This is a genomic window from Salinibaculum salinum, assembly GCF_037645885.1.
Taxonomy (GTDB): Archaea; Halobacteriota; Halobacteria; order Halobacteriales; family Haloarculaceae; genus Salinibaculum; species Salinibaculum salinum.
In genome coordinates this window covers 1-114,535 of the sequence record NZ_JBBENW010000007.1, presented here as the reverse complement: position 1 = coordinate 114,535, position 114,535 = coordinate 1, and the positions used below count along the sequence as shown (strand labels likewise).

103 protein-coding genes, 2 tRNA genes and 3 pseudogenes are annotated in these 114,535 nt (G+C 62.5%); 55 read left to right on the top strand and 53 right to left on the bottom strand.

The annotated features are described in order from the left end of the window. The first annotated feature begins 128 nt into the window (after nt 1-128). Nucleotides 129-899 (top strand): IclR family transcriptional regulator, encoded by a 771-nt coding sequence (locus WDJ60_RS09025; protein WP_340100050.1) that lies wholly within the window; start codon nt 129-131, stop codon nt 897-899. Between the two features lie 924 nt (nt 900-1,823). Here WDJ60_RS09025 and WDJ60_RS09020 read toward each other — a convergent pair. Continuing rightward, complete coding sequence (locus tag WDJ60_RS09020) at nt 1,824-2,633, bottom strand: enoyl-CoA hydratase/isomerase family protein (RefSeq protein WP_340100049.1); 810 nt, start codon at nt 2,631-2,633, stop codon at nt 1,824-1,826. Continuing rightward, nucleotides 2,633-3,517: a 3-hydroxyacyl-CoA dehydrogenase family protein gene (locus tag WDJ60_RS09015; protein WP_340100048.1), complete on the bottom strand. Its 885-nt coding sequence runs from the start codon at nt 3,515-3,517 to the stop codon at nt 2,633-2,635. Before WDJ60_RS09015 ends, WDJ60_RS09020 begins: the two co-directional genes overlap by 1 nt. A gap of 102 nt (nt 3,518-3,619) precedes the next feature. Between WDJ60_RS09015 and WDJ60_RS09010 the strand changes: the two genes are divergently transcribed. After that, on the top strand, nt 3,620-4,762 hold the full coding sequence (locus WDJ60_RS09010) for a thiolase family protein (RefSeq protein ID WP_340100047.1): 1,143 nt from the start codon (nt 3,620-3,622) through the stop codon (nt 4,760-4,762). A gap of 1 nt (nt 4,763) precedes the next feature. On the opposite strand, the gene WDJ60_RS09005 is transcribed toward WDJ60_RS09010, so the two are convergent. Both WDJ60_RS09005 and WDJ60_RS09000 read right to left on the bottom strand, forming a co-directional pair. Then, complete coding sequence (locus WDJ60_RS09005; protein ID WP_340100046.1) at nt 4,764-6,194, bottom strand: zinc ribbon domain-containing protein; 1,431 nt, start codon at nt 6,192-6,194, stop codon at nt 4,764-4,766. Next, the gene (locus WDJ60_RS09000; protein ID WP_340100045.1) at nt 6,191-7,363 is read right to left on the bottom strand and encodes a thiolase domain-containing protein; all 1,173 of its coding nucleotides are present in this window, start codon (nt 7,361-7,363) and stop codon (nt 6,191-6,193) included. The genes WDJ60_RS09005 and WDJ60_RS09000 overlap by 4 nt, the downstream gene beginning before the upstream one ends. 161 nt (nt 7,364-7,524) lie before the next feature. On the opposite strand from WDJ60_RS09000, the gene paaK reads away from it, so the two are divergent. After that, nucleotides 7,525-8,814, top strand: a complete 1,290-nt coding sequence (gene paaK, locus WDJ60_RS08995) for a phenylacetate--CoA ligase PaaK (RefSeq protein WP_340100044.1) — start codon at nt 7,525-7,527, stop codon at nt 8,812-8,814. 9 nt (nt 8,815-8,823) lie between these two features. Here paaK and paaI read toward each other — a convergent pair whose 3' ends face one another. Next, nucleotides 8,824-9,222, bottom strand: a complete 399-nt coding sequence (gene paaI / locus WDJ60_RS08990; RefSeq protein WP_340100043.1) for a hydroxyphenylacetyl-CoA thioesterase PaaI — start codon at nt 9,220-9,222, stop codon at nt 8,824-8,826. Nucleotides 9,223-9,340: 118 nt separating this feature from the next. Between paaI and WDJ60_RS08985 the strand changes: the two genes are divergently transcribed. Further along, entirely contained in the window at nt 9,341-9,799 is a 459-nt protein-coding gene (locus WDJ60_RS08985; RefSeq protein ID WP_340100042.1) for a MaoC family dehydratase, read from the top strand. Between the two features lie 23 nt (nt 9,800-9,822). Here WDJ60_RS08985 and WDJ60_RS08980 read toward each other — a convergent pair whose 3' ends face one another. Continuing rightward, nucleotides 9,823-10,485: a helix-turn-helix domain-containing protein gene (locus WDJ60_RS08980; RefSeq protein ID WP_340100041.1), complete on the bottom strand. Its 663-nt coding sequence runs from the start codon at nt 10,483-10,485 to the stop codon at nt 9,823-9,825. Nucleotides 10,486-10,690: 205 nt separating this feature from the next. Here WDJ60_RS08980 and paaA (WDJ60_RS08975) point away from each other — a divergent pair, with 205 nt between their 5' ends. The 9 genes from paaA (WDJ60_RS08975) (at nt 10,691) to WDJ60_RS08935 (ending at nt 17,737) form a co-directional block, all read left to right on the top strand. After that, nucleotides 10,691-11,596: a 1,2-phenylacetyl-CoA epoxidase subunit PaaA gene (paaA, locus tag WDJ60_RS08975; RefSeq protein WP_340100040.1), complete on the top strand. Its 906-nt coding sequence runs from the start codon at nt 10,691-10,693 to the stop codon at nt 11,594-11,596. A 1-nt stretch (nt 11,597) separates the two neighbouring features. Continuing rightward, complete coding sequence (locus WDJ60_RS08970; protein WP_340100038.1) at nt 11,598-11,873, top strand: hypothetical protein; 276 nt, start codon at nt 11,598-11,600, stop codon at nt 11,871-11,873. After that, complete coding sequence (gene paaC, locus WDJ60_RS08965; protein ID WP_340100036.1) at nt 11,870-12,679, top strand: 1,2-phenylacetyl-CoA epoxidase subunit PaaC; 810 nt, start codon at nt 11,870-11,872, stop codon at nt 12,677-12,679. Before WDJ60_RS08970 ends, paaC (WDJ60_RS08965) begins: the two co-directional genes overlap by 4 nt. After that, nucleotides 12,676-13,104 carry a metal-sulfur cluster assembly factor gene (locus WDJ60_RS08960; protein WP_340100034.1) on the top strand — a complete coding sequence of 143 codons (429 nt, stop codon included), beginning with the start codon at nt 12,676-12,678 and terminating at the stop codon, nt 13,102-13,104. Before paaC (WDJ60_RS08965) ends, WDJ60_RS08960 begins: the two co-directional genes overlap by 4 nt. After that, a complete protein-coding gene (locus WDJ60_RS08955; protein WP_340100032.1) occupies nt 13,104-13,322 on the top strand; it encodes a PaaD-like zinc ribbon domain-containing protein in 219 nt (72 codons plus the stop codon). The genes WDJ60_RS08960 and WDJ60_RS08955 overlap by 1 nt, the downstream gene beginning before the upstream one ends. A gap of 31 nt (nt 13,323-13,353) precedes the next feature. After that, on the top strand, nt 13,354-13,845 hold the full coding sequence (locus WDJ60_RS08950) for a GNAT family N-acetyltransferase (protein WP_340100030.1): 492 nt from the start codon (nt 13,354-13,356) through the stop codon (nt 13,843-13,845). A 10-nt stretch (nt 13,846-13,855) separates the two neighbouring features. After that, a complete protein-coding gene (locus WDJ60_RS08945) occupies nt 13,856-14,164 on the top strand; it encodes a 2Fe-2S iron-sulfur cluster-binding protein (RefSeq protein WP_340100028.1) in 309 nt (102 codons plus the stop codon). Nucleotides 14,165-14,290: 126 nt separating this feature from the next. Continuing rightward, entirely contained in the window at nt 14,291-15,742 is a 1,452-nt protein-coding gene (locus WDJ60_RS08940; RefSeq protein ID WP_340100026.1) for an aldehyde dehydrogenase family protein, read from the top strand. Between the two features lie 147 nt (nt 15,743-15,889). After that, entirely contained in the window at nt 15,890-17,737 is a 1,848-nt protein-coding gene (locus WDJ60_RS08935; RefSeq protein WP_340100024.1) for a PAS domain S-box protein, read from the top strand. An 88-nt stretch (nt 17,738-17,825) separates the two neighbouring features. Here WDJ60_RS08935 and paaE read toward each other — a convergent pair whose 3' ends face one another. From paaE to paaA (WDJ60_RS08910), 5 genes are read right to left on the bottom strand one after another with little or no spacing between them, the layout of a single operon-like run. Beyond that, a complete protein-coding gene (gene paaE / locus WDJ60_RS08930) occupies nt 17,826-17,993 on the bottom strand; it encodes a 1,2-phenylacetyl-CoA epoxidase subunit PaaE (protein WP_340100022.1) in 168 nt (55 codons plus the stop codon). 2 nt (nt 17,994-17,995) lie between these two features. Further along, entirely contained in the window at nt 17,996-18,448 is a 453-nt protein-coding gene (gene paaD, locus WDJ60_RS08925) for a 1,2-phenylacetyl-CoA epoxidase subunit PaaD (protein ID WP_340100020.1), read from the bottom strand. Continuing rightward, entirely contained in the window at nt 18,441-19,313 is an 873-nt protein-coding gene (paaC, locus tag WDJ60_RS08920; RefSeq protein ID WP_340100018.1) for a 1,2-phenylacetyl-CoA epoxidase subunit PaaC, read from the bottom strand. Before paaC (WDJ60_RS08920) ends, paaD begins: the two co-directional genes overlap by 8 nt. Next, nucleotides 19,313-19,627 carry a 1,2-phenylacetyl-CoA epoxidase subunit PaaB gene (gene paaB / locus WDJ60_RS08915; RefSeq protein ID WP_340100016.1) on the bottom strand — a complete coding sequence of 105 codons (315 nt, stop codon included), beginning with the start codon at nt 19,625-19,627 and terminating at the stop codon, nt 19,313-19,315. The genes paaC (WDJ60_RS08920) and paaB overlap by 1 nt, the downstream gene beginning before the upstream one ends. A 2-nt stretch (nt 19,628-19,629) precedes the next feature. Next, nucleotides 19,630-20,574: a 1,2-phenylacetyl-CoA epoxidase subunit PaaA gene (gene paaA / locus WDJ60_RS08910; protein WP_340100015.1), complete on the bottom strand. Its 945-nt coding sequence runs from the start codon at nt 20,572-20,574 to the stop codon at nt 19,630-19,632. Nucleotides 20,575-20,682: 108 nt separating this feature from the next. Here paaA (WDJ60_RS08910) and WDJ60_RS08905 point away from each other — a divergent pair, with 108 nt between their 5' ends. Continuing rightward, nucleotides 20,683-21,348, top strand: a complete 666-nt coding sequence (locus WDJ60_RS08905) for a helix-turn-helix domain-containing protein (protein WP_340100184.1) — start codon at nt 20,683-20,685, stop codon at nt 21,346-21,348. Between the two features lie 30 nt (nt 21,349-21,378). After that, nucleotides 21,379-22,143, top strand: coding sequence for an enoyl-CoA hydratase/isomerase family protein (locus tag WDJ60_RS08900; protein ID WP_340100014.1), 765 nt, complete (start codon nt 21,379-21,381; stop codon nt 22,141-22,143). Here WDJ60_RS08900 and WDJ60_RS08895 read toward each other — a convergent pair whose 3' ends face one another. Next, complete coding sequence (locus WDJ60_RS08895) at nt 22,144-23,019, bottom strand: amidohydrolase family protein (RefSeq protein ID WP_340100013.1); 876 nt, start codon at nt 23,017-23,019, stop codon at nt 22,144-22,146. A 79-nt stretch (nt 23,020-23,098) separates the two neighbouring features. Further along, the gene (locus tag WDJ60_RS08890; RefSeq protein WP_340100012.1) at nt 23,099-23,641 is read right to left on the bottom strand and encodes a halocyanin domain-containing protein; all 543 of its coding nucleotides are present in this window, start codon (nt 23,639-23,641) and stop codon (nt 23,099-23,101) included. Between the two features lie 341 nt (nt 23,642-23,982). Here WDJ60_RS08890 and WDJ60_RS08885 point away from each other — a divergent pair, with 341 nt between their 5' ends. Next, nucleotides 23,983-25,917, top strand: coding sequence for a hypothetical protein (locus tag WDJ60_RS08885; protein WP_340100011.1), 1,935 nt, complete (start codon nt 23,983-23,985; stop codon nt 25,915-25,917). On the opposite strand, the gene WDJ60_RS08880 is transcribed toward WDJ60_RS08885, so the two are convergent. Continuing rightward, complete coding sequence (locus tag WDJ60_RS08880; RefSeq protein WP_340100010.1) at nt 25,911-27,431, bottom strand: aldehyde dehydrogenase family protein; 1,521 nt, start codon at nt 27,429-27,431, stop codon at nt 25,911-25,913. The two genes, WDJ60_RS08885 and WDJ60_RS08880, sit on opposite strands and share 7 nt — an antisense overlap. An 81-nt stretch (nt 27,432-27,512) precedes the next feature. Then, nucleotides 27,513-28,022 (bottom strand): helix-turn-helix domain-containing protein, encoded by a 510-nt coding sequence (locus tag WDJ60_RS08875; protein WP_340100009.1) that lies wholly within the window; start codon nt 28,020-28,022, stop codon nt 27,513-27,515. Between the two features lie 400 nt (nt 28,023-28,422). Between WDJ60_RS08875 and WDJ60_RS08870 the strand changes: the two genes are divergently transcribed. Next, nucleotides 28,423-29,955, top strand: a complete 1,533-nt coding sequence (locus tag WDJ60_RS08870) for an aldehyde dehydrogenase family protein (protein ID WP_340100008.1) — start codon at nt 28,423-28,425, stop codon at nt 29,953-29,955. A 528-nt stretch (nt 29,956-30,483) separates the two neighbouring features. On the opposite strand, the gene WDJ60_RS08865 is transcribed toward WDJ60_RS08870, so the two are convergent. From WDJ60_RS08865 to WDJ60_RS08855, 4 genes and pseudogenes are all read right to left on the bottom strand, one after another. After that, a complete protein-coding gene (locus tag WDJ60_RS08865; protein ID WP_340100007.1) occupies nt 30,484-32,337 on the bottom strand; it encodes a cation:proton antiporter in 1,854 nt (617 codons plus the stop codon). Nucleotides 32,338-32,389: 52 nt separating this feature from the next. Continuing rightward, nucleotides 32,390-33,958, bottom strand: a complete 1,569-nt coding sequence (locus WDJ60_RS08860) for a binary toxin-like calcium binding domain-containing protein (RefSeq protein WP_465269244.1) — start codon at nt 33,956-33,958, stop codon at nt 32,390-32,392. Between the two features lie 42 nt (nt 33,959-34,000). Beyond that, nucleotides 34,001-34,270 (bottom strand): annotated as a pseudogene (locus WDJ60_RS18905) (zinc metalloprotease); the annotation flags it as partial. Between the two features lie 51 nt (nt 34,271-34,321). Continuing rightward, nucleotides 34,322-34,939, bottom strand: coding sequence for a DUF309 domain-containing protein (locus WDJ60_RS08855; protein WP_340100005.1), 618 nt, complete (start codon nt 34,937-34,939; stop codon nt 34,322-34,324). A gap of 169 nt (nt 34,940-35,108) precedes the next feature. Between WDJ60_RS08855 and WDJ60_RS08850 the strand changes: the two are divergent. The 6 genes and pseudogenes from WDJ60_RS08850 (at nt 35,109) to WDJ60_RS08825 (ending at nt 44,342) form a co-directional block, all read left to right on the top strand. After that, nucleotides 35,109-36,271: pseudogene (locus tag WDJ60_RS08850) on the top strand (RNA-guided endonuclease InsQ/TnpB family protein). A 210-nt stretch (nt 36,272-36,481) separates the two neighbouring features. Continuing rightward, nucleotides 36,482-37,495 carry an IS110 family RNA-guided transposase gene (locus tag WDJ60_RS08845; RefSeq protein WP_340100004.1) on the top strand — a complete coding sequence of 338 codons (1,014 nt, stop codon included), beginning with the start codon at nt 36,482-36,484 and terminating at the stop codon, nt 37,493-37,495. A gap of 382 nt (nt 37,496-37,877) precedes the next feature. Further along, the gene (locus WDJ60_RS08840) at nt 37,878-40,658 is read left to right on the top strand and encodes a transglutaminaseTgpA domain-containing protein (protein WP_340100003.1); all 2,781 of its coding nucleotides are present in this window, start codon (nt 37,878-37,880) and stop codon (nt 40,656-40,658) included. Beyond that, nucleotides 40,658-41,299 carry a DUF7269 family protein gene (locus WDJ60_RS08835; RefSeq protein WP_340100002.1) on the top strand — a complete coding sequence of 214 codons (642 nt, stop codon included), beginning with the start codon at nt 40,658-40,660 and terminating at the stop codon, nt 41,297-41,299. The genes WDJ60_RS08840 and WDJ60_RS08835 overlap by 1 nt, the downstream gene beginning before the upstream one ends. Then, nucleotides 41,296-42,729: a DUF58 domain-containing protein gene (locus WDJ60_RS08830; RefSeq protein ID WP_340100001.1), complete on the top strand. Its 1,434-nt coding sequence runs from the start codon at nt 41,296-41,298 to the stop codon at nt 42,727-42,729. Before WDJ60_RS08835 ends, WDJ60_RS08830 begins: the two co-directional genes overlap by 4 nt. After that, the gene (locus tag WDJ60_RS08825) at nt 42,726-44,342 is read left to right on the top strand and encodes a DUF7519 family protein (RefSeq protein WP_340100000.1); all 1,617 of its coding nucleotides are present in this window, start codon (nt 42,726-42,728) and stop codon (nt 44,340-44,342) included. Before WDJ60_RS08830 ends, WDJ60_RS08825 begins: the two co-directional genes overlap by 4 nt. A 4-nt stretch (nt 44,343-44,346) precedes the next feature. On the opposite strand, the gene WDJ60_RS08820 is transcribed toward WDJ60_RS08825, so the two are convergent. Next, nucleotides 44,347-45,336 (bottom strand): AAA family ATPase, encoded by a 990-nt coding sequence (locus WDJ60_RS08820; protein ID WP_340099999.1) that lies wholly within the window; start codon nt 45,334-45,336, stop codon nt 44,347-44,349. Nucleotides 45,337-45,481: 145 nt separating this feature from the next. Between WDJ60_RS08820 and WDJ60_RS08815 the strand changes: the two genes are divergently transcribed. Next, entirely contained in the window at nt 45,482-46,705 is a 1,224-nt protein-coding gene (locus WDJ60_RS08815; protein WP_340099998.1) for an MFS transporter, read from the top strand. Between the two features lie 59 nt (nt 46,706-46,764). On the opposite strand, the gene WDJ60_RS08810 is transcribed toward WDJ60_RS08815, so the two are convergent. Continuing rightward, nucleotides 46,765-47,439, bottom strand: coding sequence for an MBL fold metallo-hydrolase (locus WDJ60_RS08810; protein ID WP_340099997.1), 675 nt, complete (start codon nt 47,437-47,439; stop codon nt 46,765-46,767). 63 nt (nt 47,440-47,502) lie between these two features. After that, nucleotides 47,503-48,789, bottom strand: a complete 1,287-nt coding sequence (locus tag WDJ60_RS08805) for a YncE family protein (protein ID WP_340099996.1) — start codon at nt 48,787-48,789, stop codon at nt 47,503-47,505. A gap of 150 nt (nt 48,790-48,939) precedes the next feature. Here WDJ60_RS08805 and WDJ60_RS08800 point away from each other — a divergent pair, with 150 nt between their 5' ends. Next, nucleotides 48,940-50,049 carry a pyridoxal-phosphate-dependent aminotransferase family protein gene (locus WDJ60_RS08800; protein WP_340100183.1) on the top strand — a complete coding sequence of 370 codons (1,110 nt, stop codon included), beginning with the start codon at nt 48,940-48,942 and terminating at the stop codon, nt 50,047-50,049. 25 nt (nt 50,050-50,074) lie between these two features. Here the strand turns inward: WDJ60_RS08800 and WDJ60_RS08795 are convergent, their stop codons facing one another. Further along, nucleotides 50,075-51,937: a hypothetical protein gene (locus tag WDJ60_RS08795; protein ID WP_340099995.1), complete on the bottom strand. Its 1,863-nt coding sequence runs from the start codon at nt 51,935-51,937 to the stop codon at nt 50,075-50,077. 143 nt (nt 51,938-52,080) lie between these two features. Between WDJ60_RS08795 and ligA the strand changes: the two genes are divergently transcribed. Beyond that, complete coding sequence (gene ligA, locus WDJ60_RS08790) at nt 52,081-54,153, top strand: NAD-dependent DNA ligase LigA (RefSeq protein ID WP_340099994.1); 2,073 nt, start codon at nt 52,081-52,083, stop codon at nt 54,151-54,153. Between the two features lie 6 nt (nt 54,154-54,159). Here the strand turns inward: ligA and WDJ60_RS08785 are convergent, their stop codons facing one another. The 3 genes from WDJ60_RS08785 to WDJ60_RS08775 form a co-directional block, all read right to left on the bottom strand. Then, nucleotides 54,160-55,005: an ABC transporter permease gene (locus WDJ60_RS08785; protein WP_340099993.1), complete on the bottom strand. Its 846-nt coding sequence runs from the start codon at nt 55,003-55,005 to the stop codon at nt 54,160-54,162. Then, a complete protein-coding gene (locus WDJ60_RS08780) occupies nt 55,002-55,910 on the bottom strand; it encodes an ABC transporter ATP-binding protein (protein ID WP_340099992.1) in 909 nt (302 codons plus the stop codon). The genes WDJ60_RS08785 and WDJ60_RS08780 overlap by 4 nt, the downstream gene beginning before the upstream one ends. Nucleotides 55,911-55,988: 78 nt before the next feature. Continuing rightward, nucleotides 55,989-56,246, bottom strand: coding sequence for a DUF7967 family protein (locus WDJ60_RS08775; protein WP_340099991.1), 258 nt, complete (start codon nt 56,244-56,246; stop codon nt 55,989-55,991). 104 nt (nt 56,247-56,350) lie between these two features. Here WDJ60_RS08775 and WDJ60_RS08770 point away from each other — a divergent pair, with 104 nt between their 5' ends. Both WDJ60_RS08770 and WDJ60_RS08765 read left to right on the top strand, forming a co-directional pair. Next, nucleotides 56,351-56,980, top strand: coding sequence for a hypothetical protein (locus tag WDJ60_RS08770; RefSeq protein WP_340099990.1), 630 nt, complete (start codon nt 56,351-56,353; stop codon nt 56,978-56,980). 33 nt (nt 56,981-57,013) lie between these two features. Next, nucleotides 57,014-58,762, top strand: coding sequence for an excinuclease ABC subunit C (locus WDJ60_RS08765; protein ID WP_340099989.1), 1,749 nt, complete (start codon nt 57,014-57,016; stop codon nt 58,760-58,762). A gap of 254 nt (nt 58,763-59,016) precedes the next feature. On the opposite strand, the gene WDJ60_RS08760 is transcribed toward WDJ60_RS08765, so the two are convergent. The 5 genes and pseudogenes from WDJ60_RS08760 to WDJ60_RS08740 form a co-directional block, all read right to left on the bottom strand. Further along, nucleotides 59,017-62,028 carry a PAS domain S-box protein gene (locus tag WDJ60_RS08760; protein WP_340099988.1) on the bottom strand — a complete coding sequence of 1,004 codons (3,012 nt, stop codon included), beginning with the start codon at nt 62,026-62,028 and terminating at the stop codon, nt 59,017-59,019. 791 nt (nt 62,029-62,819) lie between these two features. Then, complete coding sequence (locus WDJ60_RS08755) at nt 62,820-63,701, bottom strand: alpha/beta fold hydrolase (protein ID WP_340099987.1); 882 nt, start codon at nt 63,699-63,701, stop codon at nt 62,820-62,822. Between the two features lie 159 nt (nt 63,702-63,860). Beyond that, complete coding sequence (gene uvrB / locus WDJ60_RS08750) at nt 63,861-65,921, bottom strand: excinuclease ABC subunit UvrB (RefSeq protein WP_340099986.1); 2,061 nt, start codon at nt 65,919-65,921, stop codon at nt 63,861-63,863. Nucleotides 65,922-65,971: 50 nt separating this feature from the next. Further along, nucleotides 65,972-66,967, bottom strand: a pseudogene (locus WDJ60_RS08745) (LLM class flavin-dependent oxidoreductase); the annotation flags it as partial. Between the two features lie 51 nt (nt 66,968-67,018). Continuing rightward, nucleotides 67,019-67,420 carry an acyl-CoA thioesterase gene (locus tag WDJ60_RS08740; RefSeq protein ID WP_340099985.1) on the bottom strand — a complete coding sequence of 134 codons (402 nt, stop codon included), beginning with the start codon at nt 67,418-67,420 and terminating at the stop codon, nt 67,019-67,021. Nucleotides 67,421-67,514: 94 nt separating this feature from the next. On the opposite strand from WDJ60_RS08740, the gene WDJ60_RS08735 reads away from it, so the two are divergent. From WDJ60_RS08735 to WDJ60_RS08720, 4 genes are all read left to right on the top strand, one after another. Further along, nucleotides 67,515-68,330: a lipoate--protein ligase family protein gene (locus tag WDJ60_RS08735; RefSeq protein ID WP_340099984.1), complete on the top strand. Its 816-nt coding sequence runs from the start codon at nt 67,515-67,517 to the stop codon at nt 68,328-68,330. A 48-nt stretch (nt 68,331-68,378) separates the two neighbouring features. Next, complete coding sequence (locus WDJ60_RS08730; RefSeq protein ID WP_340099983.1) at nt 68,379-69,212, top strand: deoxyribonuclease IV; 834 nt, start codon at nt 68,379-68,381, stop codon at nt 69,210-69,212. Nucleotides 69,213-69,253: 41 nt separating this feature from the next. Then, nucleotides 69,254-70,039 (top strand): class I SAM-dependent methyltransferase, encoded by a 786-nt coding sequence (locus WDJ60_RS08725; protein WP_417750448.1) that lies wholly within the window; start codon nt 69,254-69,256, stop codon nt 70,037-70,039. Between the two features lie 63 nt (nt 70,040-70,102). After that, nucleotides 70,103-70,573: a nucleoside deaminase gene (locus WDJ60_RS08720; RefSeq protein ID WP_340099982.1), complete on the top strand. Its 471-nt coding sequence runs from the start codon at nt 70,103-70,105 to the stop codon at nt 70,571-70,573. 34 nt (nt 70,574-70,607) lie between these two features. On the opposite strand, the gene WDJ60_RS08715 is transcribed toward WDJ60_RS08720, so the two are convergent. Next, entirely contained in the window at nt 70,608-71,261 is a 654-nt protein-coding gene (locus WDJ60_RS08715) for a DUF7095 family protein (protein WP_340099981.1), read from the bottom strand. 34 nt (nt 71,262-71,295) lie between these two features. Further along, nucleotides 71,296-71,616 carry a hypothetical protein gene (locus WDJ60_RS08710; RefSeq protein ID WP_340099980.1) on the bottom strand — a complete coding sequence of 107 codons (321 nt, stop codon included), beginning with the start codon at nt 71,614-71,616 and terminating at the stop codon, nt 71,296-71,298. An 89-nt stretch (nt 71,617-71,705) separates the two neighbouring features. Between WDJ60_RS08710 and ncsA the strand changes: the two genes are divergently transcribed. Continuing rightward, nucleotides 71,706-72,683: a tRNA 2-thiolation protein NcsA gene (ncsA, locus tag WDJ60_RS08705; protein WP_340099979.1), complete on the top strand. Its 978-nt coding sequence runs from the start codon at nt 71,706-71,708 to the stop codon at nt 72,681-72,683. Here ncsA and WDJ60_RS08700 read toward each other — a convergent pair. From WDJ60_RS08700 to WDJ60_RS08685, 4 genes are all read right to left on the bottom strand, one after another. After that, on the bottom strand, nt 72,666-72,935 hold the full coding sequence (locus tag WDJ60_RS08700; protein ID WP_340099978.1) for a hypothetical protein: 270 nt from the start codon (nt 72,933-72,935) through the stop codon (nt 72,666-72,668). The genes ncsA and WDJ60_RS08700 overlap by 18 nt on opposite strands. 83 nt (nt 72,936-73,018) lie before the next feature. Further along, on the bottom strand, nt 73,019-74,203 hold the full coding sequence (ftsZ, locus tag WDJ60_RS08695) for a cell division protein FtsZ (protein ID WP_340099977.1): 1,185 nt from the start codon (nt 74,201-74,203) through the stop codon (nt 73,019-73,021). Between the two features lie 2 nt (nt 74,204-74,205). Continuing rightward, nucleotides 74,206-74,403, bottom strand: a complete 198-nt coding sequence (locus WDJ60_RS08690) for a ribbon-helix-helix domain-containing protein (protein WP_340099976.1) — start codon at nt 74,401-74,403, stop codon at nt 74,206-74,208. A 231-nt stretch (nt 74,404-74,634) separates the two neighbouring features. Then, nucleotides 74,635-75,234 carry a double zinc ribbon domain-containing protein gene (locus WDJ60_RS08685; protein WP_340099975.1) on the bottom strand — a complete coding sequence of 200 codons (600 nt, stop codon included), beginning with the start codon at nt 75,232-75,234 and terminating at the stop codon, nt 74,635-74,637. 139 nt (nt 75,235-75,373) lie between these two features. On the opposite strand from WDJ60_RS08685, the gene WDJ60_RS08680 reads away from it, so the two are divergent. Next, nucleotides 75,374-75,447, top strand: a tRNA-Tyr gene (locus tag WDJ60_RS08680). A 259-nt stretch (nt 75,448-75,706) separates the two neighbouring features. Then, complete coding sequence (locus tag WDJ60_RS08675) at nt 75,707-77,062, top strand: PQQ-dependent sugar dehydrogenase (protein ID WP_340099974.1); 1,356 nt, start codon at nt 75,707-75,709, stop codon at nt 77,060-77,062. Nucleotides 77,063-77,464: 402 nt separating this feature from the next. On the opposite strand, the gene WDJ60_RS08670 is transcribed toward WDJ60_RS08675, so the two are convergent. Further along, complete coding sequence (locus WDJ60_RS08670; RefSeq protein ID WP_340099973.1) at nt 77,465-77,605, bottom strand: hypothetical protein; 141 nt, start codon at nt 77,603-77,605, stop codon at nt 77,465-77,467. A 127-nt stretch (nt 77,606-77,732) separates the two neighbouring features. On the opposite strand from WDJ60_RS08670, the gene WDJ60_RS08665 reads away from it, so the two are divergent. The 11 genes from WDJ60_RS08665 to WDJ60_RS08615 all read left to right on the top strand — a co-directional run bounded on the left by WDJ60_RS08665 (nt 77,733) and on the right by WDJ60_RS08615 (nt 88,554). Beyond that, nucleotides 77,733-78,359 carry an HAD family hydrolase gene (locus WDJ60_RS08665; RefSeq protein WP_340099972.1) on the top strand — a complete coding sequence of 209 codons (627 nt, stop codon included), beginning with the start codon at nt 77,733-77,735 and terminating at the stop codon, nt 78,357-78,359. Beyond that, entirely contained in the window at nt 78,350-79,279 is a 930-nt protein-coding gene (gene cbiB, locus WDJ60_RS08660; protein WP_340099971.1) for an adenosylcobinamide-phosphate synthase CbiB, read from the top strand. Before WDJ60_RS08665 ends, cbiB begins: the two co-directional genes overlap by 10 nt. Next, nucleotides 79,270-80,013 (top strand): adenosylcobinamide-GDP ribazoletransferase, encoded by a 744-nt coding sequence (gene cobS, locus WDJ60_RS08655; protein WP_340099970.1) that lies wholly within the window; start codon nt 79,270-79,272, stop codon nt 80,011-80,013. The genes cbiB and cobS overlap by 10 nt, the downstream gene beginning before the upstream one ends. Continuing rightward, on the top strand, nt 80,013-80,561 hold the full coding sequence (locus WDJ60_RS08650) for an NTP transferase domain-containing protein (protein WP_340100181.1): 549 nt from the start codon (nt 80,013-80,015) through the stop codon (nt 80,559-80,561). The genes cobS and WDJ60_RS08650 overlap by 1 nt, the downstream gene beginning before the upstream one ends. A gap of 49 nt (nt 80,562-80,610) precedes the next feature. Continuing rightward, nucleotides 80,611-81,723, top strand: coding sequence for a threonine-phosphate decarboxylase (locus WDJ60_RS08645; protein ID WP_340099969.1), 1,113 nt, complete (start codon nt 80,611-80,613; stop codon nt 81,721-81,723). Continuing rightward, nucleotides 81,716-82,420, top strand: a complete 705-nt coding sequence (locus WDJ60_RS08640; protein WP_340099968.1) for an adenosylcobinamide amidohydrolase — start codon at nt 81,716-81,718, stop codon at nt 82,418-82,420. Before WDJ60_RS08645 ends, WDJ60_RS08640 begins: the two co-directional genes overlap by 8 nt. Before the next feature lie 60 nt (nt 82,421-82,480). After that, nucleotides 82,481-83,140: a cob(I)yrinic acid a,c-diamide adenosyltransferase gene (locus WDJ60_RS08635; protein ID WP_340099967.1), complete on the top strand. Its 660-nt coding sequence runs from the start codon at nt 82,481-82,483 to the stop codon at nt 83,138-83,140. 2 nt (nt 83,141-83,142) lie between these two features. Beyond that, entirely contained in the window at nt 83,143-84,654 is a 1,512-nt protein-coding gene (locus WDJ60_RS08630; RefSeq protein ID WP_340099966.1) for a cobyric acid synthase, read from the top strand. A 372-nt stretch (nt 84,655-85,026) separates the two neighbouring features. Next, a complete protein-coding gene (locus WDJ60_RS08625) occupies nt 85,027-87,117 on the top strand; it encodes an FG-GAP-like repeat-containing protein (RefSeq protein ID WP_340099965.1) in 2,091 nt (696 codons plus the stop codon). A 133-nt stretch (nt 87,118-87,250) separates the two neighbouring features. Then, nucleotides 87,251-88,018: a nucleotide-binding protein gene (locus tag WDJ60_RS08620; RefSeq protein ID WP_340099964.1), complete on the top strand. Its 768-nt coding sequence runs from the start codon at nt 87,251-87,253 to the stop codon at nt 88,016-88,018. Further along, entirely contained in the window at nt 88,015-88,554 is a 540-nt protein-coding gene (locus tag WDJ60_RS08615; protein ID WP_340099963.1) for a DUF8054 family protein, read from the top strand. The genes WDJ60_RS08620 and WDJ60_RS08615 overlap by 4 nt, the downstream gene beginning before the upstream one ends. On the opposite strand, the gene WDJ60_RS08610 is transcribed toward WDJ60_RS08615, so the two are convergent. The 8 genes from WDJ60_RS08610 to WDJ60_RS08575 are packed head-to-tail and all read right to left on the bottom strand — an operon-like array spanning nt 88,544 to nt 95,760. Continuing rightward, nucleotides 88,544-88,774 (bottom strand): helix-turn-helix domain-containing protein, encoded by a 231-nt coding sequence (locus WDJ60_RS08610; RefSeq protein ID WP_340099962.1) that lies wholly within the window; start codon nt 88,772-88,774, stop codon nt 88,544-88,546. The two genes, WDJ60_RS08615 and WDJ60_RS08610, sit on opposite strands and share 11 nt — an antisense overlap. 53 nt (nt 88,775-88,827) lie before the next feature. Further along, nucleotides 88,828-89,358, bottom strand: a complete 531-nt coding sequence (locus WDJ60_RS08605; protein ID WP_340099961.1) for a DUF7261 family protein — start codon at nt 89,356-89,358, stop codon at nt 88,828-88,830. After that, entirely contained in the window at nt 89,355-89,759 is a 405-nt protein-coding gene (locus WDJ60_RS08600) for a DUF7262 family protein (protein ID WP_340099960.1), read from the bottom strand. The genes WDJ60_RS08605 and WDJ60_RS08600 overlap by 4 nt, the downstream gene beginning before the upstream one ends. Beyond that, nucleotides 89,752-90,423, bottom strand: coding sequence for a DUF7263 family protein (locus tag WDJ60_RS08595; RefSeq protein ID WP_340099959.1), 672 nt, complete (start codon nt 90,421-90,423; stop codon nt 89,752-89,754). The genes WDJ60_RS08600 and WDJ60_RS08595 overlap by 8 nt, the downstream gene beginning before the upstream one ends. Further along, nucleotides 90,420-90,869: a DUF7266 family protein gene (locus WDJ60_RS08590; protein WP_340099958.1), complete on the bottom strand. Its 450-nt coding sequence runs from the start codon at nt 90,867-90,869 to the stop codon at nt 90,420-90,422. Before WDJ60_RS08590 ends, WDJ60_RS08595 begins: the two co-directional genes overlap by 4 nt. Then, nucleotides 90,862-91,578 carry a DUF7289 family protein gene (locus WDJ60_RS08585; protein WP_340099957.1) on the bottom strand — a complete coding sequence of 239 codons (717 nt, stop codon included), beginning with the start codon at nt 91,576-91,578 and terminating at the stop codon, nt 90,862-90,864. Before WDJ60_RS08585 ends, WDJ60_RS08590 begins: the two co-directional genes overlap by 8 nt. Next, complete coding sequence (locus tag WDJ60_RS08580; protein WP_340099956.1) at nt 91,575-93,470, bottom strand: type II secretion system F family protein; 1,896 nt, start codon at nt 93,468-93,470, stop codon at nt 91,575-91,577. The genes WDJ60_RS08585 and WDJ60_RS08580 overlap by 4 nt, the downstream gene beginning before the upstream one ends. After that, nucleotides 93,454-95,760 (bottom strand): type II/IV secretion system ATPase subunit, encoded by a 2,307-nt coding sequence (locus WDJ60_RS08575; protein ID WP_340099955.1) that lies wholly within the window; start codon nt 95,758-95,760, stop codon nt 93,454-93,456. The genes WDJ60_RS08580 and WDJ60_RS08575 overlap by 17 nt, the downstream gene beginning before the upstream one ends. Nucleotides 95,761-95,898: 138 nt before the next feature. Between WDJ60_RS08575 and WDJ60_RS08570 the strand changes: the two genes are divergently transcribed. From WDJ60_RS08570 to WDJ60_RS08545, 6 genes are all read left to right on the top strand, one after another. Next, entirely contained in the window at nt 95,899-96,249 is a 351-nt protein-coding gene (locus tag WDJ60_RS08570) for a TRAM domain-containing protein (RefSeq protein WP_340099954.1), read from the top strand. Nucleotides 96,250-96,313: 64 nt separating this feature from the next. Further along, the gene (locus tag WDJ60_RS08565) at nt 96,314-98,314 is read left to right on the top strand and encodes a hydantoinase/oxoprolinase family protein (protein ID WP_340099953.1); all 2,001 of its coding nucleotides are present in this window, start codon (nt 96,314-96,316) and stop codon (nt 98,312-98,314) included. Beyond that, on the top strand, nt 98,311-99,891 hold the full coding sequence (locus tag WDJ60_RS08560; protein ID WP_340099952.1) for a hydantoinase B/oxoprolinase family protein: 1,581 nt from the start codon (nt 98,311-98,313) through the stop codon (nt 99,889-99,891). The genes WDJ60_RS08565 and WDJ60_RS08560 overlap by 4 nt, the downstream gene beginning before the upstream one ends. Nucleotides 99,892-99,942: 51 nt before the next feature. Then, nucleotides 99,943-100,860, top strand: a complete 918-nt coding sequence (locus WDJ60_RS08555) for an SDR family oxidoreductase (RefSeq protein ID WP_340099951.1) — start codon at nt 99,943-99,945, stop codon at nt 100,858-100,860. Continuing rightward, nucleotides 100,857-101,588, top strand: a complete 732-nt coding sequence (locus WDJ60_RS08550) for an acetoacetate decarboxylase family protein (RefSeq protein ID WP_340099950.1) — start codon at nt 100,857-100,859, stop codon at nt 101,586-101,588. Before WDJ60_RS08555 ends, WDJ60_RS08550 begins: the two co-directional genes overlap by 4 nt. A gap of 187 nt (nt 101,589-101,775) precedes the next feature. Next, nucleotides 101,776-101,860, top strand: a tRNA-Ser gene (locus WDJ60_RS08545). Between the two features lie 89 nt (nt 101,861-101,949). Here WDJ60_RS08545 and WDJ60_RS08540 read toward each other — a convergent pair. The 5 genes from WDJ60_RS08540 to WDJ60_RS08520 all read right to left on the bottom strand — a co-directional run bounded on the left by WDJ60_RS08540 (nt 101,950) and on the right by WDJ60_RS08520 (nt 108,678). Continuing rightward, nucleotides 101,950-103,827, bottom strand: coding sequence for a DUF2070 family protein (locus WDJ60_RS08540; RefSeq protein ID WP_340099949.1), 1,878 nt, complete (start codon nt 103,825-103,827; stop codon nt 101,950-101,952). Nucleotides 103,828-103,953: 126 nt separating this feature from the next. After that, nucleotides 103,954-104,505, bottom strand: coding sequence for a GMP synthase subunit A (locus WDJ60_RS08535; protein ID WP_340099948.1), 552 nt, complete (start codon nt 104,503-104,505; stop codon nt 103,954-103,956). A 78-nt stretch (nt 104,506-104,583) separates the two neighbouring features. Next, entirely contained in the window at nt 104,584-106,200 is a 1,617-nt protein-coding gene (gene ggt / locus WDJ60_RS08530; RefSeq protein WP_340099947.1) for a gamma-glutamyltransferase, read from the bottom strand. 40 nt (nt 106,201-106,240) lie between these two features. Further along, a complete protein-coding gene (locus WDJ60_RS08525) occupies nt 106,241-106,795 on the bottom strand; it encodes a DUF7097 family protein (RefSeq protein WP_340099946.1) in 555 nt (184 codons plus the stop codon). A gap of 59 nt (nt 106,796-106,854) precedes the next feature. After that, on the bottom strand, nt 106,855-108,678 hold the full coding sequence (locus WDJ60_RS08520) for a PAS domain S-box protein (RefSeq protein WP_340099945.1): 1,824 nt from the start codon (nt 108,676-108,678) through the stop codon (nt 106,855-106,857). 310 nt (nt 108,679-108,988) lie between these two features. Between WDJ60_RS08520 and WDJ60_RS08515 the strand changes: the two genes are divergently transcribed. The 3 genes from WDJ60_RS08515 (at nt 108,989) to WDJ60_RS08505 (ending at nt 112,754) form a co-directional block, all read left to right on the top strand. Further along, nucleotides 108,989-110,659: a methyl-accepting chemotaxis protein gene (locus tag WDJ60_RS08515; protein ID WP_417750450.1), complete on the top strand. Its 1,671-nt coding sequence runs from the start codon at nt 108,989-108,991 to the stop codon at nt 110,657-110,659. A 55-nt stretch (nt 110,660-110,714) separates the two neighbouring features. Then, entirely contained in the window at nt 110,715-111,134 is a 420-nt protein-coding gene (locus WDJ60_RS08510) for a DUF192 domain-containing protein (RefSeq protein WP_340099943.1), read from the top strand. An 81-nt stretch (nt 111,135-111,215) separates the two neighbouring features. After that, on the top strand, nt 111,216-112,754 hold the full coding sequence (locus WDJ60_RS08505) for a (R)-citramalate synthase (RefSeq protein WP_340099941.1): 1,539 nt from the start codon (nt 111,216-111,218) through the stop codon (nt 112,752-112,754). A 294-nt stretch (nt 112,755-113,048) separates the two neighbouring features. On the opposite strand, the gene WDJ60_RS08500 is transcribed toward WDJ60_RS08505, so the two are convergent. Both WDJ60_RS08500 and WDJ60_RS08495 read right to left on the bottom strand, forming a co-directional pair. Beyond that, the gene (locus WDJ60_RS08500; RefSeq protein ID WP_340099939.1) at nt 113,049-113,726 is read right to left on the bottom strand and encodes an HAD family hydrolase; all 678 of its coding nucleotides are present in this window, start codon (nt 113,724-113,726) and stop codon (nt 113,049-113,051) included. Further along, nucleotides 113,726-114,202, bottom strand: coding sequence for a bifunctional nuclease family protein (locus tag WDJ60_RS08495; RefSeq protein ID WP_340099938.1), 477 nt, complete (start codon nt 114,200-114,202; stop codon nt 113,726-113,728). The genes WDJ60_RS08500 and WDJ60_RS08495 overlap by 1 nt, the downstream gene beginning before the upstream one ends. Between the last annotated feature and the right edge of the window lie 333 nt (nt 114,203-114,535).

The window sequence follows — 114,535 nt, the reverse complement described above, 5'->3', positions numbered from 1 at the left end:
TTTGTTTAACGGTTATCCGATTTTCAACTGAAACCCGGGTTTGCTGACAGAACGTCCAGAAGAGTTGAGACAGGCGTTCGATTAGCTCGAACAAAAGTTTTGTAAAGAGACCCCCCCTGCGTAGGAGTATGACAGTACCAGCCGACTCCAACAGACCGGTCGAGACCGTCGAGCGGGCCATCGAAATAATCGAGTACCTCAAGGAGAACGGGTCGGCGACAGTCCCCGAGATCACCGACTACCTCGGCTGTGCGAAGAGTACGGCACATAGACACCTCAAGACGCTCGAATCGAACAGCTTTCTCATCGAGGAGGACGACGAATATCGTCTTGGCATCCGATTTCTGGACTACGGCTCTATCGCTCGCGACAAGTACACGCTGTATCAGGAGGCGAAGCCGAAAGTGGACGAACTCGCAGACGAGACCGAAGAGAAAATCTGGTGTACTGTCGAGGAGCACGGCCGGAGCGTCCACATTTACGGCGCACAGGGGAAACATTCCGTCCGAACGTACGCCCGGGTCGGTCACCGGAACTATCTCCACCAGCACGCGGCCGGGAAGGCGATACTGGCACATCTGCCCGACGAGCGGATCGAAGAAATCGTCGATGCGTACGGGCTCCCAGCGCGGACACCACACACCATAACCGACGTCGACGACCTCTGGGAGGAAGTCGAGACGATTCGTGACCGAGGGTACGCGTTCAACCTCGAAGAGTCGGTCGAGGGGTTACACGCTATCGGTGCTCCGATAACCGACAAAGACGATATCGCAATCGGTGCAATCAGTATCTCCGGGCCAGCTAACCGACTCGACGGATCCCTGCTTCGAGAGGAACTCCCCACGCTCCTGCTGGGCGCAGTTAACGAGATTACGATTAACCTGGCACACGCGTAGTGCTTTTGACCGGTCACCGAGCACGACGGTCGACTTGTGGAGGCTACCGATCAGACGACGTCCTCGTCCGAAAGATTCGAACGCCTGTTGAGAGAAGTACTTTTACAATTGTATGAGATCTGGTCAATTAGCGGCGCTGCGTGCGTTCTGAGCGGAACCTACGCTAGTCAGTCTGCACGCGATGTATGTTACCGCTGCACATAATTGTTCAACATCAGTGAACGAAATGTGATCCCCAGAGACTCGTAACCAACTGAGTCGAGGAAATATTCTCGCTCGAACGCTCAAGCCGCCATCAAACAGGAGTACACAGCAGACCAGCGCCAGACGTATCTGATACTAGCTCAGAGGTTGTTCGAATAATTCGAACAAGATGCGAAAGAGGGTTGTCTCGGCGGAGGTGCAGCCGAAGCGAGACAGATACGAGCAGAATCTCAGTACCCATTACAACTATATAGTCGTCAGTCAAGCCCATTCAAATGGGTATCTCGACTCGAAACGAGACACCCGCGAGGTGCTCGTAGAAGACACGACATAGCGGATAGCCGCAATCACAGTAGTATCGGGAGATAGGAGATAGAAATTCAGTTCGACTACTCTACAGAACGTCGATACAGAGCATATAACCCATGATTCATCATGAACGAACAAGAGTGACAGGAGTTGGCGGAGTGATTTACCCCACCACTCGGACTAAAGAATCAAACGAGGTGGTTTGCGAACAGTTACCAGGTCTTCTCTACGGACCCGTTTCCTGCAAAACTTGCTCGTTTGCACAACTTCGTTCTATTTATTCGAACGGCTTATAGTTAAATAAGAACTCCGAAAAACCCGTCGAGAATTGCTTGAACCGGTAGTACTGTACTTCAGCTTCGTTTGGTTATATCGAACTGCCGCCTCAGTTAGTGACAGTCGTAATAGGGGTTACTCACTGGGCCATTCAGGTTCTCTGTCCTCGAAGAACGCGTCGATGCCTTCGTTCTTGTCCTCGGTGGCGAACAGTTGGGCGAACAGTTCTGCCTCGTACTCGATACCGTTTTCGAGGTCCATCCGCGAGGCGGCTTTGACGGATTTCTTCGCAAACTCGAGGGCGACAGGGCTTTTCTCGGCCATCGACCGTGCCAGGTCGTAGACGCGGTCGTCGAGTCTGTCGTCGCCGTACACTTCGTCGACGAGACCGATCTCTTTGGCCTCGGCCGCGTCTATCAGTTCACCCGAGAGGATGAGACGCATCGCGTGGCCTTCACCGACCAGTCGGGGCAGTCGCTGTGTGCCGCCCCCACCCGGCATGATGCCGAGGTTAATTTCGGGTTGCCCGATTTTGGCGTCTTCGTGTGCGATACGAACGTCACAGGCCTGGATGAGTTCACAGCCACCGCCGAGGGCGTGGCCGTTGATTCGTGCGATGACCGGAATCGGGCAGTCGTCAACGTACTCGTAGACGCGGGGTCGCTTGCTGGCCTCGCGCTGCTCGAGTGCGTCTCGCTCCCGGAGCTCCGTCACGTCTGCGCCCGCGACGAATGCCCCGGTCTCTGCTGCGCCGGTCAGGACGAGTACCCGAAGGTCGCTGTCGGGGACTTCGTCCAGAACCGTTTTCAGTTCCGAACGGAGTTGGGCGTTGAGTGCATTACGTGCCTCCGGGCGGCTCAGTTCGACCGTCGCGACGTGGTCGGCCCGACCCTCGACCGACACGTTCACCGTCTCACAGTCCGCTGCAGCTGCTTCGAGCCCCATCAGTCATCACTCCAGTCGCCGCTCGTTCCGACGATTTCCCCGTCTTCCCAGACGTAGAATCCTTCGCCGGTCTTTTTCCCCAGCTTGCCGGCCCGGACTTTCCGCTTGAGAACCTGCGGCGGGCGGAACCGCTCGCCCAGTTCCTCGCGGAGGTATTCCAGAATGTCCAGGCGCACGTCGAGACCGACGACGTCGCCGAGTTCGATGGGACCCATCGGGTGGTTGTACCCGAGTTCCATCGCCGCGTCGATGTCTTCCGGCGAAGCGACACCCTCCTGGACCATCCGCATGGCCTCGACACCGAGCGTGACCCCGAGTCGGGAGGAAGCAAAACCCGGCGAGTCGGTCACCTGGACGGGCGTCTTGTCGATATCCTCGACGAACTCGTGTGCCCGGTCGACGGTCTCCTCGCTCGTCTGTTCGGCGACGACGATTTCGACGAGCCCCATGATGTGGACGGGGTTGAAAAAGTGGAGACCGACCGCGCGTTCGGGGTGTTCGAGCGCGCTGGCGATCTCTGTCAGCGACAGCGACGACGTATTCGAGGCGATGAGCGTGTCGCGTCCGACGTTTTCCTCGACTTCCGTCACCGTCTCGTGTTTGATATCCATGTCTTCTGGCACCGCCTCGACGACGAGGTCGGCACCCGTGACGGCGTCCGCCAGCGATGTCGTCCCCGTCAGTCGGTCGAGGGTCGCTGTCGCCGCTGCTTCGGTTACTTTGTCGCGTTCGATACCTTCGTTCAAATTCGATTCAATGGCTGCCAGTCCGTCGTCGACGATGCTCTCGTCGATGTCGCGAATCCATACGTCGTGGCCCGCCATGGCCGAAACCTGGGCGATACCGTGGCCCATAGTACCGGCTCCGAGTACGGCTACCTGCATCAGTTCGAGGCACAACGCCGAAGAATAAAAACGTTGCTTGCTCGCCGGGAGCTGCGCGAGCCAGTGAATTAATGTCAGTGCCCCAGTAACCTCTAACCGACAATGACCGATTCAGGACAACGAGCCGTCGTTGTCGATGCCGTGCGAACTCCCCAGGCACGGAAAGACGGCGCGCTAGCCGAACAGTACCCCGAAGACCTCGTGACGACAGTCCTCGACGCGCTCGTCAAGCGGACCGACGTTCCCGCCGCCGACTGGGACGACTTCCGACTGGGCTGTGCTAACCAGGAGAACGAGCAGGGCCGGAACCTGGCCCGGCAGTCGTTGCTCGCCGGTGGCTTTCCCGAGACCGTCCCCGGGTCGACGACGACACGCCTCTGTGGCTCGTCGCTGACGACGCTCAACGACGCCGCCCGCGCCATCGAAGCTGGTGACGGGGCGGTCTACCCCATCGCCGGCGTCGAGCAGATGAGTCGGATTCCCTTCTCCGACTGGCTCCACCCCGCCATCGAGGAGCGCTACGACCCCGATAGGCTCCCGATGGGACAGACGGCCGAGACCATCGCCCGCGAACACGGGATCAGCCGCGAAGCGCAGGACGAGTTCGCGCTGCGCTCGCACGAACGGGCCGTCGACGCGGCGGAGAGCGGCCGGTTCGACGACGAAATTATTCCGGTCGAAACAGACGACGGAGTCGTCGATGCAGACGAGACGCCCCGCCCGGACACCACGTTCGAGACGCTGAACGACCTGCCGACGGTGTTCCGCGACGACGACCAGGCGTCGGTCACGCCCGGCAACGCCTCGCCGCTGACTGACGGTGCCGCTGGCATGCTCGTCACCTCCGAGGCCTACGCCGAGGAACATGGCCTCGACCCGATGGCCCGCATCGAGACACGGGCAGTCGTGGGCGTCGACCCGCTGGTGATGGGTCGGGGACCGATTCCGGCCACCCGTGCCGCACTCGACGATGCGGGCATGTCCCTCGACGACATCGGCCTCGTCGAACTCAACGAAGCGTTCGCTGCACAGAGTCTCCACTGCGTCGAGGAACTCGGGATTCCCGACGAGAAGCTGAACGTCAACGGCGGCGCAATCGCACTCGGCCACCCGCTCGGCTGTTCGGGCGCGCGCATCTCGACGACGCTGCTCCACGAGATGGACAAACAGGACGTCGACTACGGACTCGCCACGATGTGTGTCGGGTTCGGACAGGGCGTGGCGACGATTTTCGAGCGGGTCTGACCTATCGTCGGACCTCGCGCAACTGCGCTTTGAACCCGTACCGGGTGACACCCTCCTGGGTGTAGATGCGCCGAATGGTCGACTCGACCCGGTCGCCGATGCCGACCGTCTGGTCGCCGACCAGCACCTGCGAGGGGATGCTGACGGTCTCCTCACCGTCTGGGCCGTCGAGTGCGACGACAGCGCTGACGAACGGCCCGCTCTTCGACTGTTGCTCGACGAACTCCGGCGGTGCACCACCCTGCGAGATGGTGGTCGCCGCCTCGACGGTCCCGGTGCCCGGGAGTTCGACTTCCTCGAAGGAGTCGGGCCGTTCGTTGCAGTCGTGACAGGCCCCGCTCGGCGGGAAGTTCAGCGCGCCACAGGACGGACACCGGCCGGCGACAAGCCGGTGGCGCTGGGGTATCGTCCGCTGCCAGGACGGGACGCTGACGTACGCGCCGCCGCCTTCGGGTTCGTCGCTGGTAATCTCGCCGCGCCGCCGGAGATACTTCTCGTAGGACAGCGTCGCCTCGCTTTCCAGCGCCGTCGCAGTCGGAACCGGCCCGTCGACCACGAAAAGGTTCGCGCCGGCACCGCTTCCGTAGGCCGCCAGCAGCACCCGCTCGGCACCCTCATCGAACGCCTTCGTCGTCCCGAGGAACGCACTCGCTGCGCCGGTATCCCCGAGGAAGCTCACTGTCTCGGCGGCCGAAATCGTCCCGGCATCGACACCGAGTGCGCCCGTCGCACGGTAGGGGAGTTTCCCGTCCGGCGACTGGACCGCCGCCGCGTCGATACCGTCGGCCTCGACGTGCTCGGCGGCCCCGGCCAGTGCCGTCGTGAACGACTCGCGATCGTACTCTGTGACGCCCAGCCCGGTCGTCTCGTCGCCGCCACCAGGGCGGAATCGCGTGCCTGGGTACGGCTCGACGTGAGAGCCACGGTCGACGACAGTTCCGGGCCCGTCACTGTCGAGCACCACCGCAGTCGCGCCGGCCCCGGCAGCGTGTTCCATTGCACTGTCGGGTGCGCCCTGTGGGCTGTCGCCGACGATGACGAGACCGATATTGTCACCCCACGGGCCAGCGTCGAGTGCGCCGTCGAGCGCCTGTGCGCCGGCGCGGGTGCTTCCCGTCACCGTCCGCGTCGTCACGTCGTCTGGCGCACCGAGCATACTCGCCAGTCGAGCGGTGAGGTCCTCCTCGGCCATCGGCGGCGTCGTGCTCGCAAAGGCCAGATGGGCGAGGTCCGACCCGTCCCGGTCGAGCTGGTCGAGCGCGCGGCGTGCTGCTTCGACGCCCATCGTGAGTGCGTCCTCGTCGGCTTCGGGGACGGCTTTCGTCTCGATACCCGAAGCGTTGAAAGTTCCCCATGCCTCTTCGAACTCCTCGGCAGCGATACGCAGTCGCGGTGCGTACGCACCGAGTGCCGCGACGTGAACGTCGCTCATTGTGCCACCTCCCGTTCGAGAACGTGGACAACGGCACCGCCGCCACTGCCTCCGACGTTGTGGGTCAGTCCGTACTGTGGGTCCTCGACCTGTCGGTCACCGGCCTTGCCGCTGAGCTGTTTGAACGCCTCGGCCACCTGTCCGGCACCCGTCGCGCCGATGGGGTGGCCCTTCGATTTGAGCCCGCCGGAGGCGTTGACGGGAAGTTCCCCGTCCAGATCAGTCGCGCCGTCTTCGAGCAACTGGTAGGCTTCGCCGCGGTCACAGAAGCCCAGGTCCTCGTAGGCGAGCAGTTCGGCGATGGCAAAGCAGTCGTGGACCTCCGCGAAGTCGAGGTCCTCTGGACCGATGTCGGCCATCTCGTAGGCTTTCTGTCCGGCAGTTTCCGACGACGAGATGGAGGTGTACGAATCGCGCTGGAAGAGACCGACCCGCTCGCTCGCTGCACCGACGCCGGCAACCCGAATCGGGTCGTCGGTGTACTCATCGACGACGTCTTCACTCGCGACGAGGACGGCGGCCGCCCCGTCGGAGGTCGGACAGCAGTGATAGAGGTTCAGCGGGTCCGCGACCAGCGGCGCGCTGACAGCATCCTCGAGGGAGCACTCGAAACCGAGGTGTGCGTTGGGATTTTTCGCGCCGTTCGCGTGGTTCTTGACCGCGACCATCGAGAGGTGTTCCTGTGTCGCCTCGTACTCGTCGAGATAGGCGCTTGCCATCTGGGCGTAGACGCCGGCGAAGGTCGTCCCCGTCAGTCGCTCCCACTCAGTCTCACCGGAGACGCCGAGCCAGTACTTCGTCACGTCGCTGCTCATGTCGGTCATAATCTCGACGCCGCCGCCGATCGCCACGTCGGCCATCCCGCTTTTGACCGCCTGCACCGCCTGCCGGACCGAGTAGCCGGAGGCGGCACAGGCGTTCTCGATGCGTGAACTCGGGATGCCGTGCAGACCGACGTGCTCGGTCGCCGCCGGGGCGGAGAGGCCGAGTTGCCGTCCCCCGACACCCAGCGAGCCGATGACCGCCTCGTCGATGTCGGTTTCGTCGATTCCGTGTGGTACACTGTCGGTCGCCCGCTCGAAGGCGGACTCGAACAGCGAGCGATAGCTTTCGTCGGGCATCGCGCCGAACGGCGTCTGCCCTGCGCCGATAACATAGGCGTCGCGCATACACTCATCTTCCGCAGGTGGCGAAAAATAGCTTTTCCTCCGAGCGCGCGACGGATTCTCGCGCGGGCGCTCGTCAGCGCGACACGTCATAGTAGTCACCTGAACAATGCGACATATACCCGAACCGTTTTTAATGTCGTCGTCCAATCGGACAGTGAAGCATGGTTTACAAGCCCGAAGAGGCCTACGACCGGGGAGAGCTGCGCGAGTTGCAAAACGAGCGCCTCTGCGAGACGGTCGAACACGCCTACGAGAACGTACCGTTCTACCGCGACAAACTCGACGAGAAAGGGATCACACCCGAAGACATCAACGGTGTCGAGGACCTGCAGGTCCTCCCGATGACGACAAAGGAGGACTTCCGCGACGAGTACCCCGACGGCCTGTTCGCCGTCGATAACGAGGATATCGCCCGACTCCACGCCTCCTCTGGCACGACCGGCAAGCCCAAAATCGTCTCCTACACCCAGGACGACCTCGACGTGTGGAGCGAAGTCGTCGCACAGTCACTGAAAGCCTCGGGTGCGAACCCCGGCGACACCGTCCAGAACGCCTACGGCTACGGCCTGTTCACCGGTGGTCTCGGCCTCCACTACGGCGTCGAGGAACTGGGTGCGACAGTCATCCCCATTGGGAGTGGCGGCACACAGCGACAGGTCGAACTCATGACCGACCTGGAGAGTGACGTGTTCACGTGCACGCCGTCCTACGCGCTGTATCTGGCCGAGACGGCCGAAGAGATGGGCTTCGAGCCGTCGGAGCTTCCCATCTCGACGATTATCTTCGGAGCGGAACCCTGCACGGACCCGATGCGGGAGGAAATCGAGGAGCGCCTCAATGTCAACGGAATCGATATCTACGGCCTCTCGGAAATCATCGGCCCCGGTGTCTCGTGTGAATGCCACGAGGCCCAGGACGGCCTGCACATCTGGGAGGACCACTTCTATCCGGAAGTAATCAACCCGCAGACCGGCGAACCCGTCGAGGAAGGCGAAGAGGGCGAGCTCGTCCTCACCACGCTGACCAAAGAGGCACTGCCCGTCCTTCGATACCGCACTGGCGACCTGACCACCCTCAACTACGACGAGTGTGAGTGTGGCCGGACAATGGTCCGCATGGACAACGTCACCGGTCGCGCCGACGACCTGCTCATCGTCCGCGGTGTCAACCTCTATCCCAGCGAAATCGAACACGTCGTTCTCGACATCGACGGCGTCGCGCCACACTACCGCATCGACCTCTACAAGGAGGGCAGCCTCGACGTCATGGAACTGACCGTTGAGAAAGACCTCGACTTCGAGGGCGACGAAGAAGAACTGCAGAGCATTATCATGAAGCGACTCTCGAACGTGCTCCAGTTCACGCCGGACGAACTCGACCTGGTCGAGCCCGGCGGGATCGAACGGACGGAAGTCGGCAAAGTCCAGCGCGTCTACGACCACCGCGAGTGACCACCGTCGTCAGGTCATCCGGTACACTCGACCGCGGAACGTCGCGATTCGGTTCTCGTTTTCGTCGGTGATTACGATCTCGTACTCGGCTGTTTTCCCGGCGATGTGTGTCTCTTCTGCTGTCGCGGTTAGTGTCTCCCCGACGTCGACGGCTTCGAGATAGGAGATGTTCGTCTCCAGGGCAACGGCCGTCTCGCCGTGCGAGTTCGACGCCGCGGCGAATGCGGCATCTGCCAGCGAGTAGATAGCACCACCGTGCGGCGTGTCGTGGAAGTTCAACAGGTCTTCCGTGATCGTTAGTTGCGTTCGGGCATACCCCGAGTCCAGTTCGACGACATCGATACCGAGAGTCTCACAGAACGCGTCGGATTCGATGCGCTCGCGGACCTCGTCTGGGACACCAGACATACGGCATCTGTTTCCACCAGCGGCAATATATACGTACTGGTCGTCGACAGGATCGGCGCACGCGCTCGTCCGAACGGGGAGAATAAAGCTATAAATACGTGCTAGCAGATGAACAGATATGGCGTACAGTTACGAGCCACATCACTACGAGGATTTCGAGGAAGGAGAAGAGTTCATCAGCGTCGGCCGGACCGTCACGGAGTCGGATTTCGTGATGCACTCGGCGCTGTCAGGCGACTGGACCGAACTCCACACCAACAAGGAGTACGCAGAAGAGCAGGACTTCGGCGAGCGCATCGCCCACGGACCGATGACGTTCGTCCAGGCGACTGGCTTCGTCTACCGAACCGGTATCGTCGAGCGGACGGCCTACGCCTTCCTGGGGATGAACTACATGGATCTCCCGAATCCGGTCAACATCGGCGACACGCTCCAGTTGGAGATGGTCGTTTCCAACAAGAAAGAAGTCGGTCGCGACGACGTCGGACTGGTTGTGCTCGACACAGAGATGGAAAATCAGGAGGGGACGACGGTCTTCGAGGGCGACATGAAGTTCCTCATCAAGAAGAAGGACTGAGACTGGCCGGCTGTTAGCGTTTCTCAGCCCGCACCAGCCAGCAGTTGCTCGAACACGGTCTGTTGGGCGCGCTTGATACGACCGAGAAACGACGATTTACTGATGCCGAGTTCGTCCGCGACATCGGTCGCAGTCGCACCGCGCGGGATATTGAAATAGCCCTGGTCGAGTGCCGCGACCAGCGCCTCGCGTTGCTGTTTCGTGAGGCTGCTCTCGATGGTCGTGTCGAGTTCCTTCTCGGCGCTGTTCCCGGCGGTGATTTCGGCGACCCGTTCCAGTGTGACGTTGCCGAGTTGCTGTGCGGTCTGGATGACCTCCCGAAGCACATCCCGACCGACGACCGATCCGCGGAACCGCTCGGTGCCGTCGACGATACGGATTTCGTGGGGCATGAACCCCGCTGTCGTTAGCGCCCGAAGCACGCACTCGTCGTGAAGCAGACAGCGACACTGCGCGACGCTGCCCCCCTCAGTAACCTGCAGGTAATCTATTTCCTCTTTCTCGTCGAGTCTGTCGACGAACCCCTCGATCTCCCCTTCGGCGTGAAAGTGCAACAGCGTGCGCTCGTCGTCCCGGTGGGCCGGTGGACTCTCGTCGACCACGACGTCGTGGTCAGCCGTCGCGTCGACGACCGGGCAGTCGTTCCCGGCGACGGTGAACTCCACGACGAGGGACTCGTTTATCATGTTAGTTGATTTTAAACAGGGAGCGACATTATTCTATCCCCGGCTATAGTGTGGTTTTATTTCTCAACCCGATTTTCAGCGGCCTTCAGGCTTCTACCGCCCGAATCCAGCCAGTTTCGATTGTAGAATAGTCGAGGGGACTTAAACCCCGCTCCATAGAGCGATGTATCTCTATGCACTCTCCCCAGCGTAGTTACGGGTGCAAATGACCGCGAACGAAACGCTCAAACAACGCGTGCAAAACGGCGAACAGGTCGAACCGTCCGAGGACCTGCCCGAGGAGTACAAGCGGGCAGCCCAGCGAATGATTCAGTTCCACGCCAACAGCGAAATAGTCGGAACGCTGCCCGAGAAACAGTGGATCAAGAAGGCCCCGTCACTGCAGCGAAAGCGCGCTATCAGCGCGAAGGTCCAGGACGAGGCGGGCCACGCGCAGGTACTGTATCGGACGGCCGAGACGCTCGGCCTGAAAGACCGCGAGGAGATGCTCGAGGATCTGATCAACGGCGACTCGAAGTACGTCACCGTGTTCAACTACCCCACGAAGACGTGGGCAGACGCCGCCTACATCGCGATGTTCATCGACGGCGCGGCGATGTTCCGGCAGGGGTCACTGACCGCTTCCTCGTATGCACCCTACGCCCGCGGGTTGCGGAAAATCTGCTACGAGGAGTCGTTCCACGTCAAACACGGCGAGGACATCGTCCGCTCGCTGGCGACCGGGTCGAAGAAAGAACAACAGCTGATGCAAGACGCCATCGACCGGTGGTACGAGCCAACGCTACAGTTCTTCGGCCCGCGTGACCACATGTCCGACCACACCGACGAACTCTTCGAGTGGGGGCTGAAGCTCAAGAGCAACGACGAACTCCGGCAGGAGTACCTCGAGAACTTCTACGTCCCCAAACTCGAAAAGTACGGGCTGGAGATTCCCGACGACAAACTGGCGTACGACGAGGAAGCCGAGCGCTGGAACTACAAAGAGTTGGACTGGGACCACTTCCTGGACGTCTCGCGGGGCAACGGACCGGTCAACGACGAGCGGCTGACCGACCGTCGTGAGGCAATCGAGAACAACGACTGGGTCCGTCGCGCATCGGGGGTGGCCTGATATGCCGGGCACGCCCGAGCAGAACGTCTACTACGTGTTCCGGCGGCAAGACTCCGGTGCGCCGCTGACAGAAGTCGGAAGCGTCGACGCGAAAAACGCCAAGCTCGCGCGGATGTACGCCCGCGAGAACTACGCCCGGCGCAAAAAGACGACGAATCTAGTCGTCGTGTGCGAAGAAGATATGAACGAAATCGGCGAGGGTGCAGCCTACGGCGGTAGCCTCGACAAGAGCTACCGCGAAGATGCCGGCTACGACGTGGAGGGATTCCCAGCATGACTGTCACAGCGATCACAGACATCGGTGCGGAACCGACCGACGAGTTCGAGCAGGGGCTCGCCCGCGCGCTCCTCGAGGCGGCCGACGACGACCACGTGATGGGGAATCGACTGAGTGACTGGACTGGCGTTGCACCGACCGTCGAAGAGGACGTCTCCATCAGCAACATCGCACAGGACGAACTCGGCCACGCGGAGATTCTCTACGAGGAAGTCGCGGACATCGTCGGATCGAGTCTCGACCACCTGGCCTACCAGCGTGCGCCTGACGAGTACCGGAACGTCCAGCTCGTCGAACGGGAGTTCTCGGACTGGGCCGACACAGTCGTCCGGCAGTACTTCTACGACGCAGCCGACGACATCCGGCTGGCAGCGATCCTCGGCGGCGACCTCCCCGAGCGCGACGAGTCGCTCGCTGGTTACCTGCAGAAAGTCGACGAGGAAGAGGATTTCCACGCCGAGCACGGCGACGTGTGGCTGGAGACGCTCGCTGACGAAGACGACGGCAGCGAGAAAATCCAGCGTGCAATCGACGAAAACTGGGTCGACGCGCTGGCGTTTTTCGAGACGACGCCCGGCGGTGTCGACCCGGTCGAAGCCGGCGTGTACGAACAGTCACTGGCCGAACAGCGCCAGGAGTTCGTCGAGACGGTGACCGACACTCTCACCGCGTACGGGTACGACGTCCCGGAGACCGATGTCGAGGACATCGGTGCCGGACGCGCTGGCAAACACACCGACGACCACGAGGCCCTGCTCGCGGAGACCCGCGAAGTCCGTGAGCAAGGGATCGACGTGCCAGCATGACCATGGACGTCGCAGACATCATCGAACGGAACGCGCCGGGGTTCGAGCTCGACGCGGTCGAGGACGCGTTCCCGGAGTACGACGTCGAGGGACCGCTGACGGAAGACGACATCTGGACCGCGCTCCAGGATGTCGAGGACCCTGAGCTCCCGGTGAGCCTGGTCGACCTCGGCCTCATCCGAGACGTGGACCTGGAAGACGGTCACGCAGCGGTGAAGATGACGCTGACCTACACCGGCTGTCCCGCCCGCGAAATCATGCTGAAGATGGTCGAGCGCCGGCTCGAATTGCTCGACGGGGTCGACAGTGCCGACGCGGAACTGGACTACACCGACCCGTGGACGCCAGAGGACATGACCGAGGAGGGGCGCGAACAACTCGGTGACGCCGGGTTCGCCTGTCCCCTCAGCGGGAGGTCAGAGTAATGCGAGACGACGTCGACCGGCGTGAGGAGTCGGGGACGGACTCCAATATCAACGCCAAGATGAACGAGAATGCCGGGCGGCCGGTCGACGACGAGCAGGTTGAGTGTCCGTACTGTGGGTCGGCAAATACCCACGTCGAGAACGCCCGGGGACCCTCGATGTGTCGCACCATCTATCACTGCGACGACTGTGAGAGTCCGTTCGAGCGGTTCGGGTGATTGTACCACCCAAAGAGAGAGTTACTAACATATGGAATACGAAACGTCAATCACAGACGCGACAGTTCGCACCGCCGAGCCCGACGACGCAGACGACATCATGTCGCTGTGGAACGGGTACGCCGACACCCTCGTCGATTTCGACGAGCGATTCGAGATCGAGGACGGTGGGCGCGAGAAGTGGCACAATTACTTCACCACGAGCCTGGTCAACTCCTCGCGCGGGGACATTCTCCTCGCAGAGCGAGACGGCACCGCCATCGGCGCGCTGGAGGCGCGGGTCATCGGTGGCCATCCCGTGTTCAACTTCGGGAAACACGGGATGGTGTACGGCCACTACGTCCATCCAGAGTTCCGTGGCGAAGGGGTCGGTCGCGCGCTCCTGGAGGCTGCAGAGGAGTGGTTTCGGGACAGGGAGATGCCGTTCTGGCGCATCGACGTCCTCCACGGCGTGGCCGAGGAGGAACTCTACCAGGAGTACGGCATGAAACCGATGGAAGTCACCTACGAGAAGGAACTGTGAGGGAACGAGGATGACAGACGCCGCCAACGATACGTCCGACGAGGTTGAAACGTATACCTGCGAGTTCGTCGATGAGGGCGTCGAAATCGAGGTGCCCGAAGACGAGTACATCCTCGAGGCGGCGCTCGACGAGGGAATCGAGCTACAGTACTCCTGTCTGCAGGGAGTCTGTGCCTCCTGCAGTGCGAAAGTGGAAGGCGACATCGACCAGAGCGAAGAGCGCGTGCTCACGCAGTGGGAGAAACAGCAAGGATACGGACTGCTGTGTGTCGCCTATCCCCGCTCTGACCTCACGATTCACTCGAACGAAGAGCCGTGAACCGCCTCGGGGACAAGCCACGAGGCACTCGCCTTGCTCGTGTAGAGACCGACGACCGATGTTCGCGTTGCTGGAAGCCAGCCAACATAAATCGTTAAGACGACGGGTGCACACGTTTGATTTGCAATGGAATACTCCGGCCCCACAGATCTGTATATCGGCGGAGAGTGGCGCGAAGCATCGAGCGGCGAAACAATCGACACCGAAGACCCCGCGACTGAAGACGTCTACGCGACGGTCCAGAAGGCAGACGAGACCGATGTCGACGACGCAGTCCAGGCGGCCGCGGCGGCCGTCGCAAACGGTGCGGAGTGGGAATCGATGAGCCCCGACCAGCGCCGCGAGAAGATGCACGCGATGGCCGACGCCATCGAGGAGATGAAAGACGAAATTTCGATGGTCGAATCCCACGACAACGGCAAGACGCCGTTCGAGGCGGGGATGGAAATCGACATGGTCATCGACACGTTCCGGTACTACGCCGGGTGGACCGAGAAGGTTGAGGGCGAGCAGATTCCGGTCGAAGACGGCCGTCTCAACTACACGAAGCGCGACCCGGTCGGTGTCACCGCACACATCTCCCCGTGGAACTACCCGTTCCAGCTCGCCGGTCGCAGCGTCGCACCGGCGCTCGCGACCGGGAACAGCGTCGTGCTCAAACCCTCCAGCGTGACACCCCTTTCGGCGCTGTACTACGCCAAAGCGGCCGAGCAGGCCGGCCTCCCCGACGGCGTCGTCAACGTCATCCCGGGTTCGGGTTCGGGTGCCGGTAGTGCACTCTCCAGTCACGAGAACGTCGACCACGTCACGTTCACCGGAAGCACTGGCGTCGGCAAGACGATTCAGCGCGACGCTGCCGACGCAGTCGCGGACGTGACGCTGGAACTGGGCGGGAAAGGCCCCGCAGTCGTCTTCCCGGACGCCGACCTTGACGCAGCTGCCCGCGGTGTCCAGTACGGTATCTTCATGAACGCTGGGCAGATGTGCTGGGCCAACTCCCGACTGGTCGTCCACGAGGATGTCTACGACGAGATGGTCGAGAAGATAGCCGACATCGCCGAGAACATCCCGCTCGGCGGCGGTATCGACGACGACGGACAGATGGGTCCTGTCGTCAACGAGAACCAGCAAGCGGAGATTCTCGACTACATCGAGACCGGCAAAGAGGAAGGCGCAACCGTCGCTGCCGGCGGTGGTGTGCCCGACGACAAGGACACCGGCCACTTCGTCGAACCGACCGTCTTCGCGGACGTGGACAACGATATGACCATCGCCCAGGAGGAAATCTTCGGACCGGTGCTGTCGGTTATCGAGGTCAGCGACGAGGAGGAGGCCATCGAGGTCGCCAACGACTCGCCCTTCGGCCTGACATCCTGTGTCTGGACCAACGACCTCTCCCGTGCGCACACGTTCGCAGACAAACTCGAATACGGGATGGTCATGGTCAACGAGACGCCGAACACCTGGCCACAGACCCCCTTCGGCGGAACCAAGCAGAGCGGCCACGGGCGCGCACAGGGTGAGGAAGCCATCCAGACGTACACCGAAGTCAAGAACGTTCACGTCAACCTGAACTGAGCAGACTCCCTGGCCGTCGTGGCGGATTGCCGGTGGGTGTTCGCTCCACCGTCATCTGCGTGAACTGCTATTTCAGGAGGGATCGGCCGCTGCTGTCGAATCGTTTAAGTGCTGCTACGAGTATGATTTCGACAACGTGACCGCTGAATGACATCGGACGAAGGGTGGGTATTCGACGGCGAGACCGTCGTGGCAGACTCGTCGGACGCCGCGTTCGTCGTCGGTACAGAGCGGACGATTGTATACGCCACGGACGCGTTTGTCGCAGCGACTGGTCACGCGCGACAGGAACTACTCGGGAGCGAGTACACGACCGGTAGCCAGTTCCTCGTCGACGGCATCGCAGAATTACACGCGGCAATCGAGGGAGTCTTACAGGGAACTATCAACTACGAACGCATCGAAGTGATAACGACTGCTGGCAGGACGGACGCGTCCCAGCAATCACTGCAGGAGGCACAGGTGACGCCCGTCGTTCAGGACGGCCAGTTCGGTGGGGCGCTCGTCGTGTTCCGTGGTGAGGAGACAATCGGGGAGCGCGTCGGGGAAACGTACCAGCGGTACCGGGCACTCGTCGAGCAGAACAGGGATGGCGTCACAATCACGCAGAACGGCAAGAACGTCTTCGTCAACAACCGGTTTGCGGCGATGGTCGGCTACCAGAAAACAGAACTCATCGGGGAGTCGTTTCTCAAGCCAATCGCACCCGAGGACCGAAACCTCGTCGAAGAACGCCACGAACGCCGGCTACGCGGCGAGTCGCCGCCAAAGCGGTACGAACTCTCGCTCCGGACGAAAACCGGTGACGCGCTCATCGTCGAGATTAACATCGCCCCAATCCAGTACGGTGGTGAACGGGCAGTGATGGCGTCCTACCGGGACATCACCGAGCGAAAGTGCCGCGAAGACGAACTGCGGCGGTTCCGTCGCGCAATCGAGACGGCCCCACACGCAATCGTTCTCACAGAGGCCGACGGGACGATTACCTACATCAACCCTGCCTTCGAGGAGATTACTGGCTACAGCCGTGACGAGGCACTCGGACGGACGCCGCAACTGTACTTTTCCGAGGAGATACCCGACTCGCTCCACGAGGAGATGTGGGAGACGATTACCGGCGGCGATGTCTGGGAAGGGTACCTACTCAACCAGCGTGCCACGGGTGACCTCTATCACGCCCACGAGACCGTTGCACCGATAGTAGCGACAGACGGCGCCGTCGAGGGGTTCGTCGGTATTCAGACGGATATCAGCGAGCGCGTCGAACGCGAACAACTGGTCGACACCCTCGATAGGGTGCTCCGGCACAACCTCCGAAACAAGCTCAACGTCGTCCAGGCCCACGGGAGCCTGATTCGCACACAGCAATCCGGCGACCCTGACAGCCACGTCGAGACAATTCTGGATAGCGTCGACGACCTTCTAGAGACGACACAGAAAGGCCGAGAGATAATCAAGTTCCTCTCATACCCGTCACAGACCCGGCCGACCGAGAGTGTCGAGGTCGTCCGCCGTGCGACCAGAGACGTTCGCGACTCGTTCTCCGGGGCACGAATCACGCTCGACCTGCCGGAGGAGGCGTACGTTTCAGCGGTCCCAGAGCTACACGCTGCCGTCGAAGAACTGTTGACAAACGCCATTGAACACAACGACCAGCCCACCCCGAACGTGTCGGTGTGTCTCACCGTTGAGGGGGAGTCAGTCGAACTGTACATCGCCGATAACGGACCCGGCATCTCGAAGATGGAGCGGGAGATACTCAGCGAAACCCGCGATATCGACCAGCTCTATCACGGGAGTGGCTTCGGACTCTGGCTCGTCTACTGGATTGTTCGACAGTCCGGTGGCGAGATCACCATCACGGACAGAACGCCACGGGGAACGGTCGTTAGGGTCACGTTCGATAGCCCCCCCAGCGTCAGTACCGAAGTCACGCCGGATTCGAACCCGGCGACGCAGCCCGCCCACGACGACGAGACCGACAGCTATGAATGACTACACAACGCGACTAACGTGTGAAGATATCACACACTATCAAATTTTTGAGTCGGTGGGGCTGGGACAGACAAAGGCCGAGGCCAGCCTATGAGAACCGCTCGAAGGGCTGCTCGCACTCGTTGCAGTAGTGCATCGAGCGACACAGCGACGGCCCTTTCGGGTGGTCCCGCTCTGTCTCAGTCGAGCCACAGTACGGGCACTCGACTGCTTCGAACTTGCCGGACGTATCGACGCTTGGATCTAGGTTTCGCATGGTTAGACACTCAGTCCGAATTCACGGAGTGATTTCTTGCCCTGTTCGGTGACCATCTCGACCGTCCAGCCGGGCGACCAGACGAGCGTGATTTCGGCCGACTCGACGCCGTCGACGGCGGACACGGACTGCTTGACCTCGTTGAGGAGCATCTCGCGGGCCGGACAGCCGGTGTACGTCAGCGTCATGTCGACGTTTGCGGTGCCGTCGTCGACATCGACGCCGTAGATGAGTCCCAGGTCCACGATGGAGACCGGCATCTCGGGGTCCTCGACCTTGTACAGCGCCTCCCAGACGCGTCGTTCGACGCCTTCGGCACCGGTGCCGGTGGCGGGGACCTCGTTGTCGACGGACTCCTTTTCGGCGTACTCGACATCGTCGTCGGTGTCGTAGCTGGTGTAGCCACACGCCACGGCGTCGTCGTCTCGCTCTGGTCGCTCGTATTCGCTACTCATCGTCGTCCATGATGCGGGTAGCGTAGTCGCGACCGAGTTCCTCGTAGGTATTCGTCATCTCATCGAGCAGTGCTTCCCAGTCGTCGGTGTGGTTGCCGTCGCGACCGACGTGCTCCGGGAGCTGATCGGGCGAGACGTGGATGTCGTACTGTTCGGGCAGGTCCAGTTCGGGAACCTCGAGCCCGATCGATTCCAGGTAGGAACTCACGCGGTCGTACCACTCGTCGCGCAGGCCGACGAGTTCCTCGTCGCGGAGGCCGAGTTCCATGATCGTCTCCTCGATGTCCTCGTCGCTGGGCTCGAACAGCGTCAGCGCGTAGGGGTATAGCCGGTCGAGGGCGTCCTGGAGTTTCTCGCGGGCCTCGTCGTCGGCTGCGAGGTGTTCCATCCAGCTCTCGGCGAACTCGAGGTGGTAATCCTCCTCGCCGAGGACCTTGCCGACACGGTCCCGGATAGGCGCGTACGTCGAGTCCTCCAGCGCGCGGAGCTGGATGTCCTCGGCCACGTCGTAGAGGTAGCTCCGAACGACGGCATCGGCCCAGTCGCCCTCCTCGAATGGGAGTTCGACCAGGGTGCTGTGACGGAAGTCCTCCGCGTCGCGCTCCCAGATGAGGTCGGTCTCGTCGTAGCCAAAGGTTTCGATGACGTTGTACCACAGGCGGGCGTGGCCCAGTTCGTCCTGTGCGATATTGGCCAGCGAGATGTCCGACTCCAGCGTCGGCGCGCGGACCTGCCACTCGGTGTAGCGCTCGGCGAGGACGAGTTCGTCGTCGGCCAGACGGAGGAGCAGGTCCTTCACCGCTTCGCGCTGCTCGTCGTCGAGGTCGTCGGGGCTGTCGAGACTGACGTCCTCCGTGGTCGCCATTATGCCTCACCTCGCTGTTCCTCGGCCTCTGTCAGTTCCTTCTCGGAGGCTTCGACTTCCTCGGCGGCCGGTTCGACGTTGTACGTGCGGGCGAACCGGTAGGATTTGTTGGTCGTGCCACCGAACTTCGCGTCCTCGGTGTCGACTTCGCCGATCTCGTCCTGCGGGGCGACCCAGAGGCTGTTGGTCGGCTTGCGCCGGCCGTGCTGAATCTCCGCGAACAGCAGCGCCATCTCGCGGTCGGGTGCGTGAACGTTGCCACAATGGGTGTGATAGCCACCCGCATTCTGCTGTCGGAATACTTCCCAGATCATGATTAGTCAGCCGCCTGTGGGGACTGCGAACTCGCAGCAAGTGCTTCCTGCTCGTCAAGTGAGTTGCGGACCCACTCGACGGCGTCCTGTGCGTGCTTGCGGCCTTCGATCTGACCGACACCGGGCTCGTAATCGTTCTTCGCGATGGTGAAGAACTCGTCCCAGTCGAGGTCATCTTCGACGACTTCGTAAGTGCCGTCGCCGTTCTCCCGAATGCGCGGCTCGTCAGGAATCTCAAGGCCGTACTTCTCGGCCTTGGGCATGTAGGTGTTGAGGAACGCGTTCCGGAGCTGGTCGTTGGTCATGACCTTCAGGCCGACGTCGGCGGCGAAGTCGTGGTGCGACGACTTGTCGTCGGTGGGGCCGAAGAACTGCAGGATGCGCGGCCACCACATCTCGAAGGCCTCCTGGGTCATCTGCTGTTCCTTCTTCGATCCGTTCATCAGCTCGCGGAGGATGTCCTCGCCGTGCTTGACGTGGAACCCTTCCTCGAAGCAGATTTTGTCCATCGCGTGGGCGTAGGGCTCCCAGCTGGACTTCTTCAGCGTCGCCTGGCGGCGCATCGCGGCGCCGTCGACGAAGAAGGCGATCATCGGTGTCTCGACCCAGCTTTCCATCGGGTAGTGGAAGCAGTTGAGGAACTTCCCTTTACCCGCTGCGAGGTCGTCGAGCATCTCGTCGCGCGTCTTGATGCCCAGCGATTCGGCCGCCCGGTAGAGCATCTGCCCATGGCCGATTTCGTCCTGAGTCTTCGCGCTGAAAGCCATCTTCCGCTCGAGGCTCGGTGCCTGTCGGATGAACGGCCGTTCGAGGTACGCGCCCATAATCTCGCTGTTGGCGTGGAACTCGAGCATTCGCGTCGCGGCCTTCCTGTACTCCTCCGGGAGGTCGTCCTTCGGAGCGAACTCGCGTGGACCTGCTCTGTTTTTCACTTCGTCGATGTTCATGGTTCATCACAACGTTAGGGGTGGTATCCCTTACTAATTGTGCCGCCCATAGACGGGTTTTATATATAGTTGGCCGTAATACTGCGGGTAATGATAGACGAGTGCCTGATGACGGAGTTTCGAATCGAGGGCGACGACTGCCCACTGGCGGATGCGAGTCGGGCGACCAGTGGCGTCATCGACGGGGCGCCACCGCTCTTGCGCGACGACGGAAACGTCCTCTTGCGGTTCAGTTCCGCGCCGAACGATGAACTCACAGCGTTCCTTGACGATGACGACCGCATCCGCTATCTCTACCAGTCGGCAAGCGACGGCCGCTACAGCTACCGCTGTCTGTCCTTACACCAGTGTGTCGTTCACGAACTCATCAGCGCCGGCTTCATGGTCGAGTCGCTGACCTACCAGGACGGGAACGCCATCCTGACGGGAGCCGTCGTCGGCCACGAGGTTCTCAGGTCGGTCATGGAGACCGCCGGCGAGACCGTCGGTGTCAAGCTGGAGCGCGTCTACGCGCTCCGGTCCGAAGAGGACGACTCCATCGCACAGCAGTGGGACCTCACACCCGCCCAGGAAGAGAGTCTGCGCCAGGCCGTCAACATGGGGTACTTTACCGTTCCGCGAGAGGTGACGGCCGACGAGGTTGCCGACGCGATGGGCATCAGCAAATCCGCGTTCATCGAGCGACTCCATCGTGCCCAGCACGCGCTGTTCTCGCAGTTGTTCCAGACCGGCGCCGACGAGTCCAGCGATCAGCGGGCCGACGACGATGACTAGAACAAAGTGTCCGCACACGCGAGTACGCACATGCGCATCGACGACGGCACTGTTCGAGAGATTACGTTCGACCGTCCAGACGTTCGAAACGCGATGACCGCCGCCGTCGCCCGCGAGTTGGCCGACGCTCTCGCCGACCTCGACCCCGCCAACCACGACGCAGTCCTCATCACCGGCGACGGCGAGTCGTTCAGCGCGGGCGGCGATATCGAGGCGATGGCCGAACGCGAGGAGACGACGCCCGAAGCGTACGAACGCGTCCGGACGACGCTCGGTCGCGTCGCCGAGAACGCGCTCTCAGCCCCTGTCCCTATCGTCGCGAAAGTCAACGGCGACGCCGTCGGTGCCGGGATGTCACTGGTCGCGGTGTCGGATTTCGCGTACGCCGCCGACTCTGCCCGGTTTGGCGCGTCGTTCATCAACGTCGGTCTCGTGCCAGACATGGGTGCAACGGCTATCCTGCCACGCCTCATCGGGTTGCGCAAGACGAAGGAACTGGCCTTTACCGGGAAACTCATCGACGCGAGCGAGGCCGCCGACCTCGACCTCGTCAACGAGACCGTTCCGGACGACCGGTTGGACGACCGCGTCGGAGAACTCCTCGAGACGCTCCGAGATCGCCCGACTGCGAACATCGGGCTGGCAAAGGAAGCCATCCACGACAATCTCGGCCACTCCTGGGGTGACGGTCTCAAGCAGGAAGCCCGCCTCCAGTCGATGGCCTACGACACCGACGCGCACGAGGAGGGAGTCGACGCGTTTCTGAACGGCCGCAAACCGGATTTCGATTCCTGATTAGAGGTCGAAAAACTCCTCGGCGTTCTCGTAGAGGATTTTCCGCTGTACCTCCTCGCTGAACTCCGTGTCCTGGGCAAAGGAGGTAAGCCAGGTCTCGGGGTCGATCATCGGGTAGTCGGTGCCGAACATCACCTTGTCTTTGAGCAGCGAGCCCGCGTACTGAAGCACCTGCTCGTCGATGTATTTCGGAATCCACCCCGAGAGGTCCATGTAGACGTTGCCCTTCTGCTGGCAGATGGCGAGCTGTTCTTTCTCCCACGGATAGGCGGGGTGTGCGATGAGGATCTGGAGGTCCGGGTGTTCTGCGGCCACGTCGTCGATGAGCATCGGATTACCGTACTTGACCTTGAGGCCGCGGCCACCGGCGCTACAGGCCCCGAGCGTGGAGTTCCCACCGTGGAAGACGACGGGGACACCGAGGTCCTCGATAGTGCTCCAGAGGTGGTCGTGCCGGTCGGCAGAGGGGTCAAAGCCCTGGGCGATTTGCTGGAACTTGAACCCCGAGAGACCGAGGTCCTCGACACATCGGATCGCCTCCTGCACACAATCGTCTTTCAGCGGGTCGACGCTGCCAAAGCCGACGAAGAAGTCGGGGTATTCGTCGCGCACTTCCGCGACGTAGTCGTTCGGAACGGGGGGGTTGCCGGTGTTCGTCTCGGCGTCCCACCCGAGCAGGACGGCACCGCCGATGCCCGCGTCGTGGTACTCGTCGAGCATCTCCTCGTAGTCCCAGGTGTCGAGGGTCGTCCCGAACCGATCGGCGGCGTCTTGCATCATCTCGCCGCCGGCGTCGTGGAGGAACTCGCTCGTCGGCTGGTGGGCGTGGGTGTCGAACAGTCGGTTCTCGTCGGTACCCGGCAGATCGATATCCATACCAGTCACGTGCACGCAGTCGCACAAAAACTTATTCGTCCGTTCAGGTGGTCGACGAGGCACCCGGACCTGTGTTCGGCTACTCGACGACAATTGCGCCTTTCATCCCGGTACCTTCGTGCGGATCACAGACGTACAGGACGGTCCCACTCTCGTCGAACGATTCCGTGACGGTGTGACCGCTCTCGTCCGTCTGTTCGCTCCGGAAATCGGCACCATATCTCGCTACGACGTTGTGGATTCCGCCATTTCCCGTCCAGACCCACGTGACCGACGTTCCCTGGTCGATGCGGATTGCGGGGGGTGAGAAACCGAAGTTCGCGCCGTTTGCTTCGGTGCCGACCTGCACCTCTACGGAATCCGTACCGGTCCTGTCCTCGATAGACTCGTAGTTGCTCGTCTCCGCGAGAAATTCGTCGACTGACGGCGGGCTCTGAGTGCCGTCGTCGGCCGTCGTGGTCGATGTCTCCGCCGGCTGTTCGGTTTCGTCGCTCTCGACGTCGGTTGTCTCGTCGTCAGTCGTTTCGTCGTCAGTGCTCTCGCCGCCGCTACAGCCCGCGATGGCACCGGTGAGTGCGATACCTGCAGTTCGAAGAATAGTGCGCCGCCGATGGTTGTCCATTGCTGACAGTACACTTATCTGAGACGACCATATTATAACTTTTGAAGGGCAGGTTATACTATGCGTGAATTGGGGAGTGTTGTGTTATATAATGAGATGTATTATCTCGAAATTGGTCAATTATATTGAATTTTGGGCGGGCGTGACGGTCAACGACACAGACGGAACCCCACAGCTTGGATCTGTGGGGGGACTTCGAATTCAACCATCTGTTCTGGTTGTCCGAGACAGGCCAGTGAGAGGTGTTTTTGCGAGGAGGACTCGCCATACTATAGAGAGATTGTCGATTTAACCATCACCCAAATATATAAGTGAGAGCTGATAGCATAATGTGGTAGGCCATGTCAGACGACGACATTCGTGAGCAACTCAAAAGTACAAGCAGGAGGCGGTTTATCGCAGCGATGAGTATGGCAGCGGGCGCGTCACTCGCCGGGTGCAGTACGTCGGACAACGGGACCGACGACACACCAGCAGACACGTCGACCCCGAATTCGACGCCAACGCCGGGACAGAACGATTCGGACAACTCGGACGACGAGCCCGAAGACCCACCAGAGCCCGGCGAACGAATTACGTCCGCGCGGCGGATCGGTCCCCGCGACGTGAGTGAGTTCGGGTTCGAGGATCTGTGGGCCTACCGGAAACGGCAGGCCGTTGAGGCGCTTGTCGCCGACCCCCGGGTAAACGAAGTCGCCAGCGACTGGGTCGCGTCCTTCGAGGCGTACGACCCGCTGACGAACCGGCTCGACGCCGTCAGCGTCCAGGGGACCACAGGGATGACCGTCGAGGGTGGCCCCGATTCAGGGACCTTCGAAGTCACCGCGACGGATCGACAGGTCGCCTACGGACTCGTCGACCGGGTGACCGACGAACTCGTCGGTCTCAAGATCAACGAGCCGACCGACGTGACCTGGACCAGAGGCGACTGGAACGACACCCAGCGGGCCCGCCACGAGAAGATGCTGGACAAAGAGGAGATCTGGCAGCACCTCGAAGGCAACGAGTGGTACCCGATGGTCAAGGCCGCGGAAATCATCACCAGCTACGGCGACTACGGCCACGGCGAGGCCTCAAACCTCGCGTACTTCGTGATGGACGGCGGCGAGCTCAAGGTCGTCAGCGGCTTCATGGACGTGACCGGCGAGGAGGCCGAGTTGCTCGACGTCCATATCGTCAACGACTTCGCCGAGCACCCGACACACAGGATGGCCCAGAACACCGCGACAATGGGCGAGACTGTCCTCGGCGAAGTTCCGGAGCCGCCGATGATGCAACGGCCACAGATTACGGCTCCGAACGGTTACCACCGCATAGAGGAACCGGCTCAGGAGTTCGAACAGGACGGCTGGTCGATCAACTGGAGCGGGCCCCGGACGGTCGGTGCGGAGGTGAGCGCGGACTTCAACGGCAAGCCGGTCTTCTCGCTGACCGCCCCCTACAGCACGTCCACCTGCTACGACATGCCCAGGCGGAACGGCCGGAACACCCGTGAGTGGATGTTCCCCGACAACGAGCCGGTCATCAGCGGCGAACTCATCTACTGGGACATCCACAGCCTCAGTCTCGGTGGTCCGGGTATCCTCGGTAAGACCGAGTACCCCTCGAATGAAAGTCGACCGGGCGGGTTCAACATCCGTACGCACTACCATACCGGTGCCGTCGAGAACGCCCGCGACTTCCACTCCGGGCACCGCTTTGCGCCGTACAACTACTACATCAACTACCAGTTCTACGAGGACGGCGTCTTCATGCCGGTGTTCCAGCGGCACGGACCCGGATACGTCAACGAATTCTACGAGTACCGCGAGCGCGAAAACGACGGGCCAGCGCAGTACTACCTCGAAAACTGGCTGACGAAGCCGACCCCGGGGACGACCGACGGCGTCGAGACGAGGATATTCGACGGCGACGAGTGGCAGACTCCCGAAGAGGAGTTCTACCTCGGCAGCAACGAGGTGAGCGAAGAGATGTTGGTCCGGTTCACGAACCCCGACGGGCCGGAGACCATCGACATCCCGCTGGATAACTTGAAGGAGGTCGTCGTCGTCAGGCCAAAAGACGACGAAATCGGCCAGGTAATCCGGGCCAACCCGGAGAACCCGGTTCCGGAACTCGAGTTCTATCACCCCGCACAGTACGTCGACGGCGAGCCGATTCAGGGCGAGGAGGTCTTCTTCTGGTTGCTGATGGAGGCTCCGACTGACGAGGTGCCACACGCCTCGGGTATCACGACGTACACGCAGATGGGCAAGTTCAACCTCAGCGGCTACTGACCCTCGCCCAGATCCATCGTTATCGATTTCGTCTGCGTGTACTCCCGGAGCGTCTCCATCGCACCCTCTCGGCCGATGCCGGACTGTTTGTAGCCGCCGAAGGGCTGGCCGGGTGGGAGCCGGTTGAACGTGTTCACCCAGATGTTCCCGGCTTTGAGGTCCCGTGAGATGTTGTGTGCAAAGGAGAGGTCGTCAGTGACGACGCCGGCGGCGAGCCCGTAGTCCACGTCGTTCGCGCGTGCAATCATCTCGTCGTAGTCGTCCCACTCGAGAATCACCTCGACAGGCCCGAAAATCTCCTGTGTGACGATTGGGCTGTCGGCGTCGACGCCGGTGACGACGGTCGGCTCGACGAAACAGCCCTCTGCGAACAGCCCTTCCTCGACGACGCCACCGCCCTGGAGAATCGTCGCGTCTGAATTCTGTGCGAGATTGATGTAGTGAAGCGTCTTCTCGACTTCAGCACGGCTGACCTGTGGTCCCAGGTCGGTCGCGTCGTCGAGCGGGTCGCCCATCTGGAGGTCACGAACCGCATCGAGAAAGGCGGGGACGAACTCGTCGGCGACCGACTCGTGGACGAACAGACGGGTCCCGGCACTGCAGCACTCCCCGCCGTTGAAGAACATCGCGTCGACGGCAACGTCGGCCGCAGTGGCGGGGTCGGCATCGGGCGCGATGACCAGCGGGCTCTTCCCGCCGAGTTCCAGCGTCACGTCGCTAATCGTATCGGCAGCGGCCTTCATTACGCCCCGCCCCACTTCCGTCGACCCGGTGAACGCGACCTTCGGAATCCGGTCGTGTGAGACCAGCGGCGACCCCGTCTCTGGCCCGAAACCGGTGACGACGTTGATAACGCCGTCCGGGAGGATATCCTCGATTTCGCGCATGTAGGTCAACAGCGACACTGGCGTCTGCTCGGCCGGCTTGAGGACGACGGCGTTCCCGGCCGCGAGCGCCGGCGCGAGTTTCCAGACGGCGAGCAACAGCGGGAAGTTCCAGGGGACAATCTGTCCGACGACACCGTACGGTTCCCGTCTCGTCTGAATGTGGAGGTCGCCGTGCGGGACCGTCTTTCCCTCGAGATTGCGGGCCGCCGCCGCGAAATAGCGGAGATGGTCGACGGCGAGATCGATGTCCTGCCGGGCCTCCGTTATCGGTTTCCCGTTGTCGAGAACCTCGATGTGTGCGAAATCGTCGGCCCGTGCCTCGAGTCGGGCGGCCATCTCCTGGAGGAGTTGCTGTCGTTCCGCTGGCGTGCTCTCCGACCACCGGTTCTCGTAGGCATCCCAGGCCGCATCGACGGCGCGGTCGACATCGTCTTTCGTGCCTTCGTAAACAGTGACGAGTGTCTCACCTGTGGTCGGATTTATCGAGGGGAACGTATCGGTTCCGCTCTCGGCATGCCACTCCCCACCGACGAAGTGTTCGAGCGGCCCGTCCGGCAGTAAGGCAGCGGCGAGATCGGCGTGGCGGGCTTTCGTCTGCTCGTGTTCTGCTTGTGATTTCGTGGTCATGCTGTATCACCCGTCACGACAGCGCCGTACGTGTGGCGTGGTGCCTCTACCCACAGTCCGAGAGCGAGGAAAATAAGCGTTTCACTGGTTCACGGAGACCCGGTCGGTGTCTTCTTGCTCACCAGTTTGCTGGTCGACTTCACCGAGATACTCCTCGCCACCCATGTCACGGAGCAGATCGTCGAATACGGCTGCAGCCGTCTCGAACTTGTGGACCGTCGGGAACGCCGTTTTGTCGACCTGGGCGATGAAATCGCCGTACTCTTTGACGAACTCGTGGCGCCACTCCTCGCTCTGTTCCGGCGAGGCAAACTGCGCGACGAACTGCCACTCGTGGTAGTCGTCGGCACTACAGAACAGCATAACGTGTGGGTCGTCGAGCAACTTTTTGTAACACCGTTCCCAGTTTTCATCAAAATTCGAGTAATGAAAGGCAACCTGAAAGAGATAGTACTCGAAGATGTTCCGATTCGGGATCGCCCGCATCGAGAACATGTCCTCCGCCCGCATCTCGTTGAGAATCTCGTTGACACGGTTGTGTGACAGTGAGATGTCGAACTCCTCTTCCAGGATATCTCGAAGTTTACTCACTGGTTTTTCGGGATATTTCACTCTCGCTTTGAGAATAGCGACATCTCGGGGCGAGAGGTCAAACTCGAAATCGTTCCCGTTGAGCATTGTAGTATGTTATTCACAAGTGCCGTTCGCAACGGATATAAGTGTTCTCCAAGGGTTCTGTGGCACTTTTTGTCTGAACAACTTCACCAAGGGATTCGACCATCGCGTTCCAGTCGACAGGCAACACACCATATCCACGTATACCCAGTCAGAATCAGAGGCAACGGTAGAAGGAGATTGGCGTATTAATTCATCATCCGAAGTTCGCTAACTTGGTTAAAATATAGCGTGTGAGAGAGAATAGTAGTGAAATATAATACAGTTTCAGTTAACTATTTAATGCGTCGTGGTAAATATTGTCACTGTCAGCACCATGAGTACAGCAAGTGATAGTTCCGCAGAGACGGAAAGTGAGATCAAACAGCGACACCGGGAGGCAGCATCTGACGCGCTTCCCGAGAACCTCTCTCATTACATCGGCGGAGAGTTCGTTCCGGGAGACAGCGACGAAACGATCGAGACCCGCGACCCGACGACGGGAGAGGCTCTCGGAGAGGTCCCGGCCGGGAACGCGGCAGATATCGACCGCGCCGTCGAGGCAGCGCAGTCGGCGTTCGACGAGGGATGGGGTACCGCCTCCCCGGGCGAACGACAGCGCGTTCTCTCGGAGATAGCGGCCGCCGTCGAGGAGAATCAGGAGGCGCTCGCAACGCTCGAAGTCCTCGATACGGGGAAGACGATTACCGAGGCGATGGGAGATATGGGGTTGGTCGTCGACCACCTCACATACTACGCTGCCGCTGCCCGCTCGGTAAACGGCGAGACGCGACAGACGAACGACCTCTTCGACCGGGAGAAACAGGTGTTCACGATCAAAGAGCCATACGGAGTCGTCGGAGCCATCGTCCCGTGGAACTTTCCGCTGTTGATCGCCATCTGGAAGATCGGTCCCGCTATTGCGGCCGGCAACACGGTCGTACTCAAACCTTCCGAAGAGACGCCGCTGTCTATCCTGAAGCTGATGGAACTCGTCGACGACGTCGTCCCCGACGGGGTTATCAACGTCGTGACAGGGTACGGTGAAGACGCCGGCGAACCCCTCTCGACGCACGAAGACGTGCCGAAGATTTCCTTCACCGGGTCGACCGACGTTGGGAGAGAAATCATCCGAAATTCGGCGGAAGACATCAAGAAGACCACGCTGGAACTCGGCGGGAAGAGTCCGGTCATCGTCTATCCCGACGCCGACCTCGGAGAGGCCGTCGAAGCGGCGATGATGGCCATCTTCTTCAACAAAGGCGAGTGCTGTGCGGCCGGGTCGCGCCTGTTCGTCCACGAGGACATCGAAGCGGAGTTCCTCGACGCGTTCACCGAGGCCGCCGCCGGCATGACCGTCGGTGACCCGTTGCTCGAATCGACAGATATGGGACCGAAGGTCTCCGACGAGCAGGTCGAACGAACCCACGAGTTCGTCGAGGCGGCTCGCGAGAGCGGCGCGACGATTCGAACCGGCGGGGGAATGCCCGACGACGACGCGCTGGACAGCGGTGCGTTCTACGAGCCGACAGTCATCGACGATATCGACCACGACCATCCCTCCGTCCAGGAAGAGATATTCGGTCCGGTCATGGAGACGTTCTCCTGGAGTGACGAAGACGAAGTGGTTGCGCGCGCGAACGACGTGGACTACGGGCTCGCCGCCGGTGTCATCGCCAACGACATTACCAAGGCGCTCCGAACCGCTCGGCGACTCGAAGCCGGCGTCGTCTGGGTGAACCACTACAACGACGTTTCAGCGGGCCAGCCGTTCGGCGGCTACAAGCAGTCCGGTACCGGCCGGGAGAACGCGGCCGAAGCCATCGAGGAATTCACTCAGACGAAAGCAATCAACGTCAATCTCGGGTGAGCTCAAGACACCGATGAGTCTGCCCCTCGATATATAATACAATATTAGAAAACAGTATATATTTTTTATACTTTTAACAGCTACTTTTGAATAGACGATATTTATATACAGAGACAGACATATATTCAAATACTGTTATTCTACAGCTCTAATGTTGTAACGTTACGCCTCAGTAGCTTCGAAAAACCTACAAAACAGAGAATTTTGATCAATTATCTGATACTACTACAGCCACACGACAGGACGAGTTTTTTGGTAGTAAATATAGTATATAAATGTAGTTATATTCGCATTCAGATACTATTTTCCGGCAGGCAGAAAACGATAGCCACTCCCTGAGAGCGCCCTCAAAAAGCGCCATCACAAGGAGTCACCAGAGAGGAGCATACATGTGACGATACGATATTGAATACGACACAGGGGCAGCATAGAAACATATTTATGCTAATACTTTACCCATACTGGCGATATTATTATGAATATTCGGACTCGTTTCTGGAGATTTCGTCGACGGCCGAGACGTGCGACTCAGTTTCGAGGATGGAACCGCCGAACTGCGCCCGAGACGGCGCTCCGCTGACCGAGAAACGTGACCGTATCGCCGTACTGCAACGACTCGTCGGCCGACGGAACGTGCGTTTCACCGTCCCGGCCGATGACAGCGACGATACAGCCGTCGGGAATCTCGGCGTTTACCTCTCGGATCGTCTGGCCAACCAGATCGTCGGCCGTGAGTTCGATCTGTTGAACGTCGTGGTCGTTGCCGAGCGCATTCATCCAGTGGGCGAGTTCTGGACGCTCGATTTCGTTGTCGATAGACCACGCTGTCGCCCGGGTCGCGTCGATAGCGGTCACGTCGAGCGCCTCGAACGTCTCGACGTTTTCCGGGTCGTTGACGCGGGCGTAGACATCGTCGACGTCGAATTTCGTCCGGGCCAGCTGGGCGACGAGCAAATTGGTGTTGTCGTCTCTCGTCACAGCGATAACCCGCGTTGCACGCTCGGCGTTGACCGACCGGAGAACTTCCGCTTCTGTCCCGTCACCCTGTTGGGCGGTAAAGCCATCGCGCTGGAGTTGGTCGACGACCGTCTGATCGGCGTCGATGAGCAGGACGTTTTCGCCGCGATTCTGGAGTCGTTCGGCGAGCATACGGCCGACTCGGCCGCCGCCGATGAGGATGGTTGGCATTGGTATCACACCGAGAATGGTCGCAATCTGCCGGGCGAGACCAGCCTGAAGGACGATCGTTACGAAAATGACGAGAAAGACAGTACCGGCGAGAATCTGGGCCGCACCGGACTGCCCGGCACCCTGGAGTTCGATTGCAAACAGTGTCGCGATGCTCGCGGGGATGATGCCGCGGGGACCGACGAGACTGAGAAACAGGGTTTCGTTCCGCGTGAACTGCGGGTCCTGTGTGGAAAGGAACACCACAATCGGCCGGATGACGAGGGTGACGACCGCGACGACCGCAAGCCCACCCACGCCGAGGCCGAGCAGGGCGCCGAAGTCGATGAGCGCCGCAAGCGAAATGAAGACGATAGCGAGGACGACGAGCGTCAGGTCCCGGTTGAACTGGTGAATCGACTCCCGATGGGCCAGTTCCGCGTTGCCGAGTACGAGTCCGGCAGCGGCGACGGCCGCAACGCCAGTTTCTGCGAGTACCGCCTCCGAGAGGCCGTAGGCGAGAATAACAGCCGACAGGACCGTCAGCCTGGCGACTCGCGGAGCGTCGCTGGCCGAAATTTTCACCCGAGTGAGAAAGAGCCACATTGCGACAGCGATGCCGACGCCGACCAGCACACCGACGCCGAGTCGCTGGAGGAAGCCAAAGGGAATCTCTGTCGGCGCCGATTCGACGACGACCGTCTCGAAGATGACGATAGAGAGAATCGCAGCAGTCACGTCGTTGAAAATGCCCTCGGCTTCGAACGTCGTCTCCAGATGTTCTCGAACGGTAATCACCTCGAAGATGGGGGTGATGACGGTCGGTCCCGTCGCGATAAGCAGCGAACCGACGAGCAGCGACAACCCCCAGCTCGTGTCGAGGAAAACCCGGACTGCGAGAGCGGTTCCGAGAAGCATCGCCAGTGCTCCGACAGTCGTCAGTCCGATAACGGCTTTTTGTGTCCGGCGGAGCTGCTCGCGATGGAGTTGAAACGCACCGTCGAAGACGATAATCGCCACACTCAACCCGACGACAGTCGAGAGCCCCGCACCGAAGGTGTCTGGGGTGACGAACCCTATCCCCGACGGACCGAGACTCACGCCGATGAGAATGAGAAACAGTACGCTCGGAACTTTGAGACGCTTTGCGAGCACCTGCGCGGCGATTCCGAGCGCCAGAATGATTGCCGTGACGGTGAGGACGGCAGTCGACACAGCGGTAGTAAGGATGTGTGGGACATAATACCTCTGTTGGCCGGGGCAGCAGTTACGATTCGAACCCGTTTCGCTCGATTTGCTCTGCCAGCGGCTGGGGCAGGAACTCGTCTTCGCCGGTCGTGACCGTACTCTGGAGCCAGCCGTCAGCACAGTAGTGTGCCGGGTCGTCGGTGCAGGCCTGGGGCGCTTCGAGCGTCCCCATCACGTTGTGGAGCAGTTCGTGGACGACCATGTTGCGCTGGAAGCTGTCCCGGGCAGTGGTGTCGACGATCGTGTACTCGCCGGGCACCTCGCCGTACCCGTCGTAGCCGACCCTCGACTCGAACGGGAGGAAGATAGTCTGGTGGTAGACGCCGACCCGGTCGCCGAGCTGGGAGCGGTGGTAGTCACGTTTGATATCGTGGAAGTTGTTGCCGCTGAACGTTGGTGAACCGTCGACGTAGCCACCCTCGCGGATGTGGAGGTCGATACCCGTCGAGCCGTCGGGGTTCTCGACCGGCATCGCGTCCCAGTTCTGTCTGGTGTCGTCGAGAAACGCCTCGGATTTGAGTGCGTCCCCCTGTGCGTAGTCGAACTGGACGTAGAGGTCTATCGACAGCGGGTCGGCATCGGGGAGAGCGACACCACCGGTGGTCTGCCCGGCGACTTCAGCACCATCAGAGAGCCCATCACCGTCCGTGTCCGGGTCGGTCGGGTCCGTGCCGTACTGGTTGATTTCCTCGCCGTCGGTGAGTCCGTCGCCGTCCGTATCTGCGACGGACGGATCGGTCCCGTACTCCTCTCGCTCGGCGTCGTCCGGCAGGCCGTCGCCGTCCCGGTCGGTGGTCACGACGAGCGGGTCCGTCCCGAATTCGTTGACCTCCTTGCCGTCGCTAATTCCGTCTCCGTCGGTGTCAGAATCGGTCGGATCCGTGCCGTACTGGTCGACTTCCTCGCCGTCCAGCAGGCCGTCGCCGTCGGTGTCTGCAACCGCTGGATCCGTGGCGTAGTCGGTGACCTCTTCGCCGTCATCGAGCCCGTCGTCGTCCGTGTCGACAGCGGCCGGGTCTGTTCCGTACTGGTTGACCTCCGCACCGTCGGTCAACCCGTCACCGTCCGTATCTTCGACGGTCGGGTCCGAAGCGTACTCTGTCACTTCGGCACCGTCGTCGAGGCCGTCGCCGTCCGTGTCCGTGTCGGTCGGGTCGGTCCCGTACTCGTCGAGTTCCTCGTCGTCGTCAAGTCCGTCCTCGTCCGTGTCTGCGGCGGTGGGGTCAGTCCCGTACTCGCCGACTTCTTCCCCGTCAACCAGCCCGTCCGCGTCGGTATCCACGGCAGTGGGGTCCGTGGCGTACTCGCTGATCTCCGCACCATCAGCGAGTCTGTCACCGTCGGTATCGGTATCCGTCGGGTCCGTCTCGTATTTCTCCAGTTCGTCCCAGTCGCTCAGCCCGTCGCCGTCCGTGTCCGCAGCAGTGGGATCGGTGCCGTACTCGGCGACCTCCGCCCCGTCCGGGAGTCCATCGCCGTCCGTATCGGCGTCAGTCGGATCGGTGTCGTGCTCGTCGAGTTCCTCGCCATCGGAGAGACCGTCACCGTCGGTATCGGTATCCGTCGGGTCCGTGCTGTGGTCAGCCAATTCCTGTCCGTCGTCGAGTCCGTCACCGTCGCTGTCGATATCTGTCGGGTCCGTCTCGTGCTCGTTGACTTCTTCGCCGTCGTCGAGCCCGTCCCCGTCCGTATCGGCGTCAGTCGGATCGGTCTCGTACTCGTCGAGTTCCTCGTCGTCGTCAAGTCCGTCCCCGTCGGTGTCTGCATCCAGTGGGTTCGTTCCGGAGAGCAGTTCGGTCGCGACCGGTCGGCCGTCCCCGTCCGCAGAAACGGTAAACGTCGCCACGCCGAGACCGGCGACCAGAAGGAGAGCGACGACGAGCACCCGCCGAGTTACCATAGCCTTACTTCGCGCTAGGCTATACCTAAACCCTCGGACCCGCTTTCGAACTCAGTCGAACAGCCCCTCGACGTCAGACTCGCGGTGCGTGCGGCGCTGGACGTGCTCACCGAGGCGCTGCGTAATGATACCACGCCGGTCCGGTTCGCGAACGAAGTCGAAAAGCAGCGTCACGAACGGACTCGCAGTCTTCCCGCTATCGAGGTCCGCACGGGCGTACTCGACGGCTCGCTCGATGCGCCCCTCGTCGTGGCCGTGTTCTTCCGCCAGAACCTCGGCGGCGACGGCCGTCGACTCGAAGTCGAGGTCGGTCGGTAAGATGGTCTTACCGCCGTGTGTGAGCGGGAGCGGACGGGCGCGCTCGATTCGTTCGGGGTCGCGCGCGAGCGCGCCGAGAGCAGTCCGAACGCCGGCGACATCGACGCCACGGTACTCGTCGCCGAGGCCAGCGAGATACGCGCGACCACTCTCAGCGAGTCCGGTCGCACCCGACCAGTTGCGGTTGCGGGCGTGAAACACCGCGGCTGTGAACTGGATGAGCCCGTGGAGAAATCGCTCGTCGTCGGTCCCCGTTTCGAGGTCGAGCCAGTGGTCCTCCCAGGCGTCGTGTGCGGCGTGGTAGCCCCCGGCGTTGTAGATAGCGATACCGGCCCGGAGGTGTGCGTCCATGTCGTCCCGTTGTGGATAGGAGACCCTAACTCTGGCGTGCGCCCGCCGCCCGGCACACAGAATTTATATCCGTTTGCGAGAATACCCCCGACCTACCGTGGGTGGGGATAAAGCCGACACACAGGGATACTAACCATTAACTGAATATATCGCTAATCAAGAGACTGCGATGGAGTACAGTCGCCGCTACCGAGCCTACCCGACACGAGAGGTAGCAGACGGACTGGAACACCATCTCGACGTTCATCGCCAACTCTACAACCACGTCCGCTGGGACTACACGAATAGTCCCGAAGAACACAAGCCCAGCGAGTACGACCAAAACAACAAACTCCCCGAGTGGAAACGGAAGTGGTCTCTGTTCGCGGACACATACTCAAAAGCCGCACAAGCCACCGTTGCCCGGTTCCACCGTAATCTTTCGAACCTTCGCAAAAAAAGGAAGGGTACAATGTTGGTCGGCTCAAGCGGCAATCACCCACTGACTACCGGAGCGTGACGTACAACCAGTCTGGTTTTGACCTCGATGAAAAGAGGGGCCACGACAAGTATGCGTCCGTTCGCTTCAGCAAAGTCGGGTGGGTGAAAATACGGTACTCGCGCCCAATCCCTGACCACGCCACCATCAAAGAAGCTACGTTCAAAAAAGAGACCACAGGCGAGTGGTTCGTCTCCTTCGGATTAGAAATCGACGACGCTGAGATGCCAGAGAAACCCGCCGTGGACTCACTCAATACGAACAACAACGTGGGTATTGACCTTGGTATCCTGAACTACATTCACACCAGCGACGGCAAGACTGTCGACTGGCTCGACCTCGAAGACGAATACGAACAACTCCGCCGCGAACAGCGCAAACTCTCACGGAAGGAGAAAGGGTCAAACAACTACGAGAAACAACAGGAGAACGTCGCCACAGCCAAACGAAAGATTCGTCGGAAGGTGTTGGACTACCAGCACAAACTCTCAACGTGGCTCGTCAAAGAGTACGACGCCGTGTTTGTTGAAGACCTGAACGTTCAGAGTCTGCTTCAGGGCGACGGGAACGCTCGCAACAAACAAAACGCGGCGTGGCGACAGTTCATCACACTCCTCGAAGACAAGGCAGAGTTGTACGGCACGCATGTTGTACAGGTCGAAGCGGCGGGGACGACCAAAGAGTGTGCGTCGTGTGATGTGGAGACAGACAAGCCAATTTGGGTACGAGAACATTCGTGCCCGAGTTGTGGGTTCGAGACGGACAGAGACGCGAACGCGGCGATGAACGTTCTACAACGCGGCTTTTCTGAGTTAGGGCTGGGATGGCCCGAAGAGACGCCTGTGACTCCATGAGAATTCTGCTAAAGTCCCTGGAGCGTGAAGTATGCCAGGGAGTGAAAGGTCGATCAGTCTCCTACGCCATAGAGCGGGGGCCTGTGACGGACCAACCATGCGAAGGAACAGGAGAATTGGGATCGCAGCCCGGCTGACCCACGGTCAGCCGTGGCTGCAAGCCCGAAGAGATGACGTTCCGCTTCACGCGTGCCACTCCAGAGGTGAACCATGACCGATCACTACGTGGGCATTGATGTCCACAAACGGCAAGCACAAGTCGCTGTAATCGACGCCGAAGGCGATATCGTCGAAGAGGTCCGCGTCGCAAACGCGGACCTCGACGAGATTGCACAGAAGTATGCTGGTGGTGAAGCCGCGATTGAGGCCACCAGCAACTACTTCACAATCTACGATACGCTCGACGAGTATCTCGATGTGACGCTCGCCAATCCGGTGAAAGCGGATTGGCTTGCTGGGCAAAAACAGAAGAATGATCGCGTGGATGCAAAGCAACTCGCACGGTTTCTTCGGCTCGATGAAGTCCCGGAAAGCTACGTTCCATCAAAAGAGTTCAGGAAGTACCGCGCGCTTGCGCGCGGTCGGAAGAAGCTGGTCAACAAACGCACCGATTTCAAAAACGAAGTGACTGCGCTACTTGACCAGAATGGAATCACGTTCGATGGAAAGCTCTGGACGGACGAGGGACGTGAGTTCCTGGAGGAACTCACTCTTGAGGAGCCGTATCAGATGCTGTTGAATCAGTGGGTCGAAGCTGTTGACGAGTTTACGCGGAAGATCAAGGTACTCCAGCGGAAGATAGAGAGTGTTGCGACGGAGGTAGAAGAAACGTCGCTTTTGATGTCGGTGCCAGGGATTGCGGCCTACTCCAGCGTGATGATTCTCTCGGAACTTGGTGAGATCGATCGGTTCGATCGGTCGAGCGAGGTTGTGAGTTACGCTGGTCTGGACCCGGTCGTCCGCGAGTCAGGCGACTCGCGGACTGAGCACGGCATCAGTAAGCAAGGAAACGGATACTTGCGGTGGATTCTGGTCCAGTGTGCAAATACTGCGGTTCACAACGCGAAGGATCCGTATCTGAGTGATTTCTACTGGCGGTTGCGTGAGACACGGAATAAACCGCACAAGGTAGCAATTGTCGCAACAGCTCGCAAGATGCTTGTCTCAATCTTCCACATGCTCAGAAAGAACGAACCATACGATCCGCCGGGGGTGAGCGCCTGAGAGACGCCAAGGCGTCTCTCTTTGGGCGGGCTAGCGTTTATTGAGCGACTGGTGTGTCGAATGAAGATATCCCCGCACGGTGGGAGGGAAAGTAGCTGATTCCAACGCTGTAGTGAAGTTCTTGTTGGTGGATGCGAAGCAGCAGCGACAATAACCCGAACAACTATTTCGCTCCATATGGATTGTTCAGGTAGCAGAATTCTCAGAGATGGAGACTGCGCTCCCTACGGACACAACTTCGGTGTCTGCAAAGCGCGTCATCGAAACAGGAAGCCTGTCTTCGTGAGAACAGGATTCCCCGCGCCACCGTGTGCAGGGTAACATTCAACAGCCATGCCCGACTACGAGGTGACGATACGCGTCGCCCTGACGCAGCACACAAATGGCATCTGAGGATTCTGGCCGGACGCGAGCACAGACTCGGGATAAAACGCGGGTCCTGCTGGTCGCCTGTTGTCTGCTCGCCGTTGGCCTCGCCGGCGTACTGGTCCCGACCCTGACCGGCGGTGTAGTCGATAGTCCAGCGGAGTCGCTGGTGCCCGGTGACGCCATCCAGTCGGAAGCCGCAGAGAACTTCGGCGAACTCAACAGTTCCGGACTGGGCGAGATCGACCCTGACGACCTCGGCACCGGCCAGGGGGCAGGCGGTTTCGGCGCGCTCAATCCCGGCCAGTCGACCGATGTCGGCGGGTCGACCGGCGCGAGCGCGGCGCTAAACTCGCAGTCGACGAGCACGCACTTTACCGTCCGGAGTTCCCGTTCAGCGTACTGGCGGACCGGTGCTTACGACCGCTACACCGGGAGAAGCTGGGAACAGACCGGCGACACCGAACCACTGGACGATCCCATCGACACCGACGGTATTCAGGGCCAACAGGTCGATTACGAGGTCGAGTTGAATCGGAGTGCAACGGCGCTCCCGACCGTCTGGCGACCGGAGCGCATCGACGGCGTCGCCGACCTCGAACTGACCAACCAGCGCGCAGTTCGAGCCGGCGGTCGTCTCGGACCCGGCACCACCTTCTCGGGACGGAGTTACAAACCGCCACAGGAATCCGAACTGCTCCGGACCAGCGGTGAGTCGTATCCCGCCGAAATCGAGGAGCGGTACACACAGGTCCCCGACGATACGCCCTCGCGGGTCGAGTTGTTCACCGACGACATCACGTCTGATGCCGACTCGTCCTACGAGACGGCTGTCGCAATCGAGCAGTGGCTCGAGGCGAACAAGGAGTACTCGCTGAACGCCTCGACGACCAGCGACCACATCACCGATACGTTCCTCTTCGAGATGGATACGGGCTACTGTGAGTACTACGCGACGGCGATGACGACGATGCTCAGAACGCAGGACATCCCCGCGCGCTACACCGTTGGCTACTCGACGGGCGAGCAGGTCGGCGAGAACACGTACCAGGTCCGCGGGATGAACGCCCACGCCTGGGTCGAAGTCTACTTCGAGGACGTCGGCTGGGTGAAGTTCGACCCGACACCGGGCAGCGAACGCCTCCAGCAAGAACGGCAGTCCATCCAGGACGAGAACCCCGACGCCGACTACTCGCCGACCGAAGAAGGGAGTCCCGGCGAGGAGTTCTCACCCGACGGGCAGAACAGCACTGAGAACGACACCGACGGCAGTTCCGGTGAGCAGAATCAGACTGACCAGGGACCGACCGGCGAGACCGACAGCGGCTATCAGTTGTCGCTCAACCGGACAGCAGTCTCCGGCGCGTCGGTCGAAGTAACCGTCACGGAGAACGGCGAACGCCAGTCGGGTGTGACGGTGCTGTTCAACGGCGAATCAATCGGCCAGACCGGCCGGGACGGCACCGTCGTCGGAACGGTCCCCTACACCGACGAACTGCAGATCACGGTCGCCGACGGGTCGAGTACGACGCTCGCAGCAGTCGGGAGTCTCCCCGACGGAACCGACGACCGACACTACAGCGTCGACAGCGCGATTACCGCACTGCCGCCCCCCGAAACCGCAAACCTCACGGTTCCCGTCGACACGAACACGACGGTCACCGTCAGCGGCGAGACGATTCCGAACGCGAACGTGACGATTACTGCGACGATCGGTGACGTACCGCTCCGGAGCGGCACAGTACTGGTCGACGATACCGAAGTCGGGACGACCGACGCCAGCGGGCGGTCCGAACTCACGCTTCCCGGGCGCGGTGGCAACGTCACGATTGCAGTCGAGCGCGGCTCGGCCCGCGGTGAGACGACCGTCACACTCCCCGAACTCTCGGTGACCGTTCGGCCGACGGCGCCGATCGCACTGCCGTACACCGACGCGGTGGTGAACGCGACTGCGGGCGGGGAGCCGGTCGGCAACGCCCCCGTCCACATCAACGGCGAGCAGGTGGCGACGACGGACATCAACGGCACGGCAACCGTCACGCTCCCGATGGCCGAGCAAGCGACGGTCAGCGTGACCGGTGCCGGACTCACCAAAGAGTCGACCGTCACCGGGCTGTTCGTGAACCTCGCACTCACTGCACTCGCAGTCGTCCTTGTCGTCGGCGGCGCGTTCGGACTCGCCTACCGTCGCGGCTACGCACCACGCGATATACTCCGCGCCCTCCTGAATCTCCCCACACACCTCGTCCAGTACAGTCAGTGGCTCCTCGTGACAGTCGCAACCCGCTGGGACGACGCCGTGGCCGCAGTCGTCGCCCGCCTTCGACGGACTGTTGCCCACCTCCGGGACCTGCTGCGCGGCCGGACGAGCCTCGAGGAACTCCGCGAGGCGTTGCTCGCCTGGCTCGGGGCGAAACGCGAGATACTCTTCGGGAGCGGCGACGACGAGTCATCGGCGGGAGAGGGAACCAGCGAGGACCGCCGCACCATCCGCCGAGCGTGGCAGCAGTTCCTCAGCTACCTCAGTCTCCGCCGGCCGCGGACGAAGACGCCGGGTGAAATCGCCCGACACGCCGTCGACCGCGACGGCCTGCCCACACAGCCAGTCCGGGATCTACGCGACACGTTCCGCGAAGTCGAGTACGGTGCCAGAGCTGCCGAAGACCGACTGGACCGCGTCGAAGCCGCGGTTTCAGCCATCGAAGACGACGTTGTCGACGACGAGGAGACGGAATCGGACACGTCGGGAACGGGGACAGACGACACCAGAGACACCGCCGATGGAGGGGCGGCCTGATGCGCTGGCGTATCGCTATCTTCGGTACGCTGGGAGCCGTCGCGACGGTCGTCGGTGCGATGCTGGTCTTCACGCCGGACCTGCTGTTAGGTATCCGGCCGGTCGGACAGACGATAGCGTCGCTGTCGACCGACCCGAAGTCGGTGATGACCGCGGCGGCGGCCGTGGTCGGCCTCTACGTCCTCATCGCAACGCGTTCGCCGAGCGCCGGCTGGTCACTCCCGATGGACTCGGATGCCGAACAGCGGTTCGACGCCGCGACGACGGACCCCCCGGAAGCGGTCACGGCCGACCGGCGCTCGATGACCGGTGCCGGACTCGACGCCGACGTTCGAGTCGCGGTGACCTCGGGCGGGAAGCCGCTCCACGCAGTCCAGGACCTGCTCCGTGACCTTGCCGGCGACGCCTACGCCGACGACTTCGCTGCTGGGCCACAAGAGACGGGTGCCGACGCACAGCAGGCAATCGAGACGGGGACGTGGACCGACGATTCCGTCGCCGCGGCCTTTCTCGCTGGCGACGCAGGACCGACACCGTCGCTGCTCTCGCGGGTCCGACTGTGGCTCTCCCCGGAGCGCGAGCGCGAACGACGCATCGAGGCGACGATGAGAGCAATCGAGCGACTCCAGGAGGAACGATGACGTACCGCCGCATCAAACGCTGGGGCATCGGCCTCGTGGCCACGCTCGCCCTCACTGGCTTTGGCCTTCTCTTTGCCCGCGAGACGCTCATCGTCGCCGCTGCAATTCCACTCGCCTACGTCCTCTACGGGACGCTCTCTCAGGTCCCCGACGGGGATTTCACGGTGACCAGAGCGTTCGAGACGCCGGACCCGACCCCCGGTGAGACGGTCGGGGTGACACTCACCGTCGAGAACACCGGTGAGTCAGTCCTGACGGACTGTCGCATCATCGACGGCGTCCCCGAGGAGCTGGCGGTCACCGACGGCGCCCCCCGCGCCTGCGTCGCCATCCCGCCCGGCGAGGCGACCGAACTCACCTACAGCGTCGTCGCAAAGCGCGGCGAGTACGACTTCGGGGACCCGACAGTCCGCCTGCGCTCGCTGGCGGCGACCGAACGACTGACAGAGACGGTCCCGGTCGAGGGCGACGAAACGCTCTCGTGTGCTAACGCCGTCCGGGACGCCCCGGTACAGGACGCCACCCTCCCGCGTGCGGGAACGCTCCCGACCGACACCGGTGGGAGCGGACTGGAGTTCTACGCCACCAGACAGTACCAGTCGGGCGACCCGATGAACCGCGTCGACTGGCGACACTACGCCAAGACCGGTGAGTTCGTCACCGTCCAGTACCGCCAGGAACAGGCCATCCGCACGGTCCTGGTCGTCGACGCGCGACCGGTCGGCCGAATCACGCCACAACCCGGCTACCCGACCGGTGCGGAACTGTGTGCCTACGCGGGTGAACGGCTCTTCGACGCGCTCTCCAGTGCCGGGGTCGCAACCAGCGTCACCGCCGTCGGCGTCGAACGGGGAGCGCTCGACGGACTGGTCGGTCCCGACGGACTGCCGTGGGTCGACCCCGAGTCGAGCGGCCACCGCGACAGTCACGCCCGCACCCTCTTCAGTGGTCTCCAGTCCGTTGCCGAACGCGGTGCAGAGACCAGTTCGCTCGCGGACGTGCTGGCCCAGCGACAGGGCGGCGACGGTCTGGCGACAGCGCCGTCCCCGGAGCGAACAGACGGGAACGAGAGCGACCAGCAATCGACAGAGACGACCGCAGTCGCCCCCGATGGCGGACTCGACGAGCAGACGCGACACCTGCTCGCACGGCTCCCGCCGAACGCGCAAGTCGTGCTCTGTACGCCGCTGGTCGACGACTGGCCGGCCGACCTGGCGCGGTCGCTCGCAGTCCGCGGGTATCCGCTCGTGGTCGTCAGCCCGGACGTGACCGGGACGGACACCATCGGCCAGCGCATCGTCGAGACGACCCGGCAGTTCACGCTTCAGACAATCGAGCGCACCGGTGCGACGACGGTTAGCTGGGACATCGACCAGCCGATCGACTACGCCTTGCGGCGCTCGCTTCCACACCTCCTCACCGACCAATGAGCACCGATATCGACACCGCGAACCACCGGACCGGCACGCCGACACGGACGAGTACCGTTCTCTCGCTGGTCATCGGGCTGGCTGTCGTCGGCCTGCTGCTCTGGCGAGTCGACCTGGTGCTCGCGCCGGTGCTGGTCGGGAGCGCCGGCGCACTCTGTTTCGCAGCCGGGCTCTGGCTCGTCGGACTCGACCGGTGGGTTCCGGTCGCACGCGGTCTCGCGGGTCTGCTCGCGCTCCCGGTGACGCTCGGACTGCTCGTCGCTATCCTCGGGACCGTCCTCCTGATTGCCTCGACGGTTCTGCCGGTTGACAGTCAGGCCGGGCTGTCACTGCTCTCGCTGACGGTCATTACGAAGGTGGGAGTCGTCGCGGGGTGTGTCTTCGCCGTGCTCGGTATCCTGCTGGGCGTCCGGAACATCGTCGACGAGGAGTCGGTCACGGCGTACTTCTGGGTGAGCGTCCAGACGGCCGTCGTCCCCGGAATTGTCGGGCTGTTCCTCGCAACCGGTGCCATCCTGACTCAGCAGGAGTTGGGAATCGGCGGAGCCGGTTTCATCGACGACTTCGTCCGCTGGGTGTTCGTGCCCGGCCGCCTGCAGACGCACCTGGGGACGGTGTTCCTGCTCGTGGCGCTCGCCGCCGCAGCGCTCCGGGCAGCACTCGACGCACTCCCGGTTGCGGAACTGATCGGCGACAGCGGGACCGGCGAAACGGACCACTGGCGTATCTCGCAGCTCCGTACGGCGCTCCAGATACTGGCGTTCGGGACGGCCGCTCTCTGCGGGGTGGCGTTTCTCGTCGAGACGATACGCCGACCAATCGAACTCCAGCAGCTGCTCGGCCTGGGGCTGTACGGCACACTCACCGACCTCTCGACGGCACCGGGGCTGCGCTCGCTGCTGGTGGTGATAATCGTCGCCGCGACAGGAATCTGGCTGGGCAGCGTCGGACTCCAGCGGATGGCAACGAGTTCGACCCGTGCCGCCCTGCGCCGCACAGGACCGTTCGTAGCGGGCGGGCTAATCACCGTTGGCGGCATCGCATTCGGACGACCAATCGTCGAGACGTTCATCAGCGAAGTCGGCTGGCGGCTCCCGGCCCCATTCGACGAGGTCTTCTTCAGCTACGCAACCGATGTAGTCGACTTCTTCGGCCCGCCACCGCTCGTTCTCACCGCTGCGTTCCTCCTGCTCGGCATGACCGTCAGCTTCCTGCTCTGTTTCCGCTTGGCTGTCTTCGCAGGCTACCTCTCGGACGAGTCAGCCGGCTACTCGCTGGCGAGCGGTGGCCTGTTCGTCGCTGCCGCCTTCGCCGGGACGCTCGCCACCGAGGCCTGGGTCCTCTTTGCTGCGCTCGTGGGCGTCTTTTTCGTCTGGGATATGGGCCGGTACGGGACGACAATGGGGAGCGAAATCGGTCGCCACGCCTCGACCCGGGACGCCGAACTAGTCCATGCCGGCGGGACACTCGGTGTCGGCCTGCTCGGCGTCGGCGCGGCCTACGGTCTCCAGCGACTGCTCGCGATGGGTGCTGTCGAACAGACACCGGTCGCCGTCATCGCGCTGGTCGGTGCCCTGGCCGGTATCATCTTCCTCGTGACGGCACTGCGGTGATCGGTCACCGTGGCTGGTCTGGGTTGTCGGCTCTCCCACTGCCACCCTCTGCGCCGGGTACCGCGACGCTATCGAGAACGTCCGCGACGATTTCCGACCGCTCGACGCCGCGGACGCCGGCGTCTGCAGTGAGGACGAGGCGATGCGAAAAGACCGGTTCGACGACCCACTTGATATCGTCGGGAACGACGAAGTCCCGGCCCTGGAGGATGGCGACGGCGCGGGACGCCTCGAAGAGACGCTGAACCCCGCGGGGAGAGACCCCCACGTCGACGCGATGGTCTTCGCGGGTCGCCCGACCCAGGTCGACGATGTAATCGCGGAGTCGCTCGTCGACGGAGACGCTCTCTGCGGCGCGCTGGAGGTCGGGCACCTGCTCGCCGTCGATAATCGGCTGGATGCTCGGTGCCTGTTCGACGCGGCCGGCCCGCCGGTCGAGCAGTTCCCGTTCGCCCGCACGGTCGGGGTACCCCATCTCGGTCTTGATGATGAATCGGTCGCGCTGGGCCTCGGGGAGGCCGAACGTCCCCTCCTGTTCGACGGGGTTCTGCGTGGCGAGCACGAAAAACGGCGTCGGTAGCTCGTAGGTCGTCCCGTCGACGGTGACCTGTTTCTCGCCCATCGCCTCCAGCAGTGCGGCCTGGGTCTTCGGCGGGGCACGGTTGATTTCGTCCGCGAGGACGATGTTGGCGAAGATCGGCCCGCGGGAGAACTCGAAGGCACCTTCGGCCTCGTTGTAGATGTTCGACCCGGTAATATCAGACGGAAGCAGATCGGGGGTAAACTGGATGCGCTGGAATCGCAAATCGAGCGCGCTGGCCAGCGACCGGGCAGTCAGCGTCTTGCCCGTGCCGGGAACGTCTTCGAGGAGGACGTGCCCGCGCGCGAGCACGCCCGTCAGCACTGTCTCGAGGAAGTCGCGGTCGGCGATGACGGCCTCACCGATGGCGTCGACGATTTGCGCACTGACCGCACCAGCCGTCTCGTGGTCCATAGCCGAACAGTTGTACCGACGGACAAAAACTCCCGGGGACCGTCGAGAGCGGAGGACCGGCCAGTCGGCCGAACACGTTGTGACCGGCGCTCGGCCGTCCCGCCGTACCGTTAGTAGCTTCTGGGTGTATCCCGTACCGTCACGCGTGACAGACCGGGACCGGGTACTGCTGGCCGGGGTCGTCTTCGCCGTTCTCTTCGCTCAGGTGTTGCTCTACCCGGGCATCCCGGCGCTCGTCCACGCGCTGGGTGGCACACCCGCAGCGTGGGGCGGTGACGCCGGTGCCATCCTCAACGCCGGCAAGTGGTTTCTCACCGCCGAGTTCCTCGGCTTCGTCCTCTTTGCCGGCGTCTGGGGCGCACTCAGTGACAGTATCGGCCGTCGCACGCCGCTGATTGCCGTCGGCGCTGTCGCCGGTGCAGCCAGTTACCTGCTGCTCGTCGTCGTCGCGCGGAGCATCGGAATGCCCTACGGTGGCGTCCTCCTCGTCCGCTTTCTGGGCGGTGCGGCCACTATCGGCGCGTTCTCGCTCGCCATCACGACGCTGATGGACCTCGACGGCGGCAACGGCCGCAACATGGGTGCGGCGGGCATCGCTATCGGCCTCGGGACAGCGCTCGGTGCCCCGATCGGCGGCCAACTGTACGCTATCGGCCCGCTGGTACCGCTGACCGGCGCGGCGCTCCTGATGATGGTCGCCGGTGGCCTCGCGCTCACAGTCACCGACCGCGTTCCCGACCGCAATCGGCGCAGCCCGGTCGCCGCACTCGGCCGCCTCCGCAGCCAGCCGATTCTCGGCCTCCCCTACGCACTGGGCTTCATCGACCGCCTGACAGCTGGTTTTTTCGCCCTCGTGGGTACTGTCTACTTCCAGACCGAACTCGGGCTCGACGCCGCGGGAACGGGGGTGATGCTCGGACTCTTCTTCGTTCCTTTCGCACTGCTCCAGTATCCGTTCGGGCGGCTCTCAGACCGCATCGGCCGCGTCGGACCGGTCGCCGTCGGGTCGCTGGTCTACGGTGTCGCGGTCATCGCTGTCTTTTTCGCGCCGACAGTGGAGATGACGGGCGTGACGATGGTCGCCGTCGGCATCCTCGGCGCACTGATGGCACCGGCGACGATGGCACTGGTCTCGGACATCGCACGCCACGACGAGCGCGGCGTCGCAATGGGCGGGTTCAACGTCTTCGGCAGTCTGGGCTTTCTCACCGGCATCGTCGCCGGTGCGACCGTCGCCGCGACCTACGGGTTCGGCGCGGCCTTCGTCAGCGTCGGCCTGGCCGAGGTCGGCATCGCGCTTCTCGCATTGCCGGTGTTGCTCGGCATCGACGAACCAGCAGAGCGGGGCGAACAGGCACCGCGTGCCTGACTGCTACAGCAGTATCGGCCCCACCGGACCAAAGGAGCGGCACCGTTCCGACAGGGCAGTCACCGACGACGCTTGGCGAGATCAATGAGTCGCGACGCGCCTTCGTCGACGAACCCACCGTGGTGACAGAGCGTCCGGTCGAAGTCGAGATCCGCCAATCGGTCCAGCGAATCGAGCGCCGTCGCCATATCGGGAGTGAACTCCTCGTTCGGCCCGGCGAGGCCGTTCTCGTCCGCGACTGTCGCGTCACCGGCGAGGAGCAGTCCAGCGTCGGGCAGGTGCAGTGAGATGTGCCCCGGCGCGTGCCCGGGCGTAAAGACCACGTCCATCGGCCCAGCGTCTGTTCGGAAGGAGACGCCGTCGACCAGTTCCACGTCGACCGGGGCGGGCGGATACCGGTCCTCGCCGGCGGATTTGATCGGGTGTTTGCGGCCGTCGACGTACGGCGCACACCGCTCGTGGGCGTAGACGGTCGCGTCAGCATGGTCGAGCACGTCTGCGAGTCCACCAGCGTGATCGCCGTCCTGATGGGTTAGAACGACCGCGCACACGTCGTTCCACTCGAACCCGGCCTCGGTGAGGTTGCCCTCTATCTGATCGGCCAGGCCCGGAAAGCCAACGTCGACGAGAATCACTCCCTTCGGCGTCTCGACGGCCGAGGGGTGGAAGGTCTGTTCGGTACCGCCACGTTCGATCGTCTGTGGAAACGCGTAGACGCCGTCTGTTAGTTCCATACCAGCGGTTGAACCGCGAGCAACATAGGCAATCCGCCAGTAACCGCTCCGAGAATCCGCGGCTCAGAGCGTGTGGCCACAGGCACAGTTGCCGATGCAGTAGGTGGTGCCACTCCCGGAGAGTTCGTTGTACAGCCCGCCGTTCGTGCCGGCCTGTGTCGCGGCTCCGTCGCTGGGACGAACCGTTGCGGCCGTCGCGCCGTACGGTTTCGAACCGACTGCGAGCGTCGCCGTCACCGAACGCTGTTCGTGGTCGATGACTTTCACCTCGTCGCTGGTCTGGACCGGGACGTACAGTTTCTCGTGGTTCGGTCCCCAGGTGCCGACGAAGGCAGAGCCACCGAGTTCGATACGTTCTGTTACGGTACCTGCAGCGAGGTCGACAACACTCACGTCGTCGGTTCCCGGTGTGAACACGTAGCCAACCTCCGATTCCGGGCCGATTTCGCTGGTGAGCGGTCGACTGCCCAGTCCGTCGTCGCTCGTCAACCGGACCCGCTCTGTCGGGGCCGCCGGGTCGCTCGTGTCCCAGATGCTCTCGGTCCCGCGCTGGCCTTCACTGTGTTCGACAAGCAGCGTCTCGCCGTCCGGGGCGACCGTCCCCATCCAGGGTTTCCCGCTCGAACCGACGACCGGCGGCACCTCGACCTGCGTGACGACCTCGAACGCTTCGATGTCGAGAACGGTCAGCGTATCGCCGAAGAGGTCCGGAACGTACGCGTACTCACCATCTGGGTGAATCGTCACGTCACACGGCCCGGGACCGTCGTTGTCCCCACGGCCACCCTCCGACGTTCGGTCGAGTTCTGCCGTCACGCTCCCGAACGAATCTGAGTCCGGATCGGCATCGATTCTGAACTGTCGGTGGGCCGGTTCGCGGGCACTGACAACGAGGTGCGAGCCGTCCGGCGTGACCTCCTGCCAGTTCGCCCCCGAGCCGGTGTCGACGGATACACCCTCCGCCAGCGAGCCCACTTCGAGCCCTCGGACGCCGTCGTCGACGTTGAGCCACAGCGGGTCGGCTGCCGAATCGGTCAGCCGTGGCGCGAACTGATTGGAGGGAAACGATGCTGTTACCCCGATATCAATCGTTTCGACGACTTCGTCGGTGCCCACATCGACGAGACTCATCGTCTGGTCGCCGGTGTTGAACACGAACACGGTGTCTGCCGTCGTCACGGGGGCGGGTTCCTGACCGCCGCCACCAGCCGTTCCATCGTCTGACGAACAACCGGCGGTCGCAACCGTCCCCGCGGCGAGTGAGCCAGCCAGAAAGAGCCGACGAGAGACCTCCGATTGTCCACGCTCACTGTCGCGGTTCGGATAGAGAAACTCGGCGTCGTCTGTCATACAGTACCTTACTCGTCCGCGTCGAAATAGATGGCGGGCACGGGCGTTGGCCGAGAGATACCGACGTGTCCGACACCCGGCGACTGGCGAGAGCGGTATCAAAACTACCATGCCATCCCACCGCAACGGTACATCCACGAGGTGGTTTCCGTGACCAAAAAACAGGAATACAAAGACGACTACCCCGACAAGACGCTGTACCTACCCGGTCCGACAGAAGTGCGCGACGACGTTATCGAGGCGATGGCCGAGCCGATGTTCGGCCACCGGATGGACCGGATGACTGACCTCTACACGACCATCGTCGAGGACACCAAGGAGTTCCTCGGCACGGACAACGACGTCATCGTTCTCACGGCGTCGGGGACGGAGTTCTGGGAGGCAACGACGCTCAACCTCGTCGACGAGCAGATGCTCGTGCCGACCTCCGGCGCGTTCAGCGAGCGCCAGGCCAACGTCGCCGACCGACTCGGGAAGACGGTCGACCGCATCGAGTACGACTGGGGCGACGCGGTCAAGCCCGAGGATATCCGCGACGCGCTCGAATCGAGCGACGAGGGGTACGACGCCGTCGGCGTCGTGATGAACGAAACCTCGACCGGCGTCCGCAATCCCGTCGAGGAAATCGGCGACCTGCTGGCCGACTATCCGGACACATACTTCGTCGTCGACGCGATCTCCTGTCTCGGCGGGGACTTCATCGACATCGAGGCCCACAACATCGACGCCATCTTCACCTCGACCCAGAAGGCCTTCGCCATGCCGCCCGGTCTCGCCGTCTGTGCGGTCAGCGACGCCGCCTACGAGCGAGAACTGGAGAAAGACTCCGCCTCCTGGTACGGCGGCTTCCAGCGGACACTCGACTACTACGACCGGAAGGGCCAGACCCACTCGACGCCCGCCATCCCCATCATGTTGGCCTACCGCAAGCAGATGAAGCACATGCTCGACGAAGGGCACGACGCCCGCGACCAGCGCCACCAGGAGATGGCCGAGTACACCCGCGAGTGGGCCCGCAAGCACTTCGGCCTGTTCCCCGAGGAGGGGTACGAGTCTCAAACTGTGACCTGCATCGAGAACACACAGGGCATCGATGTGGCTGAAACCGTCGACGCCGTCTCCAAGGAGTACGACATGGTCTTCTCCAGTGGCTACGGCGACCTGAGCGAGGAGTCGTTCCGCATCGGCCACATGGGAGAACACGACATCGAGAGTATCAAGGAACTCACCGACGCCATCGAAGACGTCGCCGGACTGTAACGCCGCCTCCTCTTTTTTCTGATTTTCAATTCAAGGGCGTCGGCCATCTAGACCGAGGGTCACTCCTCGTCTGAGTTCCAGAGCGACTCGAGTTCATCCAGCAGTCCTCTGACTGACCCGTATTCTTCGGTGGACCTGCGTTCTCAGGCGGTCCGCCATTCCCCGACTGCCCACTGTTCCCTGACCGTCTACCGTTCCCCGACCGTCCAGTGTTTTCGTCATCGTCATCCTCCCCGTCTAACAGCCCATCTTCGACATCTTCTCTGATGTCCTCCTCGATATCTTCGGGATCTTCGCCGTCCTCGATTTTCTCCTGGACATCTTCTCGGACGTCTTCCTCGATGTCCTCAATCTTATCCTCAATGTCGTCCTCGTCGTCATCGTCGTCCTCGTCGTCATCGTCGTCATCGTCGTCCTCGTCGTCATCGTCGTCATCGTCGTCCTCGTCGTCATCGTCGTCCTCGTCGTCCTCGTCGTCCTCGTCGTCCTCGTCGTCCTCGTCGTCATCGTCGTCATCGTCGTCCTCGTCGTCATCGTCGTCCTCGTCGTCCTCGTCGTCATCGTCGTCCTCGTCGTCATCGTCGTCCTCGTCGTCATCGTCGTCATCGTCGTCCTCGTCGACCTCGTCGTCATCGTCGTCCTTCTCATCATCGTCACTCTGCCTGTCCTTCTCATCATCGTCGTCATCCTCATCCCGCCGGTCCTTGTCCTTCTTCTCATCATCGTCGTCATCCTCATCCCGCCGGTCCTTGTCCTTCTTCTCATCATCACGACGGTCTCTGTCGTCATCATCGTCGGCACAGCGGTTGGGATTAGCGAGGACACCGGCCGACGTTTTCACAGCCAGTATGTTCGCGTTTCCGGACCACTTGAACAGCGGAAGGCGGCCGAACTTGGCAGAGTCGAATTCGAGGTCACGGCCGGTAATCTCGACTTTCTCCCAGCCCGCAGTGGTTTCGATATCTATTGAATACGAGCCGTCGAACGCTTCCTCGAAGACGAACCACACCTTACTGCACCCCTCGAACACCACTGTCCTGAGCGACGGCGTCGACCCGGAAGTCGTCGATCCCGAAGTAAGCGACTGCTCAGGGCACGATCCCGTTTCGATGGTGAGTGGCGTCGACATGTCGAGTTCTGCCCGGGAGATTTCATCACCGTCACCAGCAGGAACGGCGAGTTCCCACGACTCCACAGTTCCATCGTACACTTCCTCGAAGAGTTTCGCTTCCTCGTTGAACGCCGGGTCAATGGTAACCGAGAACTCGCCGTCCAGGTTTCGAAAGGCACCACCGTCCGTGCGTCCCGGCGCCCACGTCCAGTCGATAGTGTCAGGCGTGTCATCGACGTTCCAGATGTCGTCGTTGCTCGAAGCGAGGTCTCCGTCCGAATCCCTGTAAAGGTCGTCCTTGACAATCCAGGAGCCGTCTTCCGGTAAGCCAGCGACTTCGAACGTGACAGAGCCGCCGTCGGATTCGGGGTCCTCGCCGTTGGATTCGGTTTCCTCGTACTGTCCGTGGATGACGACGAGACTCAATCCTCGTGGACCGTCGTAGAGGAACAGTACACTCCCACTGGGTTGCTGGATATCTGTCGTCCCCAGCGACGAGTAACTAAATCCCTCCGCAGTCGCGCCGTTTTCCTCGCTGGCGAACTGGGGCGGCACCTCGTACTCGTAGAACTGCTCAACCGGCACTTCGCCTGAAAACGCCGTAACCGGGAGACAACTGTCGCCCTGCCGGAGAATAATCCCCTGGTCGTCAGGTGGATAGTTGATTTTCTTGCCGAGCAGTTCGTCGCGGAAGCCGAGTCCGCTGACGGCTGCGCCCATACTCCCGAGAACGGTTCGTCTGCTCGTTTCGAATGACTCCGACGACTCTCGTGACATGCTCGGACACACTCCAGAGTCGCCAATTGTTATGATTAAATTATTGACAATGTCAGTGTGTAAAGCCGACGTGATAACTCGTCATCCCGGGTTGGCGATCGACAACCACCGGCTTCTATACGGACGACACCGCGGTAACGACCATGACCAGTGGGCCACCGTCTCCCGAAGACAACCCTTACATCGAGGATCCCCCGACAGCGTTCGAACCAGTCGAAACGCTCGACGAGCAGCAGGCGACCGAGCAGGCCGAGCAACTCCGAGCGGCTATCCGCTACCACGACCACCGCTACTACGTCGCGAACGACCCCGTCATCGGAGACCGTGCCTACGATGCGCTCTTCGGTCGACTCGAAACGCTCGAAGAGGAGTTCGATCTCGACCGCGAGGAGAGTCCAACCCAGCGAGTCGGTGGCGACCCCGTCGACAAACTCGACACCGTATCCCACGTCGCACCGATGCTCTCCATCGACCAGAGCGGCGAGGCCGACGACGTGCGCGCGTTCGACGAGCGCGTCCGTGACGAACTCCGCGTGGACGAACTCACCTACGTGTGCGAACCGAAGTTCGACGGGCTATCGGTCGAAGTCGTCTACGAGGACGGCGTCTACCAGCGCGCCGCGACGAGAGGCGACGGTCGGCAGGGCGACGACGTGACCGAACAGGTCCGGACCATCCCCGCAGTCCCCCAGCGACTCCGCGGTGACTTTCCCGACTTTCTGGCCGTCCGCGGCGAGGTGTACATGCCCCGCGACGCCTTTAACGAGTTCAACCGCGAACGCGTCGAGCGCGGCGAAGACCCCTTTGCTAATCCCCGCAACGCCGCTGCTGGGACCCTCCGACAACTCGACCCATCGGTCGTCGCCGAGCGCCCACTCTCGGTATTTTTCTTTTCTGTTCTCGACGCAAGCGTCGACTTCGAAACCCACGCCGAACGCAACGAACGACTTCCCGAGTGGGGACTGCGCGTCAGCGACCAGATAGACCTCGTCGATGACATCGAGGCGGCCATCGACTACCGTGACCGGATGCTCGAGACACGCGACGACCTCGACTACGAAATCGACGGCGTCGTCATCAAGGTCGACGACATGCCCGCCTGCGAGCAGTTAGGGACCACCTCGCGTGCCCCGCGGTGGGCCTTCGCCTACAAGTTTCCCGCGCGCAGCGAGCGCACGACAGTGCGGGACATCGTTGTCCAGGTCGGTCGAACGGGGCGACTCACTCCCGTGGCACTGCTCGACCCCGTCGAGGTGGGCGGCGTCACCGTCTCGCGGGCCAGTCTGCACAATCCCGAGGAAATCGCCCGGTTGGGCGTGGCCGTCGGCGACGAAGTGCGGGTGAAACGCGCCGGTGACGTGATTCCGGACGTGGCCGAGGTCGTCACAGACCACGGCGAGGCCCACTTCGACTTTCCGGACACCTGCCCGGTCTGTGAGAGCCCCGTCGAACGGGACGGACCACTCGCGTTCTGCACCGGTGGCCTCGCTTGCCCCGCACAGTTGGAACAGGCCATCCAGCACTACGCCAGTCGCGACGCACTCGATATCGAGGGACTCGGCGAGAAGAGCGTCGAACAGCTGGTCGATGCCGGCCTGATCGAATCGCTGTCTGACCTCTACGAACTCACCGTCGAGGAACTCACAGCACTAGACGGGTGGGGACAGACCAGCGCCGAGAATCTCGTCGCCGAAATCGACGCGACGACAGCACCGCCGCTCGCGGACTTCCTGACCGCACTCGGCATCCCCGAAGTCGGCGAGACGACCGCGCGCTCGCTCGCTCAGGCGTTTGGCACCTTCGAAGCCGTCGAGAACGCAAGCGAGGAAGAACTTCGCGAGGTTGACGACATCGGGCCGAAAGTGGCAGCGGAGATTCGCGGCTTCTTCGAGAGCGAGCAGAACCGCAAGGCAATCGAGGCACTGCTGGAATACGTTTCTCCCCAGGAAGCCGAGACCAGCGGTGGCGAGGAACTCGACGGTCTCACGTTCGTGTTCACTGGCGCGCTCGACCAGTTCACCCGTAGCGAGGCACAGGATATCGTCGAGCGCCACGGCGGGTCGGCAACGAGTAGCGTGTCGGGGAACACTGACTATCTGGTTGTTGGCGACGATCCGGGACAGACCAAGCAGGACGACGCAGCCGACAACGACGTTCCGATTCTCGCTGAAGCGGAATTTCTGGACCTGCTGGCAGAACAGGGAGTCGAAATCTGAGGCAGCTCAGAGGTCCGCCGACTGAAATTGCCAGTACCCCAGTACGATGGGAACGACGGTCCAGAGTGCGAGCATAACGACCCCCACCCACGGCGTCCCGAAGAACGCGTCGATCTGTGTGGCACTGGGTCCTTGCCCGGCGGCGGCGGCCGGTGAGTCGGGGATGACCGCCGAGAGAGTTGTGACGAACGCGTTCGACGGCGCGACCTGACTGACGGGGAAGACCCACTCGGGGAAGCCCCCGGTCGGGAGTGCGAAACCGTTCGTGACAAAGACGAGCCCCAGCACGACCACGTCCCAGAGGAACTCGAAGACCAGCAGGAAGCCGATGGCCAGTGCCGCCGCCCGCGAGGTCGACCCGGTGGTCGCGGAGAGACCGACCATGATACCCGCGTAGGTCAGCGCAAAGAAGATGCCGACGATTCCGAGCAGGACGGTGGCAACTGGAGCAATATCGCCTAACAATCCCATCCCGAGGACGATACCGACAACAAGTGCGATGACGATCGGTACCGCGAGGACAGTCGTCCGACCGACGAGTTTCCCGAGGACCACGTCCCGCCGGGTGTGTGGAAGCGAGAGCATGAGTTTCATACTCCCGGACTCGCGCTCGCCGGCGAGCGATTTGTAGCAGGTGACGATAGCGGCCACCGAAACGAACGTCCCGATAGCGCCGGCCACGAAGAAGATGAGCCCGAGCGCCGAGGGGTCACCGCCCGACACCTCGTCGACGGTGGCGTACACCACCGCAAAGAGTCCAACCAGTACCAGGAACAGCGCGGAGAGTCCCCACAGCGCACGCGAGCGGATGGCGTCCTGAAAGTCCTTCTTCGCGACGACAGCCCAGCTCATCGCTCACCCTCCGTGTAGGAGATGAAGAGCTCTTCCAGCGAGGACTCTACCGTCTCGAAGTCTCGGACCGTCACACCCGTCGCTTCGAGTGCGTTCAGGACAGCCGTCTTCGAACCGTCGCCAACACCGACGGTCAACGTCTCGCCGTCCAGTGAGACAGTCGAAACGCCATCGAGACCCCGGACCGCGTCGAGCGCGTCGTCGTCGATACCGTCGGCGGTAATTCGGAGTCGGGCTTCGGTCCCGGCGGCGTCGCGGAGTCCCTCGACGGTGTCGACGGCGATGAGTTCGCCAGCCCGGAGGATACCGACGCGGTCACAGACGGCCTCGACCTGGCTGAGAACGTGCGAGGAGAAGAATATCGTCGTTCCTCGACTGCTCTCCTCGCGGACGATATCGCGGATTTCCCGCGCACCGGCGGGGTCCAGCCCGGTCGACGGTTCGTCTAGAATGAGCAAGTCGGGGTCACCGACCAGTGCCATTCCGAGCGCGAGACGCTGGGTCATCCCCTTCGAGTATCCGCCTGCCGAGCGGTCGGCGGCGTCCGCAATGCCGACCCGTTCGAGCACCGACACCGGGTCGTCGTCAGCGCCCTTGGACTCGACGACGAAGTCGATATGCTGGCGGCCGGTCAGCCGGTCGTAGATGTGAAAGCCGTCGGGTAACACGCCGGTTCGGCGACGCACGCCCAGTGTCTCCTCCTGTGCGTCCATCCCGAGAACCGACGCCTCGCCACTCGTCGGTCGAACGAAATCCAGCAAGATGTCTATCGTCGTCGACTTTCCGGCCCCGTTTGGACCGAGAAAGCCAAATATCTCTCCCTCCTCGACGCTGAGGTCGACCTCCTCCAGGGCCGTCACGTCACCGTAGTGTTTGGTCAGCCCGCGGAGTTCAATCGCTGTCATACCGATTCAATCGACTGCACGACGCTAATAAGTAACAGCCCACTTACCGCACCTGTAACTCTGAGAAAGAGTTATGTACTATACTTCGTCTTCGAGCGCGTGGTCTTCGGACATCCGGGTCGCTTCGGCTCCGTACCGCTCGACGTTTTCATCGTCAGTCGGTTCCAGGCGGTCCTCGTCGGCGTCCAGTCCCGCAGTAACGGTTTTGGTCATCAGCATCTGCTCGGAGAGTTGCTTGTGCAAGTATCGCTCGCCGTCGGGCGTCGCGTACACCAGCTCGATCATTCCTTTGTCGTTGTACGTGCGGTCGACCAGCCAGACGCGTTCCTCGGTCATACCCTCACTTCACCGGCAGGTGTGTTGTATCCACCGAGTACGGACCATGGCGAGAGTCCGCCACACACCGGGATTTGAAATAGGATGACGGCATACCAGCGAGTATGTCGGGGTGGCGTAACCGGGTCGACGACCTGCTGTACAGCGGCGAGTCGGTCGTCGAATCGGTCGACTTCGACTCGGTCGGCATCGTCATCACCAGCCACCGCGTGCTCACGTTCGACCCGGAGAGCGACGGCGCAACCTTCCAGCAGGTCGACCGGCCGAACGTCGAAGGCGTCTCGATGGGGGCCCAGTCTGACAGTGGCCTGCTCGAACGAGGAGTGAGAACGCTCCTCGTCGGCGTCGTCCTCGTCGGTGCCGGACTGGTCGTCGATTTCGGGAGTCTCGTCGGTGGTGTCGACCTGGGGGGGCAGTCCACGCAGGAACTCGGGATGGGCGGTATCATGGGCACGCTCCAGCGACTCCTGGGCCTCATTTCGCAACTCGACTACCTGATGCGTGTCTTCGGCGCACTCGCGCTCTTTCTCGGAGTCGTCTTCCTCGGAGTCTACTGGTTTACCCGCGACCGAACGCTCGTCGTCGAAGTCGCCGGCGGCGACAACATTCACGTCCCGCGACCGAGCGAGAACGCGGGTGACTACGCCGAGCGACTGGAACAACTCGTCGCACCCGGAAGTCCCGTCGAAAAATCAGGCACTGAAACGGCACAGAACCCACTCGGCGAGTCGTGAATCTCATACGCACAGAGCCCCGAGGCGACGCCGATGGACGCCGCTGTCCTCCGTGAGACTGTCAATGACCTCCCCCGCGAGCCGGGCGTCTACCAGTTTCTCTCCCGCGAAGGCAACGACGAGCGCGTCCTCTACGTCGGAAAGGCGGTCGACCTGCGCGACCGCGTGCGCTCGTACAGCGATCCACGGAGCGAGCGCATCCGACAGATGGTCGCCCGTGCCGACGACATCGACGTTGCGGTCACTGACACCGAGACGCAGGCACTCTTACTGGAAGCGAACCTCATCAAGCGCCACCGTCCCCGATACAACGTTCGTCTGAAAGACGACAAGTCCTACCCGCTCGTCCAGCTCACCGCACACCCGTTCCCGCGTATCGAGATTACCAGAGACCCCGGGGAGGGAGCGACGGTCTTCGGCCCCTTCACCGACAAAGGAGTCGTCGAGACGGTCGTAAAAGCACTCCGGGAAACCTACGGGCTGCGGGGGTGCTCGGACCACAAGTACGCCAACCGTGACCGGCCCTGCATCGACTACGACATCGGCCTCTGTACGGCACCCTGTACGAACGAAATCGACCAGGAATCCTACGACGAGGACGTAACTGCTGTCGAGCGGTTTTTCGGCGGCGAGACTGGCATTCTGGCAGACCCGCTTCGGCGGGAGATGGAAGACGCTGCCCAGACACAGAACTTCGAGCGGGCGGCGAATCTCCGCGACCGTCTCGACGCCGTCGAATCGTTCCACGGCAGCGGCGACGAGGCAGTCACAGACCACGACAGCAGCGGACACGCGGTCGACGTACTCGGTGTTTCCCTCGAGGGGAAGGCTGCGACAGTCGCGCGACTCCACGCCGACAGCGGGAAACTCGTCGAGCGCGAGCGCCACGAACTCGACGCACCAGATGGCACCGACGACCCGGCAACGGTACTCGGTGCCTTCATCACGCAGTACTACGCCGAACGCGAGTTGCCAGACGCGGTGCTGTGCCCCGAACGGCCCGCCGGCGAGGGCGTCGACGACTGGCTAGCGAGTGCTGGCGTCGACCTTCGGGTACCGGGTGCGGGCCGCGAAGCGACACTGGTCGATCTGGCGATGAAAAACGCCCGCCGCGACGAGCGACAGCCCGACGGCACGCGAGCGCTGGCCGACGCACTCGGCATCGACAGCGCCCGCCGCATCGAGGGGTTCGACGTGAGCCACGCCCAGGGCAAGGCCGTCGTCGGCAGCAACGTCACGTTCGTCGACGGCGACCCGGAGAAGGCCGACTACCGCCGGAAAAAACTCGACGACCAGAACGACGATTACGCGAGCATGCACGCGCTCGTGGGCTGGCGGGCACGCCGTGCACTCGACGGTGAAGACGACCGGCCGGACCCCGACTTGTTGTTGATAGACGGCGGCGAGGGCCAGCGACAGGCGGCACAGGACGCACTCGACACGGAAGGGTGGGACGTGCCAGCGATTGCGCTGGCCAAGGCAGAAGAGCGGGTCGTCACCACCGAGGGCCAATTCAACTGGCCCGACGACGCCGCCCACCTGCATCTCCTTCAGCGCGTACGCGACGAGGCCCACCGCTTTGCAGTCCAGTACCACGAGACGGTCCGCGACGAGGTGTCGACACCGCTGGACGGCATCGACGGTGTGGGCCCAGCGACGCGTCGCCGACTGTTCCGCCGGTTTGGCTCCGTCGACGGCGTCCGCAACGCCTCTCGTGAGGAACTCGAAGCCATCGAGGGAATCGGGCCGACGACTGCTGGGACGATAGATAACCGGCTCTAGGTGGTACTGCCTGCAAAGACACGGTCTTTGCCGGGTAGAGGCGACGGGGGGCGGTCTATCAACTATCCGAGCGAGGTTGTCCTCGAGTAAGAGGGGTCAAAATATATCAGCTCCAGGCTGCTGCTCCCGGCGACGAGATTCAAACTCCCCGATGCAGTTTCGAAGAGGTGAGGTGTAGCTGACAGAGTCGGCTCCGATTGATTCCAAGATGTGTAGTGACCAGCAAGGAAGAGCAAGAACAACAGACAGCATTGTCACTCGTCAATCGGCAGCGTCGTAATAAATACAGCGCCGTCAGGTTCGTTGTCGGCGACACGGATATCACCGCTGTATCGCTCGATTAGCGTTTCGACGAGATACAGTCCGAGGCCTGTCCCGTGGCTGTCCAGTCCCTGTTCGTTCTCTTCGAAGATTTTTGCCTTTCGATGGTCTGGAACACCAGGACCATTGTCAGCGACTTCTATTACCACCATGTCGTCCTCTACTGTCGCTGACACCGTCACCTCCGGAATCTCTTTGTCGTTGTGCTGGATAGCATTACCCAACAGATTCCGGAATACTGACTCCAGCATGTCGTCGGCACGGACTTTGATATCAGGGATCGATCCCTCGACCGTAACGACTCCCTGTTCGTAGTTCGACCGAACGTCGTCAACTTCTCTGTCGAGGACGTATCGAAGGTTGACGAGATCGAGGTCAGTACTAGATTGGAGCATCGTCTCTGTGATATCCCGTGCAGTCTCCGTTATATTGACGGCGTCCCGAGACGCCTCGAGTACCTTTGTGAGGTACTCTTCGCCGCTTTCATCGACGTACGTCTGACACTTTTCTGCATACGCTGATACGACCTGAAGATCGTTTCGGATATCGTGGCGGACGACCTGGTTGAGGATTTTGAGATTGTCACGCTGGGACTCCAGTTCCTGCTCGTACTCTTTTCGCTCTGTAACTTCTCTACTATTGACGATTATTCCACTGATACGCTCGTGATCGAGAAAGTTCTGCATTCGTGATTCAATCCAGCGCCATGATCCGTCGGCCCGTCGAAACCGCACTTGGACAGTCTGCGGCGAGTCTGGGCTGGACTGGAGCTTTTCAATCGCATTGGCGACATCCTCACGGTCGTCCGGGTGCTGGAATTCGAACCCGCGTTTCCCGAGTAGTTCGTCTGGCTCGTATCCCAGAACTCGTCGGACAGAGGGACTTACGTAGGTTATCGTCCCAGTAGAATCAATCACTGTCGGGACATCTATCGATTCTTCGATGAGTCTCTCGTGCCATTCGAGCTCTTGTTCCCGCTCCTTGCGTTCGGTGATATCGACAAGATAGCCGAGACGATGGGTGATGTCGCCGTCGTCCCAGACATTTTTTGTATGGTCTAGCACCCACCGAATCTCCCCCTCGGCAGTGACAATGCGGTATGGGTCATGACTAAACCGCTCGATTCCCTCATCGCTGTTGGTCGCTACTTTTTTGCTAACCCGTTCGAGGTCCTCTTCGTGGATGATGTCTATATAAGAGATTTCACCTGATTCGAGTTCCTCCGGCGTGTAGCCAAACACATCGGTGACATTGTCGGAGACGTACTCAACGGGCCATTCGTCGGCATCTCTCCAGTTGAACACGACAGCTGGCCCTTGCGTGAACATATCACGCTCCTCCTTGAGAGTCTGCTCGTAGCTCTTTCGGTCGTCAATGTCGAGATGGATTCCCACAGCCCGAACCGGTTCACCATCCTCGTCACGTTCGGCAATCTTGCCGATGTCCCGAATCCACTTCCAGTCGCCATCAGCTGTCTTCATCCGGTGTTCACTCTCATAATACGTAGTCTCACCCTCGATGTGTGCGTCGAGGGCAGCCTCGACTTCGTCGAGGTCGCTGGGGTGGACGCGGTTCTCCCACGCATCGAGGTGTGGCTCGATGTCTGCCAACGAGTGGCCAAGCATGTTTGCCCACTGGTCGTTGAACTCCACTTCGTCGGTAGTCATGTCCCAGTCCCAGACACCAAGATTCGCCCCCTCGACCGCGAGTTCGAGGCGCTCTGTGAGAGTTTGAATCTGTTGTTCTCGCTCTTTGCGTTCGGTGATGTCACGGCTGCTAACCAGAAATTCGTCACCGTCAGAGAGCGCAAGACGCCGGATTTGGAGCTCTACAGGAATAGTTGAGCCGTCTTTGCATTGATACCGGCCTTCGACTCGGAAGCGCTCTCCAGTCTCTAGATCGGCCAGCGCTTCTCTCGTCTGGGTTGGATCCGCGAGTTGGTCGATCTCCCAGATGTATTTGCCGACGAGTTCGTCAGTCGTGTAGCCGAGTTTCTCACTGAGTTGTGGATTTGAATCGACAATCACTCCGTTTGAGTCGTGAACGTTGATCATGTCCGGCGATTCATCGAACAGTCCCTGTATTCGTTTTCTGCTCTGTTCGAGTTCCCGTTCGCGTTTCTGTCGGTCGAGAGTGGCTGTGAGTATCTGCGTCAGAAGTTCGACGAGATTTCGATCTGTCTGATCAAAGGCTTCGGGTTCGGTAGCCGAAATAATAAACACACCGTGGTCGCCGAGTGGCTCGACGATTGCGGACCTAGCCGGCGTTTCCTCTGCCAGTGTCGCATACTCTCGCGTGTCGTCGAGGTACACTGGTTCGGTGCTCTCAAACGCCTCCCAAACGACCTCTGACGGCGCATCTTCTGTAGTCTTCTTATATGTCGGTGGGACACCAAACTCCTCTCGCACCTCGTCGATGGCCGCGACCATTTCGAGACACTGACTATCGTCGGACAACAAGTGCATTCCAGCCAGTGGGGCGCCGAGCACGTCGTGGGCAATATCGACGGCAACCTGCCCAATCTCCGCTTTCGATGTCGCTTCGACTATATTGTTAGCTTTACTGACAATTCCTTCCAGCGTCCGCTCTCGCTCTTTTTGTTCCGAGAGATCACGACAAAACGACACCGAGGCCGGTTTTCCCTCGTCCGTTATTCGGCTGACCGATAGTTCGACCGGAACACGTTCTCCAGCGCTGGTTTGAAGATCAATTTCGAACTGATTTGGGACAGAGTCCCCCTCCATCCGCGCCCGATGGTGACTTTTGACGAGTACACTGTGAGCAGGTGCAACGATTCGCGTTTTGGGACTCCCCACAAGCTCTGTATTCGAATATCCTGTTAGTTCCTGTAGCTTCTCATTGGCATAGATGATGTCACCACCCTGAGCGACGAATATACCATCGTTGCTCTCCTCAACGATTGATTTATACAAGGCTTCAGTCACTGTCACTCAAAAATTAGTAAAATAGCTTGATAAAACAACTGATTGGTTAGTAGTACATTCTGAACTTCTGATCAAAGAGTACTAGACAGCTACCGAACCTGTCGAATTCACTATAGTGGCATACAGTTTATTACGTACGCTAGCGGAAACTGAATGACTGCAGTCGACGACACCACGAGCAACGGGAAGCACTGGAAGCAGTGACTACGTTCGGAAGCACCGCTGTCACCTACTACGACAGTTCTCGTAGAGTCACTGACTGAACGTCGCGCGTGGACGAAAGTGTCTGACTGCGACAGGAGAAATTGAAACGGGTTAGCACCGACCGATTGACTGTACTCGATCGAGTGGAGATTGACTTTCCGCTACGAGAGCGCAAACTGTGGACTGTCAGCATAGATCGGTTTCGACAGTCGGAGGTGCCACAAATGGCGGGCTGACAGCCACCGGTCTCGGCTCCCGATAGACAGTCCCGGTCGGGTACCCCAATCAGTGCCACTATCTGATGACTAGTCTCGCCGCGACGGAGCCCATCCAAACAGAACGAGCCTCGCTAATGCAACTGCCACCGCTGAAGCCGTTGCTTCCCTGTGAGAACGCCCGATTGGCAGCGCTACGAGCCCCGGAACATCTCTCGAGACGTTTCGCACTATCAACCGGGAACGCACCGTGTCACGGCTCTCAGTGAGAGACTGCCAGCAGAGACGGACCCATTGACGAGAGTATATTATATCCCGCTATATCAAATCCAGCGGGAGCAAAACGGAAATAGAGCAGTTTCGAGAGTACTGTCAGAGAACGTCGCAGATGAGGTCAGCGACCCGGCCGGTCTGTTCGAGTGGGGCGAGGTGTCCACACTCTTCCAGCAGACAGAGATCACTCTCTGGCGTGCGTTCGGCCGCTCGTTCGGACCAGCGGGGCGGTAACAGGTCGTCTTCGGTACCGTGAATGTATCGAACAGGAACAGTCAACTCCGAAACCTGCCTGGAGTAGTCGGTTCGGTAGCCGTGCCGGGTAACTTCGCTAGCGCGGAACTTTCGGAATGCTGCGCCCGCACCCGGGCGCTTGACTTCCGCGACCACTCGGTCGACCGTCGCTTCGGAGAGCGTATTGGTGTCGGCGGTGAGACTGTCGAGCGAGCGTTCGACGAAGCCGCGACTCCGGCGCATCAGCGCGACCGAGATATAATTCGTGACCTGAATCTTCGCCAGGAGCCAGGTCAGCAATCCGTTGGGGAGTTCACTGCCGAGTGCGAACGCTTCCAGCGCGACGACCTGGGAGACGCGGTCGGGATAAGAGAGTGCGAGACCGATCGCGATTCCGCCGCCCATCGAGGTACCAGCGACCACTGGCTCCTCGATACCGAGTTCGTCGATGAACGACGAGACTGCGTCGACGTGTGTTTCCATCGAAAGGGGACCGTCGGGCATCTCGCTCGTCCCGTAGCCCGGCAGGTCCAGCGCGTAGATGCGCGCCTGTTCGGCCAGCGGGCCGAGCAGTTCTCCCCAGGAGATGTGTGCGGCATCGATGATTCCGCCGTGAAGCAAGACAAGCGGTGGCCCACCGGTTCCACCTGTCACGTAGTGAATTCGGTTGCCGTCGACAGTCACCGTCTCGTCGGAGATGTCTCTGTCGGCATCGATCATCGCCGCTGTGTCTGCTCCTGAGCCCATACTGGGTCGCTGGGACTCGCCCGATAAGAGTTCACAGGGTACGATATGAAGACTGCGACGACCACGGACTGGAACCCCCAGTAAGAGACGGAACACGCGCCGGAGTGACGCGCTTCACCCCCGCCCACGGTGGGGCGGGGAACTCGCGCTACTTTTCGTTTAGAACTCGTCCGGGCCCGGTGCGGGAACGCCGTCGTTGTCGTCAGCCGTCTGCAGGTCGTACTCCTCGCGAACCTCTCGGATTCGGTCCCGGATATCAGCAGCGAGCTCGAACTCCAGATTGTCCGCGGCCTCCTGCATCCGCGTCTCCAGTTCCTCGACGACGCGTGCGGCGTCTTCCTCGTCGTCGGGTGCGAAATCCGACGCACCGCTGGTGTCGGTCTTGCTCCCCGGCAGATTCGTCTCGCCGACTGCCTTCTCGATTGTCGTGGGTTCGTGACCGTGTTCCTCGTTGTACGTCTGCTGGATTCGACGGCGGCGCTGTGTCTCCTCGATGGCCGCCTGCATCGCCGAGCTCTGCTCGTCGGCGTAGAGGACGACGGTCCCGTTGACGTTGCGGGCGGCCCGACCCATCGTCTGGACGAGCGTCGTCTCCGACCGTAGGAATCCCTCCTGGTCGGCATCGAGAATCGCCACCAGCGACACCTCCGGAATGTCCAGCCCCTCCCGGAGCAGGTTGATACCCACGAGGGTATCAATCTCACCGAGACGGAGCGACCGGATGAGTTCGTGGCGTTCGAGGGTGTCGGTCTCGTCGTGCATGTAGGCCACGTCCAGGCCGGCCTCTTCGAGATACTCGGTGAGGTCCTCGGCCATCCGTTTCGTGAGCGTCGTCACGAGTGCGCGCTCTTCGTCGGGTAGCGACTGTAGGCGTTCGATGAGGTTCTCGACCTGGCTCTCGGCGTCAGCGACTTCGATTGCGGGGTCGACGAGGTAGGTTGGGCGCACAATCTGTTCGACGACCTGCTCGCTCGTCTCGCGTTCGTAGTCGCTGGGCGTCGCGGAAACGTACAGCGTCTGGTCGGTTTTCTTCTCGAACTCCTCGAAGGTCAGTGGTCGGTTGTCGAAGGCGGTCGGCAGTCGGAAGCCGTTCTCGACGAGGCTCTCTTTCCTGCTCTTGTCGCCGGCGAACTGCCCGCGAATCTGAGGGATGGTCTGGTGAGATTCGTCGACCACAGTAAGAAAATCGTCGGGAAAGTAGTCGAGTAGCGTGTATGGAGCCTCGCCGGATTCGCGGTCCGAGAGGTGGACCGAGTAGTTCTCGATGCCCGAACAGTACCCGGTTTCCTCCATCATCTCCAGGTCGAAGGTCGTGCGCTCCTCGATGCGCTGGGCGGCGACCATATCGCCCTGCCGTTCGAAGTAGCGGATGCGGTCGTCGAGCAACTCACGAATCTCGTCCATCGCTCGTTCGAGGCGCTGTTCGGGAATCGAGTAGTGCTCTGCGGGGTGGACGAGCGCCGCGGGTTCCTCGCTTTTGACGTCGCCATCCAGCGGGTCCAGCTTCCGGATGCGGTCGATTTCGTCACCCCAGAACTCCACACGAAGGGCGTATCGGCCGTACATCGGGTAAATTTCGACCGTGTCCCCGCGCACGCGAAAGGTACCCTGTGTGAAGTCTACGTCGTTGCGCTCGTAATTGAGGTCGACCAGCCGACCCAGCAGTTCGTCCCGGTCGATGGTTTGGCCCTGTTCGATACGCAGAGACATGTCGACGTAGTTGCGCGGGTCACCCAGTCCGTAAATCGCCGACACCGAGGCGACGACGATAACGTCGTCCCGGGTCAGCAGCGACCGGGTCGCGGAGTGGCGCAGCCGGTCGATTTCGTCGTTGATAGAGGCGTCCTTGTCGATGTAGGTGTCGGTCTGTTCGACGTAGGCTTCGGGCTGATAGTAATCGTAGTAGGAGACGAAGTACTCGACGGCATTGTCCGGAAAGAGTTCGCGAAACTCTTCGTAGAGTTGGGCGGCGAGTGTTTTGTTGTGTGCGATGACCAGCGTCGGTTTCTGGATCTCCTCGACGACCCAGGAGACGGTGTTGGTCTTCCCGGAACCGGTGACGCCGAGCAGCGTCTGTTTGTCCATCCCCTGCTGGTAGCCCGCAGCCAGCTTCTCGATGGCCTCGGGCTGGTCGCCCGCCGGCTCGAAGGGGGCATCCACACGGAAGTCGCGGTCCACGTCCGGTCGGTCGGGCGAGAGAGGGGCGCCGCTGTCGCTCATTAGCTGTGGGTAGGGCTGGAGAGACTTGAGGCGTGCGCTTGCCCGTCTCGTTATCGCTTGGCCGGCGCTAGTGCTTCGACCGTCTGGTCGACGACGGGTGCCGGCGTCCCGTCGGGAATCACGAGCAGCGGCTGGTCGATGATATCGTATGCGGCTACACGCTCGAACTGTTCGCGTGCGTCCGCGGGCGCGCCCGCGACTGCCAGCTGTTCGACCATCCCGTCGGTGACAGACTCACGGGCCGTCTCACGGTCGCCCGCCCGCCACGCCTCTGCCACAGCATCGGCAGCATCCGGAAAGGACCCCGCGACCGCTTTCCGGTAGCCTTCGCCGCTCCCGACGTAGTAGGCGAGGTGGCCCCGAACTGCCCGCATCGCTTCCTCGGGGTCGTCGCTGACCGCTGCCGGAACGTACGGTGCCACGTCGATAGCGTCGGGGTCACGGCCCACCTCTCGAGCCGTCTCGGCGATCGTCTCGAAGGCCTCGTCGAGTCGTCCGAACGGGATGTTGTGTGGGAGCCACCCGTCGGCCGTGCGGCCGGTCGCGCGCCGATTCGACGGACCCAGTGCCGCCGCGTAGACCGGCACGTCGGCGTCCAGTGACGGGAAATCAGCCACATCAAATGTTCTGCCTTCGTAGGAAACTCTGCCATCGGCAGCAAGGAACCGTTTGGTCAGTTCGACCGTCTCGTGGAGTCGGCGCGGTGGGTTGTCGAAGGACATCCCGTGGAGGTCCTCGATGACTTTCTGTGTGCTCGTTCCGATGCCGAGACGGACCGGGGCATCTGCGGCGTCGGCCAGCGTCGCGGCGGCCTGAGCGAGCGTGGCCGGTGACCGGCCGTAGGCGTTGACGATAGCAGTGCCGAGCGTCAGGTCGCTGGTGACGGACGCGGCCCGGGTGAGCGAGACGAAGGCATCCCGTCCCCAGAGTTCGGGCATCCAGAGGGAGTCGTAGCCGAGTCGCTCCGCACGCTCGGCGAAAGCCGTCACGTCGTCGTGGTGTTCCGGAACGAGTACGCCAGTGGGCATATGCGCCCAGAGACAGGCGAGCGTAAAAAAGGCGAGCGTCCCAGTATGAACCCACCAGGCTGGACGGGATTATCGGTCCTCGTGTGCCTCGATTCGCTCGCGCCACGACTCCGGCATTGGCGTCGGTTCCCCTGCTTCCTGATCGAACGTCACCATCAGCGTCTCGCCCGTTGCGGCCACCTCGCCGTCGACGCGAATCTCGTACTCCAGCGGAATCGAAGAGGTCCCGAGTTCGCCAGCCCGGACGGCGACAGTCACGCTGTCCCCGTAGTCGATTGGTTGCTTGAAGTCCAAATTGAGATTCGCGACGACACCTCCCGTCTCCATCAGCGGCTCCTGAACCACGTCCTCGATGTACTCGACGCGGGCTTGCTCCAGATACGTGGCGTACACGGCGTTGTTGACGTGGCCCATCATATCGCAGTCCCTGAACCGGACGTCTATCTCCGTCTCGTAGTTGAACTCGGCCATACCCGGCGTGGGGAGTGCCAGACAGTTGCGTCTATCGAATACCCCCGAACGAACCAGCACAATCGCTTTCCCACCGGCGGGTCTACCAGCGTACATGACAGACCTGGCAGACAGGGAGTGGCGGCTGATTCGTGAGACGGCTCGGCCTGGCCCACTCAATATGGCGCTGGACGAGATCGCTGCCGAAACGGCAGCCACAGACGGTGTCCGGACCGTACGCGTGTACAGCTGGGAACCGAGCACGCTCTCGCTTGGCTACCACCAGGACCCGGAAACTATCGACTGGGACTTCTGCGAGCGGGAAGGCATCACGGTCACGCGTCGCCCGACCGGTGGCGGTGCAATCTATCACGACGCTGTCGGCGACATCTCCTACTCCATTGTCGCGCCCGCAGACGAGCTCCCGGGAAATCTGATGGACTCCTACGAATTGCTCTGTCAGCCGCTCATCGAGGCGTTCGACCGGATGGGCGTCGACGCGTACTTCGCCGAGGCCGAACGGCCGGCCATCCACGAACCCGCCTGCTATCTCCGGAAGCTCCACCCCGCACACGACGTACTCGCCGGGAACGGCCGCAAGATTAGCGGGAACGCTCAGTATCGCCAGCGCGACGCGGTCATCCAGCACGGCTCGATTACGTTCTCGCGGACGCCGGAACGACACCTCAGCACGTTCACCGACCCACCGGACGTCGATACCTTCGGTGAGCGAGTCACGTCGGTTCGTGAACAGGTGGGGATCAACCGAAAGGCTGCGGTGGAAACGCTCGAATCGACCCTCGGAGAGTGGTTCGATACCCACGAAGGTACTTTCTCAGACGACGAACTCGACCGGGCGGGCACGCGTGCGGAGACAAAGTACGCGAACGACAACTGGACCGTCGAACGCGAGGAGCCGCCGACGGCGTGAGCGGTTGACAACGACATTTCTAAGCGGGCGTGGACCGACCACCGAACAATGACACTCCGAGTCGGCGCACACACTTCGATTGCCGGCGGCGTTCACAACGCTGTCGAGGAGCAACGCGAGTACAGCGGGAACTGCGGTCAGATTTTCTCACACTCTCCACAGGTCTGGCAGGACCCCAACATCGACGACGAGAACGCAACACAGTTCCGCGAAAAAAGCACCGACAACGGCATCCATCCGTGGGTCATCCACTCCTCGTATCTCGTCAACCTCTGTACGCCCAAAGACGACCTCCGCGAGAAGTCCATCGACTCGATGCAGACGGAAGTCGACGCCGCGGACCTCCTCGATATCGAGTACGTCAACGTCCACCTCGGCGCACACACGGGCGCGGGCGTCGAACAGGGACTGGACAACGCCGCCAGCGCACTCGATGCACTCGACATCCCGGATGGCGTGACGGTCCTCGTCGAATCGGATGCCGGGAGCGGCACCAAACTCGGCGGCGACTTCGAACACCTGGCGGCAGTGCTCGACCGGAGCGAGCAGGACCTCGACGTCTGTCTCGACACCGCTCACGCCTTCGCTGCAGGGTACGACCTCTCGACGGCCACCGGCGTCGAGGAGACCATCACAGAATTCGACGACGTGGTCGGTCTGGAGCATCTCGCTTGCGTCCACCTCAACGACTCCAAACACGAGTGTGGCACCAACAAGGACGAACACGCCCACATCGGCGAGGGGCGCATCGGCGAGGCGGGCATGCGAGCGTTCGTCAACCACGAGGCAATTCGAGACGTGCCACTCGTGCTGGAGACGCCGACAGAGAACGGGAAGAGCTTCGCCTGGAACATCGAGCGCGTGGCAGAACTGCGAGCGTAGCGAAACCAGCCTTTTTGTCGTCGTCCGAACTACCGACTCGCGTGCGAGAGTTCAGCGCCGAATATCTGCAGACGACACGCGAGGGGATGTGGGAGGAGTCTCGCGAGGCACTCTCTCCACTCGACCTCGAGAGCTGTGCACGCGTCCTCGACGTGGGCGCGGGGACGGGCGCGCTCACTCGCGTGCTGCGCGAGGAGACGCCGGGCGAGGTGGTCGCTCTCGACGCGGACCAGAGATTGCTGGCAACCGTTACCGGGTTGCGAGTTCAGGGTGACGCGACCCGCTTGCCGTTCGACGACGACAGCTTCGACGCCGTCGTCTGTCAGGCGCTGCTCGTGAATCTCCCGGACCCAGTGGCGACAGTCCGGGAGTTCGCCCGCGTCTCACGCGGCCGGGTGGCGGCCATCGAACCTGACAACAGCGCCGTGCGTATCGACTCGACGGTCGAGGCCGAAGCTCCGCTCGCCCGGCGAGCCCGAGCCCTCTATCTGCAGGGAGTGGAAACGGACGCGAGCCTCGGTGCTGCCCGGACCGTGTTTGCCGATGCCGGACTCAGCGATGTCGAGGTCCGTCGCTACGACCACGAGCGCACTATCGAACCGCCCTACGACGAGTACGCGTTGCGTGCGGCCCAGCGCAAAGCCAGCGGCGAGGGGTTGACAGAGGATCGGGAGACAGTGCTGTCGGGCGAGACGACGGCCGAGGAGTTCGACGCGCTCAGACAGGAGTGGCGCGCCATGGGTCGAACGGTCATCGAGCAGATGCAGGAAACGGCGTACCGCCAGCGCGAAGTCGTCCCGTTTTTCGTGACTGTCGGGAGCGTCTGAGTCAGTCGGGGGTGAGCGTATCGAGACCGGACCGTTTTCTGCTGTGCGGTGTACACTCCAGGTATGACCACTCCTGCCTTCGACAGTTTCGACCACGACTCACACATGAGTCGGGCAATCGAACTCGCACGGGAAGCCGTCGACCGGGGCGACCGCCCCTTCGGCTCGGTCCTGGTCCGTGACGACGAAATCATCATGGAAGACTCGAACCGCGTTGTCACGGAAAACGACATCCGCCGACATCCGGAGTTACACCTGGCCCACCGCGCCGTCCGCGAACTCAACCCGGCCGCACGCGCCGAGACGGTGATGTACACGAGCACCGAACCGTGTCCGATGTGCGCCGGCGGGATGCGCCAGGCCGGGTTCGGACGGGTCGTCTGCAGCGTGAGCGGCGACGAACTCAGAGAAATTACCGGCGGAGAACAGACCGTCGACGCGGCGACGATTCTGGACGGTAGCACTGACGTTGTGGGCGGCGTCGAAGCCGACGCCGGTCGGCAGTTACACGTGGAGTTTTTCGGCAGCGAGTAAGGAATTCGGCGGCGACAGTAGCAAAAACAGGGACTCAGACCACGTCGCCGCGGACAGAGGCACCGTCTTGCTGTTCACGAAAGTGCTTGACGGCGTCCGCGGCCGTTTCGGCGTCGTCTTCCGCGACGCCGAGCATCTCCAGTGCGCCAGCCAGCGGCGGGAACGCGTACTCGCCGGCGCGGAGTTTCTCGAAGGCTTCCTCGGAACGTCGTCCCTCTAGCCAGAGACAGGTTCCGCGGGGGTCGAGAATCTCGCGGTAGTTCTCGCGTGCCATCGCCCCTTTCAGCCGCTGGGTAACGTTGTCTTCGAAGGAGGCGTTACAGACCTCCAGGTGAATCGGCTCGTCCTCGTCGACGAGATGGGCGGCGAGACACTTCTCGGGTGCAGCGTGACCGTTCGCATTGGCCCGCAGGTACTCGGAATACTCGTCGGCCCACTCGGCGCGGACCGTCTTGCCAACGCCCTCGATTCCGTGAGAGTCGATGAAGTCGGTTTCGCGCTCTTCCTCGCCGTGAAAGAGCAGGTCCTTCGTGAGGTAGACGTCGATACGGTCGACGGGGTCGAGGCCGAGCGCCACGTCGCCGAACACCCACACCTCGCGAACCGGGACCGGCATCGTCTCGGATTCGATCGTGTCGACGAGTTCCTCGACGCGGTCGAGCGCGCGGTCGCGAGCCCAGTCAGTCATCACCCGTCGTTGGGTGCCAGCGCGCAAAACGGTTTCACTTCTCGGAGCGGTGCCACGTGGCCGCCGCGTCGAGGTCGGCACGCACACGCTCGGCATCTGACAGCGTCGTCCCGACGTAATGCTCGCGACCGACCGGAGACCGGTACCGGAGAATAGCCGTCTCGGCGGTTGCCTCGAAGATGCTAATTGACTGTCTGGCGTCGTTGGATTGCCACTCGCCGAGCAGCGTCGACTGGTCGTCAGTCGTCACTCGCTCGCCAAGCATCCAGCTGAGTTCGTTGGCCGCCTCCAGCGTGACGGACGGAACGCAACCAAGACCACCGTCTGTGTGTGAGCGGGCACCGTGACTCGACATATCGTACAACTTGAGACAGACGCCCATAACTCGGTCGGTTGCGGGCAGAGCCGAAACGGTCAACCCCACACACCGGTAACGGGCCGGTAATGCAGTGTGACAAGTGCAGTGAGGATGCGGTCATGCACGCCGCCTACTCAGGGCTGCACATGTGCGAGGACCACTTTTGCCGGTCCGTCGAGAAACGTCTTCGCAAGCGGATTCGCGACGACAACCTCCTCCCTGACAGCGCCACACCCGAAAATCCCGAGACGTGGGTCATCGGGCTCTCCGGAGGGAAAGACAGCGTCGTCCTCACCAAAATTCTCGACGACACGTTCGGCAAGGACCCACGCGTCGAACTGGTCGCGCTCTCCATTCACGAAGGTATCGAGGGGTACCGCGACGAGAGTCTGGCAGCCTGCGAAGCGTTGACTGCGGACCTCGACTTACGCCACGAAACTGTCGCATACGAAGAAGAGTTCGACATCCGGATGGACGAGGTCGTCGAGGACGACCCACACGATATGTCAGCCTGTGCGTACTGTGGGGTCTTTCGACGGGACGTACTCTCCCGGTACGCGACCGAGTTGGGTGCTGACAAGCTTCTGACTGGTCATAATCTCGATGATGAAGCCGAGACGGCGTTGATGAATTTTCTATCGGGTGATATCACGCAAATGGCAAATCATTTCGACGCCAGTCTCGGTCCGTTCGAGGGCAGCGAGGTGGGGCCGACGCGGGGCGACAGCGAGGCGTTCGTGCCACGAGCGAAGCCGCTCCGAGACGTTCCCGAAAAGGAGGTTGCACTCTACGCACACCTGAAAGAGTTGCCGGCACATATCACTGAATGTCCGCATTCAGAGGAAGCTTACCGGGGAGAGATTCAGGAATTACTCTACGAACTCGAAGAGAACCATCCGGGGACGCGTCACTCGATAGTGGCTGGCTACGAGGAGTTGGCTGGCCTGGCGGCTGACGAACACCGTGGCGAGAACGGGGACGAGTATCAGGAATGTGAGCGATGTGGTGGGCCGACACGGCGGGACCTGTGCCGGAAGTGTAGTCTCTTAGAAGCCCTGGCGTAGGTAGAGACCGAGTGCAACGGCCACGCCAGCGAGTCCGAGACCGATGCCCGTGACGACGTACAGCCGACCGACATCGTCACGCGTGGCAAGGTAGAGTCCGGTCCCGAACACGAGCAAACCGGAAAAGAGCAACGCGAGGGGGAGCGGGTCGCTCTGGTTGCTGTGTGTCGTATGTCCCTGGTGGGCGCTGGCCGTGCCGGCAGCGAGAACAGCGACCAGAACTGCGAACAGTCGGTGCGCGATCTGGCGCATACGGGTCAGTCGGGTCGGTAGAGACTAAACGGTTCGGAAAGAACGGAGAAAGTTAGTCGTCCCAGAGCGACAAGTTGTGGCCGTTAGTCCGTTCGGACGACGTCGAGTCCGTTGTTCTTCTCGACTTCCTCGCGGCCGCCGTCGGTTTCACCGAACTCGCGACCGTCTTGCTGGAAGTTACTCGCTGCGTCGAAGGAGGTGTCGTCGTCGACACCTTCGATGGCCTGTCGGGACTTGTTGGCCTGCTTTTGCGTCGTCGGACCGAGTACCTGGGCGCTCTGGACGCCGGTCATGATGGCCATGACACGGACCTTCCCCTTGTACTCTTCCTGGATACGCGCGCCCCAGATGACGTTGGCGTCGGCCTCCAGTCGGTCGGTGATGTTCTGGGCGATACCCTCGGCCTCCGACAGTGTCAGGTCGGGGCCGCCGGTGATGTGGACCAGGCCACCGCTGGCACCGCGGTAGTCCACGTCCAGCAGCGGGTGGTTCATCGCGTCTTTGACCACCTCTTCGGTCTTGTTCTTGTCCTGTGTCTCACCGACGAGCATCACCGCGACGCCGCCTTTGTTCATGATGGACGTCATGTCGGCGTAGTCGAGGTTGATGAGCGACGGCTGAGTGATGGTCTCGGAGATACCCTTGACCGTCTCGGCGATGATCTGGTCCATCACCGAGAACGCCTTACCGATCGGCAGGTTCGGGACGTAATCGAGCAGACGGTTGTTGTCCAGCACGATGATGGAGTCGGCCTCCTCGCGGAGGCGCTCCAGTCCTTCTTCGGCTTTCACCGTCCGCGCGCGCTCGACGTTGAACGGCGTCGACACCATGCCGACAACGATAGCGCCCTGTTCTTTGGCAATCTTCGAAACGACCGGCGCTGCACCAGTCCCAGTGCCACCGCCCATGCCAGCAGTCACGAAGACGAGGTCGGCATCACCGAGCACCTCTTTGATAGTACCCTGTGCCATCTCGGTCGCGCGCTCGCCCATCGAGGGGTCGCCGCCCGCGCCGAGCCCGTTGGTCAGGGACTTGCCGACGAGTATCTTCGTGTCGGCCTCGATCATCTTGAGGTGCTGTTTGTCGGTGTTGATTGCGATGGTCTCGGCACCGTCGACGCCGATGTTGTACAGACGGTTGACGGTGTTGTTGCCGGCACCACCAGCGCCGACGATGACGATTCGGGGGTCCCCGAAGCCGTCGACGTCGTCCATCTGCTGTTGTTCCTGCTCGTCGCGTTCGAGGGCTTCTTTGACGATATCCTGCATCGTTAGACCCTCGCCCACGATTTGTTCTTCCGGCGCTTGCGCTTCTCAGATGGGCGCTCCTTACCGGTGTCCTGTTCGGCGAGCATCTCGCGGACCGCCGACCGGATTGCCTCGCTCCGGTTGGGGTACTCGCCCGTATCGACCATTTGTTCGACCTCTTCGATCTGCTGTTTCGGAATCCGTAGTGTCACACGCTCCATATTTGATGTTCCCCTATGTTGGGTAAGACGGGGGCAGTTTACACGCCGCCCACTCGTCTTACACAGGAAAACCGCATGACAGCACAGGATTGTGTGTCACGCGCCGCCCTCTGTAAGACGACCGTCTTACGCACACATTACCACATACCATGGGATAATAAAGGTTACGGCGAGCGTAAGACACAGGACTGTTTACACGAGTAGAGAGACCTTACCGTACGTTTTCGGGCATTACCCCTGTTCCAGTACGTCTGCTGCGGGAGTCCGACGGCCGCAGCCGGGGCAGAATGCCCAGTCAGACCGGAGCTCATCACCGCAATCGCAGAACACGCGGCGGGACGATTTCTCACCGCAGTTCGGGCAGTAAACGTGCCCAGAAGCGATGTTTTCGCCACATTGCGCGCACGTCTTACTCCCGTTTGCAGCGGTGTTTTCGTCGCGGCCTTCGTCTGTCATACGCTCTCCGGACGCGTGTGACACGTCTTCCGACTCGGCGTCAGACGCCCCGGAGTCGACGTTTACAGCGTCTGATTCGGTGTCTGCCGTCGCAGCGGAATCGCCATCAAGCGCGATGTTTACGTTGATATCCTGGGGCTGACGCGGCGTAAACGTCCGTTCGAGTCGGTCGGCGATGAGCGCGTCGACGCGTTCGGCGACGAGGTCGTCAAGCGTCTCCGGGTCGGCTGCCTCCCGCATCTGCGAGTCCGAAGACTCGGACGCTCCGTCGAGATACTCGCGGAGAGCGTCGCGCATAACCTCGCTCTTGGAGGCGTCAAACTCCTCGAGACGGCGGATGAGGTCGTCGTCAGCGCGGAAGGTTATCTTGCTCATCGGGCTGTCATACACGTTGTCACCCAGGTATTTCAATCTTCCCAGAAGTCAGACGAGCGTCAGTCAGTCGGCGGACGTCCCGCTGACGTACGCGAATGATAATCGTTAAGTCCGACAATCGTCCTACTCAGAGTTGCATCCGCCCTTAGCTCAGACTGGTAGAGCAGTCGACTGTAGATCGACTTGTCCCCCGTTCAAATCGGGGAGGGCGGACTTTTACTGCGAACAACGTGAGCAGTCAAAAGTCCACGCCGACACGATTTGAGCACGACAGACGCAGCATCGAGCGAAGCGAGATGATCGTCTGTCATCTGTTCAACTCAGGGAGGGCGGACTGCTTTTCCGCGCGATTCGAGCCGGTGGTAAGCACAACCAACCACGCACAGAGACCGGAGCACTCCACCACGGGGCCTCGCGCGTGCGCACTGGGACAATCACAAGACACATATCCATTACTCCGAACAGGTTGGCAATGACACGGGAACGTCACCCGTCACTCAGTCGGCGACATTTTCTCGCGCTCGCGGGCGCGGGCGTACTCGCGGGCTGTCAGACTGGGTCTGACACGTCCGAAACGCCGACACCACAACCGACCGTCAAAGACGAGTACGACCACCCGACACCGGACGCAGATCCCAGCTGGGAGGCTCCGACCACGGCACCGGAGACAGATATTCAGGTCGAAACGCTGATAGAGAATCTGGAGATTCCATGGGACATCTCCTTTACCGGCACGGGTGAGTTGTACATGACCGAACGGACAGGCCGCGTTCTGCGCTTCGACTCCGGCGAGATCTCCGAAGTAGTGCGACCGGCCGACGCCATCGACGCCGGGTCGATCGCACCGGGAAGCGACGAGGAACCCTGGTGGGTCACAGGCGGCGAAGGCGGAACGCTCGGCATCGCAGTCCACCCCGAATTCCCGGACGAACAGTGGGTGTACGTCTACTATACGGCAGGAGACGAGGATGATAAAGAAAACAGAGTCGCACGGTTCGATGTGGGCGCGAACGATCCTGCGAGTACCGAGGAAGTGCTCGTCGACGGGATTCCGGCCGCGAACATTCACAACGGCGGCCGAATCCGATTCGGTCCAGACAGGAACCTCTGGATTTGCTGCGGTGACGCCGGTGAGGGGGCGAACGCGCAGGACCTCTCGTCGCTCGGAGGGAAAGTCCTGCGAATTTCGCCCGACGGAAAGACCCCGTCGAGCAATCCGGAGCTCGGCGGTGACCGACGCATCTTCACCTACGGCCATCGGAACCCCCAGGGTATCGACTGGCTTCCGAGTGGTGTCCCGATTGCGAGCGAACACGGCCCGACCAACAGAGACGAGGTAAACGTCCTCTTGCCGGGGCGCAACTACGGGTGGGACGAGGTACGGGGCGTCGCAGACGACCCCAGCGACGCGTTCGACACGTATGCAGAGCACGAGGACGTAACGCCACCGCTGGTCAACACCGGCCCGGACACGGGATGGGCACCGACCGGCGCAACCTTCTACACCGGCGACGCCCTGCCGTCGCTCCGGAACCGCTTCATCGTCGGTGGACTCATCAGCCAGTCGCTCTGGGCTGTCACACTCTCACCCCCAGAGTCAGACCTGCCGCCGCTTGCTGGTGGAACGCGGTACGGCGCGGAGTGGACACACGATGCGTACACTGCGACAGCCCACCGTCTGCTTCACGACGAAATCGGTCGCGTCCGACACGTCGCACAGAGTCCGACGGGTGAGCTGTACGCTATCACGTCCAACCGGGACGGGCGCGCGAAGGGACAGTTCCCGCGAGCGAGCGACGACGTGCTCGTCCGCCTTACAACTGTCTGAACCACCAATAGTGTAAGCTTCAGTATGAGTCGAAGAAGAAGCCATAGCAACGGCAAATATCCTATACCCGACACATAATATATATTGTACTATGAGCTGCTATTGCCATCGGCAGCGATACTGTAAAATATTGTATAATTTCTCGATGTAGAAAGACGAAGAGAATGACCAGTTCCGACACCTACGTATTAATATTGAGATATTTTATCGGTAGTGATAGCGCTGGTGGTTGGTGGCTAAGTTACTGGTTACCCGAATAGAGTCAGCAAACAAATCATTCCAGCAGAATCGCAACACTGCGGCGGGACGAAATGACTTAAACAATCAACCTCCTTTTTGAGAGTCCCACTCCTGGTATTTCCTGTGGTTGCGATGGGTGTCCTCGATAGAGCAAAAAAGGTGTCAGGACTCTCGAAGGATGACGAGGAAGGATCCCTGTATGTCTGCCTCGCGTGCGAGACCGCCTTCGAGGTGCAACACCACACCTGCCCCGTCTGCGGCAGTTTCGACGTTCGGCACTCGAAGTGGGTTCAGGAGTGACATCCAGGCACCACCCGTGGCAATTCGCCACGGACGCGTACCCGCACGGGTCGGCCACGGTCGCGGGTACCTGCGGCACACGCCGTTTTGTCCCGCGTGATTCAAGTAGAGTTGTGACGATGCAACTGTAGTGGCAATCTCGTTCGACTGCTTCGGGACACTCGTGACCGCCGAGCGGCCAGCAGCGCCGTGGTCGGCCACCGCAGAGGAACTCGCCGCTCGTGGCGTCTCCGTCCCAGAGGACTGGGAAAACGCGTATCGGTCCTCGCATAGCTCGGTCGAGCGGGGCAGAGAACTCTCGCTGGTCGAGCACACGCAGGCCGCACTCGCCAGTCGCGGCGTCGAAACCGATAGCGACACTGTCGAGGCAGCACTGCTGAGAGCCTTCGACGGCCCCGTCAAGGTCCGCGAGGGTGCGTCCGAGGCGCTGGACGCAGCTGCCGCTGCCGGCCCCGTCGGAATTCTCTCGAACTGCAGTCTCCCGGGCCTCGTCGAGCAGACGCTCTCGCGGGCAGCGTTCGAGACCTCCTTCGATGCTATCGTCACGAGCGTCGGCTGTGGCTGGCACAAGCCCCACGACAACGCATTCGCCGCCGCAGCAGACGCACTCAGTGTCGACCTCGATTCGCTGGTTCACGTCGGTGACGACGCCCGAACAGACGGCGGTGCGCGGACCACCGACGCGACGGTCGTACTACTCGACGACATTCCTCTCACTGATTTTCCCGCGTGGCTGGAGGAGTCAGCGTGGGATTGAGCGCCCTCGTTGTCGGCGGGTCACTCGTACTGGACCTCGCCCTCGGTGAGCCACCCCGGCGGCTCCACCCAGTCGCGTGGTTCGGCCGACTGGTCGGGACCGTCGATAGACCCTGGAAACGTCCTGCTGTCATCGGCAGCATCGCCGCCGCCGTCCTCCCAATTGCTGCCGGACTGGTCCTCGCCGGTAGTGTGCTGGCGGCCGGTCGGGTGGACCCGCTCGCTGGCGGTCTCGTCGGTGCGTTGGCGCTGTTCGTCTCGACGAGTCTTCGTCGACTCCTCGACCGGGTGCGCGAAGTCGTCACGGCGACCGGCGAGGACCTGGAGATAGCACGCGAGCGGTTGCGTGCGCTAGCCGGGCGGGACGCGACGGAGCTCTCGGCGGGCGAGATTCGGAGCGCCGCCGTCGAGAGTCTCGCGGAGAACCTCGCAGACGGACTGGTCGCGCCGCTGCTGTATTACGCCGTCTTCGCGGTGGGAGCAGCCGCCACAGGTGCGGAACCGGTTCTCGCCGTCGCGACTGGCTGTGGCGGGGCAGCGTGGGTCAAGGGAGTCAACACGCTCGATTCGATGCTGGGCTATCGGACGAAACCGACCGGCTGGGGACCGGCCCGGCTCGACGACGCCGTGATGTGGTTCCCTGCCCGCGTGAGTGCGGTCGTGATCGCTGTTGTGCTGGTTCGGCCAAGAGCCCTGGTGGCCGCACGCCGCTGGCAGCGAGACCTCGCGTCGCCGAACTCGGGGTGGCCGATGGGGACGCTGGCCGCTGGCCTGGCTCTCCGTCTCGAGAAGCCTGGTCACTACGTCCTGAATGCCGAGCAGGACCCTCCTGATGTCGCAGACGCAGAGGGTGCCATCCGACGAGTAGCCGTTGCCGGCCTCCTCGCGTACGCACTCGTCGGGGTGGTGACGTGGTACTGAGTGCACTCAGGGGTGCAGTCGGCTTTCTCACCCAGATTCCGGTCGGACAGGACCGACGCGACTTCGACTCGTTCTGTGCGAGCGTCGGCGTCGTCCCGCTGGTCGGCTATCTGGTCGGCGCGCTTGTCGCCCTGCCGCTGGTCGTGCCCGGTCCGGCACCGACGGTCGCACTGTTGTACGTCCTCGCAGTCGTCGCGGTGACGGGCATCAACCACGCCGACGGGCTCGCTGACCTCGGCGACGCTGCGGTCGTCCACGGCGACCCCGAGAAACGGCGGTCAGTGATGCGCGATACGACCGTCGGCGTCGGTGCCGTCGTCGCCGTCGTGGTCGGTGTGGCTGGGCTGATACTCGCAGCGCTCGTCCTCGAGACGATTCCGATTCGCACCGCGCTCGGTATCGCCATCGCGAGCGAAGTCGGCGCGAAACTCGGCGTGGTCACGCTCGCTGTGACTGGTCGCCCGAGCCACAACGGCCTCGGCTCGCGGTTGCTCGGCGCGGGGACCGGACAGCTAATACTCGGTATTGCGCTGGCGGTCCCCGCAGCTATTCTCACCTGGCCTGCGCCCGCAGCGACGGCCGCCGTGGTCGCCGGCCCAGTCGTCGCACTCGGTCTCAGGCGGTGGGCGCACGCCACCCTCGACGGCGTCGGCGGCGACGTCTTCGGAGCGACCAACGAACTCGCACGCATCGCAGGCCTGCACGCGGGGGTGGTCGTGTGGACGCTCTGCTGATGTGTGGCGGTGACGGGACGCGACTGGCGACCGACCGAGAGAAACCCATGTTCCCCATCAGGGGAACGCCGATGGTCGAACGCGTTCGAGGAGCGCTGGCAGATAGCAAGATCGAGCGTATCTTCGCGGTCACGTCGCCGGCAACGCCGGAGACTGCAGCGATACTCGACTGTCCGACAATCGAGACGCCTGGGGAGGGGTACGTCGCCGACCTCGACCGGGCGCTAGCCGACGACCGCGTGGCTCGCCCGGTGCTGACCGTCGCCGCCGACCTCCCACTGCTCGACGGAGCATCGGTTGACGCTGTCGTCGACGCCGCGAGTGGCTCGCTCACGGTCGTCGTCCCGGTCGGCCGGAAGCGCGCACTCGGGTTGAGCATCGACACGCAGTTCAGGTATCGTGGTCGGGCGGTGACCCCGGCCGGGATCAACGTCGTCGACGACGTTGATGACGAGGTCTGGGTCCGGCGCGACCTGGGGTATGCGGTCAACGTCAACCGGCGGACAGATGCACGGAGAGCGGAGTGGTGGCTCGCAGGTCGGGAATAGAGCCCCAGCAAAACTGTTAACCAGAGACGCGAGAGTGTACAGACAGACAATGGACCCCGACGCTGTCGACCTGCTGTCGGGTACGGACGACACGCCGAGTGACGACGCAGCCAGCGCCAGCGAGACGGAGCCGGCTGACGAGGACACCCCGTCGAAAACCCAGGCTGGAGTCAGAACTGGTCGGGTGCCACACGGAAGCAGCGACGACCCCGATCTGCTGGATTTCAGCGCGAACACGAACCCGCGTCGGCCCGACGGAGTTACGCAGGTGTACGAAGCCACGCTCGCGGTGGCAGGCTCGTACCCGTCGGAAAATTATGGCGAGTTCCGCACGGCAGCCGCCGAGTATGTCGGATGTAACCCCACAGATGTGATTCCGACCGCCGGTGGGCTGGCTGCAATCCGTCTGACGATTGCGACGACAGTCGAATCCGGTGACGACGTGCTCGTTCCGACGCCGAGTTTCGGCGAGTACGCTCGTGAGGTCCGGCTACAGGGCGGGACCCCCCAGTTCGTCCCCCACGACGAGGTGCTCGCCGCCGACCCTGCGGAGTTCGCACTCGTCGTGGTCTGTACGCCAAACAATCCCACCGGCGACGCCTGCAACCCCGACAGGCTCCGGGGCTTCGCCGACCGCTGTCGAGATGCGGGCACGCCGCTACTCGTCGACGAAGCCTTCATGGACTTCACCGACTTGCCGACGCTGGCCGGCCACGACGGCGTCGTCGTCGCCCGGTCGTTGACGAAAATATTCGGCCTGCCCGGCCTCCGTGCAGGCTTTGCGGTGGCGACCGGCGAGTACCGCGACCGACTCGAGACGGCCCGGCTGTCATGGGGTGTCGGGACGGTCGCCGCCGCTGTCGGGACCCACTGTCTCGGCGAGACGGCGTTCATCGAGGAGACGCGCGAGCGCGTCGCCAGCGAACGAGAGCGAATTCGCGAGCGTCTCTCGACGCGCTTCACCGTGTCTCCCTCCGATGCACCCTTCCTCTTGCTCGACTGTGGCAGTCCCGAAACGGTCGACGACCTGCTCGATACAGTCGAGACGCACGACATCGCTATCCGGGACGCACGAACCTTCCGCGGTCTCGACCACCACGTCCGCGTCGCCGTGCGCTTGCCCGACGAAAACGACCGCCTCCTGAACGCGCTCGATGTTTGAGACACGCCGCGTGGACGGAGTCTGCCGACTCGCCAGCGAGGGAGCGCGCTGGCTGGCGACCGGGTGGGATGGCGGCTACCGAACAGCCGACGCCGCGTTCAACGTCTCCGTCCCGACCGGCTTCGAACGGACCGACCTCGACAGCTACGCGCGCGAGCGGCTGGCCGCCGCCGAGTTCGAGCGAGCAGGGCCCGTTCTACTGACCGGTGTCGACCTGGTGCACGCTCGCGGCGCTCGCGCTGGGAGCGTGACCGTCGTCGCGACCGTCGGCCTCTCGAATCCGGCTTCGTTGCCGATAGCGGCAGACCGCTCTTTCGGTGCCGAGACCGATTGTCACGACCAGCCGCCGACCGGAACAGTGAATCTGCTCGTCGGGACGACGCGGGCGCTCACCGACGGGACGCTCGCGACGCTGCTGGCGACGGCAGTCGAGGCGAAGACCGCAATCCTCCAGTCGCTGACCGGCTTCACCGGGACGACCAGCGACGCGGTCGCAGTCGGCTGTGACCCGGCCGGCGACCCAGCGGCGTTCGCCGGGAGTGGCACCGAAGTCGGGAGCGCAGTCCGAGCGTGCGTCCGCGACACAATCGTCGGGAGCCTCCGTGTACGCTACGCTGACGAGGAGATACCCAACACCGTCGCCGACGCAGCCCACGGCGTCGTCACCGACCGCGAGGCCGAACCGTTCCAGCCGTAGCACAACAGCTATTTTTCTAGAGCAACTGCGGTTGATAACGGAGCGACGCGAGGGATACCAATGACAGGAGACAAAGGAACCGAGTCGGCAGTTCAGTCCCAGCCAATCGAGCCAGCAGCACCCGATGAGTTCGGGCTGGTCCAGGTCTGGTGGGGCGACGGAAAGGGAAAGACCACCGCAGCACTGGGGATGGCGATGCGGGCGGCCGGCCACGGCTACCGGGTCCACGTCCTCCAGCTAATGAAAGGCGGGACGGGAACTGTCGAGGACGTCCGCGGCGAGTACAACGCGATGGCAGCCCTGCCGGGCATCACCTACGAGAACGCTGGCCACTACGGCTGGCACGGCTTTCTGGACGGGTCGGCCGACGACGAACACGAAGCGAAAGCGCAGGGGGCACTTGCCCGAGCGACTGCACTCGTCGACGCTGCCGCCGCCGCCGACCTCTCGACGCCGTTTGCCCTCGACAGCAGTGCAGACGACGGCGTCCACATGCTGGTCATCGACGAGATTCTCTACGCAGCCAATCGCGGACTGGTCGACCCCGACGACGTGGTCGAACTCATCGAATCAAAACCCGACAACCTCGAACTCGTCCTGGCCGGGGGACACGAGCGGCCGGCGTACATCGACGACCACGCCGACCTCGTGACGAACGTCCGCAAGGAAGTCCACCCAATCGAGGCCGGCCAGGGCGCACGGAAAGGGACCGAATTCTGAGAATGGACGCCCGGCGCGACAGCGAACCCGCCCGAACGATTCTGGTCGCCGGGACAGCGAGCCACGTCGGCAAGAGCACCGTCGCGGCGGGATTGTGTCGGGTGCTCGCAGACCGCGGCGTCGACGTTGCCCCCTACAAGGCACAGAATATGAGCAACAACGCTCGCGCGGTTCCGGGGCGAGACGCTGGCGGCGAAATCGGCGTCTCACAGTACGTTCAGTCCCGTGCGGCCCGCGTGCCCGCGACCGTGGACATGAACCCGGTCCTGCTGAAACCCCGCGGGGACGGCGAATCGCAGGTGGTCGTCCACGGCAAAGCGGTCGGTCACTACAGCGCGGGCAGTTACTACGAAGCCCACTGGGAGGACGCACTCGCCGCGGCCCGCGAATCCTACGAGCGACTCGCCAGCGACCACGACGTACTCGTCGCGGAGGGAGCCGGCTCCGTCGCCGAACCGAACCTCCGTGACCGAGACTTGGCGAACGTCGAGACAGCGCGGTTTTCAGATGCAGACATTCTGCTGATCGCAGATATCGAACGCGGCGGCGTCTTCGCCAGCCTCGTTGGGACACTGGAACTGCTGCCCGACGACCTCCGGGACCAGGTGGTCGGCGCAATCATCACGAAATTCCGAGGCGACCGCGCTATCCTCCGTCCCGGCATCGAGGACTTCGAGGACCGAACCGACGTTCCCGTTCTCGGCGTCCTCCCCTACGACGACCCCGGGCTTCCCGAAGAGGACAGCGTCTCACTCCCACCAGAAGGAGAGTGCTCCCTCGAAGGCACCAACGACGGAATTCCCGACGACCGAACCATCACTATCGCAGTCCCGCGTCTACCGCAGATCTCGAACTTTACTGATTTTGGCCCGCTCGAACGGGTTCCCGGTGTCCGTATCGCGTACGTCCCACTCGACGAGTCACTCGACGCCGATGCCGTTGTTCTCCCGGGAACGAAGAACACAGTCGACGATTTGCTCGCGCTCCGCGAATCTGGGATGGCCGAACGCATCCGTTCGTTCGAGGGTCCTATCGTCGGTCTGTGTGGTGGGTATCAGATGCTCGGGGAGCGAGTCACGAATGCCGCCGTCGAAAGTGCCAGTGGCACCGACGAGGTGGTGGGTCTGGGGCTGCTTCCCGTCGAAACGCACTTCCAACCGGAGAAACGCGTCGAATCCGTCACACACGAAATCGACGGCGCAGGACCCTTCTCGGGAGCAGTCGGGACTGTCACCGGATACGAAATACACATGGGCCGTACCGAACTGGACGGAGAAGCAGTGCAGCCCTTCGGAAACTGTGGTGTTGCGACCGAGCGCGTGCTCGGTACCTATCTCCACGGCATCTTCGAAAACGAGAACGTACGACGGGCGTTCGTCGAGACTGTCTTCGAACGAGCGTCGGTTGCCAGTCCACGAACGGGCACACAGACGAAACCGTCACCGTACGACCGCACGGCGAAACTCCTCCAGAATCACGTTGACCTGGAATCGCTCGACGTGTCCAATCTGTGACCAGCTACCGACGGAAACAGTGTAATAAGTCACTCCTGCTCCAAAGTCAAGCTTGTCTAACAAGAGCAAATGGTTCGCTCGTACTGATGCCAGCATATCAGTAACGGTTCAGTATCTGGGCGTTACAGCATGTAAGACTGGATTATTACTCCCGCTCGTAGTGCGAGCAGAGATGGGCGTTTCCTTACCAGTCTGTCAGCCATTCATAACAAAATGTGAGAGTGTCGCACGGACACTATGGATACATCCCTTCGCTCACGCCAGTTTCTCATAGTTCTCGTAACGTGCATAACACTCAGTGGGACAGCATTTGTCGGGGGCGCGGTACTCGATGTCGAAGGTGAAACAGTCCCGGATGTCGATGGTTCAGCGGTGGCTCAGCAGACTGGTGAAGACCAGACAGGAACGCTCGTCGGGGCGCTCCCGCTCAAGAACGCCTCGACGAAGTTTCAGGGTGTGGGTGCCAACGATACGGCTGGCCTGGCGGTCGCCGGTGCTGGTGACGTCAACGGTGACGGGAAGAAAGACGTGCTCGTCACGGCACCAGCAAACGGCAGTGCTGGAGCCGAGAATGGCGCGGTGTATCTCTTTTACGGACCGATCGAGAGCGGAGAACTGAACGTATCGGAGGCAAACGTGACGTTCGTCGGGTCTGGCGGCGAACGTGCGGGAACAGACGTGGCACTGGGTGATCTGAACGGTGACGAATTCGCAGAAATCGTCATCGGTGCGCCCCGAAACGACACGAACGGGGTGAATGCAGGTGCGGCTTACGTCGTCGACGGACAGTCCGAGTACGACGAGCGCGTCGATCTAGCCGACGACGAGAACGTCACGACGGTGTTCGGGAACAACGCTAGAGACGTGACCGGAAAGGCCGTTACAGTCGTCGATCGGGGCAACGAGAGTGGCCTGTTCGCGGTTGCCGCACCGAGAGACGACGGCGCAGCCCTGAATGCAGGCGCAGTGTCTCTCATCGAGAATGCAACGACAGTCGACCAGCGCAATGTGAGTGAAGCAGCAACGGCGACGATTCAGGGGCAGTACGCGAGAGAGCGAGCCGGCTTCTCCGTCGCGGATGCCGGTGACTTCGATACCGACAATCAGTCCGAACTGATTATCGGCGCGCCACTGGCCAACGTCACCGGCGAAAACGCCGGCGCAGCGTACGTCGTCGATACAGACGTGACGGGGACCGTCTCCGTCGCGACTGGCGTGCAGTTCAACGGGAGTGGCGAGGGTGACCGCGCTGGCTGGGATGTCGCCGAGGCTGGCGATTTCAACAACGACAGTGTCAACGACATTCTGGTTGGTGCGCCGTTCAACGATTCGGTAGCGGGGAACAAGTCGGGCGCCGCCTACGTTCTCTTCGGCGAGGAGTCTCCCGAAAACCGGTCCCTAACTGCTGCAGATGTGACACTCATCGGTGAGAGCAGGAGTGATCTGGCCGGCTGGTCAGTCGCTGCGGCTGGGTCGGGCGACATCTCCTGTGACAACGTCGACGACATCATCGTCGGTGCGCCGGGCAACAACAGCAACGGAGTCAACGCGGGCGCAGCCTATCTGGTCTATGGCGCTTCCGATCCCCATCCCTCGTTGAACCTCTCGGATGCAGGCGCGAAGATTAGCGGTGAGGGGCCGGGGGACGAAGCGGGCTACGCCGTTGCCGAGGCGAACGACTCGACTGGAGACGGCAATGAGGATATTCTGATTGGTGCTCCTTTCAACAAGTCAAACGGCACCGAAGTCGGCGCTGCATATCTCCTCGACGGAGACTGTCCAGTGAAACCAGAAAAAGTGAAGACGCCAACCCCAACGCCGACGGAAACGCCAACGCCAACTCCGACGCCGACGGAAACGCCAACGCCGACTCCGACGGCAACTCCAACTCCGACGGAAACGCCGACGCCGACCCCAACGCCAACTCCAACTCCGACGGAAACGCCAACGCCAACGCCAGAAACTCCAACTCCGAAGACGCCAACCCCAACCCCAGAAACCCCGACGCCAGAAACTCCGACTCCGAAGACGCCAACCCCAACCCCAGAAACGCCAACCCCAGAAACTCCGACGCCAGAAACGCCAACCCCAGAAACTCCGACGCCAGAGACGCCAACCCCAGAAACTCCCGATACCCCCAACAGGCCGGACATTAGTTTCGTGGCGTTCTGCGTCCCGCAGGATGCCAGCGGAACGTACGACGTTTCGGTGAACGTTGACGCGTCAGGCGTTTCGGCGACGTGGTCCTCAAACAGGACAATCGCGACGCTCGTCTACAGGGCGGGAGACGAAAACTCGGGCTTCGGTCAGTTCGAGATTCCTGGGGGAACCAGCGGGAGTTTCACTGTCGGAGACGGGGCTGATGTGAACAACCGCCTCTCGGGCGACCCCTTCGTCTGTGGCGCCAACGAATATCTGACCCGCTTCCAACCCGAGGGTGATGCAGTCGTGACGGTCGACTGAACACGGTCGGAGTAGCGGCCGGAGAAACTACGCGGATTCGAAAACCGCACTCCTTATATTTCTGATGAAGTGCCGGCTTCAGGAACGGACACCCGAGCCTTTTTACCAGAGAGCGCGGCAAACCACTGGTAGTATGGTCGAGGCCTTCGCTGTGGCCAGCGGCAAAGGGGGAACGGGGAAGACGACGAGCACACTCGCACTGGGGATGGCCCTCGCCGACTCGCACGACGTGACGATTATCGACGCCGACACTGGGATGGCCAACATCCTCTTTCACGCCGGCCTCGCCGACGTGGAGACGACGCTGCACGATGTCCTCGCCGGGACGGCGACGACGCGCGACGCCGTCTACGAACGGTTCGGAATGAGCGTGGTGCCCTGCGGAACGTCGCTCGCCGGCTTCCGCGAGGCAGACCCCGACAGGCTTCAGGATGTCGTCGCGACGCTGGCTGCCGACACGGACGTCATCCTGCTCGACTCCGCAGCGACGCTCGGAAGTCGCGCGGCCGTCCTCCCAATCGTGCTGGCCGACCGCATCGTCGTGGTACTGCAGCCGACCATCCCGTCGCTCTCGGACGGACTGAAAGTCCAGGAGTACGCTGGGACGTACGACACTGACGTGGCTGGACTGCTGTTCAACCGCGTCACCGACGATGCGAATATCGACACAATCGCGACCAAAGCGGAGCGATACTTCGACGGCGAGACGCTGGCGACGGTACCGGAAAGCGACGCTGTGCGTGCAGCACGTCGGGCTGGGAAGCCACTTCTCGAACACGCGCCGGAGACGACGGCTGCCGCGTCCTACCGCACTGCTGCTGACCGTCTGGACGTTCGATCGGGTGCCTCTGATGCTGTCGCAGACAGGTTTCGACGTGCTGTCGTCCCGGACAAACTATGAAGCTGCCACGCGGCCAACTCGTCCGTCAACGAGTCGTCAGCGACGTTGGGACGGTCCTCTCGACTGCGCTGGAGAATGCGTTGACGGGCTACGCACGACTCGAATCACAGGACGCGCTCTTGCTCGACGCCGACGGTACCGGTGTCCTCACCTTCGAAAAGGGGATTCCGGTCGTGGCCTACCACACCAGCACCGACAGTGCTGGCGCGGACGCACTCGCCGACATTGCCGTCGCCGGTCCCTATCGACTGGAGCTATACGAACTCGACAGCGAGGCACTCACCGAGATTCACACCAACGAACAACTCCAGCTTTCGCCAGAGTTGCCGGCAGAACGACTCGCCGGCGACCCGGAGCTTGCAGAGCGAACGCTGGCGGTGATACCAGACGAGCACGCAGTCGAGCGCGAGGAACCAGGCACCGGAGACAGCGCCGTCGAGGCGTTCCTCGACGACGAAGCCAAGATTGCGTCGATTCAGGAGCGAGCGCGCGATCAGGCACGCGAACGAGCCAAAGAGTGGGGGTTCAAACGTTGACCGGAATCCACCAGACGCGACTCCTGCCACCGACCTTCTTGCTTTTGAGGTCTGTGCCCTCCTGGAGCTTGTGCAGTTTGTTCAGTGCAGTCCGGCGCGAACAGTCGAGTCGGTCGGCAACTTCGCTTGCAGTCAGCGGTTCAGCGTAGTCATCGCGCGATTCGAAAACAGCTGTGACATCCGAGAGCGTGAACTCGGTGTCGCGACCCTGTGGGCTCATATCTCAGAGAAGATTTTCCTCCCTCTTATTCGTTCCCACGTGCGTATCAGTTGTCAGCTTCCGGCCGAAGACGCTGTGACCACCGTTGAGACTTGAGCCGTGCTGTCCGGCGTTGTGACGTATACGTCGACAGCGATGGCGAGGACGTGCGTCCGGCCATCGCGTTCCTGTATCACGACCGCGCGGTCAGTCCGACACGGGCCGAAGTCTCGGTCCGGTCCACGCGGACAGTGCTCGTCTTCCCACACCTGCGCACGCGAGTCGTTGTAGGTCACCTCGACTGCGGTTCCGTCAGCGAGTCTGGCGGTCGACAGCGAATCGACGGTCGGTCTGAGGCGGTCCCGGAGCGCCGTCACTGCGTCCGACCGGTCGCGCCAGCCGTGTCGGGCTGGAATATCACTGCTGGCCGAAATCAGCGACTGGTGGAGCGTTCGCTCGACGGCTGGAACTGTGTCGTCCTCGACTGTCGCGGTCTGGACGTCCGCGTGGTATCCGAGCTGGAGATAAGCCAGTGCCATCGGAACCAGTGCAATCGCAATCGCTGCGGCAGCGAGTACCACCAACTGCCCACGTTCTCGGCTCATGCGTACCACACCCTGAGTGTCACTGGCCCGTGTCGTGTCGTCGTACCTGCAACGCCAGCAGCGACATCATCGGGAAGTGACTGCCCTGCAGTCCCGTACGGCGTCTCGATGCGGAACATCACGTTGTCGGGGAGAATTCGGTCGAGTCGGTCGACCAGCGACCTCTTTTCACGCTCGAATGATCCCCTGTCAGAGACGATTTCCGAGAGGCGGGTCGTCTCGCCGTGGGCAGGGTCCTCAGTTGCGAGAACAGTCAGTGCGTCGTCGGCGTACGCGTCGAGTTGTGCCGGGTGTGCAGTTGGGCCAGAGACACCGAGTGCGAACGTAAACGTCACGCCAAGCAGCAGGAGGACACCAATTGCGGCTTCGACTGCAGTGAGCGATGCCTGTGCTCTACCCATCGACGGTCACCCCCAGACGTACTTTCCGTGTCTCGACAGGATAGTACGTGAGAGATATCGACCCGCTCGAAAGAGATTTATTACTCTCGAAGGAAATTTCAGCATTTTCCAGTCTGGAAACGCTGACAGTGAAGTTTCCTCGGAGGCCCGATTCGTTGTGCAGGACGACTTGGTCACCGACCCTGATAGTCGACACTGTGGTATTTGCCGACGGATGAATCGAGAGTTGGATGCGGCCAGTTCGACGCGGAAGAGTGACGCTGTTTCCGGCGGCAAAGGACGGTGTGAGTGTTCGATTTCGTCGTTCTTCGACGACTACGAGACGTTCTATCGACGAGGTGCTGTCAACGTCTCCAGTTTCGACGATCGTTTCACCGGCGAGATTTATCCTCGCATCCGCATCGGCTGCCAGACCGTACTGCGTGCGAAGGGTGGACTGATTGAGGGTCGCAACTGCGGACTCCTCGAGAACGTTCGCTCGAACAGCGAGCGGACCGTCGGTACTGACCAAGCGGTCCGAGAGAGCAACCGTAGCCTGCCTGTCGAGTGCAGAGCGCTCCGACGAGACGACCGCGTTGTCTGCGACAGCGACACCGAGCACTGTGACGGCAGTGAGGACGAGGAAGGCAAGCCCCAGTGCTGGCAGCGAGAGTTGTGCTCTCATCGCTCGCCCTCCTGAAGCGTAACAGTCCGGTTCGACGATGGCCCAGTGGTGCGGATAACAAGTCGGTCGCCGCTGTCCCACGTACTGTTTGCCGCGGTGACGTTCGACGGGAGGGCGAGTTGAGTCCGAGCATCGAGCGCGTCGTCTGGGTGATCGAGTACCAGCGTTCCGTTCGCAAGTCGGATCTGGTACTGCTGGTCGCGAATCGTCGCAGGAAGCGCGACCTCGGTTCGAACATCGGCGCTACCGGCAGTCGTCGGCTGGGCTCGTTCGACGTGGCCGGCAGCCGTCGCCAGCACTCGCTCGCCGAGTTCGTCACCGGTTGCGGCCCGGTAGTCGGGAACGATTCCCCCGACGAGCAGTCCGGTGATGCTCGCGATGTACAGCACTGCCAGGCCCGAGGCGAGTAGCTTTCCGACGACCGGACTGACCGCACGGTTATCCATGGGCGACCTCCAGCGAGAGGTTGTGGGTGACGAGATAGCCACGCCGCGTCCCGTCGTAGGTGGCGACCGTCGATTCGATGCCATCACCGTCGATGTCCCGACGGACTGTCGACGCGTTCTGCCCGGCGAAATACTCCTCGAACGCCTCGTGTGCAGTCGTCTCGATTGCGACTTCGTAGCGGCCCTGTCCCAGGTCGCGTCGGTCGTGGGAGACGTTCGTCCGGAGGCGAACAGTCGACCCGCCTGACCCCGACACTGCCGTGTTGTCTGCACCGAGGACTGGTGCGCCGACGACGAGCACCTCGTTTCGGTCGGACGCGGTTATCGGTGGTTCCGACATCAGCCATTCGCCGCCGTTCTCACCCCTGATGATAGCACCAGCGACGAATGCGACACGCCGCTCGCCCGCCGAGAAGACGAGTGCGCCGACGCTCCGTTCGGCGACGAGCGTGTCGTTCCGATAGATTCGAAGGTCACGCTCGACAGTTCGGAGCGAGCCGTCGGCAAACTGAACCGTATCGATGTGTGGTCCAGTCCGCTCGACTGGCTGAAGTGCAGTATCCATCTCGTCGGCGATGCGGGTCGCATCAGCGTGCGCCGTCTGGGCGTCAATCACCTCGCCGACGCCGACAGTGAGCGCACCGAGTGCGAGCACAGAGATACCGAGCATGAGCGCAACACCAACGACGTGTGACTGGGCACGACTCATGTCAATCCCAACCCCACAAAGACGACGTAAGTCAGTCCAACCAGGAGACCCGAGTGAAGCAGTGCCTCGTACTTGCCGCGGCTCGCGGTGCCCGCGAACCAGCCACAGGCGACGACGGTGGCCTGGGTCACGAGATAGAACCGTTCGCGGTCACGCGCCGGATCGACTGCGTTCGGGTCTAGCCCGATGCCGGCATTGGTGTTCGACACCGTCGAGAGCTGTGCGAACCCATCGAGCACCGCGGCGTTGACCGCGACGACGATGCCGACGACGAGCAGCGCCGTCGTCCAGCCGACGGCGGCGTAGACGAGCAAACGAGAGCGGAGCGCCTTCCGCTCGTGATAGAGCCGACCAATTTCGGTTTCGAGCGTCTCGAAGACGTCCTCGGTGTCGCTACCGGCTTCGAGTGCACCAACGACCAGTCCGACGGTCTGAGAGGCGAGCGGTGTCCCGACGCGCTCGACGAAGCGGTCCAGCGCTGCGGCTCGAACGTCCGCGTCGTCGTCGACGCCGGTCGTCAAGCCGAGATTGAACGCGAGGTCCTCCACGTCGGGCTGGAGCGCACCGAGATCGACTTCGCGTGCGACTCGGTCGACGGCATCCGGAAACGGCCGTCCGAGGCTGACGTGACCCGAGACGGCGTGGACGAAGTCCCGAATCTCGCGATCCTTGGCGTCGTCGTGTGCAGCCCGGCGGACGGCGACGAGACCGACCGGAATCCCGTAGCCAGCGTAACTCAGGAGGGCGACGTTCACCGGCGTGTAGTCGAGTGTCCACAGGCCGCCAGCGAACAGCAGCGCCGGAAGGGCGAACACCCGCGCAGCGCTCGCGGGATTCGTCCTCGCAGTTCCGAGGACGCCGCGAACCGTGGGTGGCGACTCGTAGCTCGGCGTCGCGTGATCCGTCGGTCGGAGAGAGGAGACAACCGACGACGCTCCGATCCCGACCGCCAGCACGAAGACGATACTCCCGTAGACCAGCAACGCACGGAGCGTGACCGGGCCCAGCGGCGTCCGGACTGGTTCGGAGAGTCCCGGTGCGAGAACGCTCGCGACGGTGAGGATCAGCACCGCCAGCGCCGGAAAGACGAGCAACACGACGAACAGTTCGGCGACGAGTTCGAGATAGCCACCAGCCCGTTCGCGGACACGGGCCTGCTTCTGAGAGAGCAGTCGCCCCTCCATCTTCAGATACCCTTCGAGGGAATCGCTCCCCTGCGCGGCGTGTTCGCGGAACTTCAGGATGAACGGCGAGAGGAGGTCACGGGAGGGTGTGTCGCGAGCGACCATCGACAGTCCCTCGTCGAGACTGCCCGTCAGCGTCGCCTTGTTCAGCGCGGCGCGGAACGAGTCGGCGGTCGCACCGTACGCGTCCTGGTCTGCCACCCGCCGAAGTATCGTCCGCTGGTCGTTGCTCCCCGATGCGAGGACGCGGAGATAGCGGACAGCACCCGGTAGTGTTCGCTCGATTTCCTCGCGGCGCATCGCGGCCGAGCGACGGAGATAGAGACCACCAAGTCGGACGACAGCACCTCTGACGAGCGCCGCGACGACAGTTGCGGCGACGAGTGCCACGTAGAAACGCGGAATCGGCGGCACGGAGACCCGGTTCAGAACCGGGAGTCCGTTCGAGAGGAATTCAAGGATTGCTCCAACTAGCGACGACGGGACAAAGACCACGGTAGCGACAGTAATGACAGCACTCGTGAGTGCGCTCGCCCACGCGAGGCCGTAGATGCGCGCGAGATACACGTCGAAGCTGGTTGCGAGTCCCGCAGCGCGGTAGCTGTGCCGGTCTCGCTCGTGTGCCCCCGAGTCAGCGTGGCGGGAGAACAGCGCGTACAACCCCCGGTCCAGCGGACCGAGTCGAGCGGTGTCAGTTTCCGCCGACATCCCCACTCCCCCGTCCCTGTGGTGTGTGCCGCCGCTCTCCCGTCTGCCGTCTGTGCAGGCGCTCGACGGTCGCCGCCTCGTCTGTTTCGAGATCCGCGAGCAGGTCGAAGAACGTCTCGAAGTCGTCGACCGACTCGCGGACGAAGTATTCGACGTAACGGTGTTTGCGGTGGAACTCTGCCTCGACAGCGTCGACCTGTCGGTCAGTCATCGCCGCAACACGCTCGAATGTGTGCAGCTGACAGGCCGTCGCTGTCTCGGTGTTGGCGGCGTGTTCACTGCTGGTCTGTCCCGCTTCGTCGTCGAGTTCGGGGTGCTCGTAGGCGAACCCGAAGTCGCCGTCCGGTTCCCGCCAGGCGACGGTGTTCCAGTAGACGGCAGTCCCCTGTTTGCGGACGACGCCACACCGGTCGTCGCGGTCGAGTTCACGGAACGACTCCTCATCGAGTAGTTCGATAACCTCTCCGACGTAGCGTTCCCCATCGACGTGCTGTGGAAAGACGACGAGGTCGAGTTCCCGCAAGAGATACGGCGGCAGCCCCTGCTCGACGATACGGTTGACCAGGCTCTCGATATCCTCGGCGTGAGTTGTACCGATCAGTCCATGGCCGGTGTTGAGTGACTCCGCAAACGTTTCGAACGACGCGGTGGTGTTCACCTCGGCGATGACCTCTACGTCGGGATTCAGATAATTCGCCTCTGTCATCAGGTCGGCCATGGTGACGCGCTTGTGCTCGCTCTCGTGGTCGCGCGTCGTCAGCGAGACGCCAGTTTCGTGGGGAAGACGAACTTCTCGGCTCCCCTCGTCGATACTGATCGGACGGTCTCGGAACGGAACGAAAGGCATGTGGGCATTCATCAGCGTCGTCTTGCCAACCCCCGTCGGGCCGGAGAAGAGAACGACGCCGTGGTGTTCGTACACCAGCCAGAGCAGGGCGACCAGTTCCGTCGAGATGCTGTCGTCGCGGACGAGGTCGGTCGGCGTCAGCGCATCCGAGGACTGTTTTCGTATCGAAATGTGTGGCCCGTCTTCGCTGACCGTCGGGAGGGCTACTGCACACCGGATAGTCTCGTCGATACCATCCGGTCGGAGATTGACTTTGGCACTTGGCGTCGATGCGTTGAGTTCGGTACCGTCGGCGGCCGCCAGTTGCGTGACGACGTTGACGAACGGGCGTTCAGATTCAAAGACGAGATTCGTCGGCACTCGCTGGTCGTGTCCGGTATCAGTTCGTGGGACGACCTTGATGCGCTCGCCGACGCGGTTCGCTTCGATGTCTTCCAGCATCGGGTCCCGAATCGGGACGGTCAGTTTGCCGTAGCCGACATAATCTCGAAGGACGTAGTAGACCAAATCGGAGAGTCGGTCGTCGGTGTAGCGGCGGTCGACCGGCGGGAGCGCGAGGTCGTACTCGGCGAGTGCCGAGCGGACCTGCGTTCGGACCGTATCGAACCACGCACGCGTGTTCCGACCGTGGAGACGTCTCGCGAGCAGTTCCTCGGCGCGCTCTCGAACGAAGGTTGTCTCGTCGTCGATTATACCGTCGACGGTCGTCTCCCAGAGTCGTTCTTTGGCCTCCGCGATGAGTTCGTCGTCGCCGGGCAACAGGTCCGGTTCGCGGACGGCGTACTTCGTCGTGAACGGGTCGTTTCCCAGGAGATTCTCCCGGTAGAGGACGACCGGAATCGAAAAGTCGTGGAACGGGACGGTATGCCGTTCGATGCGCTCGCTGGCGAATCGATCGATGTACTGCGGGTCCGCCGGGAGATCGGTGACCGCCGGGGCGTAGTCGCTGGTGTGAATGACGATCCCCTCGTCGTCGGTGTCCGCGACTTCGATAGCATCGTCGAGGGCGTACGGCGTCAGATCGTCGAGGCAAGCCAGCGCGGCAAGCGCGTGGTACGTGACCCGCCGGCGGCCAGCGTGTGAGCACTCGACGAGACGGTCGATAACCCGCTCGTGTTTCGGGTCGAACCCGTCGACCATCCGTTCGACGGCGCCCTCTCGCGTGCGCGGCCGTTCGAGGTGCGCGTCCGCGAAGTACTCCTCGATGCGTTCGAGCGCCGCCCTGTTGTCCGCAGTTAGCGGCGGTTCTCGCACCTCGTAGGCAAAATCCGGACCGTGGTCTGAGATGGTGACGACCACACCGGGATGGACCTCTGACTGGTCTCGCACGTCGGGTGCGTACCACGCCTCCGGGTCGTCGGGTGGCAGCGGCGGTGGAACGGATCCCCTGTCTGACGATACCCCCACGTCTGTGGCTGCGAGCTCTAACGTCACCTCACCCATAGCCAGGGGTGGTTACCGCTTCCGACTTAAAGTTCAGTGAAACAAACCGAAAGAATATATCAGTGTCAGGTTCACTCGAGAACCTGCCGAGACTCTCCAATATGGAAGTTTCTTGCATATCCCCCACGAGAAAACGGTATGAACGAACTGTTGGTCGCTGCTGGTGGTGGGACACTGGTCGGGATTCTGGCAATCGTGGCTCTCCTCCGGCGACGGGGGTCATCGGACCGCGCGGCGTCAAAGCGAGCACACGAACAGGCACAGGAGCGAGAGCCACCGGTCGAACTGGGGGAGACCTACGAGTTCGGCATCACCGATTTCACCGACCACCACTCCGGTGAGCGCGTCGCAGTTGGGAAAGTAGAGGGGTTCGTCCTCTTCACCGAAGACGTACCGAGCTCGGTCACTGAAGGGGACGTGATTCGCGCGAAGGTGCTGTCGTTCAACACGGGCAAAACGTCAGCGGACGCGAGTTACGAGGGGAGGTGATCGCACGGCCGGGCGCGCACGGAAAATCGCTATCGTTTATCCCGCCGCCAGCCGTGTCGTCGGTATGAACCGGAGCGTCCGCCTCGCCGTCGACGTCGGTGGGACCTTCACCGACATCGTCCTCATCACCGAGGACGGCGTGACGACGGCCAAGGTTCCGACAACCGAATCAGACCAGAGCGACGGCGTCCTGGCCGGCATCGAAACCGCCTGCGAGGACGCGGGCGTCGACCCGAGCGACGTCGACCAGTTTCGCCACGCGATGACCGTCGCCACGAACGCACTCCTCGAAGAGGATGGTGCGCGAACCGCACTCGTGACGACCGCGGGTTTCGGTGACGTCCTCAAAATCGGTCGCCAGGACCGCCCGGACCTCTACGACCACTCGGCTCGCAAACCCGACCCGCTCGTTCCGGCAGCGCGGCGGTTCGAAGTCGACGAGCGCGCACTGCCGGACCGAATCGAGCAGGGAGTTTCGTCCGAGACCCTCGAAGAAATCGTCGACGTTGTCGAGCAGTCAGACGCCGAAAGCGTCGCCATCTCGTTTCTGCACGCGTACGCACACCCGGAGAACGAGCGCGAGGTTGCCGAGCGGTTGCGCGAGCAGACAGACGTCCCGGTCGCCGCGTCTCACGAGACGCTGGCGGCGTTTCGCGAGTACGAGCGGACGGCGACGACCGTCGCCGACGCCTACGTGCGACCGGTCATCGACCGGTATCTCGGCCGATTCGAAGGGAAGGCAACCGAGCGCGGACTCCCGTCACCGCGCGTGATGCAGTCCAACGGCGGCATCGCAGACGCGGCGACGGTCCGCACCAACGCGGTGACGACAGCACTCTCCGGTCCGGCGGCAGGCGTGGTCGGCGCGTCACTGTTCGATCCGGAAACCCACGACGGAATCATTACGTTCGACATGGGCGGCACCTCCAGCGACGTGAGTCTGGTGCGGGACGGGATGGTCGAAGAGACGACTGAGGCGGACGTCGGCGACCACCCGGTCAGGGTGCCGATGGTCGACATCGAGACGGTGGGAGCAGGCGGCGGGTCAGTCGCCTGGGTCGATGCCGGGGGTGCACTCCGGGTCGGCCCCCGTTCTGCCGGTGCAGAACCGGGACCGGCCTGCTACGGCAGAGGTGGAACGGAGCCGACGGTGACCGACGCGAACCTGGCGCTGGGGTATCTCGGGACAGATACCGAACTGGGTGATGGCCTTACACTCGACGAGACAGCAGCACGAAACGCACTCGAAGAGATCACAGACGGTGCGGAGTTAGGAGCGATTACGGACGTGGCCCGCGGTATCTATCGGGTTGCGAACGCGACGATGGCACGAACTATCCGACGCGTCACGGTCGAACGGGGACACGACCCACGAGAGTTCGCGCTCATCGCCTTCGGCGGTGCCGGGCCGATGCACGCTGTTGCGCTCGCAGACCGACTCGATATCGGAACGGTCGTCGTGCCACGAGCGAACGGCGTCCTCTCGGCGCTCGGTCTGCTCGCCGCCGACGAACGCCACGACGAAATCCAGACCCATCGAGCAGCGTTGGCAGACGTAGACATTTCAACTATCGAAGACAGGTACACAGCAATGACAGAGACGGTCCTGGCCGAAACAAGCTCGCCCGACGAAGCGACTATCGGCCGCGGCGCAGACCTCCGGTACGCCGGCCAGAGCCACGAACTCACAGTCTCGGTTCCCGACCCGTTCGACGCGGAGACGGTCGCCGACCGATTCGGGCGGGTCCACGAACAGACGCGCGGCTACCGCCTCGACGACGAACCGATAGAACTGATAAACCTTCGCGTGACCTCGACGATCGAGGGAACGCCACCGGATATTTCCCACGAAGGTTCTATTGATGCACAGACCGGAACACGCGAGGCGCACTTCGATGGAGTGTGCCGAGAGACGGCAATCTACGACCGAGACCGACTCAGTCCGGGGACTGACGTCGCTGGGCCGGTGATTTTCGAGGGGGGCGAGAGTACCGTCGTCCTGCCGCCCGACTGGCGAGCCAGCGTCGACGAACGGGGAACGCTCACGATGGAGGCAACGCGATGACGGGAACCGAGAGCGATCCGCGTGACGACATCGACGCAGTCAAACTGGAGATTCTCCGCAACCAGCTAGAGAGCGTCGCCGAGGAGATGGGCGAAGTGTTGATTCGCGGTGCGTACTCGCCGAACATCACCGAGCGCCGGGACTGCTCGACGGCGCTGTTCGACGATTCGGGCCGGATGGTCGCCCAGGCCGAACACATTCCCGTCCACCTCGGTGCGATGCCACAGGCCGTCGACGCCGTCCTCGAAAAGAAGCCACAGCCCGGCGACGTGTGGCTCCTGAACGACCCCTTCCAGGGCGGCACGCACCTTCCGGACGTGACGCTCGTCTCCCCAATTACTCACGAAGGAATTATTATCGGATACGCCGTCTCACGCGCTCACCACGCCGATGTGGGTGGGTCGGCCCCCGGAAGTATGCCAGCCGGTGCAACGGAGATACAACAGGAAGGGATTCGTGTGCCTCCCATCGCGCTCGTTCGCGGTGGAGAACTCGACACCGCAGTCGAGGAGTTGTTCCTGGCGAACGTGCGCAATCCCGGCGAGCGACGGGCGGACTTGCGCGCGCAGGTGGCCGCCAACGAGCGCGGTGCCGAGCGCGTCGGCGAACTGCTCGCCGACCACGGCGACAGACTGCTCGCAGCGTTCGACGCCGTCATCGACTACTCGCGCGAGCGAGTCGAGCGTGAACTGGACTCGCTTCCGAACGGGACGTACTCGGCGAGTGACGTGCTGGAGGGGGACGGCGTGACCGAAGCGGACATCCCTATCGAGGTGTCGGTCACCGTCGACGGCGGGCACCTCGACGTCGATTTTTCCGGGACAGCGCCACAGGTGTCGGGGAACGTCAACGCGCCACTGGCGGTGGCGACCAGTGCGGTGTACTTCGTCGTCCGGTCGGTGACAGACCCGACAATACCACCCAATCACGGCTGTTACGAGCCAGTGTCCGTGCACGCGCCTGCGGGAACGGTACTGAATCCGGACCCACCGGCCGCAGTCGCCGGCGGAAACGTCGAGACGAGTCAGCGCGTGACCGACGTGGTCTTCGCCGCACTCGCCGAGGCCGCGCCCGACCGCGTCCCGGCACAGGGACAGGGAACCATGAACAACCTCATCATCGGAAATCGGGAGTTCGCGTACTATGAGACTATCGGTGGCGGGGCCGGAGCTAACCCCGACAGCGACGGCCTCTCGGGCGTACAGGTCGGGATGACGAACACGCTCAACACACCGATCGAGGCGCTCGAAGCCGAGTACCCCCTTCGCGTCGAACGCTACGAACTGCGCGACGGGAGCGGTGGAGACGGGTGCTATCGGGGAGGGGACGGTCTCGTTCGGTCGCTAACTGTCGAGGCAGACGCGACCGTCTCGCTGTTGACCGAACGCCGCCGGCACGCACCCCGGGGGTTCGATGGAGGTGAGGACGGCCATCGTGGTCGAAACAGTATCGGCGGCGAGGAAGTACCCTCGAAGGTAACGCAAGACGTGACTGCCGGGACGACAGTTACGGTCGAGACACCGGGCGGTGGAGGTCACGGGCTGAGAGACAGCCAGGACAAGCAGTTCGACGAGTGACCGTCAGGTACTACCCAACTCCGGACGACGCTCCGAGAAGTGACTGCCGCTATGGCAGACAGAACCGACACCAAAATTCGGACTGGAGCAGAGTCGAGTGATGAGACTGACCGAGAGGAACAGGTCGTTCTGGTAACGGGCGCCGCATCGGGCATCGGCGCGGCAGTGGCCCGAGGGTGTGCTGACCGGGACTGGCAGGTGTACGCCACCGATATCGACTCGTCGTTTCCCGACGACGTGAGCGAGCGCTGTCGCTGCCGTCGACTTGACGTGACCGACGCCGAGCAGTGCCAGCGCGTCGTCGACGACATTCTCGCCGAGACCCGTCGGATCGACGCGCTCGTGAACAACGCCGGCTACGCCGTTCTGGGTCCGGTCGAAGATGTCGACCCAACTGCGGCGCGCCGCCAGTTCGACGTGCTCGTCCACGGCGTCGCCACACTTTGCCGGGCCGTCCTGCCCTCGATGCGCGCGGCCGGAACGGGTCGTATCGTCAACGTCTCCAGCGTGCTCGGTCATTCGGCGTATCCCGGGATGGGGACGTACTGTGCCGGGAAAGCGGCACTGGAAGCGTTGACCGATTCGCTCCGGATGGAGTTGCACGGAACTGGCGTCGACGCGGTGCTCGTCGAACCGGCGTGGGTCGACACCGACTTCGCGGAGACGGCACGGACAGAACTCGGCGAGGACCGAACCGCCGACTACGACGGGACCTACGCCGCGCTGGAAGACGGGTGGATGCTCGACGGCGGCCCACTCGCGACCGACCCCGAGACGGTTTCGGCAGCCGTCGTCGGCGCGCTGACCGCGCCGTCACCGAAGGCACGCTATCCGGTCGGTCGCTTCGCCCGGTTCGTTCGCTGGGCTCACTTTCTGCCGGCTGGGATACAGGATCCGATCCGCCGGGTGATGGGTCGGGCAAGTGTCACCGTCCGACGTGTGAGCGAGTTCGTGACCGGAGAACGATGAGAGACGGTCACAACGCCGAGCGAACGGTCGAACTGTCGAGCGGTCACGAAGTAACGCTGCCACTCTCGACGACGGCAACGATGGTCGGCGGCGTCTTCACCGCGTCTGTCGACGCCGCACGGCCGATGCTCCCAGACGGACTTGCACCCATCAGGCTGACACCAGCACGGACGGCGGTGCTCTTGCTCAGCGTGGAGTATCACCGGATCGACCGGAACCAGCTGTCCCCCTACAACGAGTTCGGCGTCTTCCTGCCGGCGGTGCCCGGAACTGGAACCGCAACGCCCCTGTCAGCAATCGGTGGCGACCTGGGTGGGTACACCTGGCAACTTCCGGTGACGACCGAACCGGCGCGAGCGCTCGGTGAACCCTGGCAGTATCCCAAGACCGTCGGCGACATCGCGTTCGACGACGAGGGCAGACACCGTCGAACGACCGTCACCGTCGACGGCCAGCGCGTGCTCACGTTCGACGCGCGGCGACCGCGAACGGTGCCGGTCGGCCTCTCCATGCGAAGTTACACCGACGGGGATGGAACAGTCCGGAACGTTCCCGCTCGTGTCGACGGCCGAGGCGGCGCGGCGCTCGGCTGTGGTCGACCCGCACTGGACCTGGGTAAGCACCCATGGGCCGACCAGCTCCGCGTGCTCGGTGTCGGGCCCCAGGCACTCGGATTCGTTTCCTTCGAGGGACAGTTTCGTATCGATCCACCAGCGCGTCTCCGCTGAAATCACGCGCACTCGGAGGCAAGTGCAGACTGGTCGGAGAGTCGGTCGAACTCCGCCCGCACCCACGACGGAATCTCGGGGTCGGCCGTCTCGAAGAGAACGTCGGGCATTCCTCCTTCGTGGTTGCCGGCAGAACCAGCACTCGAATCGAAACGGCTAACAATAACCAGCAGGAACCCAGAGATGAGCCGAGGTAGCCTAGCCTGGCCAAGGCGGTTGCCTCGAAAGCAACTGTCCTCACGGACTCAGGAGTTCAAATCTCCTCCTCGGCGCTTCTACGGTCAAGCAACGTGAGATCGTTGAGCGGCGCACAGGTGATTTGAATCAGAGAGTAGAGCGAATCGAGAGCGGCAGTACCGACTCACCACGGCCCGCCGGAGACGAGTGCGAAAATGAGGATACTCACAGAGAGGACAGCGGTGACGAAGACGATGGCGAGGGCCCCGCCCATCGAGACCATCGCGTTGGCGTGGCTGGCGAGCGTCTCCGTGCGGTCGTTGCCGAAGACGGTCACTTCTGCAGTCTCGGTTGCCATCCCGGCCTCGACGGGTTCGATGTCCGCGACGGCGTCGTCGACCAGCCCGGCGATACACTCGACGAGTTCGGCCTCCGGGAGTGTCTGGCCGACCTGGTTTTCGGCCTCGACGGTGTTGACGATGTGCGTGTCGCTGGTCATCACCTCGACGAGGTCGACACCGTCGATGGCCTCGACGATGCGCTCGCGCAGGCCCGGTTCCATGTTGTTCCCGTCGACGAGCACGTAGGCCGTCCGGTGGCCGTCGCTCTCGACGACAGCCACGCGAATCCCCAGCGGGCCGATGCCGTCTTCCGGGCCCCACGGCGTCTCGTCGTGAGCGATGCCGAGGCCGACGGGATGTTGGTCTGCGCGAGTGAGGCGCTCGCCGAGGCGACCAGCCCCGGCCATGAGATCGAACGAACGCTGGCTCCCGGGGACGATATGTCCGAGGTCGTCTCCGTCGAGTCCGTCGTTGCAGTTGTGCGCGTCGACGAGGAGGACGTTCTCGAGGCCGCTGGTCCGGGCCTCGGCAGCGGCGGAGAGGCCGACGGCGTACGCCACGTCGTCGGCGAAGGTCGGGGCGAAGGTGTTGACAGCGAGAGCGTCCTCGCCAAAGGCGTGGCCGGTCAGCGTCGCGTCACCTTCGGACGTGCGCACACCCGCACTCGCGGTATCGGTGTACTCGATGTGCTGGTAGGCGCGCTCGGCAGTCTCACAGATGGTGTCGACCTCTCGCTCGGTGACGAGGTTGAAATCGTGGCCGGCAGTCGCGTGCGGAGCGAAAGCCATCCCGTCCGCGTTCTCGGCGATACGGACCGGGAGGTTGCCGCCGCCGATTTCACCCATCGGCCCCGGGTGAATCATCGGGAGGACAAAGCGGGCTTTCTCCTCGCCACCAGACCGGCGAAAGGAGAGAACGGTGACCGGGACGATAGCCTCCTCGCCGATGTCCTCGAAGAACGTTTCGAGTTCGCGAGACCCCTCGGCGACGTGACCGATGAACCCCCGCGTGAAATCGAGGACGGAGACGCCGAGGCTGGAGCGCCACGGACGGTCGATGGCTGTCAGAAACGCCCACACTGCAACGGCGTGGACGACACAGATGACCGCGAGCATGACGAAGTCGAACGGGTAGATGCTGTTCTGGAGTTCGATGGGTGCCTGCTCGGGACGGGCCAGTACCGTCTGAACGAGTGGCCCTCCGCCGACTTCGAAGTAATGCAGCGACCCGCTGTAGACGAACAGCATGACTGCGGCGGCGACGGTCTGGACGCTCGCGGGGACGACAGCCTGCAGTGGCGACTGGCGGGAGACGGCAACGAGAACCAGCAGCCGAAGCGCGAAGATAGCGGCGAGCGCAATAAGTAGCGCGTCGAGGACGAACTGCTGGGTGAGTCCGAGACCGACGGAGAGAATCTCGGCTGCGAGCAAGATCCCGACCACGAGTAACTCACAGGCGAGCGCGAGCAGGGCTGACGAGTCGCGAGTGAGTTGCCCGCCGAGTGCGCGGTCGAGAGACGGCGTCAGTACGCCCGCGACGACGGTCGGGACGCCAACGAAGAACACCCCTCGCCAGGCGTCGTCGAGCGGGAACGCCGAGTCGAATGCCAGCCAGCCGATGATGGCCGCCAGTACGAGCGACACCGCGACGCTCGCGTACCAGTCCGGTGTTCGGAAAATGAACCGCGACAGACCGGCGAGGTTGCCCTGCGTCTCGGTCATTACTCCGTTACGGGAGCAGAACGATGTTAAAGGTATCTTCTGAATGAGCCGCCTGCCATCGGACGACAAGGTACCGGTCGGGGTGGAACAATAGCACACCCAAATCGGGTCTGGTCAGCGGTAGCGTCAGTCTTCACAGCGGGCCAGGAAGTTCTCGAAGACTTCCTCACCCTCTTCGGTGTGAGCAACTTCGGGATGCCACTGAACGCCGTAGAGGTCGCGGTCGGTATCGCTCATCGCTTCGATGTTGCACACGTCGCTCTTTGCAGTGCGCTCGAACCCGGACGGAACTTCTTTGACTTCGTCGGCGTGGCTGGCCCAGACGCGCGTCTCAGGTGCGAGCGAGCCGACGAGCGGGTCGGTGTCGTCCGTGATTTCGACGGTCACGTCGGCGTAGCCACCGTACTCGCCCGACCCGACGCGGCCGCCGAGTTCGTCGGCGATGATCTGCATCCCGAGACAGATGCCGAAAACCGGAATATCGAGGGCGAGATACTCCGGACAGTTGCCGATGCGGTCGATACTTGGGCCACCTGAGAGGACGAGACCGTCAGCGTCGATATCCTCCGGTGGCGTATCGTTGTCAACGATTTCGACATCCACGCCCATGTCCCGGAGCGCGCGCTGCTCCAGATGGGTGAACTGACCGTGGTTGTCGATGACGTCGATGCGAGTCATTGCCGACGCGTATGCGAGGGTGGCGTATATGCTCCCCGGAACTGGCTCGGGCCGGCGGCGACGCAGCGACCACCAGCGTCAGTACGGCGCGACGTGGCCGTCCTTCCGGGGTTCGGTTCCAGCAGAGAGCGTCCCGTCTTGCCAGCGTGCAATCTGTGCGCCGCCGAACTGACTCGGTGGTTCGACACGCACGTCGTGGCCTCGCCGTGCGAGTTTCGAGGCGACGCCATCGGGCAGACGCTCCTCGACGGCGAGCGTTCCGTCCTCGCGGTAGCGCCAGCGCGGCGCGTCGAGGGCGGCCTGCAACCCCATATCGTAGTCGACGACGTTCGCGAGTACCTGGACGTGGCCCTGTGGTTGCATGTAGCCACCCATGACGCCGAAGGCTGCCCAGTCATCGGCATCGAATCTGGCGAGAGCCGGGACGAGCGTGTGGAAGGGTCGCTTGCCGGGTTCGAGTCGGTTCGGGTGGTCGTCGTCGAGTGAGAACGAGGCGCCTCGGTTCTGGAGTGCAATCCCGGTGTCACCGGCCACGAGTCCGCTTCCGAAACCCATGAATCGGGAGTTGATGTAGGAGACGACGTTACCCGCGCTGTCGGCGACAGTCAGCAAGACAGTGTCTGCGTCCTCCCCAGTTGCGTCGGGCGCCCCGACCGCGACATCGGACAGCGGTTCTGCACCGATGACAGACGCGCGCTCGTGTGCGTAGGATTTCTCGTGCAGCGGCGGCACAGCCTCGAACTCTGGGTCGGTGACGTGGTAGTGGCCGTCGTGGAAGGCGAGTTTCATCGCCTCGGCGAAGGCGTGGACCCGGTCGGGGGAGTCGTAGGGGTGGTCGCCAGCGCCGATTTCGGCGGCGATGTTGAGCGCCTCCAGCGCAATCTGGCCCTGGTTGTTCGGGCCGAGTTCGAACACCTCGACGCCGCCGTAGGACGTCGACAGCGGGTCGGGCCACTCCACCTCGAAGTCCGCGAGGTCGTCGGTGGTCATGAATCCGCCCTGTTCCTGTATCTCTGCGGCGATGGCCTCAGCAATCTCGCCCTCGTAGACCACGTCGGCACCCTCGTCAGCAATGCGCTGGAGGCTGGCACCGAGGTTCGGCAGACGGACAGTCTGGCCGACGCGGGGGGATGCGCCGTCGAAGAGATACGCCTCGCGTGCGTGGTCGTCGGTAAAGAGGTCCTCGGCGTGTTCCCACTGTGCGGCCACTACCTCGGTGACCGGGTATCCCTCGGTCGCATAGCGGATAGCCGGTTGCAGTACGTCGGCGAGCGTGCGCCGACCGAGTTCTTCGACGGTCGCCTCCCAGCCCCGAGCGGTGCCGGGGACGGTCACCGCGTGGGGGCCGTACTCGGGTATCTCGGCGTCTTCGGGGTCGGTGTCGGGACCCGCAACTGCGTTGCGAACGCGCTCGCGTGTCGCACCGGCGGGTGCGTGGCCGCACGAGCGCATCGCGCCCACGTCGCCGTCGGCGGTGCGGTAGCAGGCGAACACGTCACCACCGAGTCCGGTGCTCGTCGGTTCGACGACGTTCAGTGCGGCTGCAGTCGCGACGGCGGCATCGAAGGCATTCCCGCCGTCACGAAGTATCTCTTTGCCGGCTTCGGCGGCGAGTGGCTGGCTGGTCGCGACGATACCTTCCGGGGCGTACACCGTCGGGCGGCGCGAATCGAAGCGGTCGAGGTCTGGTTCCATGCGCTCGTCTTCGACGCCCGGAGCCAAAATAGTGCGTCCGTCAACCGTCGTCGTAGCGCTCACGAGCGGACGAGAACCCCAGTTCGTCCTGCTCTCGCGTCCGCCGTCCCTCCCGTTCGGCGATGGCCTCGGGGTCGGGGTTGGCGTCGTCGTCGATGCGCGCCCACGAGTCGTGGACCTTGGCGTGACACCACCGACAGAGATACACCGTAATCTCGTGACTGGGGTGTCCCTCACCGACACTCGACCCGACGGCATACGAGAGGTGGTGTTCCTCCAGCAGCGGGCGGTCGTCGTCGTGAGCCAGCCGGATTTCTTCGAGCCCACAGCGGACACACTCACGGTCGTGCGTTCGACATCGGAAGTGCGGACAGTCGGTCCACGCCCACGGCCCAGTCAGACCTTCCTCGTCGGTCTTGCCGGCGACGGGACAGCGAAACCCCTCCTGGCTGCGCTCGTCGGCGAAGGTAGGGTCGCGCTCGCCCTGCTCAACCGCATATCGGCAACGACCGTCGTCAGTGAGGTGGTCACAGCGGTCGACGTAGTCGTAGGGGTCGTCGACGCCCACCGACGTTCCAGCGTCGGTCTTCTCCATACGACAGAATAGGGCAAGGCCACCTTCAGTCCGACGCTCGTCGGCCGCGGACTGCCGAGTCAGGACAATCGATGTCGTGGCTGTGAGTGATCGGGATGGTCTGCCCGGGGGAGTGTGAACGTGACCACGGCTCCCCCGTCGTCGCCGTTTGTAATCGCCACGTCGCCGCCGAGGCTGGTGACGATCCACTGCATGACCCAGAGTCCGAGTCCGCTTCCGTGGTGGAGGTCGGACTCCTCACCGGCTTCGAGAACCTGCCGCTCGTGGTCGGGAATGCCGGGGCCGTCGTCCGAAACAGTGATAGCGACCCGGTCGTCGGACCGCGGTGTGGCCTCGAGTCTGACTGTCGAGTCTGATTCGCAGTGTTCGACGGCGTTGTCGACAGCCTCTTCGACGGCCGCTTCGAGCGTGTGATTGCCGACAATCCACAGGTCGTCTGGCGCGTTGACAGTGACAGTCGCGTCCGCGTCGCAAGACGTATCGCGAACAGTCGTGAGCAGGGTATGAGCGTCGAGGGTCGTGGTCCGGTCGCTGGCGATAGCGTGCTCGACAGTCCGGGCTTTCTCGACGGCCGAGCGGAGGTCCCCGGCACGCGACGTGATGGTCTCGACGAGCATCTGGACATCAGTGTCGTCACACTGCTCACCGATGCGGCGGGCGTTGCCATCGACAACAGTCATCGCGTTGCGGACGTTGTGGCGAAGGACTCGATTGAGTACTTCGAGACGCTGACTGTCGCGTTTTCGTTCGGTCACGTCGCGCTCGATTGCGACGTAGTGGGTCACTTCGCCGTCGTCTTCGACGGGCGCAATCGTGAGTTCGACGTCGAACAGTTCCCCGTTCGCCCGCCGGTTCGTTATCTCCGACTGGAAGACCTCGCCGTCGATAATCGTGTTCCAGAGTTCGCGGTAGAACGACTCGCCGTGTTCGCCGGATTTGAGCAGCCGAGGTGTCCGTCCCAGGACGGCCGTGCGTTCGTAGCCGAACATCTCGGTGAACGCATCGTTGACGTATTCGATAGTCCCGTCGTCGTCAGTGATGAGGACTGCATCGTCGGCCTGTTCGATGGCCCGACTGAGCAGTTTCAGCTCCCGCTGTTTTGCCTTGCGTTCGGTGATGTCCGTGAGCGCGATGATGTGTTCGTCGATCGTCTCCTGCTGTCCGACCGGCGACGACCAGAGACTGACCTCGACGAGTCCACCATCTTTCCGCAGGCGTTCGGTCTCGACACCGGAGAGCGTCTCACCGTCGTTGACCCGACGGAGGTGGTCGGCGAACTCTGCCTGCTTGTACTCGGGGACGAGCGGATAGTACTCGCCGATCACCTCCTCGCGCTTCCAGCCGAACACCTCCGTGGCGGCCCGGCTCCAATCGGTGACGATTCCGTCGCTGTCGAGGGCGATAATGGCAACCGGCGAGGCCTCGATGAGCGCTCGCAGTCGTGTCGAGGTCCGTTCGTAGCTCTCGTGCCGACGGATGCGGCGGACATCGTATAACCCGGTCAGAAAGCCGCCGATGGTTCCGACGCCGGCGACCCAGCTCGTCACGATCAGCGGGTGTGCGAGCGTGACGCCGTGAGTATGTTGGTAGAAGACGACGACAGTGGCGAGCAACGTTATCGGAATCGCCCCGGCGAGCGCCCAGAGGACGACCCGGTGAACCTCGTCGGCATCGAACGACGAGCCGACCAGCCAGCCACTGCCGAGAATGAGCGGGATACAGACGACGGCGAGAACACCGACGCCGACCAGAGCACCGGAAGACGGTTCGGACTGTGACGGGAGGTGGGGGGCAGTCACGAGCAGAATGAGCGAACTGACTATCGCGGGAACGACAGCGCTTGGCTTGCGTCTGAGTCGTGAGACGGTCGTCGCTCGATTCATTCGTTGGTGGTTGAACGGATGAGATGGTGTCGGGCGTGGTGGGGTGGGATGGGTTGGTGTGGGGTTGCTGCTGGGAGCGGATCGAGATCGTACCGACCGCCGCCCGACAACTGTGACGGCAGCGGAAGCGGACGTTGGAGACCGCTTCCACGTGAGAAATACACGGATTTGTATTTAAATGGGGTCTAGCGTTCCCAGTATATAAAAAAAGAGGGCCGTGTTATTTAGGGGAACGGCTATGTTTTCAGATATGTCAGCGCGAATCGCACACAGAATACGGGACAGATACGAATCGCTGCTGTGGCAGTCGATGGACGCGTTCGGTATCAACGAATCCATCGAGCGGAAAGTCGTCGCCGCGGTCGCCATCCAGTTTCTCGTCTCTCTCGCACAGGTCGTCCTGCCGTTCGTCGTCTCTGGACTGCTCTGGTACGCGCTCGCCGGTGCGCTCTTTCTCGCAGCAATCACCGCGTTCGTCAACACGCTCCTGATCGTGCGCCGTGATTTCGTCGACCCGATACAGCGACTCGAAGCGCGTGCACACGACATCGCAGCCGGCGAAGTAGAGACGGATATCGAGCGCTCGGACCAGCCGGACGAAATCGGGAGCCTCACCAACGCCTTCGCCGACATGGGGACGTACCTGACGACTGTCTCCGAGCAGGCGTCGGCGCTCGCCCAGCAGGACTTCGATGACCCCGTACTCGACAAGGAAGTGCCCGGGTCGTTCGGAGAGTCGCTGAAGCTGATGGCCGCGAGTCTCGAAGATTACACGAACGAGCTGCAGACGATGACAGACCAGCTCGAAGCGCGCTCGGCCCGGTTGCAAGACCTCGTCGAGGAGTTCGGCACGGCGGCTCAGCGCGCACAGGACGGCGACCTCACCGCGATGATCGACGACGAGGACGTCGCCACTGACGAGGAGATGTACCGGGAAGTCATCGAGAACTACAACGACCTCGTGGGGACGCTCGCGGGCACTATCGGCGACGTGCAGTCGTTCGCCGACGAGGTGTCCGGTGCCAGCGACGAGGTGGCGACGAGCATGACGGAAGTCGACAACGCGAGCGACGAGGTCGCCCGTTCAGTGCAGGAAATATCCGACGGTGCCGCCGAGCAGACCGAACAACTCCAGGTCGTCGCCGAGGAGATGAACACCCTCTCGGCGACCGTCGAAGAAATCGCGGCTTCCGCCGACGAAGTCGCCCAGACCTCACAGGACGCCGCAGACCGTGGCCGCTCCGGCCGTGAAGCCGCCAGAGAGGCTATCGGGGAACTCGACGAACTCGAAGCCGGCATCGACGAGACGGCGACAGCAGTCGAGGAACTGGTCGACCAGATCGGCGAAATCGACGAAATCGTCTCCTTCATCAACGACATCGCAGAGGAGACGAACATGCTGGCGCTGAACGCCTCCATCGAAGCCGCACGCGCCGGTGGCGGTGCCGACGGCACCGGTGACGGATTCGCCGTCGTCGCAGACGAAATCAAGGGACTGGCCGAGGAGACCCGCGAATCCGCCGAGGAAATTTCCGACCGTATCGAGGAGATTCAGGCCGAATCCCGCGAAACAGTCTCGGACGTACAGAAGATGGACCAGCAGGTCAGCGACAGCGTCACAACCATCGAGTCGACGCTGGGTGACTTCGAAGACATCGTCGACGTCGTCGACAACGTCAACGCCACCGTCCAGGAGATCAGCAACGCGACCGACGAACAGGCCCAAACCACCCAGGACGTCGTCCAGATGGTCGACGAGGTGGCCTCTATCAGCGAGGAGACGACCGCAGAGGCCGAGAGCGTCGCCGCCGCCGCCCAGGAACAGACCGCGACCATCTCAGAAGTGACCGCCAACGTCGGCTCGCTGTCCGACCGGTCTAACGACCTCCAGACCCGACTCGCCGCGTTTACTGTTGGCGACGTGGCTGCCGCCGGACCGGCCAGCGATTCCCCGGCACGGGTTGCCCAGCCACAGGACTGACCGAACAGTCGCTCGCTGACACAAACGTTTTTGGCCGACCCCGTGAGGTGCGGATATGCGCGTCGTCCACCGGCAAGACGAGGTTCTCGGCAGCGACGAGACGCCGACCGACCGGACACTGGCCAGCACCGTCGAACTGGCGGACTCGACGCTCTCCCAGGCGAAGGGGCTGATGTTTCGCTCCTCGATTCCCGACGACTTCGCGCTCGTGATGGAAGTCGGGGGGGACGGCGGCCTGTTCTCGCTCACCAGCGGCCCCCCACGTCAGTTCGTCCACATGCTGTTCATGCGTTTTCCCATCGACGTACTGTGGCTTGACGGCGACCGCGTCGTCGAGACCGCTCGACTCTCGCCGTGGACCGGTATCGGCGTCGCCAAGGCCGACCGTATCATCGAACTCCCGGCGGGTGCCGCAGACGGTGTCAACCCGGGTGATACCGTCCGAGTAGAGGGAGTCGACGACCCCGACAAGTGAGCCACGCGGTGGCCGAAAACCAGCAAAGGGCAAACTTATAACGCTCCACGACCGGAGGACACAGTATGGTACACATGACCAGTGATCGATTTATTCGGGGGCCACCCCGAAACTACCCCCCTCTCTGACGCTGGCGACGTACAGTTCCTCGATACCACGCTGCGTGACGGCGAGCAAGCGCCAGGTGTCTCGCTGACGCCCGACGAGAAAGCACGCATCGCGCGCGGTCTCGACGACGCAGCCATCGATGTCATCGAGGCAGGCAGCGCCTGCACCGGGCCGGGCGAGCGCGAGACGATCAGTCGCGTCACCGACCTGGACCTCGATGCGACAGTGACGAGCTTCTGTCGTGGCATCCGGCGCGACATCGACCTCGCGATGGACTGCGACGTGGACGGCATCAACCTCGTCGTCCCCGCGAGTGACAAGCACGTCACCGAGAAGGTCGGCACGACCCACGAGGAGAACGTCCAGACGACCGCCGAACTCGTCGAGTACGCGAAAGACCACGACCTCTGGGTCGAGGTCATCGGCGAGGACGGCTCCCGGGCCGACATCGACTACCTCGAAGAGCTGATGGGTGCCTCGCTCGATGCCGGTGCGGACCGGGTCTGCTATGCCGACACCGTCGGCCACGCGACGCCCGACCGCACGCTCGAAATCGTCTCGACGCTCACAGAGTTGGGACCGACGAGCACCCACACCCACGACGACCTCGGGCTGGCGGTCACGAACGCCCTCGTCTCGGTCGCGGCGGGTGCGGACCTCGTCCACGGCACCATCAACGGCATCGGCGAGCGCGCCGGCAACGTCGCGCTCGAAGAGGTCGCCATCGCGCTCGACCACGGCTACGGCATCGAGACGATGAACCTCACCGAGGTCCACGATCTCGCACAGCTCATCGCCAAGCTCACGGGCATCCCGCTGGCCCCGAACAAGGCTGTCGTCGGTGAGAACGCCTTCACCCACGAGTCGGGTATCCACACCGACGGGACGCTCAAGGACGACGCGATGTACGAGCCGTACCCGCCCGAGAAGGTGGGCCGCGAGCGCCGTCTGGCGCTTGGCAAACACGCCGGCCGCGCCGGTGTAAAAGCGGCTCTCGACGAACACGACTTCGACCTCGACAGCGACCAGATCGACAAGGTCGTCGAGCGCGTCAAGACCATCGGCGACCGCGGCAAGCGCGTCACCGACGCCGACCTCCTCACCATCGCCGAGGAGATAGAGGGTCGGGACCGCGAGCGCCGCGTCGAACTGCTCGATCTGACCGCCGTCTCGGGGGTCACGCCGCCGACCGCGAGCGTTCGCCTCTCCGTCGAGGACGAGGAGCGCGAGCAGGCCGCGACCGGCTCCGGGCCGGTCGATGCCGCGATGAACGCCGCCGAGGCTGCGCTCAGTCACTCCGCGGACGCGTCGCTCGAATCCTACCACGTCGACGCCATCACCGGTGGCACGGACGCCATCGTCACCGTCGAAATCGAGATGTCCCGCGGCGACGACCACGTTACCGTCACGGCGAGTGATTCGGACATCACCCGTGCGTCGGTGGAAGCGATGGTCGACGCGATGGACAGGCTCGTCGCGAAGAGCGACGAGAGCGTGATTGCGGACGACTAGCCACCACTTTTTGTTTCGTCGGGTGTCGCACCGCGCCTTCGGCGCGGGCGCACCCCTCTCTGCTCACGGGCACGCAGTGCCCGTTCGCATGGTACGAGGGAGCTTCGCTCCCTCGCTACTCACAAAAACTTGGGGAAAAGGCTCCTCGCGCTCGGTAGAGCGCTCGGAGGTGCTGTCGTAGATCCTACCGCAACCGCACAGCAGCGGCAGGCCTGCCCTCCCCCGTGGACGCACGGTTCGCAAGTGCGAACACGTGCGCCCGGCCACCGCAAATTACTGCCAGCGCTCAGCAATCTACTGCAGTTTCGGACTCTCGCGCTCCAGAATCTCGACCACCTCGTCCAGCCCAGCCACCTCGTAGTCGGGCGTCAAGTCAAGGGTCTGGTCGGCGTTGTGGTCGCGGCGGAGGAAGGCCACGTCCAGCCCGGCGCGCTGGCCGGCTTCGATATCGCTCTCGCTGTCGCCGACATAGAGCGGATTCCCGACGGCGAGGTCGGCCATTGCTTCCTCCAGGTACGTCGGTCGGGGCTTCTTGCGAGCGAGACTCGACCGCTCGGGCGCGCGAGCGTGGACTGTCCCGAAGTGGTGTGCGAGGTCGTAGTGGTCGAGAACGAATTCCACGATTCGGGCCTGGTTGTTGCTGACGATGCCGGTGGGGAGAGGGAGGTCCGCGAGTGTGTCTACGTCGCCGTACGGTGCCTTCCGGCCAGCCCTCGTCTCGGCGAGCAGTGCATCGCGGACGCCGTCGTCGCGGGCGCGCCAGAGGTCGTCGGGGTCGAGGTTGTAGCGGTCACTCACCGCATCGAGTTCAGCGGGGGAGACGGCAACCGAGAGCGTGTCGACGGCATCGGGGGCAGGGTCGGCAACGCCGGCAGTTTCGAGTGCGTCGTGAGCAGCGGCGGAGAGCGCGGTCCGATCGCCGAGCGTGACGATGACGCCGTCGTGGTCGAGCAAGAGTGCGTCGTAGCTCATCAGAACGGGTCGCCAAATTCGGGGTCGTCATCGACATCCGGGTCATCAGTCTCGAACGCCTCTGGGGGGCGGCCGGCCTCGTCGACAACCTCGTCGGAGACGATGATGGGGCAGTCGACGCGGAGCGCGAGCGCGATGCCATCCGAGGGGCGAGCGTCGAAGACGGCCTGTTTGCGCTCGCCGCCGTGGTACTGCTCGGTGTCAACTTTGGCGTAGAAGGTACCGTCCGCCAGGTCATCGATTCGGATGCGGTCGATGGCCGCACCGAACTCCGCAACCATCTCGACGAAGAGATCGTGGGTCAGCGGCCGTTCGAACGGTTCCCCCTCCAGAGCGAGTTGCATCGACTGCGCCTGGTCGGAGCTGATGAAGATAGGGATGAGTTCCTCGCGGGCCTGTAAGACGACCACCGGCGCGCCGGGGCCCTCGTCGCTGACCCCGACGCCGACGCCCTCGACCGTTGCCTCGTGTTCCATAGTTTGCAGTACGTGCGCCGGGTATGAAAAGACTGCGTGGATAGCGAGGTGCGAGCGAAGCGAGCACCTCGAACATACGAGCGGGGAGCGGGCGGCCGAACGCGGTGAGGCCGCCGAACGCTCGAACGGCATCGCCGTGGGAGCGAAGCGAACGTCTCGAAACAGCACAACCCCATCGACCCACCGTTTAGCCGGTTTAATCCGGACTCAGCTTTGAACGTTGAAGTAGGAGCGTGACGTAGGCGGTAGCGAACACGGATGATGCCGATTACGGACTTCTTGTCGTGCACGCACGTGTTCGACGAGTTTGAGTCGTTGTCATCTGCGCAATGT

Coding starts and splice junctions, on each gene's coding strand:
- WDJ60_RS08980 (WP_340100041.1), bottom strand. CDS start 10,485: ATGATAAACGAGTCCCTCGTCGTGGAGTTCACCGTCGCCGGGAACGAC.
- WDJ60_RS08770 (WP_340099990.1), top strand. CDS start 56,351: ATGTCGGGGTGGCGTAACCGGGTCGACGACCTGCTGTACAGCGGCGAG.
- WDJ60_RS08585 (WP_340099957.1), bottom strand. CDS start 91,578: ATGAGTCGTGCCCAGTCACACGTCGTTGGTGTTGCGCTCATGCTCGGT.
- paaC (WP_340100036.1), top strand. CDS start 11,870: ATGACTGTCACAGCGATCACAGACATCGGTGCGGAACCGACCGACGAG.
- WDJ60_RS08520 (WP_340099945.1), bottom strand. CDS start 108,678: ATGAATCGAGCGACGACCGTCTCACGACTCAGACGCAAGCCAAGCGCT.
- ligA (WP_340099994.1), top strand. CDS start 52,081: ATGACCAGTGGGCCACCGTCTCCCGAAGACAACCCTTACATCGAGGAT.
- WDJ60_RS08635 (WP_340099967.1), top strand. CDS start 82,481: ATGACAGGAGACAAAGGAACCGAGTCGGCAGTTCAGTCCCAGCCAATC.
- WDJ60_RS08715 (WP_340099981.1), bottom strand. CDS start 71,261: ATGACTGACTGGGCTCGCGACCGCGCGCTCGACCGCGTCGAGGAACTC.
- WDJ60_RS08685 (WP_340099975.1), bottom strand. CDS start 75,234: ATGAGCAAGATAACCTTCCGCGCTGACGACGACCTCATCCGCCGTCTC.
- WDJ60_RS08830 (WP_340100001.1), top strand. CDS start 41,296: ATGACGTACCGCCGCATCAAACGCTGGGGCATCGGCCTCGTGGCCACG.
- WDJ60_RS08540 (WP_340099949.1), bottom strand. CDS start 103,827: ATGACCGAGACGCAGGGCAACCTCGCCGGTCTGTCGCGGTTCATTTTC.
- WDJ60_RS08610 (WP_340099962.1), bottom strand. CDS start 88,774: ATGAGCCCACAGGGTCGCGACACCGAGTTCACGCTCTCGGATGTCACA.
- WDJ60_RS08605 (WP_340099961.1), bottom strand. CDS start 89,358: ATGAGCCGAGAACGTGGGCAGTTGGTGGTACTCGCTGCCGCAGCGATT.
- WDJ60_RS08780 (WP_340099992.1), bottom strand. CDS start 55,910: ATGACAGCGATTGAACTCCGCGGGCTGACCAAACACTACGGTGACGTG.
- WDJ60_RS08730 (WP_340099983.1), top strand. CDS start 68,379: ATGACACTCCGAGTCGGCGCACACACTTCGATTGCCGGCGGCGTTCAC.
- paaI (WP_340100043.1), bottom strand. CDS start 9,222: ATGTCTGGTGTCCCAGACGAGGTCCGCGAGCGCATCGAATCCGACGCG.
- WDJ60_RS08985 (WP_340100042.1), top strand. CDS start 9,341: ATGGCGTACAGTTACGAGCCACATCACTACGAGGATTTCGAGGAAGGA.
- WDJ60_RS08855 (WP_340100005.1), bottom strand. CDS start 34,939: ATGGACGCACACCTCCGGGCCGGTATCGCTATCTACAACGCCGGGGGC.
- ftsZ (WP_340099977.1), bottom strand. CDS start 74,203: ATGCAGGATATCGTCAAAGAAGCCCTCGAACGCGACGAGCAGGAACAA.
- WDJ60_RS08690 (WP_340099976.1), bottom strand. CDS start 74,403: ATGGAGCGTGTGACACTACGGATTCCGAAACAGCAGATCGAAGAGGTC.
- paaE (WP_340100022.1), bottom strand. CDS start 17,993: ATGCGAAACCTAGATCCAAGCGTCGATACGTCCGGCAAGTTCGAAGCA.
- paaC (WP_340100018.1), bottom strand. CDS start 19,313: ATGGCGACCACGGAGGACGTCAGTCTCGACAGCCCCGACGACCTCGAC.
- WDJ60_RS08950 (WP_340100030.1), top strand. CDS start 13,354: ATGGAATACGAAACGTCAATCACAGACGCGACAGTTCGCACCGCCGAG.
- WDJ60_RS08570 (WP_340099954.1), top strand. CDS start 95,899: ATGAACGAACTGTTGGTCGCTGCTGGTGGTGGGACACTGGTCGGGATT.
- WDJ60_RS09020 (WP_340100049.1), bottom strand. CDS start 2,633: ATGGGGCTCGAAGCAGCTGCAGCGGACTGTGAGACGGTGAACGTGTCG.
- WDJ60_RS08825 (WP_340100000.1), top strand. CDS start 42,726: ATGAGCACCGATATCGACACCGCGAACCACCGGACCGGCACGCCGACA.
- WDJ60_RS08500 (WP_340099939.1), bottom strand. CDS start 113,726: ATGAGCTACGACGCACTCTTGCTCGACCACGACGGCGTCATCGTCACG.
- WDJ60_RS08525 (WP_340099946.1), bottom strand. CDS start 106,795: ATGGAGAAGACCGACGCTGGAACGTCGGTGGGCGTCGACGACCCCTAC.
- WDJ60_RS09025 (WP_340100050.1), top strand. CDS start 129: ATGACAGTACCAGCCGACTCCAACAGACCGGTCGAGACCGTCGAGCGG.
- WDJ60_RS08845 (WP_340100004.1), top strand. CDS start 36,482: ATGACCGATCACTACGTGGGCATTGATGTCCACAAACGGCAAGCACAA.
- WDJ60_RS08565 (WP_340099953.1), top strand. CDS start 96,314: ATGAACCGGAGCGTCCGCCTCGCCGTCGACGTCGGTGGGACCTTCACC.
- WDJ60_RS08535 (WP_340099948.1), bottom strand. CDS start 104,505: ATGACTCGCATCGACGTCATCGACAACCACGGTCAGTTCACCCATCTG.
- WDJ60_RS09000 (WP_340100045.1), bottom strand. CDS start 7,363: ATGCGCGACGCCTATGTTATCGGCGCAGGGCAGACGCCGTTCGGCGCG.
- WDJ60_RS08700 (WP_340099978.1), bottom strand. CDS start 72,935: ATGCGCCAGATCGCGCACCGACTGTTCGCAGTTCTGGTCGCTGTTCTC.
- uvrB (WP_340099986.1), bottom strand. CDS start 65,921: ATGAGCGACAGCGGCGCCCCTCTCTCGCCCGACCGACCGGACGTGGAC.
- WDJ60_RS09015 (WP_340100048.1), bottom strand. CDS start 3,517: ATGCAGGTAGCCGTACTCGGAGCCGGTACTATGGGCCACGGTATCGCC.
- WDJ60_RS08550 (WP_340099950.1), top strand. CDS start 100,857: ATGAGAGACGGTCACAACGCCGAGCGAACGGTCGAACTGTCGAGCGGT.
- WDJ60_RS08755 (WP_340099987.1), bottom strand. CDS start 63,701: ATGGGCTCAGGAGCAGACACAGCGGCGATGATCGATGCCGACAGAGAC.
- WDJ60_RS09010 (WP_340100047.1), top strand. CDS start 3,620: ATGACCGATTCAGGACAACGAGCCGTCGTTGTCGATGCCGTGCGAACT.
- WDJ60_RS08900 (WP_340100014.1), top strand. CDS start 21,379: ATGCGCATCGACGACGGCACTGTTCGAGAGATTACGTTCGACCGTCCA.
- WDJ60_RS08640 (WP_340099968.1), top strand. CDS start 81,716: ATGTTTGAGACACGCCGCGTGGACGGAGTCTGCCGACTCGCCAGCGAG.
- paaA (WP_340100040.1), top strand. CDS start 10,691: ATGACCGCGAACGAAACGCTCAAACAACGCGTGCAAAACGGCGAACAG.
- ncsA (WP_340099979.1), top strand. CDS start 71,706: ATGCAGTGTGACAAGTGCAGTGAGGATGCGGTCATGCACGCCGCCTAC.
- WDJ60_RS08805 (WP_340099996.1), bottom strand. CDS start 48,789: ATGACAGACGACGCCGAGTTTCTCTATCCGAACCGCGACAGTGAGCGT.
- WDJ60_RS08970 (WP_340100038.1), top strand. CDS start 11,598: ATGCCGGGCACGCCCGAGCAGAACGTCTACTACGTGTTCCGGCGGCAA.
- WDJ60_RS08905 (WP_340100184.1), top strand. CDS start 20,683: ATGACGGAGTTTCGAATCGAGGGCGACGACTGCCCACTGGCGGATGCG.
- WDJ60_RS08515 (WP_417750450.1), top strand. CDS start 108,989: ATGGACGCGTTCGGTATCAACGAATCCATCGAGCGGAAAGTCGTCGCC.
- WDJ60_RS08935 (WP_340100024.1), top strand. CDS start 15,890: ATGACATCGGACGAAGGGTGGGTATTCGACGGCGAGACCGTCGTGGCA.
- WDJ60_RS08510 (WP_340099943.1), top strand. CDS start 110,715: ATGCGCGTCGTCCACCGGCAAGACGAGGTTCTCGGCAGCGACGAGACG.
- WDJ60_RS08720 (WP_340099982.1), top strand. CDS start 70,103: ATGACCACTCCTGCCTTCGACAGTTTCGACCACGACTCACACATGAGT.
- WDJ60_RS08890 (WP_340100012.1), bottom strand. CDS start 23,641: ATGGACAACCATCGGCGGCGCACTATTCTTCGAACTGCAGGTATCGCA.
- paaK (WP_340100044.1), top strand. CDS start 7,525: ATGGTTTACAAGCCCGAAGAGGCCTACGACCGGGGAGAGCTGCGCGAG.
- WDJ60_RS08670 (WP_340099973.1), bottom strand. CDS start 77,605: ATGTCACTCCTGAACCCACTTCGAGTGCCGAACGTCGAAACTGCCGCA.
- WDJ60_RS08940 (WP_340100026.1), top strand. CDS start 14,291: ATGGAATACTCCGGCCCCACAGATCTGTATATCGGCGGAGAGTGGCGC.
- WDJ60_RS08885 (WP_340100011.1), top strand. CDS start 23,983: ATGTCAGACGACGACATTCGTGAGCAACTCAAAAGTACAAGCAGGAGG.
- WDJ60_RS08580 (WP_340099956.1), bottom strand. CDS start 93,470: ATGTCGGCGGAAACTGACACCGCTCGACTCGGTCCGCTGGACCGGGGG.
- WDJ60_RS08740 (WP_340099985.1), bottom strand. CDS start 67,420: ATGGCCGAGTTCAACTACGAGACGGAGATAGACGTCCGGTTCAGGGAC.
- WDJ60_RS08575 (WP_340099955.1), bottom strand. CDS start 95,760: ATGGGTGAGGTGACGTTAGAGCTCGCAGCCACAGACGTGGGGGTATCG.
- WDJ60_RS08615 (WP_340099963.1), top strand. CDS start 88,015: ATGAAGCTGCCACGCGGCCAACTCGTCCGTCAACGAGTCGTCAGCGAC.
- WDJ60_RS08765 (WP_340099989.1), top strand. CDS start 57,014: ATGGACGCCGCTGTCCTCCGTGAGACTGTCAATGACCTCCCCCGCGAG.
- WDJ60_RS08645 (WP_340099969.1), top strand. CDS start 80,611: ATGGACCCCGACGCTGTCGACCTGCTGTCGGGTACGGACGACACGCCG.
- WDJ60_RS08895 (WP_340100013.1), bottom strand. CDS start 23,019: ATGGATATCGATCTGCCGGGTACCGACGAGAACCGACTGTTCGACACC.
- WDJ60_RS08785 (WP_340099993.1), bottom strand. CDS start 55,005: ATGAGCTGGGCTGTCGTCGCGAAGAAGGACTTTCAGGACGCCATCCGC.
- paaD (WP_340100020.1), bottom strand. CDS start 18,448: ATGAGTAGCGAATACGAGCGACCAGAGCGAGACGACGACGCCGTGGCG.
- WDJ60_RS08555 (WP_340099951.1), top strand. CDS start 99,943: ATGGCAGACAGAACCGACACCAAAATTCGGACTGGAGCAGAGTCGAGT.
- WDJ60_RS08650 (WP_340100181.1), top strand. CDS start 80,013: ATGTGTGGCGGTGACGGGACGCGACTGGCGACCGACCGAGAGAAACCC.
- paaB (WP_340100016.1), bottom strand. CDS start 19,627: ATGATCTGGGAAGTATTCCGACAGCAGAATGCGGGTGGCTATCACACC.
- WDJ60_RS08775 (WP_340099991.1), bottom strand. CDS start 56,246: ATGACCGAGGAACGCGTCTGGCTGGTCGACCGCACGTACAACGACAAA.
- WDJ60_RS08735 (WP_340099984.1), top strand. CDS start 67,515: ATGACAGACCTGGCAGACAGGGAGTGGCGGCTGATTCGTGAGACGGCT.
- WDJ60_RS08835 (WP_340100002.1), top strand. CDS start 40,658: ATGCGCTGGCGTATCGCTATCTTCGGTACGCTGGGAGCCGTCGCGACG.
- WDJ60_RS08880 (WP_340100010.1), bottom strand. CDS start 27,431: ATGACCACGAAATCACAAGCAGAACACGAGCAGACGAAAGCCCGCCAC.
- WDJ60_RS08710 (WP_340099980.1), bottom strand. CDS start 71,616: ATGTCGAGTCACGGTGCCCGCTCACACACAGACGGTGGTCTTGGTTGC.
- WDJ60_RS08870 (WP_340100008.1), top strand. CDS start 28,423: ATGAGTACAGCAAGTGATAGTTCCGCAGAGACGGAAAGTGAGATCAAA.
- WDJ60_RS08560 (WP_340099952.1), top strand. CDS start 98,311: ATGACGGGAACCGAGAGCGATCCGCGTGACGACATCGACGCAGTCAAA.
- WDJ60_RS08495 (WP_340099938.1), bottom strand. CDS start 114,202: ATGGAACACGAGGCAACGGTCGAGGGCGTCGGCGTCGGGGTCAGCGAC.
- ggt (WP_340099947.1), bottom strand. CDS start 106,200: ATGGAACCAGACCTCGACCGCTTCGATTCGCGCCGCCCGACGGTGTAC.
- paaA (WP_340100015.1), bottom strand. CDS start 20,574: ATGAACATCGACGAAGTGAAAAACAGAGCAGGTCCACGCGAGTTCGCT.
- WDJ60_RS09005 (WP_340100046.1), bottom strand. CDS start 6,194: ATGAGCGACGTTCACGTCGCGGCACTCGGTGCGTACGCACCGCGACTG.
- WDJ60_RS08600 (WP_340099960.1), bottom strand. CDS start 89,759: ATGGGTAGAGCACAGGCATCGCTCACTGCAGTCGAAGCCGCAATTGGT.
- WDJ60_RS08795 (WP_340099995.1), bottom strand. CDS start 51,937: ATGTCACGAGAGTCGTCGGAGTCATTCGAAACGAGCAGACGAACCGTT.
- WDJ60_RS08675 (WP_340099974.1), top strand. CDS start 75,707: ATGACACGGGAACGTCACCCGTCACTCAGTCGGCGACATTTTCTCGCG.
- WDJ60_RS08820 (WP_340099999.1), bottom strand. CDS start 45,336: ATGGACCACGAGACGGCTGGTGCGGTCAGTGCGCAAATCGTCGACGCC.
- WDJ60_RS08595 (WP_340099959.1), bottom strand. CDS start 90,423: ATGAGAGCACAACTCTCGCTGCCAGCACTGGGGCTTGCCTTCCTCGTC.
- WDJ60_RS08620 (WP_340099964.1), top strand. CDS start 87,251: ATGGTCGAGGCCTTCGCTGTGGCCAGCGGCAAAGGGGGAACGGGGAAG.
- WDJ60_RS08945 (WP_340100028.1), top strand. CDS start 13,856: ATGACAGACGCCGCCAACGATACGTCCGACGAGGTTGAAACGTATACC.
- WDJ60_RS08590 (WP_340099958.1), bottom strand. CDS start 90,869: ATGGATAACCGTGCGGTCAGTCCGGTCGTCGGAAAGCTACTCGCCTCG.
- WDJ60_RS08840 (WP_340100003.1), top strand. CDS start 37,878: ATGGCATCTGAGGATTCTGGCCGGACGCGAGCACAGACTCGGGATAAA.
- WDJ60_RS08630 (WP_340099966.1), top strand. CDS start 83,143: ATGGACGCCCGGCGCGACAGCGAACCCGCCCGAACGATTCTGGTCGCC.
- WDJ60_RS08960 (WP_340100034.1), top strand. CDS start 12,676: ATGACCATGGACGTCGCAGACATCATCGAACGGAACGCGCCGGGGTTC.
- WDJ60_RS08810 (WP_340099997.1), bottom strand. CDS start 47,439: ATGGAACTAACAGACGGCGTCTACGCGTTTCCACAGACGATCGAACGT.
- WDJ60_RS08955 (WP_340100032.1), top strand. CDS start 13,104: ATGCGAGACGACGTCGACCGGCGTGAGGAGTCGGGGACGGACTCCAAT.